Genomic DNA, 113000 nt, shown 5'->3' on the forward strand with positions numbered 1-113000 from the left:
GCGCCGAGGAATCGGCGCCGCTCCGTCGTTTCAGAAGCGTCTTGTCAGAAAGGCAGCAGCGGGTCGATCGCGACCGCGACGAAGATCAGCGTCAGGTAGGTGATCGAGGCGTGGAACACGCGCATGGGCCGCGGCTCGGTGCCGTGGACGGCGCGGTTGTAGAGCCGGTGCGACTCGTAGATGAACCATCCGCCGAAGACCGCCGCGGAGACGGTGTAGACCAGGCCCATGTTCGCGATCGGGACGAGGAGCAGCGAGCACGCCACGGTCGCCCACGCGTACAGGATGACCTGAAGGCCGACCTGCGAGGCGTTGCGGGTGACACCCAGCATCGGCACGTCGACGTCTTCGTAGTCGTCCTTGTACTTCATCGACAGCGGCCAGTAGTGCGGCGGCGTCCAGAGGAAGATCAGGAGGAAGAGGATGAACGCCGGCCAGTCGAGGGAGCCGGTCACGGCGGCCCAGCCGATGAGAACGGGGAAGCACCCGGCGATGCCGCCCCAGATGATGTTCTGCTCGGTGCGCCGCTTGAGGATCATCGTGTAGATCACGACGTAGAAGAAGATCGCCGTCGCCGACAGCGCGGCGGTCAGCCAGTTGGTCGTGGCCAGCAGCCAGACCGTCGAGACGATCGCGAGCGTCCAGGAGAAGATCAGCGCACCGCGCGGGCTGACCTCGCCCGTGACCAGCGGCCGATTCTCGGTGCGATGCATGTGCGCATCGATGTCTCGATCGAGGTACATGTTGAACGCGGCGGCGGAACCGGCGCTCAGCGAGCCGCCGATGACGGTCGCCAGCACCAGCCACAGGTTCGGCAGGCCGCCCTGCGCCAGGAACATCACCGGAACGGTCGAGACGAGCAGAAGCTCCAGGACACGCGGCTTGGTGAGCGTGACGTAGGCCTTCACCGTGCGACCGATGGACGACTTCCTCACGGTCTGATCAGACATCGTCGAGATTTCGATCGCCTCCTCCGCACATGTGACCGGACAACCTCTCCAGTCTATGACACCGGATGACGTCGTCCGCGCCGCCGTCTCGCGTGGCACGACAGTCGTCTTCGCTATGCTGAGAGCACTCGCGCGCCCGGCGCTGCGCACACCCCTCCACGCGTCTCCGCGACGGTGCAGGATGCGCCAGGGAAGTTGCGGATGCGCCAGGGAATAAGGGCGCCCTCGAAACTGTCGGAAAGGGCATGAACGTGTCGGAATTGCAGTGGGATGAGATCGATCGACGCGCGGTGGACACCGCCCGAATCCTGGCGGCCGATGCCGTCGAGAAGGTCGGCAACGGTCACCCCGGCACGGCCATGAGCCTTGCTCCGGCCGCGTACCTCCTCTACCAGCGCGTGCTGCGCCACGACCCGACCGACGTCGACTGGCTGGGCCGCGACCGCTTCATCCTCTCCGCAGGACACTCCTCGCTCACGCAGTACGTGGAGCTCTACCTCGGCGGCTTCGGACTCGAGCTCGACGACCTCAAGGCGCTGCGCACGTGGGGCTCCCTCACCCCGGGTCACCCGGAGTACGGCCACACCAAGGGCGTCGAGATCACCACCGGCCCGCTCGGCCAGGGCCTCGCCTCCGCCGTCGGCTTCGCCTACGCCGCCCGCTACGAGCGCGGCCTGTTCGACCCCGAGGCCGCACCGGGCACCAGCCCGTTCGACCACTTCGTCTACGTGGTCGCCGGCGACGGCGACCTGCAGGAGGGCGTGACCAGCGAGGCATCCTCGCTCGCGGGTCACCAGCAGCTCGGCAACCTGATCGCGATCTACGACTCCAACCAGATCTCCATCGAGGACGACACGAACGTCGCCTTCACGGAAGACGTCGCGAAGCGCTACGAGGCCTACGGCTGGCAGGTGCAGACCGTCGACTGGAAGAAGACCGGCGAGTACGTCGAAGACGTCGCCGAACTGTTCGCCGCGATCGAGGCGGCCAAGGGCGAGACCTCGAAGCCCTCGCTGATCATCCTCAAGACGATCATCGGCTGGCCGTCGCCTGGCAAGCAGAACTCCGGCAAGATCCACGGCTCCGCTCTCGGCGCCGACGAGCTCGCCGCCACGAAGAAGGTCCTCGGCTTCGACCCCGAGCAGAGCTTCGTGGTCGCCGACGACGTGCTCGCACACACCCGCGGTCTCGCGGCTCGTGCCGCCGAGGCTCGCGCCGCCTGGCAGGAGTCGTTCGACGCCTGGGCCGCCGCGAACCCCGAGAAGAAGGCGCTCCTCGACCGGCTCGAGGCGCAGGAGCTTCCCGCCGACATCACGACCGCGCTCCCCGTGTTCGAATCCGGCAAGGAGGTGTCGACCCGCGCCGCATCCGGCCAGGTCATCAACGCCCTCGCCGCCGAGCTTCCCGAGCTCTGGGGCGGTTCGGCCGACCTCGCCGAATCGAACCTCACCACGATCAAGGGCGCGCCGTCGTTCATCCCTGCCGAGTGGTCGACCCACGAGTGGTCGGGCAACCCGTACGGACGGGTGCTGCACTTCGGCATCCGCGAGCACGCCATGGGCGCGATCGTCAACGGCATCGTCCTGCACGGCAAGACACGCGCGTTCGGCGGCACCTTCCTCATCTTCAGCGACTACATGCGTCCCTCGGTCCGTCTCGCGGCGCTCATGAACATCCCGAGCATCTTCGTCTGGACCCACGACTCCGTGGCCCTCGGTGAGGACGGCCCGACGCACCAGCCGATCGAGCAGCTCGCGACGCTCCGTGCGATCCCGAACTTCACGGTCGTCCGCCCCGCCGATGCCAACGAGACCTCGGCCACCTGGCTCGAGATCCTCCGCCGCCACGAGGGACCGGCCGGCATCGCCCTGACCCGCCAGAACATCCCGGTGTTCGAGCGCAGCGAGGGTGCAGCCTCCGGCGACACGTTCGCTTCGGCGGACAACGCGGCGAAGGGCGCCTACGTCCTCGCCGAAGCGCCGAACGGCACGCCCGACGTCATCATCATCGCGACGGGCTCGGAAGTGCAGCTCGCCGTGAACGCCCGCGAGGCGCTGGCTGCCGAGGGCGTCAACGTCCGCGTGGTCTCCGCTCCGTCGCTGGAGTGGTTCGACGAGCAGGACGAGGAGTACCGCGAGAGCGTGCTTCCCGCCTCCGTCACGGCTCGTGTCTCCGTCGAGGCGGGCTCCGTGCTCTCCTGGCGGGGAATCGTGGGCGACCGCGGCCGCTCGGTCGGCATCGACCACTTCGGCGCCTCCGCCGATTACAAGACCCTGTTCGAGAAGTTCGGCATCACGACCGAGGCCGTCATCGCGGCCGCACGCGAGACCATCGCCGCAAACAGCACCAAGGAGAACGCATGAGCACCCCCACCGCACAGCTCGCCGCCGCAGGTGTCAGCATCTGGCTCGACGACCTCTCCCGCACCCGCATCGACTCCGGCAACCTCGCCGAGCTGATCTCGTCGCGCAACGTCGTCGGCGTCACGACGAACCCGACCATCTTCGCGAACGCGATCACCGACAAGAGCAACACGTCGTACGATGCGCAGGTCACCGAGCTCGCCGCCTCCGGCGCGAGCGCCGAGGAGGCCGTCTTCGCTGCCACGACCCAGGACGTGGGCGCGGCACTCGACGTGTTCCGGCCCGTGTGGGAGGCCTCGGGGCACGTCGACGGACGCGTCTCGATCGAGGTCTCCCCCGACCTCGCCCACGACACCGCGGGCACCGTTGCGCAGGCCAAGGAGCTGTGGGCGAAGATCGACCGCCCCAACCTCCTCGTCAAGATCCCGGCCACCAAGGCGGGGCTTCCGGCCATCACCGAGGCGATCGCGACCGGCATCAGCGTCAACGTCACGCTGATCTTCAGCCTGGAGCGCTACGCCGAGGTCATCGACGCCTACCTGACCGGTCTGGAGCGCGCGCACAGCGCCGACTTCGATCTGTCGAGCATCCACTCCGTCGCCTCGTTCTTCGTGTCGCGCGTCGACACCGAGACCGACAAGCGACTGTCGGCGATCGGCACCCCGGAGGCCGAGGCGCTCAAGAGCAAGGCCGGGCTCGCCAATGCGCGCCTCGCCTACGAGCTCTTCGAGCAGAAGTTCGCGGAGAAGCGCGCACAGGACCTGATCAAGCTCGGAGCGAACCTGCAGCGTCCGCTGTGGGCCTCGACCGGTGTCAAGGACCCCGCACTTCCCGACACCCTGTACGTGACCGAGCTCGTCGCCGACGGTGTCGTGAACACGATGCCCGAGAAGACCCTCGAGGCCACCTTCGATCACGGCGTGATCACCGGTGACACGATCACGGGCGGGTACGCCGAGGCGCACCAGGTGTTCGACGACCTCGCCGCCGTCGGCATCGACCTCACCGATGTCACCCAGGTGCTGGAGGACGAGGGCGTCTCGAAGTTCATCGACTCGTGGCACGACCTGCTGGGTCAGGTGGCCGAGGCTCTGGAGTCCCAGCGATGACCTTCTCGATCCACACGTCCGGCGCGGCGCGGGCCGCCATCGATGAGACCGTGCCCAGCCTGGTCCACGACCTCGTCGCGTCGCGCATCACCGGCGGCGACGCCACCCTCTGGGGCGCGGCCGCCGAGGCCGAGGCCGCCGTCCGTCTCGGTTGGGTCGAGGCCGTCTCGGTCTCCCGCCCGCTCGTCGCGGAGATCGTCGCACTGCGCGCCGAGCTGAACGCCAAGGGTGTCACCCGCGTGGTCCTCGCCGGCATGGGCGGCTCCTCGCTCGCGCCCGAGGTCATCGCGCAGACGGCCGGTGTGCCGCTGACGATCCTCGACTCCACGGCTCCCGGCCAGGTGCTCGCCGCGCTCGACGAGGGCCTCACGGACACCGTGCTGGTCGTGTCGTCGAAGTCGGGCTCCACCGTCGAGACCGACTCGCAGCGCCGGACCTTCGAGGCCGCGTTCCGTGACCTCGGGATCGATCCGGTGGAACGCATCGTCGTCGTCACCGACCCCGGCTCCCCGCTCGATGTCTCGGCACGTGAGGCGGGATACCGCGTCTTCAACGCCGACCCGAACGTCGGCGGCCGCTACTCGGCGCTCACCGCGTTCGGACTGGTCCCTTCGGGCCTCGCGGGCGTCGACATCGAAGAGCTGCTGAACGAGGCCGAGGCCTCGTCCCTCGAGGTCGCCGTCGACTCCGCCGAGAACCCCGCGCTCCGCCTCGGCGCAGCGATCGCCGCGACGACCCCGCGACGCGACAAGCTCGGTCTGATCACCGACGGCACGCACATCAAGGGTCTGCCGGACTGGATCGAGCAGCTCATCGCCGAATCCACCGGCAAGGACGGCACCGGCATCCTCCCGGTGGTGCTGCTCCCGGTCTCTCCCGAGCTCGACCCGGTGCCCGCCGACCTGCAGATCGTCCGCCTGGTCGACGACGCCAACGAGTTCCACCTGCACGAGCGCCACGAGGGCGAGATCCTCGTGAGCGGCACCCTGGGTGCGCAGCTCATCGTCTGGGAGTACGCGACCGCGATCGCCGGACATCTGCTCCGGATCAATCCGTTCGATCAGCCCGACGTCGAGTCGGCGAAGATCGCCGCCCGCGGCCTCCTCGACGCCCGCCCGGAGCCCACCGCTCCGGCATTCGTCGAGAACGGTGTCGAGGTTCGCGTGTCCGACGCGTCGCTCGCCGCCTCCGGTACCGTCGAAGGAGTGCTGGACGCTCTCTGGGCGCAGCTCCCCGCGGACGGCTACGTCTCCATCCAGGCATACGTCAACCGCCTCGAGGTCCCTCAGCTCCAGGGCCTGCGTGAACTCGTCGCCGCCGATTCCGGTCGGCCGACGACGTTCGGATGGGGTCCGCGGTTCCTGCACTCGACCGGCCAGTATCACAAGGGCGGACCGGCGCAGGGTGTGTTCCTTCAGATCCTGGAGCGCACCGACGTCGATCTCGAGATCCCGGATCGCCCGTTCACGTTCGGGCAGCTCATCCAGGCGCAGGCCGCCGGCGATGCCGCCGTTCTCGCAGAGCACGGCCGCCCGGTCGTCACGCTGACGATCACCGAGTCCTCGGACGACGTGCTCGCCCTCTTCGAAGCCGCACAGAAGTAACAGCAGGAGAATCCCCCACCCATGTCTGTTCCCATCTCGCGCGGGCACAACCCGCTGCGTGACCCCGATGACCGCCGACTCAACCGGATCGCGGGGCCCAGCGCCCTCGTGATCTTCGGCGTCACCGGAGACCTGTCACGCAAGAAGCTGATGCCCGCGGTCTACGACCTCGCCAACCGCGGTCTGCTCCCGCCGGGGTTCGCCCTCGTCGGGTTCGCCCGCCGCGACTGGGAGGACCAGGACTTCGCCCAGGTCGTCTACGACGCGGTCAAGGAGCACGCCCGGACCCCGTTCCGGGAGGAGACCTGGACGCAACTGCTCCAGGGCATCCGGTTCGTCTCGGGCGAGTTCGACAACCCCGACTCGTTCCGCAAGCTCCGCGAGACCATCGAGAAGCTCGACGTGGAACGCGGCACGATGGGCAACCATGCGTTCTACCTGTCGATCCCGCCGAAGGACTTCCCGCTCGTCGCGAAGCAGCTGAAGGACTCCGGTCTCGTCGGCGAGAACAGCGACGATGACGAGCGCTGGCGTCGCGTCGTGATCGAGAAGCCGTTCGGGCACGACCTCGAGTCCGCCCGCGCGCTCAACGCGGCGCTCGAGGTCGCGTTCCCTGCGGACTCGATCTTCCGCATCGACCACTACCTCGGCAAGGAGACGGTCCAGAACATCCTGGCGCTGCGCTTCGCGAACGAGCTGTACGAGCCGATCTGGAACCGCAACTACGTCGACCACGTGCAGATCACCATGGCCGAGGACATCGGCGTGGGTGGCCGTGCGGGATACTACGACGGCATCGGCGCAGCGCGCGACGTGATCCAGAACCACCTGCTGCAGCTGCTCGCGCTCACCGCCATGGAGGAGCCCATCAGCCTCTCGGCGGAGCACCTGCGCGCCGAGAAGGAGAAGGTGCTCGCCGCGGTGCACGTGCCGGACGACCTCTCCCTCGCCACGGCTCGCGGCCAGTACGCTGGCGGATGGCAGGGCGGCGACAAGGTCACCGGTTTCCTGGACGAGGAGGGCATGAACCCCGACTCCACGACCGAGACGTATGCGGCCATCAAGCTCGAGATCGACACCCGCCGCTGGGCCGGCGTGCCGTTCTACCTGCGGACCGGCAAGCGCCTCGGACGCCGCGTGACCGAGATCGCCGTGGTGTTCAAGCGCGCCCCCCAGCACCTGTTCGGACGTGGCAACGCCTCCGAGCTCGGGCAGAACGCGCTCGTCATCCGCGTGCAGCCGGATGAGGGTGTGACGATCCGCTTCGGATCCAAGGTGCCCGGGAGCGGCACCAACGTGCGCGACGTCACGATGGACTTCGGTTACGGTCATGCCTTCACCGAGGCGAGCCCCGAAGCCTACGAGCGTCTGATCCTCGACGTCCTCCTGGGCGACCCGCCGCTGTTCCCGCGGCACGAGGAGGTCGAGCTCTCCTGGAAGATCCTCGACCCCGTGGAGAAGTACTGGGCGGCCGTCGGCGGCCCGGTGGAGCAGTACGCTCCGGGCTCGTGGGGTCCGGCATCCGCCGACGACCTGCTGGCCCGCGACGGACGAGTCTGGAGACGCCCGTGATCATCGACCTTCCCGACACGACCGTCAGTCAGGTCGCCAAGCAGCTCGTCAAGGTGCGCGAAGAGGGCGGCGCCGTCGCCCTCGGCCGTGTGCTCACCCTGGTAATCGCCGCACGCAACGGTGTCGCCGAAGCGGCCATCGATGCGGCGAACGACGCATCGCGTGAACACCCGATGCGCGTGATCGTCATCACCACGGGCGACGGCGAGTCCCGTCTCGACGCCCAGATCCGCGTGGGCGGCGACGCCGGCGCGAGCGAGGTCGTCGTGCTGCGCGCCTACGGAGACGCCGCGAGCAACGAGGAGAGCCTGATCACCGGCCTTCTCCTTCCCGACGCACCCGTGGTCGCCTGGTGGCCGGAGGAGGCTCCCACCTCGCCGGCGACGTCTCCGCTCGGCCGCATCGCCCAGCGCCGCATCACCGACGCCGCGACCTCCCCCGATGTGCGCGACCGGCTGGCTCTGCTCGGCCGTACCCACGCGCCCGGCGACACCGACCTCGCCTGGACGCGCCTGACGCACTGGCGCGAGCAGCTCGCCGCCGTGCTCGATCAGCCGCCGTACGAGCCCATCACGGCCGTCGAAGTTCGTGGCGGCTCCGCCTCGCCCTCGACGGCGCTGCTCGCCGCCTGGCTGCAGATGGCCCTCGACGTGCGCGTCCGCTGGTCGTACGAGAACCCGGAGCACTGGCAGGAGGGCATCAAGTCGGTCCGTCTGACCCGCGCCTCCGGCGACATCCTCCTCGAGCGGCCGTCGCCCGGCATCGCCATTCTCACGCAGCCGGATCAGCCGAACCATGATCTCCACCTGCCGCGCCGCACCCTCCGCGAATGCCTCGCAGAGGAGCTGCGCAGGCTCGACCCCGATGTCCTGTACGGTCGAGTCATCACCGAGGGCTGGGAGAAGCTGGGTCCGCCCGAGACTGGAGAGTGACGTCGATGCCGGTATCGTCCGCAGAGAAGCGGGTCGTGGTGGAACCCACACCTGCCGCCCTCGCCGCCCGAGTAGCAGATCGTTTCCTCACGCGTGTTCGCGCGCGCACACGGAACGGTCGTCTCGCCCATATCGCCCTCACCGGCGGCTCGATGGGTGGTGCCGTGCTCCGCGCCGCTGCCGACGATCCGCGGTCGGCCGCGATCGACTGGTCGCTGGTGCACTTCTGGTGGGGTGATGAACGGTACGTTCCACGCGACGACGCGGACAGGAACTCGCTGCAGTCGCGCCAGGCGCTTCTCGATCACATCCCTGTGCCCGCGGAGAACGTGCACGAGGTGGCGGGACCCGAGACCGGGCTCACCCTCGACGAGTCGGCATCGGCATATGCCGCCGAACTCGCTCGGTTCGGCACCGACGAGCACCCGTGGCCGTCTTTCGCCGTCTGCTTCCTGGGCGTCGGCCCGGACGGACACATCGCCTCGCTCTTCCCGGACCGCGACGAGGTCACCGTCACGGATGCGGCTGTGCTCGCCGTGCGCGATTCTCCGAAGCCCCCGCCCGAGCGCGTCACGCTCACGCGCCCGGTGCTCAACTCGTCGAAGCGGGTGTGGCTCGTGCTCACCGGCGCCGACAAGGCCTCGGCCCTCGGACTCGCCCTCGCCGGTGCGAGCTACACGAGCGTTCCCGCGGCCGGCGCCAAGGGCCGCAAGCGCACCGTGTTCTTCGTGGATGAGGCCGCCGCCTCCGAGGTCTCACCCGACCTCATCGATCAGGCGTACTGACCCGTCGCATCGCTCTGAACCCGTGCGAGCCGCTACGGCTGCTGTGTGGGATCGGAGCGCCGCGGCGGTGCGTCCCCGTCGTCCGGGTTCTCCGGACGTTCAGGAGCATCGACGGTCGTCGTCTGCGAGGAGGGTTCTGCCGAAGATCCCTGGTCCTGCGCGGTCGGGGTGCTCCCACGCTCGATTCCCAGCTCCTGGCTGTCACTGAGCACCTGCGGGTGGTAGCGGGCGAGGCCCACCACCCCCCACACGGCGATGGCGCCGGCGATGGCGAAGATGACCATGACCCACGGCGGCGCGGCTGCGGCCTCGCCGAGCACGATCATGCCGATCAGAACCGCGACGAGCGGATCGACGACCGTGAGGCCGGCGATCACCAGGTCGGGAGGTCCCGAACTGTACGCGGTCTGCACGAAGTACCCGCCGACCGCGGCTGCCGCGAGGAGCGCGACGACGCAGATCGCGGTGATCCACTCGAACTGACCAGCCTCGATGCGCTTGATGATGACCTTGGCGAGGGTGGCGACGAAGCCGTACAGCACACCGGCGCCGACCACGTAGAACAGCGCCCGCATGCGGTGACGGAGTATCAGCCAGCAGGCCCCGAGCACGATGATGACCACCAGCAGGAGGGCGAGGATCACGAAGAGCTCGCGTTCGGTCACCTCCTGCTCCGTGGCGTAGATCGCGGCGAAGAAGACGAAGAGGAAGATGCCGCCGACGCAGCAGGCGATAGCCGTGAGCGATTGTCTCGTCGGGGCATGACCCGACACTCTGGCGTTCAGGAGGGTCGTGATGACGAGGGCGATCGCTCCGAGGGGCTGGACGACGATCAGCGGGGCCTTGACGAGCGCGGCGAGCTGACAGACCACCGCCAGCCCGAGCATGAGCGTGCCGACGAGCCAGGAGGGCCGGGTGAGCAGCCGTTTCAGCTGGTCGAAGCTCAGTCCCGACGCGCCATCTGCGCCGCTGAGACGCTCGACCTTCTCGACGCCGCGGTGCTGGTACTGCGCGCCGAGCGACATGAAAACCGCGCCGGCGAGAGCGAGCGGGATCCCGAGCAGGATGCCGGGATCCTGGAAGGCTCCGACGAGCTGATCGCCGACCTGTTCGGCCTCGTTCATCCATACCCCAGCAGTCACGGTACGAGCCTACCGGGCGAGCACCGCCGACTAGGGTTGTGACGTGGCTGTACTTCCGATTCGCATCATGGGCGACCCCGTCCTGCACTCCCCCGCGTCCCCCGTCGACGAGATCACCGACGACATCCGCACGCTCGTCTCCGACATGTTCGAGACCATGGACACCGCCCCGGGAGTCGGGCTGGCCGCCCCGCAGGTGGGCGTCCCCCTGCGCATCTACACCTACGCCTATGTGGACGACGACGATCAGCCGTGGCGCGGGGTGCTCATCAACCCCGTGCTCTGGATGGTGCCGCTCGAACCGGGTGATCCCGATCCCGACCTCGAGTCAGAGGGCTGCCTCTCGTTCCCCGGCGAACGATTCCCGCTGCGTCGCTCGGAGCGGGTCCACGTGACCGCGACCGACCTGGAGGGTCGGCCGGTCACGATCGACGTGGACGGATGGCGCGCACGGATCATGCAGCATGAGTTCGATCACCTCGACGGCATCCTCTACGTGGACCGGCTCTCCGACGGCGACTGGAAGACCGTGCAGAAGATCGCGCGCAAGCGCGGATGGGGCCGTCCTGGGGCGAGCTGGATGCCCGGCGTGGACGACCTCGAAGGCTGAGCCGAACCCCGACTGGAGATCGTGTCCCCGAAGGCACGAAGGAAGATCACGATGAAGCTGTACCGACGACCCTCTCTGCTGTTCGCCGCGGGCGCCCTGACGCTCGCGGTCGCCCTGGCCGGCTGCGGGACCGCTGAGCCCGCGGCGGAACGCACTCCGACCGACGATGGCGGCGGTGTCACGAAGAGCGAGGCTCCCGCTGTGGCTGTCGGTGACTGTCGACTCGAAGCCTCCAGCGGCCTTCCCGAAGACGCAGAGGTCGTCCCCTGCGCGGAACCGCACGACGAAGAGGTCTTCCACGACGTCGAGCTGCCCGAGGGCGCCTACTCGCAGGAGGCCGTCGAAGCCTCCTCCGCCGAGTGCGTCGGCGATGCGTTCACGGCATTCGTCGGCGTGGCCAGGGAGGAGTCCACGCTCGGCGTGTATCAGATTCCCCCGACGGAGGAGACGTGGGACGGACCCGAGGGGCGCGTCCTCTCCTGCGTGCTGTTCGACCCTGCCGGACAGATCGAGGGAACGCTGGAGGGCGCCGCGCGCTGAGCCAACACCGTCGTCGGTGACACTCAGCCGTCCGATGCGCGCAGCGCGAGCCACGCGGCGACACGATCGTCCGGGTCCGCCAGCGACAGCCCGATCAGATCCTCGATCCGTCGGATGCGTGCCGTCAGGGTCTGCCGGTGGATCCGCAGTCGGCTGGCACTCTCCCCCCACGCGCTGTTCGTGGCGAGGAAGACCCGCAGCGTCTCGATGAGCTCGGTCCCCTGATCCCCCGCACGGAGCGGATCGAGCAATCGCCCGACTCTGCCCACCTGCTCCCGATCGAGCTGACCGAGCACGAAGGACACGGTCGGTATCGCGGTGTAGCGAGCGACACGGTCGCCGCCCGTGCGTGCCGTCTCACACGCTTGACGGGCCTCGTCGACGCTCCGGGCGAGTGACTCCGTTGCGGCCGGGCGCCCCAGACCGAGGTACAGCGTCGATGCGAACGCCTCGACGCGATGCGCGATCTCCTCGGCGTGTTCTTCTCTCAGCAGGCCCTGGAAGAGCCCTCGCTGGGAGGTGAAGACATGCTCGGCACCCAGTTCGTCCAGCCAGACAGCGAGCAGATGTTCGACGTCGACGCCGCTCGTGCGCGATGCCAGAGCGAATCCGACCAGACTCCGTTCGTGCACGCCCCAGCGGCGCAGCAGGCGCGCGGCGCCGTCGCCCCCCTCGAGCACCGTCTCGAGCATCATCGATCGGCCGAGTCGTTCGAGATGGCTGCTGTCGCGCGTCCTCATGAGCAGATCTAGCAGCGCAGCGGCCTGCGAGCTGAGTTCCCGGCCCCGGCCGGAGCTGTCGTTGCGCGGGGCGGTGACGAGCTGTGCGGTGATGTCCTGTCCGGGGCCCACGGGATGAACCTGCAGCGCTCGATGACGAACCCGGACAGGCCGACCGATCGCGACCGCTATTGCGTCGTCGATGTGGAGGCTCCCCGCGCCAGCAGTCGTGATCACTTCGCCGTGCCGGTCGAGCAGCACGGCCCATCCGTCGATCCGGTGTGCGAGTTCGGCGATGACACCCGTGATGCCGCTGCGTCGCGCCGCGAGGGTGAGGACCCGCATCGCGGAGGTGATCGCCCGCGCCTCCGCAGCCTGGTCGACGGCGAGAAGTGCCACGAGCCGAGGCATGAGCAGCTCCTGCGGCGTCCGCGCACCCACGATCGCGGTGATCCGCGCCGTGGAGAGCACCTGGCGGAGAGAAGGTGTGTCTGCGCTCGTGACGAGCACGATGCCGCGCAGGAGCGTTATGCGTTCCGGATCGTCGACGAGCGCGAGGACCGCCCGCTCGTCCGTCGTGACGAGCGTCGTGAAGAGCCGGTCGGTCGGGACGCCGAACGCGTCGATCGCGACGACCGAGTTCACGTGTCGTGCGCTGGGGACCTCCCCGTGCAGGAGCTCGCCATCCAGGTACCGCGCCACGGAGACGACATCACGAACCATGTCTCGATCATACGAAATGTCGAGAGCAGGCGAGGCGCTTCACACATTTGTCGGATGCCCTGAGCGCGTGCGCTCTCCTAGCATCGTGCGCATCCCCTCTCCACCCGAAGGATGTCATGAAAGCTGTTGTCTTCCGCGATCCGCAGTCACCGATCGAATTCGTCGACGTCGACCTCGCGCCGCCGCGCGCTGGCGAGGTCCGTGTGCGAATCGCGGCCGCCGGCGTGTGCCACTCGGACCTGCACGTCAAGCGCGGCGAATGGGATGCCGCTGCTCCCCTGGTCATGGGGCACGAGGGATCCGGTGTCGTCACCGAACTCGGCGAAGGCGTGACCACGCTCGCCGTCGGCGATCACGTGGTTCTGAGCTGGGTGCCGCCGTGCGGCGAGTGCCGCTACTGCCGAGCCGGCCACGAGGCCCGGTGCCAGAAGGTCGCGACGGTGGTCGCACCGCTCGGGGTCCTGTTCGATGGAACTTCGCGTCTCAGCCTCGACGGCGAGACGCTGCACCACTATCTCGGCGTCTCCTCGTTCGCCGAGGAGGTCGTCGTACCCGCGTCGGGTGCCGTGAAGGTCCGCGACGACGCACCGCTCGACGTCGTCGCCGTCGTCGGGTGCGCCGTGGCCACGGGAGTGGGCGCCGTGCTCAACACCGCCGCAGTCGAACCCGGCTCCACCGTCGCGGTGATCGGGTGCGGCGGCGTGGGCCTCAACGTCGTCCAGGGGGCGCGACTCGCCGGCGCGGAACGCATCGTCGCGATCGACGTGCGACCCGAGAAGACCCAGCTGGCGCTGCAGTTCGGCGCGACCGATCGCATCGACGCCTCGCAGGGTGACGCCGTCGCGCAGCTCCGTGAACTGATCTCCGACGGGGTCGACTATGCGTTCGATGCCATCGGACGCACCAGCACGACGGAACAGTCGATCCAGATGCTCGGACTCGGCGGCGCCGCCGTGATCGTGGGACTCCCCCCGACGGGCGCCCGCGCCTCGTTCGAGCCCCTCGTGCTCGCCGAGGCCGATCAGCGCATCCTCGGATCGAACTACGGATCCGTGCGGCCCTCGATCGACGTTCCCGCTCTGGTCGACCGGTACATGGACGGTCAGCTCAAGATCGACCCCCTGATCTCAGGACGGCGCCCTCTGTCCGAGGCCGCGGCCGCGCTCGACGACCTCGAGACCGGGTCGGCGCTCCGCACCCTCCTCATCCCCTGACCGCGCACCGCGGCCCCTCACCCCTGAAACCCGAATCCAGGAGAACCCATGTCTGACACCGTCGTCGCCCCACCCAGCGCGCCCAAGGATGCCGGTCTTCGCACCGGCGTCATGAGCGGCCCCGAACTCGCGGCGCAGGCCATCGCCAACATCGCCCCCAGCGCCGTCATCGCCTTCACCGCGGCGGCGATCTTCCTCGGTGCAGGAAACGGCACCATCTACGCCTTCGCTCTGGCGACCATCGTCATCCTGTGCGTCGGCTACTGCGTCGTCGTGTTCGCTCGTAAGCACGCCTCGGCCGGATCGCTGTACACCTATGTCTCGAAGGGGCTCGGACCGTTCGGTGCCTTCCTCGCCGGCGTCACCCTGCTGATCGGATGCTTCGGCATCGCCGCCGCCTCCCTCAGCGGTTCCGTCAGCTACATGGCGCAGTTCCTCCGCATGCTCGGCCTTCCGGCCCAGGGACTCGGATGGGACATCGGCCTCGCCGTGATCCTCGGCGGGCTGGCGACGCTGTTCACCATCCGCGGCATCCGTCTGTCGGCTCGGGTCTCGCTCGTGCTCGAGCTCGTCTCGGTCGGCATCATCCTCGTGCTGTTGGTCGCGGCGCTCATCTGGGCAGGACCGGCCGCGTGGGATCCCGCGCAGGTGCTCGCCACCGGCTCGTCGTTCCAGGGAGTGGCATCGGGCATGGTGCTCGGCATCCTCGGTTTCGTCGGGTTCTCCTCCGCTGACGCACTCGGTCGCGAGGCCAAGGAGCCGTACAAGGCGATCCCCCGCGCGATCATGTGGAGCGCGCTCGGCGTCGGCGTCCTGTACGTGTTCGCCGCGTATACGCAGATCACGGTCCTCGGCGACGACCTCGCCACCTCGGCCAGCCCGCTGGAGAGCATGTCGGCTCTCATCGGCATGCCGGGCTGGTTCGCCGCCGCCCTCACGATCGGCGTCTCGGCCTCGTTCTTCGCGGTCGTCGTCGCTCCACTCAACGTCATCGGGCGCATCGTGTACGTGATGGGCAAGGAGGGCGTGGTCGCCGAGCGATTCGGCCGCACCCATGAGCAGCACCTGACCCCGCACCGCGTGTTGATCATCGCCGGCGCGGCCGCGATCACCGTGGACATCGTGCTGCTGCTCTCCGGCGCGGCCACCGGCGACATCCTCGTCTGGGTCAACACCTGGGGAACATACGGCTACATGGTCGCCTATGCCCTCGTCGCGATCGCCTGCGTCGTCTACACGCAGCGGGCGAAGATGCGCAACGGACTCGTCAAGGTGTGCGCGACCATCGCGGTCGTCACCATGGCGTACGTGTTCTTCGCCAACGTCTGGCCCGTCCCGGCGTTCCCGTACAACGTGATCCCGTACATCTTCCTCGCGACCGTCGCCCTCGCGCTGACCCGGTACCTCTACCTGGCGCGACGTCGGCCCGACGTGATCGCCCGGATCGGCAACACCGAGACGAGTGCGATGGAGGGCGTGGGCTGACCCCGCCTCTCCGCTGACGAGAAGAGCCCCTTCGATCGAAGGGGCTCTTCTCGTCGCATCGGCCGCTCGACCCCGCCGGGAACGAGAAAACCCCCTCCGTGGAGGGGGTTTTCTCGTTGGCTCCCCGGCTTGGACTCGAACCAAGAACCTGCCGGTTAACAGCCGGCTGCTCTGCCAATTGAGCTACCGAGGAATGTGCCCGCTCAGCGGGCAACTCGACAAGCTTAGCAAACTCCGGACCGACTTCATGACACCGGGGCACCCTTCGCGGATGCCGGGCGTGTCGTTCTCAGCGGCGGGAATCCGACTCCGCATTCGGCACCCACAGCAGGTCGCGTCCGACGCCGCGGGCGACCACGTGACCGGCGCGCAGCATGAGCGTCTCGGCGTTGAGCTCGCGAATGAAGTCCGCATCGTTGGTGACGAGCAGCGCTGCCATCCCCTGCTCCTTCCGGCGTCGGGTGATGGCGTCGAAGACCACCGGCCGCACTTCGAGATCGAGGTTCGCGAGGATCTCGTCGGCGATCAGCACCTTCGGCTCCAGGACGAACGAACGCGCGATCGCGACCCGCTGACGCATTCCGGCGCTGAGCTCGTACGGGAACTTGGCCGCGGTGCCGAGCGGAAGGTGCAGCTCGTCCAGGAGCGTCGCCACACGGATCGAGAGCGCCTTGGTGTTGACCTTGCGCTCGCGGACGAGGATCGGCTCGGCGATGACCTCGTTCACGGTCAAGCGCGGCGGCAGGTCGGCCCCCGCCCCCTGCGGCACGAAGCCGGTGCGGTAGGTCAGGATGCGGTGTTTGCGTCCCGGCCGGCGCACATCGACGCCGCACACCTGCGCGCTTCCACCGACGACCTTCACCGAGGGGTCGGTGGAACCTGCGAGAGCCGCGACCAGCGTCGACTTCCCGGATCCCGTGGGACCGGCGACGCAGATCAGTCCCCCGGGAGCGAGAGCGAAGGTGACGCCGTCGACGGCGCGGTTCGGCATCCCGTGGCCGATACGGTCGATCACCAGATCCGAGCAATCGATCGCGTTCGTGGATTCTGGCCTGCGGGACATATGTCCATCCTGCCTTCTTCGCGGTGCCGGTCGGCGTTACGACTCGGCGAACCTCTGACGCTCGGCATCGATGTCGCGCAGGCGCATCCGCAACGCACGGCCACCGTCGGAATCGGCCGGCACCCGCTGCACGGCGCCGAGGAGCTCCTGCTTGTCACGCTCGAGCTGACGCAGGACGAGTCGTCGGGCGAGGTCGGCGACAGTGGCGACGGCGCGCTCCTCGTCGCGAGCGGGGAAAGGCGTCATCAGCAGCTCACCCGCCAGCGAACGGTAAGGCTCGCGGACGCTGTTGACAGCCTCCGTCACCCAGCCGGCCCTGGTGCGGTCGGGTGCTGACGCCACGGCTTCGCGCACGGCGTCGAGACCGGGGGTGCGGAACGGCATGCCCAGCGCTCGGCTCAGGAGTGCCTGATCGACCTGATGCCCGTACTGCAGAGCGCCCATCAGCGCGTCACGCTCGACCGCGACATCGGGGGTGCGTGGAAGGCTCGCGAGGGTGACCGGTGCCACGACCGACGCACCGGTGGCGGGATCGACCTGCGGAACTTCGCGACGCGGATGCTGCGGCGTGGAACCGCCGCGTGCCGCCCGCTCGACCTCGCTGCGCACCTCCGTCGGATCCATCCCGAGTCGCCGTGCCAGGACACGCTCGTAACCCGGACGAAGAAGCTGATCGCGGATCTCGGCCACGATCGGCGCCGCAGCCCTCAGCGCACCGACGCGCCCCTCGACGGTTGCGAGGTCGAAACCGCCCAGCTTGCGATCGATCGCGAACTCGAACATCGGCTGCTTGGTGTCCATCAGACCCCGCACGGCCGCATCGCCGCGCTGGAGGCGCAGATCGCACGGGTCGAGCCCGTCGGGCGCCACCGCCACGAACGTCTGCGCGTTGAACCGATCGTCTTCCGTAAACGCTCGCAGCGCGGCCTTCTGGCCGGCCTCGTCGCCGTCGAAGGTGAAGACGACTTCGCCCGACGCGTTGTCATCACCCATCACACGCCGCAGCACCTTGATGTGGTCGGTGCCGAAGGCCGTGCCACACGTCGCGATGGCGGTGGTGAGGCCGGCGAGGTGACAGGCCATCACATCGGTGTACCCCTCGACCACGACGACTCGCCGGGGGTCGCCGCGTGCGATGTCGCGCTTGGCGAGGTCGAGCCCGTAGAGCACCTGAGCCTTCTTGTAGATCGGGGTCTCAGGGGTGTTCAGGTACTTCGGGCCGTTGTCGTCGTCGAAGAGCTTGCGCGCGCCGAAGCCGATCGTCTGCCCCGACACATCGCGGATCGGCCATACCAGGCGTCCGCGGAACCGGTCGTAGACGCCGCGCTGTCCGGTGGAGACCAGTCCGGCGTTGCTCAGCTCTTCGCGTGTGAAGCCTTGCGCGGTGAGCGCCTTGAGCATGCCGTCCCAGCCGCGCGGCGCGAAGCCGACACCGAAATGCGCGGCGGCTCCGGCATCGAAGCCGCGCTCCCCGAGAAACCGGCGGCCGGCCTCGGCATCCGGGGTCAGCAGCTGCGCGCGGAAGAACTCCGCGGCCGCGGTGTTCGCGGCATAGAGACGACTGCGCCCACTGGTCTCGGGTGCCGCTCCCCCGTCTTCGTAGTGCAGCGTGTACCCGATGCGGCCAGCGAGACGCTCGACCGCCTCCGTGAAGCTGACATGGTCCATCTCCCGCAGGAACGAGTACACGTCACCCGACTCGCCGCAGCCGAAGCAGTGGTAGTACCCCACCTGCTGGCGCACGTGGAAACTCGGGCTCTTCTCGTCGTGGAACGGGCACAGCCCCTTGAGCGAACCCACGCCCGCCGACTTCAGCGCGACGCGCTCACCGACGATGTCGGCGATGTTCGTGCGCGCCTTGACCTCGTCGACATCGGCCTGCCGGATGCGTGGCATCAGTGTGCCCCTTCGGCGACGGGCCGCCTCTCGGCGTGCGCCCGAGCCCCGGGTCGGGCATGACGAGGAGTCCAGATACCGACCTCGGCAGGATCGATCTCTCCCACGAGCCGGTTGTGCCAGTCGATCGCGCTCTGGTCGGTGAGGCTCGCGATCTGATCGACGACCACCCTGGCACGCTCGGCATCGTTCTCCGCCGCGATGAAGTCGGCGGCGAACGCAGGCTCGAGCACGTCGGATCCGGCGGACCACAGAGCGTCGGTCGACCAGAGCGCCTCGGCGAGCCGCGTCAGAACACGCCGCTGCTCCTTGTACACGCCCTTGCGGGCCTCGATCGTGACGATGGCCTGACCCATGATGCCCTTGAGCACGGCGATCTCGACCTCGATCACCCGGGGCACGATCACGTGGGCGTTGTAGCGCACCAGGGCCGTGGTCCCGTAGGCCTCCTTGGTGGCGGCGACAGCGGCCTTGGCGAATCGGCCGATCAAGTCGCTCGTGAGGTTCTTGAGCCGGGCGAGCGCCTGCCGCGAGCGGTCGAAGGACGCCAGCCACATCGGCTGGGACGACAGGCGGTAAAGCGCATCCGCCAGCTCGTCGCGAGTGAAGTCGTATCCCACCCACTGCTGGATGCGGCCGAGGAGCGCGTCATGAGCGCTCGGATCGGCGAGCTGCGCCACGTCGACGTATCCGTTGACGATCGCGTCCTCGAAGTCGTGCACCGAGTACGCGATGTCGTCGGAGAGATCCATGATCTCGGCCTCGATGCAGCGCAGGCGTCCGGGGGCACCCTCGCGCATCCAGCGGAAGACGGCCTCGTCCTCGGGATACACGCCGAACTTGAGCCGCCCGCCGGGGTCGGGCACCGGGCTGTCGACCGTCCACGGGTACTTGCACGTCGCGTCCAGGCTGGCGCGGGTCAGGTTCAGTCCGACCGAGCGGTCATCGTCGTCGAGCACCTTGGCCTCGAGCCGGGAGAGGATGCGCAGCGACTGGGCGTTGCCCTCGAACCCGCCGATCGGAGCCGCCCACTCGTTGAGCGCGCGCTCGCCGTTGTGTCCGAACGGCGGGTGGCCCAGGTCATGGCTCAGGCAGGCGGTGTCGACCACATCGGCCGAGACGCCGAGAGCGACAGCGAGTTCCCGCCCGACCTGCGCGACCTCGAGCGAATGCGTGAGTCGGTTGCGGGCGAAGTCGGCTGTGCTGGCGGGGCTCAGCACCTGCGTCTTCGCGGCGAGACGACGCAGGGCGGCGGAGTGCAGCACGCGGGCGCGGTCACGGGCGAAGTCGTTGCGCTCGGATCGATGGGTCTCGGCGAAGAAGCGCTCGGCGTCGCGTGCGTCGTAGCCGTCGGCACGCAGGCCGACCTGAGGATCAACCGCCACTGTTCTCGATCTCCGCTCCGCGCATCATCTCCGAGGCCGACGAGGCGAGCTCTCGCGACTCCAGCCACTTGTCCGGCAGTGCCGTGCGCTTCGGGTGACCGGAGCGTCCGCGCTGCCCCTCGGCATCCGCACCGGGATACGGGGCGGTGTGATCGAGGCGTCCGAGGAAGTCATCGATCTCGGCGAGGCTGGATGCGGTGGCGAGCCCGGTGCGGATGTCTCCGCCGACCGGGTATCCCTTGAAATACCAGGAGACGTGCTTGCGGATGTCGCGGCACCCGCGATCCTCGTCCTCGAAGAACTCCACCAACAACTCGGCATGCCGACGGAAGGCATCCGCGACGAACCCGAGGGTGGCATCGACCGTCTTGCCCTCGCCGCCGAATGCGGTGGCGAGCTCGCCGAACAGCCACGGCCGCCCGAGGCAGCCCCGTCCGACCACGACGCCGTCGCAGTCGGTCTGCGCCATCATGCGCACGGCATCGTCGGCGGACCAGATGTCGCCGTTGCCCAGCACGGGGATGCTCGTGACGGCCTGCTTCAGCTCGCCGATCGCGTTCCAGTCGGCGTGACCGGAGTAGAACTCGCCCGCGGTACGCGCGTGCAGGGCCACAGCAGCTGCACCGGCATCTTCCGCCGCACGCCCGGCGTCGAGGAAGGTCAGGTGATCCTTGTCGATTCCCTTGCGCATCTTGACCGTCAGCGGCACGTCACCCGCGGCCTTGACCGCCTGGTCGACGATGTCGGCGAACAGCTTGGACTTCCACGGCAGCGCTGCTCCCCCGCCGCGGCGGGTGACCTTCGGCACGGGGCACCCGAAGTTGAGGTCGATGTGGTCGGCGTGGTCTTCCGCGACGATGATGCGCACGGCTTCGGCGATCGTCTTCGGATCGACGCCGTAGAGCTGGATGGACCGCGGGGTCTCCGACTCGTGGTGTCGGATCAGCCGCATGGTCGTCTCGTTGCGCTCGACCAGGGCGCGCGAGGTGATCATCTCGCTCACGTAGAGCCCGGCGCCGTACTCGCGGCACAGGCGCCGGAAGGCGGTGTTGGTGATACCCGCCATGGGTGCGAGGACGACCGGCACGTCGAGGTCGATCGGGCCGATGCGAAGGGGGCGGGCGGGGGCGGTGGCGAGAGTCATGTCCTGTCCATTCTCCCAGACGCGGAGCCAGGAGGGATGCTGCGACCTAAGCTGTGAATATGACCGATTCCGCGCTCCGTTCGATCCCGTTCACCGATGCGAAGGGCGAGGAGAAGACGCTCGACGATCTCGGCGCCGACGTGGTGCTGGTGGTCAACGTGGCGTCCAAGTGCGGCCTCACCCCGCAGTACGAGCAGCTCGAGGAACTGCAGCGCCTCTACGGCGACCGCGGCTTCACCGTCGTCGGCTTCCCCTGCAACCAGTTCTTCGGTCAGGAGCCGGGCTCCGTGGACGAGATCCTCGAGTTCTGCTCGACGACCTACGGCGTCTCCTTCCCCGTCAACGACAAGGTCAAGGTGAACGGCAAGAACGCCTCGGACCTGTACAAGGCGCTCAAGGAGACCCCGGACTCGGGTGGCAAGGCCGGCCGTGTCGAGTGGAACTTCGAGAAGTTCCTCGTGCTGCCCGACGGTGACGTGCTGCGGTTCCGTCCGAAGCAGAAGCCGGACGCCCCCGAGATCGTCAGCGCGATCGAAGCAGCGCTGACCCGCTAGACCACAGCGCATCCCGCACGGTGTCCGCAGCCGTTCACCTCCGCGTCATCCGCGTCGTGCGCTGATCCGCCCGTGAACGCGGGTCTCGTTCACCCCATCGTCAGCCCGACGCCATCTGGCATCCCTAGTCTCACCGCGGCGAACATCGCCGAAGACGAAGGAGACCACGCATCACCGACCGCCTGCCGATCAGCCGACGCACCGTCCTCACCGCCGGAGCGCTCGGCGCTCTCGGTACCGCCCTGCCCCTCGGCACCGCCCAGGCCGCCGCGGCCTCCGACATCGCCCCGGCGGGCGCCGGATCCGGCCGAGGCCTGCGGTTCCGCGCCGACGGCACATTCAAGCTCGTCCAGTTCAACGACACCCAGGACGATGAGCTCACCGACCGCCGCACGGTCGAGCTGATGGAGAAGGTGCTCGACCAGGAGAAGCCCGACTTCGTGGTGATCAACGGCGACGTGATCACCGGCGGATGCGAGACCCGGCTCGCCGTCAAGCAGGCGATCAACAACGTCGTCACGCCGATGGAGTCCCGGCGGATCCCCTGGGCGGTCACCTACGGCAACCACGACGAGGACTCGCTCCCGCAGTCGGGCGTCGACGAGGCGGGGATGCTGAAGATCTATCGCTCGTACGAGTACAACGTGAACGCCGAGAGCACGCGGGGCGTGACCGGCACCAGCAACACGATCGTCTCGATCGGCTCGGCTGCCCGGAAGAACCGCGAGGCGTTCGCCCTGTGGCTGATGGACTCGGGGCGCTACGCCCCCGGCACCATCGACGGCCAGGACTTCGCCGGATACCCGACCTGGGACTGGCTGCGGATGGACCAGGTGGCCTGGTACCGCGAGCAGTCGCAGCAGCTCGAGCGGCGTCGCGGGCGCAAGGTGCCGGGGCTGATGTTCCTGCACATCGCCCTCTGGGAGCACCGCTTCATGTGGTGGGGCGGCGTCGACACCCGCACCGAGGCCGATGCCGCACGCGGCAGGGCACGACACGGAATCGTCGGAGAGCGCAACGAGGACGAATGCCCCGGCCCGTTCAACTCGGGGATGTTCAACGCGATCCTCGAGCGCGGCGACGTGAAGGGCGTGTTCGTCGGCCACGACCACATCAACGACTACGTGGGCGACTACTACGGCGTCATGCTCGGCTACGCCCCAGGAACCGGCTTCGGCGCGTACGGTCTCGACGGCGCCGAGCGCAACCGCATGCGCGGCGGACGGGTCTTCGAGCTCAAGGAAGCCGGTGACGAGGTGACGATCGCGACGCGCGTCGTGTACGCGCGCGAGCTCGGCATCGATCTCACCGCGAACGACCAGCCGATGCAGCCGCTGCCGCTGGGCCCGCGCCAGCAGCGGATCTGACGCTCAGACAGGAAGACGGCGGGAACCCGTTCGGGTTCCCCCCGTCTCCGTATGCGCGTTGCCGTCGATCTCAGGCCTCGACGGGTTCGTCCCGCTTGGCCCAGAGGTCGCGGATCACGTTCTCGAATGCCTCCGGCGGCTGCGCACCGCTGATGCCGTACTGGCCGTCGACCACGAAGAACGGCACGCCCTGGATGCCGTAGGCCCGCGCCTGCGCCTGATCCTGACGCACGGCCGGGAGGTACTGCTCGCTCTCGAGCGCCGCACGGGCGCGGTCGGCGTCGAGGCCCACCTCAGTCGCGAGGGCGACGAGGTCATCGATGCGCCCGACGTGCTTGCCCTCGGTGAAGTAGGCGGACATGAGCCGCTCCTCCATCTCGTGCTGCAGCCCCTCGGCCTTCGCGAAGTGCAGCAGCTCGTGCGCCTTCACGGTGTTGGTGTGCTGCAGGATGTCGAAGCGGTACTCGAGCCCCGCGTTCGCCGCGACACCGGTCACGTTCGATAGCATCTGCTCGACCTGCTCCCGCGGCATGCCCTTGTGCCCCGCGAGGAAGTCGATCTCGTCGCCGTCGAAGTCGACCGGGGTGTCGGGCGACAGCTCGAACGAGTGGAACGTGATGTTGACCTGCGGCGCGTCCTCATCGGCGGCGACCGCTTCGAGACCCTTCTCGAGGTTGCGCTTGCCGATGTAGCACCAGGGGCAGGCGATGTCGGACCAGATGTCGATGGAGATGGGTTCAGTCACACTTTCATCCAACCGCATGCGCCTATGAGCTATTCCGAGGCCCCTGCGCTTCCCGCACCTCACGATCGTCCGACTCCGGGATCCCCGCGAGACCGAGCGGTGGCTCCGGGCTCAGGCGGGAGCGTCCGGGGTGTCGATCGCCCCGCCGAAGCGACGGTCCCGAGACAGGTAGATGTCGATCGCGCGCCAGAGCTCCTCGCGCGAGAAGTCCGGCCACAGGGTGTCGAGGAAGACCATCTCGGCGTACGCCGACTCCCACAGCAGGAAGTTCGAGGTGCGCTGCTCCCCCGAGCTTCGTAGGAACAGGTCGACGTCGGGCATGTCCGGCACGTACAGGTTCCGGCGGATCATCTTCTCGGTGATGGCCTTCGGCTTCACCCGACCGGCGGCGACGTCCTCGGCGATGGCCCGCATCGCGTCGACGAGCTCGACCCTGCCGCCGTAGTTGACGCACATCGTGAGGGTGAGCACGTCGTTGCCGCGGGTGAGCTGCTCCGCGTGCTGCAGCTCTTTGATGACGCTGCCCCAGAGACGGGGCTTGCGGCCGGCCCAGCGGATGCGCACCCCCCATTCGTTGAGCTGGTCGCGGCGGCGGTGCAGCACATCGCGGTTGTAACCCATGAGGAAGCGCACCTCCTCGGGAGAGCGCGCCCAGTTCTCGGTCGAGAAGGCGTACACGGAGAGATGCTTCACACCGGCCTGGATGGCACCGGCGACGACGTCGAGCAGCACCTCCTCGCCCGCTTTGTGCCCTTCGATCCGGTTGAGCCCCCGACGGTTGGCCCAGCGCCCGTTGCCGTCCATCACGATCGCGACGTGCTCGGGCACGGCCCGGAACGCCGGCGGGTGCACGCCCGTCCAATCCAGTGGGCGGTATGGCACCGCATCCTTGTGCGTGTAGGGCTTCGGGCTCATCGTGGTCCTTCCGACGAGATGTCCGACACATGGGCGAGCGAGCGGATGCCGCGCTCCAGGTGCCATTGGGCGTAGGCGGAGACGAGTCCGGACGCGGCTGCGGTGTCGGCGTGCGGGGACGCGTCGATGACGTCCCACTCACCCGAGATCAAGGCGCGGAGCAGGGTCAACGTCTGCTCGGCGACGCGCGGGCTGCCGGCCGGGGCGCAGTTCGTGCACACCAGTCCGCCCAGCTGCGCGACGAACCGGGAGTGCGGGCCCGGCGTGCCACAGCGCGCGCATTCATCGAGGGAGGGCGCCCATCCGGAGAGGGACATGACCCGCAGGAGATAGGAGTCCAGGATGCTGCGCGCGACGTGCTCTCCGCGCGACAGAGCCCTCAGCCCGCCCACGAGGAGCAGGTACTGATCGGGGGTGGCCTCGGCGTCGCTCAGCCGGTCGGCCGTCTCCACCATCGCGTTCGCCGCGGTGAACCGGTCGTAGTGCGCCGCGATGTCCGTGCCGTAGGAGCCGAGCGATTCCGCCTGCTGCACGATGTCGAGCGAGCGCCCCTGATACAGCTGCACGTCGGCGACCATGAACGGCTCGAGCCTGGCGCCGAACTTCGACGACGTGCGGCGCACCCCCTTCGCGACAGCGCGGACCTTGCCGTGGCGCCGCGAGAGCATGGTGACGATGCGATCCGCCTCACCGAGCTTGTGAGTGCGCAGGATCACCGCTTCGTCTCGGTAGGTGGGCACCCCTCGATTATCCTCCGTACGGGAGAATGGTCGGGTGACCGAACCGCTCTTCACCATTCCGCTGTGGGCGGACCTGCTCGGCGTCGGCCTGGGCGGGGTCCAGGGCGCGATGTTCGCATCGGGGTTTCAAGGTCAGCGACGCCTCGACTGGCTCGGCGTCGCGATCATCGGCATCATGATCGGGATGGGCGGCGGTCTCATCCGCGACATCCTGCTCGGGCAGACGCCGGCCACCCTGCAGAACCAGTGGTATCTCGTCACGGCGGCGGGGGCGGCACTCCTCGGCATGCTCCTCGCGGGTCTGTTCACCCGCCTGAACACCGCGATCGTCGTCCTCGATGCGGTGGTCATCGGGATGTTCGGTGCGTTCGGCACCAGCAAGGCCCTGGCCTTCGGCATCCCCGAGGTGCCCGCGGTGTTCATCGGGGTCTGCGCGGCCGTCGGCGGCAGCGTTCTCCGCGACATGCTGATGGGGCTGCCGACCGCGATCATGCACGTCGGCTCCCTCTATGCCGTCGCGGCCGGTGCCGGGTGCACGTTCATCGTCATCGCCGTGGCGCTGGGCATGCCCATCACGATCGCCGCGGTCGTCGGCATCGCCGTGACGACCGTGATCCGCATCCTCGCCGTCACGTTCGACGTCTCCCTCCCGGAGCAGCGCCGCATCTATCGACGCAAGGTCGCCGCCGAGACGGGCGCCATCGCGATCGTCAAGCCCCGCGCCGACAGCTGAGCCTCGGGATCAGGACCCGGCCCGCTCCTCGATGAGGATGCGGAGGCCGTCGAGCACCCGGGCCAGGCCGAACTCCCACGCGGCATCGGCGTCGTAGGCGGCGCCCAGGGATTCGCCCGCGGCCCGACCGACGGACTGCGCGAGCGGGTGCTCCTCCCCGAGGTGGGTCGACAGACGCGGTCCCGCCTCCGCCCAGAAAGCGCCGAGCTGCTCCTTCTCGGAGTTCTCCCGCATCCGGCTCGCCGCGGCCCGCACGAAGTCCAGGACGAACGACAGGGCGGCGTCGCGTTGCACGTCCCCCAGCCCGGTCTCATCGAACGCGTGCAGCTCGCGGTCGTACTTCGCGATCGTGCCGGGTCCGAGCGCGGCACGCTGGTCTGCGATGTCGACCAACCAGGTGTGCCCGCGCAACAGGTCGAGGTTGTCCTCGGCCACGGCGCGCACGTGATCGGACCATCCGGCTCCCGCGACCGACCGCACGATCATCCGTGCGTTCATCTGATCGACCATCAGCACCAGCAGGTCATCGCGGCTGTTGACATGCGTGTAGATCGACATAGGCGGGAGCTCGAGCGACTGCGCGAGGGCGCGGATCGTCACGGTGGCCAGGCCTCCGCGATCGGCGAGCTCGATCGCGCGCGAGACGACCTCCGCCGTCGAATGCCGCGCCCGGGGTCCGCGCCGCCCGCCGGCGGCAGCCGAGTCATCCCGCCAGAGGAGATCCACCAGATTCTTGGCCATATCGGAATAATCCTCTCACGCGGCGACTTAACCATGTACGTTGTACGTAGTTTAGACAGGAGACACCGTGAACATCACCCAGACCGCCATCTCGCTCAACGTCCCCGACGTCGCCGCCTCGGCGTCTTTCGCGAAGACCCACTTCGGATTCGAGGAGGCCATGTCCGCCGAGGGCTTCGTCTCCCTGCAGCATCCTGACGCGCCCAACCTCATCTTCCTGCAGACCGGGCTGCAGACGTTCCGGCCTCAGGAGATCGCCGGCTCGGCAGGGCAGGGCACACTGCTCGTGTTCGTCGTCGCGGACATCGATGCGGAGTTCGCCCGCATCGCGACGAGCGCACGCGTCATCACTCCGCCGGAGACCGAGCCATGGGGTGAGCGCTACTGCCAGTTCGCCGACCCGAACGGCCTCGTCTGGCAGCTCGTCCAGTGGGTCTGAGCAGGTGACGACGAACGCCCCCTCGGTCGTCACCGAGGGGGCGTTCGTGTGAGGGCCGTCAGACTGCCGCGAGCTCCGGCTGACGCGTGCGGATCGAGCGGTTGACGCCCGAGACGATCGCCTTGAGGGATGCCGTCGAGATGTCACCGTCGATGCCGACGCCCCACAGCCGCTGGTCGCCGACCTGCAGCTCGACGTACGCGGCCGCCTGCGCGTCTCCGCCGGCGCTGAGAGCGTGCTCGACGTAGTCGTACACCGTGATGTCGAAGCCCTGACCGCGCAGCACCTCGACGAACGCCGCCACCGGGCCGTTGCCGTTGCCCGACACCGAGACCTGCTGGTCGTCGTCGCGCAGCACCACGTCGAGCACCACGTCACCGGACATGTCGCTGCGGGTCTGGGTCGCGAGCAGCTCGAACCGCCCCCACTTGGCCGCAGAGTCGTCGGCGGGCAGGTACTCGTCGTTGAAGATCGACCAGATCTGGTCGGACGTCACCTCGCCGCCCTCGGCATCCGTCTTGGCCTGCACGACACCGGAGAACTCGATCTGCAGCTTGCGCGGAAGATCGATCGCGTGATCCGACTTCAGCAGGTACGCGACGCCGCCCTTGCCGGACTGCGAATTGACGCGGATGACCGCCTCGTACGAGCGACCCAGATCCTTCGGGTCGACGGGCAGGTACGGGACCGCCCACTCGATCTCGTCGACCGTGACGCCCTCGGCGCTCGCCCGGGCCTCCATCGCCTCGAAGCCCTTCTTGATCGCATCCTGGTGCGATCCGCTGAACGCGGTGAAGACGAGGTCGCCGGCCCACGGGCTGCGCTCGGGCACGGGCAGCTGGTTGCAGTACTCGACCGTGCGCTTGACCTGGTCGATGTCACTGAAGTCGATCTGCGGATCGATGCCCTGGGTGAACAGGTTGATGCCGAGCGCGACGATGTCGACGTTGCCCGTGCGCTCGCCGTTGCCGAATAGGCAGCCCTCGATGCGGTCGGCGCCCGCCATGTAGCCGAGCTCGGCGGCGGCGATGGCGGTGCCGCGGTCGTTGTGCGGGTGCAGCGAGAGGATGATGTTCTCGCGATGGTTCAGGTGACGGCTCATCCACTCGATCGAGTCGGCGTAGACGTTCGGCGAAGCCATCTCGACCGTGGCCGGCAGGTTGATGATCACCTTGCGGTCAGGGGTCGGCTCGAAGACCTCGATCACCTGGTTGCAGATGTCGACGGCGAACTCGAGCTCGGTGCCGGTGTAGCTCTCGGGCGAGTACTCGTAGTAGACCTTCGTGTCCGGGATCGTCTTCTCGAACTTGCGGCACAGGCGCGCACCCTCGAGTGCGATGTCGATGATGCCCTGCTTGTCGGTGCGGAACACGACCTCGCGCTGCAGCACGCTCGTGGAGTTGTAGAGATGGACGATGGCCTGCTTGGCGCCGGCGATCGACTCATAGGTGCGCTCGATCAGGTGCTCGCGCGCCTGGGTCAGCACCTGGATGGTGACATCGTCGGGAATCAGGTTCTCTTCGATGAGCTGGCGCACGAAGTCGAAGTCCGTCTGGCTCGCCGATGGGAAGCCGACCTCGATCTCCTTGTAGCCCATGCTGACGAGCAGCTCGAACATGACCCGCTTGCGCTCGGGCGACATGGGGTCGATGAGAGCCTGGTTGCCGTCGCGGAGGTCGACGGCGCACCACCGCGGCGCCTCGGTGATGCGGGCGTCGGGCCAGGTGCGGTCAGGCAGGTGGACGGAGATCTGCTCGTGGAACGGCCGGTACTTGTGGATCGGCATCGCGGACGGGCGCTGAGTGTTCTGCATGATGGGGCTTCTTCTCTTCGTCAAGATGAACGGGCCAACACAAGCGCCGCGACGAGGAAGGCCCTAGCTTTAGGACTCGTCGCGGCAGCTAAGAAGAAGCAGACCGCCGAAAGGCATGTGGTCATGCTAGCAGGCATGTGCGGACGGTTTCGACGTGTCTGAGACGATCGGGCGCTCGGAGACACTCCCCCGTATGAGCACATCGCAGCGTCGCCTGATCCTCGCCGTGGCATCCGCCGTCGGACTCCTCACGTTGAGTGCCTGCACGGCGGGACCCGGCAGCTCGGCGGCCCCGACGAGCACGACCGTCCCGTCGGACCAGCGCCTCGAGGACGCGCTTCCCGAGCCGCCGGAGGGGCGCGTCATCGGGGTGGGCACCGTGCTGGATGACGCGGGCGACGTCGCGCTGTGCACGGGGGCGGTCATGGAGTCCTACCCACCGCAGTGCTCCGGCGTGCCGCTGGACGAGTGGACCTGGGACGGTGTGGATGGCAGCGAGACCAGCGGTGACACGACGTGGGGCGAATACGCCGTCTACGCCACGTACGACGGCGAGCGGCTCACCCGGACCGACCCGCCGATCATGCTCGCGCTGTACGACACGGTCGCTCCCGAGGATCCGACGGGCGGCGTCGAAGGCTCGACGCCGGAGGACGAGCTGACCAGGGTCCAGGACGACATCTCCGCCCGCCTCGGGGCGGATGCACTCACCGTCTGGAGCGAGCGTGGATACGTCTGGCTGCAGGTCATCTGGGACGACGGCACGATCCAGGATGCGATGGATGCCGAGTACGGCGACGGTGTGGTGGTCGTGGAGTCGACCCTGCGCGAGATCGACTGACCTACGGGATCAGGGCGAGCTTGCCGCCGGGGTGGCCGGACGCCAGCAGTCGATGGGCGTCGCGTGCATCGGTGAGGGGGAACGTCCGGGCGACCGGCACCACGAGGTCGCCGTTCTGCGCGAGCGCGATCAGCTCGCTGCGCACCTCGTCGCGGAACCGGGCACTGGCGGGCATCGACCCGGCGATCGCAAGGATCCCCTCGGCCTCTGCGCGCCCCAGCGCGGCGATCGTGACGATGCGACGGCGATCGGCGACGAGGTCGAGGGACACGTCGACGGCCTCGTCGGTGCCGACGGCATCGAGCGCCGCGACGACCGGTCCGTCCGCGACCTCCCGGACCCGGTCGGCGAGCCCCGGACCGTAGCGGACGGGCTCTCCCCCGAACCGCCGTACCTCGTCGAACCGGTCGCTGCTCGCGGTGCCGATCACTCGGATGCCGCGGAGCCTGGCCTGTTGCAGCACGCTCACGCCGACCGCCCCCGAGGCGCCGTGGAGGATGACGGTCTCCCCCGGCGCTGCCCCGGTGACCGCCAGCATCTCGGCCGCAGTGGTGCCGACGAGAAGCAGGTTCGCCGCCTCCGGGTGCGTGAGCGTGGACGGCTTCGCGAAGACCTTCTCCGCCGGGACCGTGACCTCTGTCGCGTAGCCACCGCGCACCCGGAACGCGACGACTTCGCCTCCGATCGCCGCGGAACCGGAGCCGATCCGGGTGTCCGGGCCGACCGCGCTGAGCACACCGGACACCTCGTACCCGATCGGCACAGGGAACTCGAGGCCGGGGCGGCGGGACGCGACATGCTTCGCGTCCGCAGGATTCACGCCGGCCGCGTACACCCGGATCGTGACCTCACCGCGCCCGGGTGCCGACAGGCGCTCCTCGACGAACTCCCACGAATCCGGCGGGCCCGGCGCGGTCGCCACCCAGTGCTTCGCCAGCGGCAGTTCTCCCGACGACATCGACGGCGACACCGCTCAGAGGAGGCAGCGCAGGTTGGTGACCGTGCCGGAGACGTTGCTCCAGCTCCCGGCGGGCACGGTCTTCAGGACGGTCGAGCCATTGCGCACCTGCACGTATCCGATGCTGCGCGCGTTGGCAGCGGACTTGACCGAGAAACTCGACGGGATCGTGTGCACGGCGCAGGTGCCGAACGTGAGAGCCGCTCCACCGAGCGACGTGCTGTTGTAGGCGCAGATCCTGCCGGTGGTGCAGCTGCCCACCGACCACGCTGCCATCCCCGACGAGGCGGGGACGGTGAGTTCCATGCCAAGCTTGGGCCATACCGCGTGCCGCCCGTCGATGAGGATCCCGCCCGGCACCTCATCGAGTACCGCCGCGACCAGGGGATCGACCTCGCGCTCGTCCTCAACGGCGGCCGTGGCGGGGACTGCCCCGAGCGTCATGACCATCCCGAGCACGGCGACCGCCAGCAGCGAGCTGCGTCTCATCGCACGGTCTCCTCATCGAGATCCCACATCTGATACGAGATGATCGCGCCTGCGGGGAACACGTCATCGTCCTTCAACACCGTGCGCTCGACGCCCACGATCCGCCCGGTATCGCGCGACACCAGGACGAGGTCGCTCACGGCGCCGTCCGGGGACTGGGCCCGGACACCGGTCACCGCACGCCCCAGTCGGTCGGTCGTGTTCCCGAGAGCCTCACCGCCCCCGGCCTCCTCGAGCAGGAGAAGCAGCTCTTGGTGCTGGGCGTCGGTCAGGGTCCACTGATCGAGGACCGACGTGAGCGCCAGTCCGACGTCGTACGCGGTGGGATCCGCCGGCATCCCGAACGCCTCGAGCATCGCCACCATGTCGTCACGTGTCTCGCCGGGCACCGTCGTCCAAGGAGTGTCGAAATCCCCCGGCTCCATCACCAGATCGGTGACGACCTCGCCGCTGCTCGAGACCTCGGCGGCATTGCTGGCGACCGCGTCGGAAGGGTCATACGGCACTCCCGCGACGATGGTCATTCGCCCGGAGCCGTCCGGTTCCCACACGAGGGTCGAGAGCTGCGGCACGACTGTCGTGGTCTTCGCGTCGACATCGACCTGGAAGCCCCAGGAGGCAGTCCTGACGGTTCGCATCGGCGCCGTCGGCCCCGGGGTCTCGGCGAGAGCTGTCTCCGCGTCGTCGACAATCTGAGCGACAGTGCTCGATCCACTGAATTCGAGCGGTGCGGGGGTGCCCGCGACGGCGGCGCCCTGCGGAGAGAGCACCCCGATCACCAAAGCGGTGGAGGCGGCGACGGCCGTGAGCCCGCCGGCCCAGCCGAGTGTCTGCGCCCGCCGGCGCTTCGGTGCCACGTCGTTTCGGAGGATGCGGTCGCGGGTCGCGAGAGCACGGGCATCGGGTGGCGCATCACGGGAGGTCGGCGCAGGGTCGGCTTCGATCAGCATCCGCTCGAGCACGGCGTTGTCAGTCATCACCCGTTATCAGCCCCTCCAGGCCCAGCTCATCGCGCAGACGGTTCTGCGCGATGCCCAGCGTCTTGCGTACCCGGAACTCAGAAGCGCGCAACAACTCCGCGATCTCCCCCACCGCGAGTCCATCCCAGTACGTGAGCATGATGATACGCCGTTGGACCGGAGTGAGGACACCCAAAGCACGAACGACCTCCGAGCGACCTGCCGGTCCCGGCTGTTCGTCGGCGTCGGTCACTCCACCGTGAACGGCGTCGACGGCGCAGTTCGGCGTCGAAGAACGACGCGAGCGAGAGCGCAGACGTCGATCAGCGGCGCGGAGCAGCCAGACGCGACCGGGTGGTCGCGCCGGTCGCAATCGCGACCAGGCGTGCAGGAACACCTCGGAGACGATCTCGGTGACTTCCTCCTCGTCGCCGACGACGCCCTCGACGTGGTGCCGGACCGCCGCCCAGTGAGCGTCGAAGACTCGTGTGAAGACCTCGTTCCGCAGCGGATTCGGGTCATCGCTGCGGAAGCTCATGTCTGCGGGGTCGGCGGCCTTCCCGCCGCCATCGACGTGTGACCGGGCCTCATCTCAGAAGCCGAGCCGGCCGAGCTGCTTCGGGTCGCGCTGCCATTCCTTCGCGACCTTGACATGCAGCCCGAGGAACACACGGGTGCCGAGCAGCGCCTCGATGCCGACGCGGGCACGCGCGCCGACCTCGCTGAGCCGCTTGCCCTTGTGCCCAATGATGATCGCCTTCTGGCTGTCGCGCTCGACGACGATCGACGCGTGCACGTCGGTGAGATCGGTGCCCTCACGCGGCGCGATGTCGTCGATCACGACCGCGATCGAGTGCGGGAGCTCGTCGCGGACCCCTTCGAGAGCCGCCTCGCGGATCATCTCGGCGATGCGGTCCTCCTGCGACTCGTCGGTCGTGATCCCCTCCGGATACAGGGCGGGGCCCTTCGGCATCAGCAGCAGGATCTCGTCGGACAGGACGTCGAGCTGATCCCGCGTCAGTGCGGACAGCGGGATCACCGCGGACCAGTCCTCGCGCAGCGCATCGACCTCCAGCAGACGCTCGGTGATCTCGTCGCGGGCCGCGACATCGGTCTTCGTCACGATCGCGATCTTCTTGGCGCGCGGATAGCCGTCGAGCGACGCGGCGATACGGCGATCGCCCGGTCCGACCTTCTCGTTCGCCGGTACGCAGAACCCGATCACGTCGACGTCGCCGAGCACCTGCTCCACCAGGTCGTTCAGCCGCTCGCCGAGCAGTGTCCTCGGCTTGTGGATGCCCGGCGTGTCGACGATGACGAGCTGCCCCTCGGGGCGATTCACGATGCCGCGGATGGCGCGACGGGTGGTCTGCGGCTTCTCACTGGTGATGGCGATCTTCTCGCCGACGAGCGCGTTCGTCAGCGTCGACTTTCCGACGTTGGGGCGTCCGACGAAGGTCACGAATCCGCTTCGGGTGTCGTCAGTCATCGTGTCGATCTCCTTCATCCTGCGAAGCGTCAGGGTCTCCTGCCGCACGTTCCACGAACACCGTCGCGATCCCGCGACCACGGCCGCGAGAGGCTCCTCCGGTGAGGACCAGGCCCTCCACCGTCGCCGTCGCCCCGGGTTGCGGAACCTGTCCCAGCGCTTTGCCGAGCAGACCGCCGATCGAGTCGACGTCCTCGTCCTCGAGCTCGAGGCCGAAGAGGTCGCCCACGTCCTCCAGGGAGAGACGGGCACTCACGCGGTAACGTCCGTGACCGAGATCGACGAACTCTGCGGATACCTGATCGTACTCGTCGGAGATCTCGCCGACGAGCTCCTCGATCAGATCCTCGAGCGTCACGAGGCCCGAGATGCCGCCGTGCTCGTCGATCACCAGGCATACGTGCACGGCGTCGCGCTTCATCTGCTGCAGCAGCGTCTCGGCCCGCATCGACTCCGGCACGAAGGTCGCCGGTCGCGCGATCGGCCGGATGGACGCGGCGCGCCAGGCACTGTCGTCGCGATACGCGAACTGCACGAGGTCCTTGAGGTAGAGCACGCCGACGACGTCATCGGCGTCATCGTCCACGACGGGCATCCGGGAGACGCCGCGGTTCAGGAACAGCGACATCGCCTCGTCCGTGGTCGCGGTGGCATCGACGGTCACCATCTCGGTGCGCGGCACCATGACGGCGCGGACGAACTGGTCGGTGAAGTCGAACACCGAGTGGATGAGGTCTCGGTCGTCCTCCTCGATGAGGTCGTTCGATGCCGCCTCATCGACCATGCTGAGCAGCTGGTCCTCGCTGGCGAAGGAGCTGCGGCCCGTGCCGGGCGTGACCCTGTTGCCCAGCACGACGAGCGCCTGGGCGAGCGGTCCGAGGAAGATGCGGAGTCCGCGGACGATAGAGGCGGTGCCGCGGATCATGCCCTCCGCGTGCTGACGACCGAAAGACCGAGGGCTCGCGCCGACGAGCACGAACGTGATCGCCGTCATCAGCAGCGCGGCGGCGAGCATCGCCCACCAGTTGTTGTCGATGAGCATCGTGAAAGCGACGGTCACCAGCACCGCAGCGGTCACCTCGGCGAGCACGCGGATGAACGCGACCGCGTTGACATGCGCGTCCAGGTCGGCGGCGATGCGCCCCAGCGCCTTGGCCCGGCGCCCCTCCGTCGCCATGTCCGCGAGATTCGCGCGGGAAGCGACGCCGTAGGCAGCATCGATCGCGGCCATGAGACCGCCGAACGCCACCAACAGGACGGCGGCGACGAGAAGGAGGGCGGCCGTCATCGGCGACGTTCAGCCGCGGCGAAGCCCTGGATCAGTTCCTTCTGCAGTCCGAACATCTCACGCTCCTCGTCGGGCTCGGCGTGATCGAATCCGAGAAGGTGGAGCAGACCATGGGTGGTGAGCAGGATCAGCTCATCCATCAGGGTGTGACGCGCGGCCTGAGCCTGCGCCTCGGCCACCTGCGGGCACAGCACGATGTCGCCCAGGAGTCCGGGAGCGGTGGGGCGGTCCTCCGTACCCGGACGCAACTCGTCCATGGGGAAGCTGAGCACGTCGGTGGGTCCGGGCTCGTCCATCCACTGCACGTGGAGGGCTTCCATGGCGCCCTCGTCGACGAGGACGATCGCGACCTCGGCATCCGGGCTGACGTGCAGCTGCGCCAGGTTATAGTCCGTGAGCCGCTGCAGCACGGTCTCGTCGACGTCGATGGCCGACTCGTTGTTGATCTCGATCATGAGAGTCCTCGTTTCGGCATGCGGTCGCGTGGTCCGGGGCGCTGCGCTCCCCTGCGGTCGGCGCGGTTGGCGAACTCCGCCGCCTGCTCGCGCTCGAATCGCTGTGCTGTTCGCTTCTCGTCGTACTCGCTGTATGCGTCGACGATGCGTCCGACCAGCGAGTGGCGGACGACGTCGTCGCTGGTCAGACGGGAGAAGTGGATGTCGTCGATGCCGTCGAGCACGCGCGTGACCAGACGGAGTCCGGAGGAGCCCTGCGGGAGGTCGACCTGGGTGATGTCACCCGTCACGACCATGCGCGTGCCGAAGCCGAGGCGTGTGAGGAACATCTTCATCTGCTCGGGCGTGGTGTTCTGCGCCTCGTCGAGCACCACGAACGAGTCGTTGAGCGTGCGCCCGCGCATGTAAGCGAGGGGCGCGACCTCGATGGTCCCCGTCGCCATGAGGCGCGGCACGATCTCGGGGTCCATCATCTCGTTGAGCGCGTCGTACAGCGGTCGGAGATACGGATCGATCTTGTCGGTCAGCGTCCCGGGAAGGAATCCGAGCCGCTCGCCCGCCTCGACGGCCGGACGGGTGAGGATGATGCGCGTGACCTCCTTGCGCTGCAGTGCCTGCACGGCCTTCGCCATCGCCAGGTAGGTCTTGCCGGTACCAGCGGGGCCGATACCGAAGACGATCGTGTTCTCCTCGATCGCGTCGACGTACTCCTTCTGCCCGAGGGTCTTCGGACGGATCACCTTGCCGCGCGTGGTCAGGATCGCCTCGCCCAGGACCTCGCTCGGCCGCGGACCGCCCTCCTGGCGCAGCATGCGGGCAGAGCTGGAGACGTCGCTCGGAGCCAGATCATGGCCGGCTCTCGTCATGGCGAGCAGTTCTTCGACGAGGGCCTTCGCCTTCGCGACCGCATCCGCGTCGCCGCCGAGGGTGATCTCGTTGCCGCGCACGAGCACCTGCACATCGCGGTGCTCCTTCTCGAGCATCCGCAGCAGCCGGTCCTGCGGTCCGAGCAGCTGCACCATGGCGACGCCGTCGGCGTAGATCTTCTCGACCGCCTCGGGCGGTCGACCGCCCAGACTGCGCTCCTGCGGTTCGTTGTTGTCAGGCACCGACACTCTTCTCGGTCAATCCCCCGGCCAGCACATGCGCGTGGACGTGGAAAACGGTCTGTCCGGCGTTCGCGCCGGTGTTGAAGACGAGACGGAAGTCGCCGTCTTCCGTGTGCTCGGCGGCCAGCTTCCCGGCGAACGCCACCATCTCGGCCAGCAGCGACGGATCCCCCGCGGCGAGTTCTGTGACGTCGCGGTACTCCGCGGTCTTCGGGACCACGAGGAGATGCACCGGCGCCTGCGGGGCGATGTCCCGCAGCGCGAACAGGCGATCGGTCTCGCCGAGGATCTCGGCCGGGATCTCCCCGTTCAGAATGCGCGTGAAGATCGAGGGTTCCGTCATGCCCTCAAGTCTACTGATCACCGCGCCCGTGGCGCCCTGGGGCCTCGACGGCCGGAACCGGGATCACCAGCGGCCGAGCGCCACCGACAGCACGGCGATCGCCGCCGGGCCCGCCGTGGACGTCCGCAGCACCGTGTCGCCCAGGAGCACGCGTTCTGCCCCCGCCGCCGTCAGCCAGTCGAGCTCCTCCTCGGCGATCCCGCCTTCCGGCCCCACGACCAGAACGAGATCACGACCGTCAGCCTCGATCTCGGAGAGACGCACGGAGGCCGTCGGATCGAGCAGCAGCATCCGCTGCGAAGCCGCCCGTTCGGCGAGCTGCTTCGTCGAGACGGGGGCGGTGACCTCGGGCACCCAGGCCCGATGGGCCTGCTTCGCGGCCTCGCGCACGATGGTCGCCCAGCGCTCGCGCCCCTTCACCGCCTTCGGACCCTCCCACCGCGACACGCTGCGACTCGCCTGCCACGGCACGATCTCGTCGACCCCGAGCTCGCACGCCGCCTGCACGGCCAGCTCATCGCGGTCGCCCTTCGCGAGCGCCTGGACCAGGACGACCCGCGGGCTCGGAGCCGGATGCTCGACGCGGTCGGAGATACGCACCTCGACGCGGCTCGGAGACACCTCTTCGGCCGCACCGGTCAGCCACACACCCGCGCCGTCGCCGACCGTGACCGCCTCGCCGACGCGCAGCCGCCGCACGACGGCCGCATGCTTCGCCTCCGCGCCCGTCAGCGACACGAGATCGCCGACTCCGGCACCCGCCGAGGACTCCACGAGGAAGTGCAGTGCCATGATCAGTGGCTGCGGAAACGGTCGCGGAGCTTCGAGAAGAGTCCTGGCTGGAACTGCGCGAGCTGCGGATCCGGTGCCTTGGCCTTCTTCGCGAAGTCCTCGATCAGCGCGCGCTGCGCGGAGTCGAGCTTGGTCGGTGTCAGCACCTGCACGCCCACGCGGAGGTCCCCGCGCTGGGTGCCGCGGAGCGGGGTGATGCCCCTCCCCTTGATGGTCAGGACGTCCCCGGACTGCACGCCGGAACGGATCTCGAGATCGACCTCGCCGTCGAGTCCCTGGATCGTGGTCTCGGTGCCGAGGATCGCGTCGGTCATCGACACCTCGAGCGTGGCCAGCAGGTCGTCGCCCTCCCGACTGAAGGCGGGGTGGGCGTTGACCGTGACCTCGACGTACAGGTCGCCGTTGGGGCCGCCCGCCTTGCCGACCTCTCCCGAGCCGGGCAGCTGGAGGCGCAGACCGGTCTCGACGCCGGCAGGGATGTCGAGCGAGACCGTGCGACGCGAACGCACGCGACCCTGGCCGCCGCAGGTGCCGCACGGGAACGGGATGGTGGTGCCGTAGCCCTCGCAGGTGCCGCAGGGCTGGGAGGTGACGACGTTGCCGAGCAGGCTGCGCACCTGGCGCTGCACATGGCCGGAGCCGCCGCAGATGTCGCAGGTGACCGGGGAGGTCCCCTCCTGGCAGCAGGAGCCGTTGCACGTCTCGCAAAGCACCGCGGTGTCGACGTCGATGTCGCGGTGCGCACCGAACACGACGTCGCCGAGGTCGAGCGTGACACGGACGAGCGCGTCCTGGCCGCGCTCCCTGCGCGAGCGGGGTCGCGCCCCGCGACCGCCGCCCTGGGACGCGCCGAAGAACGTCTCGAAGATGTCGCCGAAACCGCCGAATCCGCCGAAGTTGCCGGCAGCGCCGTCTCCCCCGCCCATGTCATAGCGGCGCCGTGACTCGTCGTCGCTCAGCACGTCGTACGCGTGCGTGACGAGCTTGAACTTCTCCGCCGCATCCTCACCGGGATTCACGTCCGGGTGCAGCTGTCGCGCGAGGCGTCGATACGCCTTCTTGATCTCGTCGGTGGAAGCGTCTCGGGACACCCCGAGAACCTCATAGTGGTCCGCCACAATCGCCTTTCTGCGTGTGTCTTCCGGCGCGACCGCGTCAGCGGCCGGCCTCGTCTTCGTCGAGCATCCGCGACAGGTAGCGGGCGACGGCCCGCGCCGCAGCGAGGTTGCTCGGGTAGTCCATCCGCGTCGGCCCCATCACGCCGACGCGCGCGGTGCCGCTGGGTGCGGCGTAGTTGCTGGCGACGATAGATGCCTCGCCCAGACCGAACGGCGCATTCTCGGTGCCGATGCTGGCGGCGAGCCCGTGCTCGTCGGTCACCATCTCGCTCATCAGCCGCAGCAGCGTCACCTGCTCCTCGATGGCCTCGAGGAGCGGATGGATGCTGCCGCGGAAGTCCTGCTCACGGCGGGCCAGCGTGGCCGCTCCCGCCATCACCAGACGCTCCTGTCGGAACCCGCCGAGCTCATCCATGACGACGCTCGCGATCGCGCGCAGCACGAGGTCTTTCGGAGCGTCTTCCGCGGCCAGCAGGGTCTGGAGCCGGTCGGAGGCCTCGCCGATGCCGTGGCCGGTGATCAAGGCGGCCATGCGCGCACGCAGCACCGCCATCTCGGCCTCGTCGATGGCCTCCGGCAAAAGCGCCACGCGTTGCGACACACCGCCGGCGTCCGTCACCAGCACGATGAGGAGTCGATTGGGCGCCAGTGCGACCAGCTCGACGTGCGTGACATGAGCCCGTGCGAACGACGGGTACTGCGCGAGCGCGACCTGACCGGTGAGCTGCGTCAGCACCCGCACGGTGCGCACCATCAGATCGTCGAGGTCGGCGGGCTCACCGAGGAACGATTCGATCGCCGAGCGCTGGGCCGACGAGAGCGGCCGCAACTGCGCCAGGTGATTCACGAAGACGCGGTAGCCCTTGTCGGTCGGCACCCGACCGGACGAGGTGTGCGGAGCCGTGATGAGCTCCTCATCCTCGAGCAGCGCCATGTCGTTGCGGATCGTCGCCGCCGAGACGCCGAAGGAGTGCCGGTCGACGATGGAGCGGCTGCCGACGGGCTCGTGGGTCTCGACGTAGTCCTGCACGATCGCGCGGAGAACCTGGAGTCCTCGCTCTGTGACCATCGCCCTTCCCTTCCGCTGGCACTCGGACGTTCAGAGTGCCAATCCTACCCCGTGCAGCTCCGGATTCTCCGTACCGCGGACACCCGACCCTAGGATGACGCTCATGACCTCCTCGCCTCAGACCACGCTGTCGACCGGCGCCGTGCGCGGTTCCGAAGAGGAGGGGGTCGCCCGTTTCCTCGGCATCCCCTATGCCGCACCGCCGTTCGGGGAGAACAGGTTCCGAGCGCCACAGCCGGCACGCGCGTGGGAGGGCATCCGGGAGGCGACGCAGTTCGGCCCCACTGCGCCACAGCTCCCGTATGCCGGCGCGATCGGCGAGCTCCTCGGCTCGGTGCGCATCGACGGCGACGACATCCTCACGGCCAACGTCTGGGCGCCGATCGGGGCTTCGGCGGCACCGGTGCTTCTGTGGATCCACGGCGGCGCGCTGGAGCGCGGCACCGCCGCTCTGCCCCTCTACGACGGCACGGTGTTCGCGAAGGCGGGGATCGTCTTCGTCTCGATCAACTACCGTCTGGGATCGGAGGGATTCTCGGTGCTCGAGGATGCGCCGAGGAACCTGGGCCTGCGCGATGCCGCCGCGGGGTTGGCGTGGGTGCATCGCGAGATCTCCGCCTTCGGCGGCGATCCGGCGCAGATCACCGCGATGGGAGAATCCGCCGGCGGGGCGATCGTCGCCGGGCTTCTCGCGCGAGAGGATTCCCGCGCGCCGATCCATCGCGCCATCATCGAATCCGGGCCGCTCGCTGCGCAACCGGTGAAGAAGGCGGGCCGGGTGACCGCGCAGCTCGCGAAGAGACTCGGGGTCCGCGCCGACCGCGCCGCGTTCGCCGAGGTCTCGCCCGAACAGCTGCTCGCTGCCAGGAAGGCGCAGTCCGCCGGATCCTCTCCGCTGGGTGGAGCTCCCGGCTTCCAGTTCGCCATCGACCCGGAGAGCCTGCCCCGCTCTCCGCACGAGGTGCTCGGCGAGATCGACACACCGATCCTGATCGGCAGCAACACCGACGAGTACCGCCTGTGGTTCCCACCCGAAGCACTGGCCGGGATCGGCGAGCTGAAGCTGCAGGCCGCGCGGATCCTCTCCCGCATCCCACGACGTGCGGTGCGCGCGTACCGTGCGGCCTTCCCCGGAGCGAGCACGGGCGAGGTGTTCGGGCAGCTCGTCACGGACATACTGCTGCGGGCGCCGTTGAGCCGCCTGGCAGCCGCACGGCCGGATCTCACCCACGTGTACGAGTTCGCGTGGCCGAGCCCGGTTCGCGATCTGCGCGCCGCGCACGCACTGGAGCTCGGGTTCGTGTTCGATCGCCTCACGGACGACGAGACGGTGCGGTTGGCGGGCCCCGGCGCGCCGCAGGCGCTCGCGGACGAGATGAACGCGGCCTGGATCGGATTCGTCACGAACGGCGACCCGGGCTGGCCGGTGTACGGCTCCGGCCGACAGACGCGGATCTTCGATGCCACGAGTGCGACGCTGCCACAGCGCCGAACGACGGGGATGGATCTGCTCCCGGGCTGAACCGCCCCCGATCAGGGGGTCAGTCGGTGAGCTCCCGCACCACGGCATCCGCGAGAAGTCGACCGCGCAGCGTGAGCTGGACACGGCCCCGGATGGCGGCGGACGGGTCCACGAGCCCGTCGGCGATCAGCCCGGCGACGCGACTCCGGTTCGCGGCGGGCACCTCGTCAACCGCGATCCCCTCACGGATGCGGCTCAGCAGCAGGATGCGCTCCAGCGTCCGCGACTCGGCGTCCGGCCGTTCCGTTCCTGCTGCGGGCGACTCGGATGCCGCGAGCCGCTGTGCGTACGCCGCGGGGTGCTTCACGTTCCACCAGCGCAGCCCGGCGACGTGGCTGTGCGCACCGGGGCCGAAGCCCCACCAGTCGCTCCCCCGCCAGTATGCGAGATTGTGTCGCGAGCGCTGCTCGGGCGTACGCGCCCAGTTGCTGACCTCGTACCAGTCGAAGCCACCCGCCGCGAGACGCGCATCGGCGAGCTCGTACATGTCGGCCTGCAGATCGTCATCGGGGGTCGGAACCTCTCCGCGGCGGATCTGGCGGGCGAGCTTCGTCCCGTCCTCGATGATCAGGGCGTACGCGGAGATGTGGTCGGATTCGAGCGCGAGAGCCGCGTCGAGCGAGGCCTCCCAATCCGCGAGCGACTCCCCCGGCGCCCCATAGATCAGATCGACGCTGACGGCGAGACCGGCGTCCTTCGCCGCAGCGACCGCGGTGGTCACGTTCTCAGGCCGATGTGTGCGGTCGAGGGAGGCGAGCACGTGCGGCACGGCCGACTGCATGCCGACCGACATCCGCGTGACACCGGCGGCGGCCAGCGTGCGCGCGACCGCGGGCGTCACCGTATCGGGATTCGCCTCGACGGTGACCTCCGCGCCCTCCGCCAATCCGAAGGCTGAGGTCGCAGCCTCCAGCATCCGAGCGAGGTCGCCGGCCGGCAGCAGCGTGGGCGTCCCTCCGCCGAAGAAGACGGTGTCCATCGGCCGTAGCGCTCCCGCGTCGGCCAGCACCCGGCGGGCGAGGTCGATCTCGGAGACCAGCGTCGATGCGTAGTCCTCCTGCTTGGCGCCGCGGAGCTCGGTCGAGGTGTACGTGTTGAAGTCGCAGTAGCCGCAGCGCACCGTGCAGAACGGGATGTGCAGGTAGGCCGAGAACGGCACGCTCGTGTCGACGGGAAGGTCGTCGGGCAGATGCCCGTCCGCCGGCGCAGGGTCTCCCAGAGGAAGCGGTCCCGCCATCACAGGGGGGTCGCGTACAGCGGCGAGATCGCGCGGAGGTAGCGCGCGAAGAGCTCACGACGGCGGCGTTTGACGAGCGCAGGCACCAGCCGGTACGCGAGCGCATGGGGAGCGTCGAACGCGCGGACGGTGAACCAGACCTCGTCGTTGTCTTCCCGCCAGTCGACGTCGAACGACTCTTCGCCGCGGACGACCGATCCGCCGACCGTGCCGAGGACGAAGCCGATGCGGCGGGTCTCCTCGGTCACGGAGATCACGCGAAGCTCCGCGTCTGCACGCATGCTTCCGACGCGCCCACGCAGATGAAGCGTCATCCCCGCGCCCACGTACGGCATTCCCTCCGCGTCGTAGCGAGGCTCGACGTCGCGCTTGCTCGGCGCGATCGGGTTGCCCTCGGCGTCGAAGCTCACCCCCGCATAGGCGGGACCCGGCGCTGGCCGCACGTCTTCGACGGAGAGTCCGGCCGCGCGCTGAGCCGTCCAGGACAGGAGCGCGTCACCGGCGGTCTGGAAGCGCTCGAGGCCGCTGCCGATCCGCCAGGATTCCTCCGCCGGGATGCTGCGCTCCGGCGGGTACTGCATCAGATCGGGCGCGTGGGTCGCACCCACGGCCGCATAGTCCACCGTGTCGTCTCGGAAAGTCCCGCGCCGCATGAGTTCCAGCCTACTTCCCGTTACCTGGGCGAACACCCCCACGCGCCGCACGGCGACACATCCCGGGTACCGAGCCCGTCGCCCCTGGGTCCCTGAGCCCGTCACCCCTGGGTCCCTGAGCCTGTCGCCCCTGGGTCCCTGAGCCTGTCACCCCTGGGTCCCTGAGCCTGTCGAAGGGCCGCCCTAGGGCCCCTGAGCCTGTCACCCCTGGGTCCCTGAGCCTGTCGAAGGGCCGCCCCTGGGCCCCTGAGCCTGTCACCCTGGGTCCCTGAGCCTGTCGAAGGGCCGCCCCTGGGCCCCTGAGCCTGTCACCCTGGGTCCCTGAGCCTGTCGAAGGGCCACGGTTATCCACACCCGGTCGTGGGCGATCTCGGTGCGCGCGACCATGGATCATGGCGTGGACATACATCCTCAGGTGCACTGACGACAGCTTCTATACGGGAAGCACCAACGGCGATCTGGAAGCGCGCGTCTGGGAGCACAACAACGACGATCAGTTCGCCGCAGAGTTCACGCGACGAAGGCGACCTGTCGTGCTCGTGTACGCAGAGCATTTCGAGACGGTCGATGCGGCGTTCTTCCGGGAGAAACAACTCCAGGGATGGAGTCGCCGCAAGAAGCTGGCCCTCATCGAGAACCGTGGGCATGACTTACCAGCCCTGTCGAGGTCAACCGGAGTCGGGACTCTTCGACACGCTCAGCGGCACGGGGAGACGGAGACTCAGCACCCCAGGGACGCGACCTGACGCTTCGACAAGCTCAGCGACCCAGGCAGGGGGAAGTTCAGCGACCCAGGCAGGGGGAAGTTCAGCGACCCAGGCAGGGGGAAGCTCAGCGACCCAGCCAGGGGGAAGCTCAGCGAACCAGGCAGGGGGAAGCTCAGCGAACCAGGAGGGGGAAGCTCAGCGAACCAGGAGGGGGAAGCTCAGCGAACCAGGCAGGGGGAAGCTCAGCAAACCAGGCAGGGGGAAGCTCAGCGACCCAGGGAGGGAGAAGCTCAGCGCCCCAGGGAGGGGGAAGCGGCGGCTGCATCCCGGACGATCTGCACGTAGCGCGCGTGGGTCGCCCGCTGCACCATGCGCAGCGCCGGGCCGAGCAGACTCCAGAACCAGGTCGACGGAGACGAGATGGATCGCGCAGTGAACACGCCGTTCTCATCGATCCGAAACGACTCCTCTCCGTAGATCGGATGCCCAGGACGCGTCTCGTACCCGAACCCGCTCTCATCCGCCCAGACGATCCTCACCGGCTCGACGAAGCGCACGCCGAAGAGACGCTTCGCGAGCGTGCCCTCGAGCCCAGGCGCGGGTGCAGTGTCAGGCACCTCGAACCCAGCGCGGCGCTTGAACTCCCACGAACTCACCAGCGCGGCGACGGCATCGCGTGCCGCCGGGTCGACCACGGTCGAGTGCTCGGAGATCCGCATCCCATCAGGCGCAGTCGCGATTGGATGACGTGTCATCCCGCGCTCGTACACCGGCAGCGGCACGCGCTACTTCTTGTCCTTGCCCTCGACGTCACCCGACAGCGCGGCGATGAACGCCTCCTGGGGGACCTCGACGCGACCGACCATCTTCATGCGCTTCTTGCCCTCCTTCTGCTTCTCGAGGAGCTTGCGCTTGCGGGTGATGTCACCGCCGTAGCACTTGGCGAGCACGTCCTTGCGGATCGCGCGGATCGTCTCACGGGCGATGATGCGCGCACCGATCGCGGCCTGGATCGGAACCTCGAACTGCTGGCGAGGGATGAGCTTGCGCAGCCGCTCGGCCATCATCGTGCCGTAGGCGTATGCCTTGTCACGGTGGACGATCGAGCTGAACGCGTCGACCTTCTCGCCCTGGAGCAGGATGTCGACCTTCACCAGGTCGGCCTCCTGCTGTCCGGAGGGCTCGTAGTCGAGCGAGGCATACCCCTGCGTCTTCGACTTCAGCTGGTCAAAGAAGTCGAACACGATTTCGCCGAGCGGCATGTTGTAGCGCAGCTCGACGCGCTCCTCCGAGAAGTACTCCATGCCGAGCAGCGTTCCGCGGCGGGACTGGCACAGCTCCATGACGGTGCCGACGTAGTCCTTGGGAAGCAGGATCGCCGCCTTCACCATCGGCTCCGAGACCGAGCCGATGCGTCCGTCCGGATACTCGCTCGGGTTGGTCACGGTGACGGTCTCGCCGGTGTCACTCGTGAGGACCTCGTAGATCACGCTGGGCGCGGTCGTGATGAGGTCGAGATCGAACTCACGCGCGAGCCGCTCGGTGATGATCTCGAGGTGCAGGAGCCCGAGGAAGCCGCAGCGGAAGCCGAACCCGAGCGCCACCGACGTCTCGGGTTCGTACACGAGCGACGCGTCCGAGAGCTTCAGTTTGTCGAGTGCCTCACGCAGCTCCGCGTAGTCGCTGCCGTCGATCGGGTACAGACCCGAGAACACCATCGGCTTCGGGTCGGTGTAGCCGGGCAGGGCATCGGAGGCGGGCTTGCGTGATGTGGTGATCGTGTCGCCGACCTTCGACTGGCGCACGTCCTTCACGCCCGTGATCAGGTAGCCGACCTCGCCCACGCCGAGTCCCTTGGTCGGGGTCGGCTCCGGGCTCGACACACCGACCTCGAGCGCTTCGTGATTCGCTCCGGTCGACATCATCTGGATGCGCTCGCGGGGCGAGAGGCTGCCGTCCACCATGCGCACATAGGTGACCACACCGCGGTAGGCGTCGTAGACCGAGTCGAAGATCATCGCGCGCGCCGGCGCATCCGCATCGCCCTTCGGGGCGGGGATCTCCTGCACGAGCCGGTCGAGCAGCTCCTCGACACCGACCCCGGTCTTTCCCGAGACGCGGAGGACGTCTTCCGGCTTGCCGCCGATGAGGGAGGCGAGTTCCTTCGCGTACTTCTCGGGGTCGGCGGCCGGGAGGTCGATCTTGTTCAGCACCGGGATGATGTGGAGGTCGTTCTCCAGCGCCAGGTAGAGGTTCGCCAGCGTCTGGGCCTCGATGCCCTGCGCCGCATCCACGAGCAGGATCGCGCCTTCGCAGGCCGCGAGCGAGCGCGAGACCTCATAGGTGAAGTCGACGTGGCCAGGGGTGTCGATCATGTTCAGGGCGACGGTCTGGCCGTCGAGTTCCCACGGCATCCGCACGGCCTGGCTCTTGATGGTGATGCCGCGCTCGCGCTCGATGTCCATCCGGTCCAGGTACTGCGCCCGCATGTCACGATCCGAGACGACACCGGTGATCTGGAGCATCCGGTCGGCGAGGGTGGACTTGCCGTGGTCGATGTGGGCGATGATGCAGAAATTGCGGATCTGCGCAGCCGGCGTCGAGGCAGGCTGAAGAGGTGTGAGAGCGCGTGGGGACATGTCCCCTCGATTCTACGGTCAGGCGGCGGCAAACCCCGATTCGCGTGATGCTCCGCCGGGAAAGCACACTGGGCGGCCCCCGAGGGGACCGCCCAGTGTGTGGTGCGAACGGGGCTTACTTGGCCCAGCCCACGTTCTGCCAGAAGTTCGTGCCGGTGGTCGACTCGAACTGCGAAGGACCGTAGTTCACGAGACCGTCGGCGATCGCGTACTGGTTCGGACGTGCCGCCAGCGGGATCGTCACGGCTTCGCTCATGATGATCTTGTCGATCTCCTTGGCGATCTCGAGACGTGCCTCGGGGTCGAGCTCAGCGTTGGCTTCCGTCCAGAGACCATCCAGACGCTCATCCGCGACGCCGGGGAAGTTCTGACCCGAGTCGGCCGGGCTGAAGATCGACTCCGTCGAGGAGATCGGGAACGGCGTACCCTGCCACGCGAAGATCGTCGCCTCGAAGTCACGCGTCTCGGTCGTGATGTACTTCGTGAAGAAGTCTGCCGACGGGACGGTGTCGATCTTGACGTCGAAGCCCGCCTTGGCGGCCATCGGCTGGATCTGCTGCGAGAGGATCGCCGAGTTCGGGGTCTCCGAGGGGATCACGAGGCGAACGGTCAGCTTGGTGCCGTCCTTCTCGCGGATGCCCTTGTCACCCTCGACCCAGCCCGCGTCTTCCAGCTGCTTCTTGGCGGCGTCGACGTCGAACGCGATGTCCGCGCTGTCGTCTTCGTAGCCGTTCTGACCGTTGAGGAAGATGAGGTTGTTGAGGACCTCGGGCTCGACGCCCAGCGGCTCGATGACGGCCTGAGCCATGATCTGACGGTCGAGCGACTTCGCGAAGGCCTGACGGACGGCGACGTCCTCGAACACGCCGGCGGTGCCGTTGAGCGTGACGTGGCTGTACGTGACGCCCTTCGAGTTCAGGATCTCGGAGTCGGAGCGTGCCTTCGCGGACTCGAGCGTGTCGACGCTGGAGTTGATCGGGATCGCGTCGAACTCCTTGTTGGCGAACGCCTGGCCGACCGTCGAGCGGTCCGTGGCCTTGTAGTTGATCGTGTCGAGCTTCGGCTTGTCGCCCCACCACGTGGGGTTCGGCTCGAACGTGATCGTCTTGCCGGTCGCGTCGAACTTGCTCACGATGAACGGACCGCCGGAGACGTAGGTCGAGCCGTCGGCAGCGAACGGACCGTTCGCCCATGCCGTGTTGAAGCTCTCCGGGGTCGCCGTGAGCCAGCGGGGGTAGATCGTGCCGGTGCCGAGGATGGAAGGCCAGTCGGCGTTCTTGTTCGCGAACGTGATCAGCACATCCTGGTCGTTCTCGCCGGCCTCGATCGAGGCGACGTCCGACCAGACGTTGGTGGAGGTCGGGGCGAACGCCTCGTTCTTGCCGTTGAGGGCGTTGAACTGGCCCTGGAAGTCCTGAACACCGATGGGGGTGCCATCGGACCAGACGGCGTCAGGGTTGACCTTGACCTCGACGACCTGGGGGTCCTCGCTCTTCAGCTCGACCGACGTGGCGAAGTTCGGGTCGGCTTCCCAGCTGCCGTCCTCCTTGATGACCACGAAGCCGGGGGTGAACAGGCTCGAGATCGTGTTGTCGTCGACGGTGCCGGCATCGAGGTTGTAGAGGTTCCAGTTGGCCGGCGTCTCGTCGAGCGGCAGGTTCAGCGTGCCGCCGTCCTTGATGGCGTCGCGGTCAGCGGCGACCCAGCCGGTCGCGGGAAGCGCCTCCGGCGAGGAACCGCCGTCGCCGTCTCCTCCGCCGTTCGTAGCGGGCGCGCACGCAGAGAGCGCCAGCGCGACGCCGGCGATTCCGGCGAGGGCCGCCCATTTCTTGGAGTTCGACTTCATCGATCTCCCCCTTCTATCGTTTCGTGCAGACTGCACAGGACTCGTCCGAACCGGAGACCGAAGACAGCGACCGGCTATGGAGCAACATCATCGATGATCGCCCCGTACACCGGCATGTCAGGCCCGTGTTGTCCGGATCGTTACCTAGTTGTCGTTCAAACCGCATCGTCGTGCGGGGTGAAACGGGGTCGCGCCGTGGCTGACATCGCGTCGCGTCGGCCCGACCGCCGTGAACATGGCAACATGGGGAGCCTGCCGGCGATCGAAGGGGATATGCCGGCGTTTTGGAAAGACGGTCTCGGGTGCCTAGAGTAGCGAGGCCGCAACAGATGTCGGCTGCGCGGCGATCCCGCGCCGAAGGAGCTCCATGATCGGATTCATCGCCAAGCGTTTGGTGAACTATCTCATCCTCACCGTCATCGCCACCCTGGCCGGCTACGCACTCGTCTCCACCACTCTTCAGCCGGCGGCACGGTTCCTCGGCAAGAATCCCCCCGTCCCGCAGTCCAGCATCGACGCGGCGCTCGACAAGATGGGCGTCAACCCCGACGTCTCCCTGCTGCAGCGCATGTGGGACTGGCTCGTGCAGTTCGTCACCACCGGCTCCCTGGGGATCTCCACTCGCAGCACCGAGGTGACGGCCGACATCATCGAACGTGCCGGCACGAGCCTCCGACTTCTCATCATCGGCACCATTCTCGGAGCGGTCTTCGGAATTCTGCTCGGCGTGTGGGGGGCCATCCGGCAGTACCGCGCGAGCGATCAGATCATCACCTACGCGTCGTTCACGGTGCTCGCGACCCCGATCTTCGTGATCGCGGTGCTCCTCATGATCGGCGCGACCTGGGTCAACAACGCGTCCGGTCAGCAGCTCATCAACTTCACCGGCGAGTACAGCGTCGGGGTCACCGGGTTCTGGCCCGTCATAGGCGATCGAATAGCGCATCTGCTGCTGCCCACGATCGCGCTCACCGTGACCGCGGCGGCCTCCTACTCCCGGTACCAGCGCAGCGCCATGCTCGACGTGCTCTCCTCGGACTTCATCCGTACGGCACGCGCGAAGGGGCGGACCCGCGGATCCGCCATCATGCGTCACGGCGTGCGCGTCGCGCTGATCCCCATGTCGACCTTCTTCGCCTATTCGTTCGGCACCATCCTGGCGGGCGCGGCCGTGACGGAGAAGATCTTCAGCTGGCACGGCATGGGCGAATATCTCATCGACTCCGTGTCGAACAACGACATCAACGCCGCGACAGGCTCGATCCTGTTCGCCGCGATCCTGGTGCTCATCGCGGGCACGCTGGCCGACGTCCTCTACGCGGCCCTCGACCCCCGAGTGAGGATGTGACATGACGCTCGATCCCACACAGCTCGACGCTCCGCCGCTCGAGCCGGAGAACGAGGAGTCTCCGTCGATCCCCCGGTGGCGGCTGATCCTGGTCCGCACTTTCTCGACCAAGCGCGCCTGGATCGGCGCCGGCGTGCTCGTGCTGATGTTCCTGCTCGCCTACGTCGGCCCGCTGCTCTACCCGTGGTCCGCGACCGATCAGGACTACCTGTCGTTCAACAAGGGTCCGAGCCTCGACCACTGGTTCGGCACCGACACGATCGGCCAGGACATCTTCGCCCAGTCGATGGCCGGCCTGCAGAAGTCCCTGCTCATCGGCCTCATCGTCGGACCGGTCACGGCCATCATCGCCGGGCTCGTCGGCGCGATCGCCGGGTATGTCGGCGGGGCATGGGACCGGGTGATCGTCTGGATCATCGACCTGCTCCTCGTGCTGCCGAGCTTCTACATCCTGGTCCTGCTGAGCCCCCTGTTCAAAGACCTGGCCTGGGTCGCGCTCGTCGTGTTCCTCCCCCTCTTCGGCTGGATGGTGCTCGCGAGGGTCATCCGCGGTCAGACCATGTCGCTGCGCGAGCGCGACTACGTCAAGGCGGCGCGCTTCATGGGCGTCGGCGGTTTCACGATCATCCGCCGGCACATCATCCCCAACGTGGCTTCGCTCCTGATCATCGACGCGACGCTGGGTGTCGGCGCCGCGATCCTCGCCGAGACCACGCTGAGCTACTTCGGCTTCGGCATCCAGCCGCCCGACGTGTCGCTCGGCACGCTGCTCGCTGCGGGAAGCGCCGCGGCGACCACCCGTCCCTGGCTCTTCATCCCGCCGGCGATCATCCTCGTCGCCACCGTGCTCGCGTCGAGTCTGCTCGGAGATGCCCTGCGTGACGCCGTCGACCCGACCTCGGAGAACAACCGTGCCTGAACCCCTGCTTCGCGTCCGCGACCTCAACGTCACCTTCGAGACGAAGGCCCGCACCGTCCACGCGGTGCGCGGCGTCAACTACGAGGTCAACCGGGGAGAGTTCCTGGCGATCGTCGGCGAGTCCGGTTCGGGCAAGTCCGTGTCGTCGATGGCGGTCATGGGCCTTCTCCCGAGTACCGCCCAGGTATCCGGCTCGATCACGTATGACGGCACCGAGCTCCTGGGCTCCACCGACCGGCAGCTGTCGAAGATGCGCGGCTCCGACATCGCGATGATCTTCCAGGACCCGCTCTCGGCGCTGACGCCGGTCTACACGATCGGCCAGCAGATCATCGAGGGCCTCAAGCTGCACCAGCCGGGACTCAGCACCCAGGCGCTGGAGGCCCGCGCGGTCGAGCTGCTCGACATCGTGGGCATCCCGGAGCCCCGCCGACGCGTGAAGTCGTTCCCGCACGAGTTCTCGGGCGGCATGCGCCAGCGTGCGATGATCGCCATCGCGATCGCCAACGACCCGAAGCTGATCATCGCCGATGAGCCGACGACCGCGCTCGACGTCACCATCCAGGCGCAGATCCTCGACGTGCTCCAGACCGCCAAGGAGATCACCGGCGCCGCCGTGGTGCTCATCACACACGATCTCGGCGTCGTGGCCGGCAACGCGGACCGCGTGGCCGTCATGTACGCGGGCAGGATCGTCGAGACCGCCCCCGTGGACGACCTGTTCGCCCGCCCGGCCATGCCGTACACGATCGGTCTCCTGCGGTCGATGCCGAACATGGTCGACCAGCGGTCGGCGCGGCTGGTACCGCTCGAGGGCCGTCCGCCGCTGCTCACCGAGATCCCCACCGGCTGCCCGTTCGCCGATCGCTGCCCCGCGGTGATCTCGGCGTGCCACGACATCGAACCGGACCTGGTTCCGGTTGCCCCGATGCAGGCCGCGGCGTGCATCCGCGCGACCGAGATCGTCGACGGCCGCCTCCCCCGCGACGAGGTCTTCTCCCCGCCGGCGCCTGCGGAAGAGGTCGTGCGCGAGGTCGAGACCCGCGGCACCGTGCTCAAGGTCGAAGACCTCAAGCGGCACTTCCCGCTCACCAAGGGCACCGTCTTCCGCCGTCGTATCGGCACCGTCCGTGCGGTCGACGGCGTCAGCTTCGAGCTGGAGGGCGGCAAGACCCTCGGCCTGGTCGGCGAGTCCGGCTGCGGCAAATCGACCACCGTCATGGAGGTGATGGAGCTCGCCAAGCCGCAGTCGGGGCGGGTCGCCGTCAACGGCATCGACACGGCTTCACTCTCCCCGGCCCAGCGTCGCGCGCTCCGGACCGACATCCAGATCGTGTTCCAGGACCCGGCGGCCTCACTCGATCCGCGCATGACCGTCGAGGAACTCATCGGCGAACCGCTCACGGTGCACGACGTCCCGGCGAAGGAGATCTCGCGCCGCGTGCGCCGGATGCTCGAGCTCGTCGGCCTCGAGCCGAGCTATGCCCGTCGTTACCCGCACGAGTTCTCCGGGGGGCAGCGCCAGCGCATCGGCATCGCCCGCGCCCTCGTGGTCGAGCCGAAGATCCTCGTCCTCGACGAGCCGGTCTCGGCGCTCGATGTCTCGGTGCAGGCCGGCGTGATCAACCTGCTCGAAGACCTGAAGCAGCAGCTCGGGCTCTCGTACCTGTTCGTCGCCCATGACCTCGCCGTGGTGCGTCACATCGCCGACGACGTGGCGGTGATGTACCTCGGGCGCATCATCGAGTACGGCGACGTCGATGAGATCTTCAGCAACCCGCGCCACCCGTACACGCGCGCGCTGCTGTCGGCCGTGCCGGTCCCCGACCCGCAGATCGAGCGCACAAGGGAGCGCATCCTCCTCTCCGGAGACCTGCCGTCGCCGACCGAGACGATCACGGGTTGCGCGTTCCGCACGCGGTGCCCGCTCTACGCGATCCTCCCTCCGGAGCAGCAGGCCGAGTGCGAGACCAGGTCGCCGGAGCTGCGGCCCGTGGAGGGACGCGACGTCTCCTGCCACTGGGCGGAGCAGGACATCCTGCAGACCGCGTGATCGGTCGTCGTGGCGTCAGCGGGCGCGGCACGGAGCGCATCGTCGTCCGCGGCGCATCGGGCTGGTGGATCAGCGGTGTGCTGGCGGCGCTGTTCGCGTACCTCCTCATCGATGCGGCGATCCGCGCGGAGTGGGCGATCGTGCTCCTCTCCCTGCCATGGATGGGCTTCGTCCTGCTGGTGTGCTGGATGCTGCTGATCCGGCCCTGCCTGATCGTCGCGCCCTCCACGCTCAGCGTGGTCAACGTCTTCCGCACGCACACCATCCCCTGGCGCGAGGTGGCCGCGCTTCAAGTGCGATACCAGCTCGTCGTCGAGTTGACGGACGGCACCACGATCCGCGCCTGGGGTTCACCCACCGTCCAGCCGCGCCGGGACCGGGATGCCGACGTGTCGGCGCCGAACCGCTCCCGCGCCTTCGTCGGGGTCGTCGAAGCCATCGACCGGGCGCGCGACGACGTCGGGCGTGCACCGACAGGTTCGGACTCGCGAACCGTGAGCATCGCGTGGCGACCGCTCCTCGCGATCGTCCTGGCCCTGGCCCTCGGGGTGACGACCGCAGGACTGCTTCTCTGACGAGGAGTCTCGGAGCAGGCGCCGAGATCCTATGCTGAACGCGTGAGCGCACAGATCGTCCTCGTGCACGGCATCCGCACGTCCGCCACGATGTGGCGCGCGCAGCTCGCCTATCTCGATGCTCACGGTTACGCCGCCACGGCCGTCGACCTGCCGGGGCACGGCACCCGGATGGGCGAGGATTTCACGCTCCATGAGGCGCTGCACACGATCGATGCGGCGGTTCGAGCAGCGGCTGAGAAGGGGCCCGTCGTGCTCGTCGGTCACTCGATGGGAGGCCTGCTCTGCCTCGCCTATGTCGGCGGAGCGGACAAGCCGCCGGTCGCCGCTCTGGTCGCCGCAGCGTGCACCTCGCTCCCCCGCGGCGCAGGACTCCGGGCCTACCGACTGTTCGCCAGGGCCGTCGACTCGCTGCCGGACCGCGGAATGTGGCTCACGGCGCGCATGCTCGAGGCCACCATCCCCGCCGAGACGCGGTCGGACTTCGCCGCGGGCGGCTATGCGCTCGACACGCAGGATGCCGCGCTCCGCAGCCTCGCGACCCTCGACATCGCCACCGCCGTCCCCCGGATCACGATCCCCCTCTGGTTCGTCAACGGTCAGTACGACCAGCTGCGACTGAACGAGACGCTCTTCCGTCGCCTCGCCCCGCATGCCGAGCTGATCGTCGTTCCGCGCACGACCCATCTGGTGACGGCCATGCGTCCGCGGATCTTCAACGCGGTGGTGCAGGTGGCGATCGCGACGGTGGAGCAGGAGCCGGCTCGGTCATGAGCGCTTCGGCTCCCGGGCGAACGCGGTGAGCAGCCCGCCGACCAGGGACAGCACCGCCGCGGCGATGAAGACCAGCCAGAACCCGCCGACCAGAGCGACCAGCGCTGCCCCCAGGACCGGTCCGATCAGCTGGCCGAGGGCGGCCGTGACGTTCACGATCCCGAGGTCGCGCGCATGGTCCTGTTCGTCGGGCAACAGGTCGGCAGCGAAAGCGAGTCCCACCGTCGAGAAGGCTCCATAACCGAGGCCCATCAGGGCCGCGGCCACCATCGTCATCTCGAACGTCGGCACCAGCGCGATCGCGACGCCCGATGCTGCCTGCACCACGGTGGCGGCGACCGCGAGCGTGCGCCGGTTTCCCGTGCGATCGGAGACGATGCCAGTGACCACGGAGGCGATCACCACGAACACGGTGTAAACGACGATGAGCAGCAGGAGATTGTCCTGCGCGACGGCACTCGGCTGGCCGAGGCCGTGCAGCAGGAAGAACAGGAAGAGCGCCGTCCCGAGCGCGTTGCCGATGTTCGTCACCAGGCGACCGGAGAGCATCCAGGCGAAGTCCCGGTCGCGCAGGGATGCCAGCCGACGACGACCCACCGGCTTCGGTCGCATGGCCTCGACGCTCGGAGGGTCGGGCAGGAGCAGCGCGGCCGCCGATCCGACGACCGCGATCACTCCGGCGAGCAGCAGGTAGCCGTCGCGGATGCCGAGACCGAGGAGGACGACCAGCCCGACTCCCAGCACGATCCCCACCGCCTGGCTGGAACCGACTGCTGCGGAGGCCGCACCGCGCTGCGTCGACGGCAGCTGGTCGGCGATGAGGGCGGTGAAGGCTGCGGACGAGACGGCCACGCCGATCGACACCCCTACCCACCCGGCGCCGACTGCCCACGGACCCTCGGCGTATCCGGTCAGGACGAGGCAGACCGCGGTGAACAGAACTCCGCCGAGCGCCCACGGGCGGCGGCGGTGGCGCCCCGCGGCCGCGCGATCGGAGAGCGCCCCGGCGGCAGGACCGGCGATGATGCCGGCGAGCCCGCCGATTCCGAGCACCAGCCCGGAAGAGACGACACCGCGGATCCAGTCGTCTTCCGGGGTGTCCAGCTGCAGGGGAAGGAGCAGCTGCACGGGTGTGAGCTGCACGGTCCAGATCGCGAGCCACGCCAGCGTGAACAGCGACATCCATCGTGTTCCCGCTCGAACCGTGCGGGTGCCCGTGGTCTCGCTCAACTCGCCACCGCCGTCGCGGCCGCTGCGCGCGAACTCGCGATCACGTCCCGATACCAGTCGTAGGAGGCCTTGGGCGTGCGTTCGCCCGTCTCGAAGTCGACGTGCACGAGCCCGAACCGCTGGGTGTAGCCGTCTGCCCATTCCCAGTTGTCGAGCAGCGACCACACCGTGTACTCCTCCACAGACACTCCGGCGTCCACCGCCTCCCCGACAGCCGCGAGGTGACCGGCCAGATACTCGATCCTGTCCGTGTCGTCGATGCGGCCCGCGCGAGCGGGTTCGGGGAAAGCCGCTCCGTTCTCGGCGATGACGACCGGGGGAAGATGCGGATGCCGTGCGTGCAGGTCGATCAGGAGATCGCGGAGGGCTGCGGGCATGATCGGCCATTCCGGCCCGAAGCCGGTGACCGGAACGCCAGGAGTGGGCACGATGTCGAACGGCACGGGGCTCCCGGCAGCGGCAGTCGTCACGGTCGTGGGGTTGTAGAAGTTGATGCCGTAGAAGTCGATCGACCGCCCGATCTCCTCGAGATCCCCGTCGCGCACCGGCATCGGGGGAAGCCCGAGCGACTCGAGGTCCGGGTACGCGCCGTCGAGGAGCGGTGCGCTGAAGACCCGGTTGTGGAGCAGATCGTAGACGGCGGCGGCTTCGCGGTCCTCGGCCGTATCGTGCAGCGGCAGAACCCACGTGTGGTTGTTCGCGAGACCGACGGTGGAGGCACCTCGTTCCCGCAGCACCGAGGCGGCGCGGGCATGGGCGAGCAGCTGGTGGTGGGCGGTCGGCAGCGCGTCGAAGAGCAGCTGTCGTCCCGGGGCGAGCGTACCGACCGCGTACCCCTGCAGCGTCGTCATCGCCGGCTCGTTGATCGTGTACCACTGCCTCACGCGATCGCCGAGACGGTCGGCCACGATGTTCGCGTACTCGGCGAAGCGCTCGGCGGTGTCGCGCTCGAGCCAGCCGCCGTCGGCCTCGATCGCACTCGGCATCTCCCAGTGGAAGAGGGTCGGGAACGGTGCGACGCCCGCCTCCAGCAGGAGGTCCACGAGCCGCGAGTAGTGGTCGAGCGCGCCCGCGTCCCCCGCACCCCGGCCGTCCGGCTGCACGCGCGCCCACGGAATGGAGAACCGGTAGCGGTCCAGCCCCAACCCCGCGGCGAGAGCCACATCGGCCTCGGGATGCCGATAACTGTCGCACGCGGGATCCGCGGTCGACCCGTCGATGATCGCGCCCGGTCTCTCGAGGAAGTCGTCCCAGATGGAGCGACCGACGGCCCCCGTCGGGCGCGAACCCTCGATCTGGAAGGCGGACGTCGCTGCGGACCAGCGGAGGCCTGCGGGCACGGACGGAGGAACGTGTTCGGGGGTCATGTGGCTCCTTGACAGCGGTGTCGGGATAGTGATGATTCTGCACCCGGTTCCAGGAGATCCGCGACGGAGTATCGTGATCCGTCTGCCGTTTCGCGTGATCACCCCCTCTGCTGGTAGACTCGACTCTTGGCTTGCGTGTGGGTTCTTCCCTCACGACCGCTGTGCAGCAGCCCTCTTCTGCTGCCGGCATTCCGAACACTCCTGTACAGAAAGCGTCCACACGTGGCAAACATCAAGTCGCAGATCAAGCGCAACAAGACCAACGAGAAGGCGCGCGAGCGCAACAAGGCCGTCAAGAGCGAGCTCAAGACGGTCATCCGCACGACTCGCACGGCAGTCTCCGCCGGCGACAAGGCAGCAGCCGAGGCCGCGCTGAAGAAGGCCGCCGTCAAGCTCGACAAGGCCGTCAGCAAGGGTGTCCTGCACAAGAACCAGGCGTCGAACCGCAAGTCGGCTCTCGCCAAGCAGGTCGCTTCTCTCTGAGCGGAAGCTTCTGAGAAAGGCCCGTCCCGTTATCGGGGCGGGCCTTCTTCGTGTCTCCGGAGCGCCGGGCGATCCGCAGAGTGAGGACGCGCGGCTACTCCTCGCCGAACGGACGACGAGTGGCGATCACCGTGACCATGCGCTCGAGCGCGAAGATCGGATCGCGGGCCGCACCCTTGACCTCACCGTCGGCGCGCGCCGTGGCCTGGATCGCCATCCCGAGCGAACGCTCGTTCCAGCCGGCGAGGTCGCGGCGGGCACGATCGACCTGCCAGTCCTTCATGCCCAGGCGCTGGGCGAGCTGCCTGCTCGGTTCCCGGTTTCCGGCGACCCGAGCCATGGTGCGGAGCTTCATCGCGAAGGCCGCGACCATCGGCACCGGATCAGCTCCGGACGACAGCGCATGGCGGAGTGCGACGAGTGCCTCGCCGTAGCGGCCGGCGATCGCCGTGTCGGCCACGACGAACGCCGACACCTCAACCCGGCCGCCGTAGTACTTGGTGACGACCTCTTCGGAGATGTCACCCTCGACGTCTCCGATGAGCTGCTGGCAGGCCGCAGCCAGCTCGGTGAGGTCATCGGCGAACGCGGAGACCAGCGCGCGAAGGGCCGCCGGCGCGATGCGCTTCTTGGCCGTGCGGAACTCGCCCGCGGCGAAGTCGACGCGGTCGCCATCGCGCTTGATCGCCGGGCAGGCGATCTCGATCCCTCCGCCGGTTCCGGCGCGGACGGCATCGAGCAGCTTCTTGCCCCGCACGCTCGCCCCCGTGTGCCGCAGTATGACCGTCGCCCCCTCCTGAGGATTGTCGAGGTACGACACCGCCTCCTGGATGAAAGCATCGGAGCATTTCTCCACGCCGGAGACGCGCACGAGCCGCGGTTCGCCGAAGAGGGATGGAGACGTGAGGGACAGCAGGGTTCCCGGCGCGTAGTCGTCGGCCCGCACGTCGCTGACTTCGAGGGCGGGGTCTTCGGCACGGAGGTAGTCGCGGACGCCGGCGATCGCGCGCTCGGCGCAGACCTCTTCCGGCCCGGAGACGAGCACGATCGGAGCCGGATGAGGCTCTCGCCAGGAGACCTGAGGAATCTTCGTGGGTTTCGCACCGCCACGGGAAGGGGGACGCGAGGCTGCCATGGATCCAGACTACCGGCGGTCGCCGACACCGCTGCCCGCGCGCTCAGGGCAGTGGCTTGTCCGTCCACACCTGCAGCTCGCCGTCTCCGACGCCGAGAAGGATGCGTCCGTGCTGATCCGTGCGCAGCGCCTGCCCTCCGCCCGCCGAGACGAGGTCGAGGGTCTCGCCGCGGGGATGGCCGTAGTCGTTGTCCGCTCCGACGCTGAACAGCGCCACGCGCGCCTGCACGCCCTCATAGAGACCCGCATCCTGGTCCGCGCTGCCGTGGTGGGCGACCTTGACGACGTCGTAGCGTCCGAGCCGAGCCGTGCGCAGCAGCATCCGCTGGGGAGCTGCCGACAGGTCGCCGAGGTAGAGGGATCGGGGCACCTCTCCCCCGTCGAACTCCATCACCACACTCGCGTCGTTGCCGTCGGGGAAGGCAGCCGAACCCCGCACCGGCCACAGCACCCGCCAGGCGGCCTTCCCCAGCATGCCGCGCTGTCCCATCCACGCCTCCTCGACGCGTGCGCCTCCCCCGCTGAGCTCCTCGAGGAGACGTCGATCGCCTCCCTCTGCGACCGGACCGTGCAGCACTGCGTCGACCCGCCCTCGGATGGCGGCGACCCCGCCGGCGTGATCGAGGTCGAAGTGGGTGAGGACGAGGAGATCGATGTGCCCGATGCCGAGGGACCTCAGGCACGCCGCCAGAGGCTCCGGAGCCGGCCCCGTGTCGATCAGCGCCGCCCGCGTCGCCGAGCGCACGAGCAACGCGTCGCCTTGCCCGACGTCGCACGCGGCGATTGACCATCCGTCGGGCGCCATCGCCGTGGCGAGCGGTCCGTCGAGGAGCACCCGGGCGCCGGCGAGCGAGAGCACGACGATCAGGACCGCGGCCGCGGCCCGCTGCACGATGAGTCCCCCACGCCCGGTCGCCGCTTCCCTGCTCTGTCGACCGAATCTGATGACGACGACCACGATGCACACGCTCACGAGAGCCACGAGCAGTGCACTGCCGATTCCCGCGGGCAGCAGCAGTTGTGCTCCGGGCAGCCGTGCGGCGGTGGTCGCCGTGGTGGCGATCCACGCTGACGGTAGCCAGGCGGACGACGCCAGCAGATCCGCGAGAGTCGGCAGCGGAGCCGCCAGGCAGGCCAGCAGGCCGACCACGGTGGCGATCGGCGCCGCGGGTGCGGCGATGAGATTCGCGGCGATGCCGATGAGCGACTGCTGCTCGGCGAAGAGAGCGATGATCGGGCCGCACGCCAACTGCGCAGCGAGCGGGACCGCGAGAGCCAGCGCCACCGGTCCGGGCATGATCCGCGCCAGCCCGCCGGCGAGTGGTCGCGCGAGCATGACCAGAGCACCGGACGCGGCGACCGACAGCGCGAACCCCGGAGTCGCCGCCAGCCACGGGTCGGCGACGAGAATCCCGGCAGCGCACAGCGAGAGCATGCCCGCGCCGGCACTCGGGCGGCCGAGCAGCACGGTCAGCATGCCGACCGCCGCCATGACCGCTGCACGGATCACGCTCGGTTCCGGCGTGACGAGGACGACGAATCCCGCCAGACCCAGCACGGAAAGGACCCCCCGCAGTGCCCGCCCGGCTCCGCACAGGGCGGCGAACCAGAAGATACCGCCGACGACGATCGCGCAGTTCGCTCCGCTCACCGCGGTCAGGTGGCTGAGACCGCTCGTGCGCATGTCGTCGTTCAACTCCGCGCTCACAGCACGGGTGTCGCCGACCGCGAGGCCCGGCAGAAGGCCTGCGCCGGGCTCGGGGAGTCGCAGGGACCGCTCCACGAAAGCGCGCTTGAGGCTCGCCGCGACGGCGAACACTCCGGAGGCGGGCTCGACGACCTCGGTCTCGTTCGCGAAGACGACGAGGGCCGAGCGCTCACCCGCATCGGTCGTCCGCACCTGTCCGACCACTCGAACCCGGGCACCGAGATCGAAGCCGTCGCCCGGCTCGACTCCTATGCGCACCGGCGCAGTGAGCGCGGCTGGTCGATCTCGGGTGCCGATGGTCATCGTCTGCGCATCGAACCACAGTCGTCCGTCCCGACCGATCGACGCCGACGAAGTCACCTCCGCACTCACCTCCGCCACTCGCCCGGACCAGTCGGCGGCCTGCGCACGCGCGGGAAGGGCGAGTGCGACAGCAAGGCCGGTGGCTGCCATCGCCGCGAGAAGCACCACGGCCAGACCTCCGCCGCCGTGAAGCCGCAGTGCCCGTCTCCGATACATCGCGAGCACCATGAGCACCGCGCCCATGGCGCAGCCGCCCACCATCCACCACGAGGACCTCGGCACGAAGACGCACAGCAGGGCCGCCACCCACACCACCGCGAGCAACGGCAGCAACCGCAGATCGCGCCGTTTCAGGCTCGGTCTCGGCTGCTCCGCGCGGGTTCCTGGCTGCGACATCCCGTCACGCTACGAGAGCGCAACGACCAGACATCACCGCGAGCCCGCGAGCTGCGGACAACCGCAGCCAATCACCACTGGTGCAGAGACAGAACCTCGCTACGGCCGCTGACGTCGCGAGAAGGCACCGGAATGGCAGACATGGCTATCGCGGACGCCGACGCCGACGCCGACGCCGACGGGCGAGTTGCGCCCCGTTCGGTTATCGGTGGACGACCCCTCGCATCTCTTCGGTCGTTCGCATCTCTCGCCCCACAGATACCCGTGGACGTGTCACGCGAGAGTGATGAGGCGGCGGGGTCAACAGGCCGCAGGCGCGAACGGCTTCGAGTCGAGTGCTGACCTGCAACGTCGCGTAGGCGTCGTGGAGATGCCGCTTGACAGTTCCCACGGAGATGACGAGCGCTTCAGCGATGTCCTGGTTCGTCGCCCCTTGTGCTGCGTGAGTGAGGACCTGCCACTGCCGCGGTGTGAGCAGAGCCTGTGATGCCCCGCGCGTCATGCTGATTCGCACTTCCGTGAGCAGTGCGCGGATGGCGCCTCCTGCCGAGATGTGGCAGACACAGGCGGGATACTCATGCGTCGATGGCACCCCGGACTCGTGCAACAGGATCGTGCGCACACGCCTTGTGCGACGGGCTTCTCGCGGTGGAAGCATTGTCGGATCGCTGACCAGCAGGTCTTGCGGGCGCAACAAGTCCACCTCCGGATCAGCCATACGCTGCACCCGGTGGCCATCTGCGAGGAGAGCGTGCTCCACGGCATCGGTCAACCACTCCGATGCCAGACACACGCTCACCTGGGGTCTGGTACTCGGCAAGGCGTCGTTTCGACGACTGGCAGAACGTTCTCAGGCGTCGCTCTGGAGGGTGAGATCAGCCCGAAGCTTCGCCCGCGCCCGCGCATACCTGCTGCGGACGGTCGCCGGCTTCCTGCCGAGTATCTTCGCCGCCTCCGCGAGGGAGAACCCGTCCCAGTGGACGAGCTGGATGACCTCGCGATCGCCCGTGGGAAGTGCCTCGAGTGCCTCCCACACATCGTCGCGCACAGGGCGGGAGTCGCCGCTGATGAGCGCTTCTCCCTTGAGCCTGTCGTTGAGCTTCCGCCTGCGCGAGAGCGCGCGTCTGTGGTTGGCAAGCACCTTCCGGGCGATCCCGAACGTCCACATCCGTGCCTCGATGCGGTCGGACGGCATGGCCTCGACCTTGCGCCACATGGTCAGCAGCACCTCACCGGTGAGGTCCGCGGCATCGTCAGTGGAGACGACCCGTCGAACGAAGTACGCGAACAGTGCCCGCTTGCTTTCATCGATCAAGCCAGGAAGGTCGAGCCTGTCGTCGCTCCACATCGACACCAGCGCCTCGAGGGGCTCCTCGGAACGGCCGGGCATCAGTGCCGCACCCATGTGCACGTCGAAGTGCCGGAGGTGCCGATACCGGGTTCGTTGATCAATTCGAACGGGATTTCATTCCCAATGGCGTTTTCGATGCCTCTGAACACTGTGATCTGGTCGACGTCCTCCTGGGTGAGCTCGGGATCGACGTCACCGTCCCCGACGGAGACTGGGTTCTGCTCGCCGAGGTCGTAACCGCGTTGGCCGATGCCGGTCCAGTCATGCGAGGCGATCCACTCCTTCGCCTCCGTGACGTCCGTGCCATCCCACGACCTGACGGCGAGCGAGTACGTGCACTCCACTGTTGTACCCTCGTCGGTGACGTAGGAGATCGGGATGACGGCATCAGGCGTGAAGTTCGGAGCGATGTAGACGGCTGCCGCTGTCGCTATGGCCCCGACGCTCAAGAGTGCAGCGACGGCCGCTGCGATGCGGACGCCACGCGGGCGAAGCGAGGGCCGTGCGTGCTGCTCTGCGGCATTCCTGGCGACGCGTTCGAGCATTGCGTCAAGAACCTCCGGTGACTCCGACCACTTGTCGTGCGGGGTGAGCAGTCGGTTGAGCTGTGTGTCGTCCATGAGTTTTCTCCGATGATCCGTTCACTACCGCTCATGTCCGATCATCGCCGAAGTGTTGCAGCGGCGCAGGACAAATCTGCAAAGAACGCAAGATATGTATCCATCGGTACATATCATCCTCCGCGCGCGTGTTCCACGCTCGAAGCAGGTCAACTCCGACCTCTGAGAGAAGTGAGGAATCCATGAGTCGTACACGTTCAGCGGCGCCGCGCCGCCGCGGTAGTCGTCCCCTCGGTATCGCAGTAGCTGCAGTGATCGCTTCGATGGGTCTCGTCGGCGGCATCGCCGCACCTGCGATGGCGTGGGGAAACGTCACGGTTGGGGCGCCTGCCGGGTGCACGGGGAGCGCCAAGGGCAGCAGCTGGAAGAGCGGTTCAACCGCACGCGCAAGCACGGCTGAGTCCGGCAACATCTGCCTCGTGATCGTCCCTGTCCAGGCCGGTCTGCGCCTGCCGAACAGCAGCACTCTGTGGAACGGCACGACCGGTGTGGAGTACACATCGGCGTCAGCGATCGCATCGAACGGCTACGTCGGTGGATGGCTCCGCTGGGGCGGCAAGGTCGCGAGTTGAGCCGATTCTCTCGGGGCCCGCTGCTCAGGACCCTCGTCATCGCGGGTGCCGCGAGCATGCTGTTGCTGACCGCATGCTCCGTACAGACGCCGGGTCAGAGTGGCGGGCCCTTGTCAGCGGAGCAGATCAAGAGCACCGCAGACAAGTTCCGTGAGGAGGGCAACGAGTGGCTGGCAGGCTTGCTGGAGGACGGTGAAGTCGACGCTGCCGACTACGCAGCCGCGTCGGAGCGCTATGCCTCGTGCATGCGCGGACTCGGATACGAAGTTCCCGCGCCCATGGTGAACCCGACGAACTCGATGACGCACATCTACGACATCGACATGGGCACGCGTGAGCCGGATGCCTTCGGGGAGGACGACCTCTCGTGCAAGGACCCTGACCTGAATGTCATCGAGGCGGCCTATCTGAACACGGGCGTACAGCGGATGGACGAGTCGCTTCGCATCGCCGCACAAGAATGCATGGCCGAACTGGACTACGAGATCCCGGACGATGCACGAGACATTCGCGCTTTCAGCGGTGATCCGACGGCCGACGAGGGCGCACAGCGCGAAGCAGCCGCGACATGCATTAGTGACGAGGCGCTGCGCCTCTTCCCGGAGTTGCCGTACGTCGGAGTGGCGTATTGAACAAGACCGCTGAGCAATCCCCGCGCCGACGCCGTGACGCAGCCTTCTGGGTCGTCGCGGTCTGCTGGATTCTGGCGCCAGTCATCGGCGTGGGGATGCTCTATCAATACCTCTCCACGAAGACCGTCGTCGCGACTCAAGAAGTCTGGGCGCCGGCGCTCAGCGCCGAAGAAACGCGCGCCCAGGCAGTCGGCCTCGCACTCGAGTGGAGCGACGGTGCCGAGATCCCCGCGCCTGCATGGTCGGGGACGGTCGTTCGCGTCAACGTTCAACCTGGTGGCGTGCTCAAGAGCGGAGACGCGGTCGTCGATGTCGATGGCGTGAAGCGCATCGCGGCCTTCATGAATGTACCTCTCTACCGCGCCCTCGTTCCCGGATCCACCGGGGAGGACGTTAAAGCGCTGCTCGAGTTCCTCAGCACCCGGGGCATCGACGTCCCGGACAGCGACCGACTCGGCTGGGACGCATGGCTGCAGGTCTCCGCGTTCGCGAAGTCCATCGGCGTCGACACCACACAGGGATTGGCGTCCTTCGATCCAGGGTGGCTGGTCTTCATCCCGGCAGCCGAACTCACCGTCAGCGAAGTGCATGTGAAGGCGGGTCGACCGGCTCCCGCCAGCGGCGAACCCGTTGTCACAGCCATGGACCAACTCGTGTCGGCGCCCATCGTCACGCCCGAGGCCATCGCTGAGGTCACGGAGGACAACCCGATCAGCCCAGACGCGATTGCCTCTTCAACTGTCGCTGTTCCCGAAGGTGCCGTCGTACTGTTCGGCCAGAAGGAACTCGCAGTCGACGAGGCTCGGACCGCAATCGATCCCGCAGCGCTCCCCGAGATAGCTGCTGGGGTCACACAAGGAGCTCTCACCTCATCTGCACGCGTCGTCACCCCTCAGCCCGCGGCGATCGTCGTGCCCGCCGCCGCAGTTCTCACCGGCACAGATGGCACCTGTGTCATCGTCCGTGACGGAGAAGAGCGTCGAGTGGTTGCCGCTGAGACGATCGAATCGGTCGACGGCACCTCGCTGATAGCGGCGAAGGTGAAGTCCGGCGAGAGCGTGCTCGTCAACCCCTCAGCTACCGGTGCAACATGCGCATAGTCGCGCGAGACCTCGCCATGAGATTCGGTTCTCGATGGCTGTTTCAGGGCCTGGAATTTGCGTGGGAGTCGCCCGCCTTCGTCAGCGTCACCGGCCCCTCCGGTTCCGGCAAGACAACTCTTCTCGGTGTCATCTCCGGATCCATCTCCGCGACGGTCGGCGACTGCATCGCCGAAGCCGATGAGACGGGAGTGCCTTCGTCCGCGGGATGGATCGTGCAGAACAGTCCCCTTCTCGTCAGCCGGACGGCGCTGAAGAACGTGGCGCTCGGCCCTCTCTTTCAGCGCGTTCCACAGTCCGAGTCGCTGGCTCGGGCGGGGCAGGAGATGGCTCGTCTGGGCATCGAACATCTAGCGAACGTCCGCGCCAAGAAGCTCTCCGGTGGCGAGCGGCAGAGAGTCACTGTCGCTCGCGCCCTCGCATCCCAGGCGCGACTGATTCTCGCCGATGAGCCCACATCCTCTCTCGACGCGGAGGCGAAATTGCGGGTGGCTACCGCCCTCCGCAGTGCAGCCGACGGCGGTGCCCTGGTCATCATGGCGACGCACGACAAGGACGTGGCGGCCTTCGCCGACACGGTGTTCGACATCGGGCAGAGAACTACCTGATGAAGATCGTCGACTGCGTCTCCGAAGCGATCAGCAACGCCTTCGCCCGACCCCTTCAGACAGCGCTGATCGCCGTGCTCTCGGCAGCGCTGGCATTCGCGGCATTCATCCTCCCGTGGGCGACTGTCTCGCAGGCGCACGCGATGCTTGAGCAGGACATCGCCGAGGGGCGATCGATCATCGTGGTCGGCAGCAGTGGAGGACGAATCTCCACGGAGCGCTGCGACCTGCTCCGTTCGGTTGTGGGAGTCACCACCGCCGGTGCCATCCTGCGACCGGTGGAGTTGAGATCCACCGGCGGAAGACCGATCTCCGCTGTGCTGGTCACTCCCGGGTTGCCGGCTCTGCAATGGCCGAAACTCCCAGACCTCGCCCCAGGAACCGTCGTCGTGCCTTCGACCGAGAACGCTCTTGCAAGCGGCGTCCCCACCCCGGCGATGATCGACGGCACCGAGCGTCAACTCACAGCCGGGGGCACCGCCATCTCGGCAGGACGCATCTCCAGCCTCCATGCGAAGGTGATGATCCCGTCATCGACCCAAAGCGTGGCCACCGAATGTTACGTCGAGGCGACTCCAGGGGCCGAAGCAGGGATCACCTCGGTAGCCGCAGCATGGTTCCCGGCCACAGAGGGTGCCCGCACCATCCCGCTGGTGCCGGGGAAACCTGCTGGAGCGACAAGCCAAGAGCACCTCTCCTCCAGCCCTCAACTCTGGGTGATCCTCTGCGCCATCGGCACCATCGTGTTCGCTGTCGGATCGTCCGTCTGGAGCCGGCGCCATGACTTCGCCGTCTACCAACAACTCGGACTCTCACACCGAGGGTCGCTGGTGATGACTCTGGTCGAGTCCACGATCACGGTCTACATCCCTGCCGCAGGGGGAGTACTCGCGGCCGTGGCTGTCGCCAGCCTCGGCGACGTGCGCACGGAGGCGCTCGAGTTCGCCAGCACCTCTGCGGCGATGTTCATGGTGGGTATCACAATCGTTCCGATCGTTGCGACCTTCATCTGCCTCTCCGTCGGCCGTTCGAGCGCCGGGAAACTCTGAACACTCCACACGAAGATCAGTGCCGGCCGTGGCTATACGGCTTCGTCGAACTCCTCACCTGCTCCGAGGGCGTCGCCGACAGCGGGCTGCACGCTGCCGCCGCCCTCCTAGACTCGGCGAACGTCTCCGCGCAGAAGTTCTCCGGGCTCGGGTTCGTTCCGACCGTGGTCGTACGCCTTGGTGAGCGCACCCGACGAGCGACTCTCGTGCAACTTCGGCGCGTCCTACGGGTCGGCTCACATCCTCTTCCGTAGCGACCTGCGAGGATGATTCGCATGATCGAGGTGGATGAGGTCACGGTGTCCGCTGGCGAGGTGACGCTTCTGCGTCCCGTGACGATGACGGCCACGCGGGGTGAAGCCGTGGTGATCCGCGGCAGGAACGGCACCGGCAAGTCCACCCTGCTCCGGGTGCTCGCCGGCACCCAGAAGCCGTCGAGTGGGATGGTGCGGATCGCCGGAGAAGCGGTGGCTCCGCGCGACCGGGCTTTCCGGCGCCGCGTCGCCACCATGATCGGACTGCCCCCGATGGCTCCGGACCTCACGGTGTCCGATCACGTCCTGCTGGTCGCGACGACCTGGCTGGACGATCCGGATGCGGCGACCGCGCTCGCCCGTCGTGTCCTCGCAGAGCTGGACTTGACCGCCTTCGGGCAGCGGTTCCCGCACGAGCTGTCGTCGGGCCAGATCCAGCTGTTCGGCATCGCCCTGGTGCTTGCTCGGCCGTTCGACGTGCTGATCCTCGATGAGCCGGAGCAGCGGCTGGACCCGGAGCATGTCGAATCGGTGATCCGGGCGCTGCGCGCGCGACGCGACGAGGGCGCGGCAGTCATCGCCGCCACCCACAGCCCGCTCCTCGCCGACGGACTCGCCGACCGTGCGCTCTGGTTGGATACCGCGGCATGACACGTCGTGCGTCCGCGGCCATCCGGATCTGGCATGCCAGGAACACCCGCACGAGCGGCGACCGGGGCTATGCGGTCTACCTGTTCCTGATGGTCGCACTGGTAGCTGTGGCGCCGGTCGTACGAGCCGCCTGGCTGACGGTGGCGAGTACGGAGGGCATCTCGCTCCTCTCCTCGCCCACCTCGAGGGAGATCACCGTCCTCGTCGCCGCGGGGCTGTGGGCGGGCGCGCTACTGCTCGGTCGCGACCGCGGTCCTGCCCTGTATCCCCCGTTCCTGACTCATGCCCTCGCCACGAGCGAACTGGCCGGATCCGACGCATTCCGGCGCCCGATGCTGCGCGCCGGTTCACTCGTGTCCGCGGCGACCGCCGCGATCGCCGCGCTGATCGGTGCGGCGCTGGCATCGAGCGGGACGATGGCTCCCCTCGCCGCGGTCGCCTTCGTCGCCGTCGGCGCACTCGTCGGCGTGATCACCACCGTCGCCTGGCTCGCCGGCCAGGTGCTCCCCCATGCTGCGGTGGCGCTCGCCCTCGGCGTCTTCGCGCTGGGGGTGATCACCGCTTCCGTCCCCGCGATGCTGGCGTTCACGCCCTGGGGGTGGGTCGGACTCGCCTATCCGGGCATCGGATCGCCGCACTCACCCGCCGCGTTGATCGCGCTGATCGCGCTGAGTGCGATGCTCGTGATCTCGACGCCGATGCTGATGAACCGGCTCGGCCTCGCCGAGCTGATGGTCCAGGCCGCGCGGTGGGACTCCGCGACCGCACACGCGACGGGCATGGAGTTCAGCGCTGCCGCGACGATCTACCGGCAGCGACCTCAGCTCGGTCGCCGCTTCCGCGCCGTCCGACCGCTCCGACGACACGAGGTGACCTTCTTGGTCCGCGATGCGATCGGAGCGGTCCGAACCCCCGGCCGCCTCGCCGTCGGTGTCCTCGCTCTCGCCGCAGCTGGCGCGCTGACCGCACTCGCGTTCTCCCCGGCCTCCCCCGGCTGGGCGCTGGGTGCAGCGGCCGGACTGATCCTGTTCGCCGGACTCGGACCCCTCACCGACGGCATCCGGCACGCCGCGAGCATCGCGTCCGATATCCCGCTCTACGGGATCAGCGACGAGCAGCTGCTCGCCAGGCACGCGCTCTTCCCGCTGGCCGTGCTGATCATCGTGCTGCTCGCGGCGTCCGTCATGTGCGCGGCCGCGGCGGGGCTCGCGGCGGCAGGACCGATCACGGGTTCGATCGCGCTCGGGCTGCTCACCCTCGTCGCCCGAATCAGCGACGCGATGAAGGGTCCGCTGCCACCCGCGCTGCTCACCCCGATCCCGTCGCCGATGGGCGACCTCGGCGCCGCCGTGCGACTGGCCTGGTCCATCGACGGCCTGCTTCTCGCCGCATTCGCCGGCGCCGCAGCCACACTCGTCTTCGAATCTCCCCTCCTGCTCCTCGGCGCCGCCGTCGTCCTCGTCGGCATCGGCCTCCACCGCTGGCGACACCGCGCGTAGCCCGGAACGGTGTCGGCGGCGACGAGCCGACCCCGCTTCAGTCGACTCCTGGGACGGCTGAACGGGGGTCGATCCCCGCGAACGCCAGCGCGATCACCATGCCGGCCAGTTCCTCGATCTGACGCGCGCGGTGCAGTCCGCCGACGGTGTGTGGGGTTGCTCCAACGGACCGGACGAGGCGGCCCACGGTATCGAGCGCGAGATCGTCGTCGCCGGCCAGCGCCACGACATCTTGCGCCGTTGCTGCTTCCCACCGATCAGCCGGGTGCACGTTGAACGCCTTCACGACGCGAGCTCCCGGAGCACGCTGTGCGATGTGTTCGGCTGCCGATCCGCGGTCGAGGAGGTGACGTCCGACGCCGTGCTCGACCGGGTTCGTCGGATCGATCACGACCTTGCCCGCCAGGGCGCCGTGCACAGCTCCGGTGCGCGCGATCACATCGTCGATGCTCCGCCAGGGCACAGCAAGAAGGACGACGTCAGCCGCCTGGATCGCGTCAGAGGGCGCCACCACGGTCGCCCCTTGACCGATCTGATCAGCGAGGCGCCGGGCGCTGCCGCTCGATCGTTCGCCGATGATGATCTGGTGCCCCGCGTCAGCCCACCTGGAGCCGAGGGCGCGCGCAACGTTGCCTGCGCCGATGAGCGCGATACGGAGAGAGGAGGAGTCAACGGGGGTCGTAGCTGTCATGTCTCGACCGTACGCAGGCCCCTACGCACCGGACGGTGCGTACCGATCGGAGACAATAGAGGGATGTTCGAGAGAACCGGAGACGTCGATGAGCGCGTGGCGGATTGCCGCGTGCGTGCGGCGACCGATGTCCTCAGCCACCGCTGGGACGGCGTCGTCCTCGCCGCTCTCGGCGCAGGACCTCGTCGTCGCGTGGAGCTTCTTGCGGCCATCGGGCAGATCAAGGACAAGCCTCTGACCGAAGCGCTCTCCCGCCTGATGACCGCGAACCTCGTCGCACGTCGGCACGACGCGGGGTCTTCGCCGATCAATCGCTACGAGCTCACTCCCCTGGGCCGCAGCTTCCACGACGGGCCGCTGCAGACGCTGGCCGCCTGGGCTGAGCAACACGGTGAGCAGCTCCTCGACACCAGCGCCTGCCCGACCGAACCGGAGACTACGGCGCTGTAGCCCGCAACGGTGACTCATGAGGGTCAGCCGCGGCGAGGATGCCGTGGTCCCAAGACGACGGCATGCCGAAGGCTGGCGGAAGTGCAGATCGCCGCTCGCCTCACGCTCGGACGCGAAAGTATCGACTGATCCAGAGGCCGGGAACCGGCTCAGCATCCGACTGGTGCACGAAGCCGAGGGACTCGTACAGCGCTCGGGCCGTCGCATTGTCGCGCCCGGTCGCGACGACCGTCTGGGGCGCAAGCGACATGACCTCCATCACCAACGCAGTGCCGAGGCCCTGTCGGTGATGGGCGGGGCCGACCATGAGACGGTCGAGGTCGGCGACGTCATTCTCCATCGCGTATCCCGCTGCCGCCGCGATCTGATGGTACTCGTCGATAATGACGAGCCAGTCCAGGCCGGACGACAGCAAGTCGGACTCCGTCTCGTGGAGCGGCGGAATGCGGTCATCACCGATCAGCTGGGCCTCGACGGCATACGCCGCGTGCTGAAGCTCAAGGAGGTGCGATGCGTGAACACGCACTTCATCTGGGGTGAATCGACGCGTCCGCATGGTCGGTCCCCTCACGTTCACATGGTGGAGCCGGTACGACCATTCCGGACGGCCTTCCTCATACCGCTCCTCGCTTGGATCCTCATCGCTGCTCAGCGACCGAAGGCGCGACCGAGAAGGGGACGAATCGCGCTTCGATGTTCGAAGAATACTGAAGGACCGTGTTCGCTAGCGAGCGCGTCGTCACACCCGTACCCCATCGCGCAGGCCGGCGAGCAGCTTCTCACCGATACCGGGCACGGCGAGCAGGTCGTCGACGGAGCCGAAGCGCCCGTTCTCATCGCGCCAGGCGATGATGCGTTCGGCCAGTGCCGGACCGATGCGCGGCAACGTCTCCAGAGCGGCCTGATCGGCGGTATTGAGGTCGACGCGGTCGTCTCCCGGCGGTCCCGCTCCCGGCGCAGCGGCCGCCGACCCCGCGGTCGGAACGACGATCTGCTCGCCGTCTTCCAGCAGCCTCGCGAGATTGACCGCCGCCAAGTCGGCATCGTCGTTCGCGCCACCCGCCGCCGCCAATGCGTCGACCAGACGTGCGTCCAGGTCCAGCACGTAGATGCCGGGGTGGGCGACCGCCCCCAGAACGTGCACGTACAGCTCCCCGGAACCACCGGCGGTCGACGTCTCATCCGGCAACGGCACGGATGCGGTCGGGGATGCCTGGCCGCGCAGAAGACCGAGGCCGACGGCAGCAGACAGCACGACGAGCGCGAGAACGACCCCGGCTCCGATGCTCAGGCGCAGTCGACGCCGTGGCGGGGGTGGTGCCTGCGGGGATGCCATCCGGCCAAGCTAGGCGCGGGAAACGGACTCCCCGGGCACCGAAGACCCGAGTCGTGGACAACCGCTACCCCCGTGCAGGTGGTGCAGAGCGGCCGGCCCGGGCATTTCCGCAGTACGGCCGACAGGGATGACGGCGACGGCCCCTGACGCTCACCGAAGCGAGCACCAGGGGCCGAAAGTCATCCGCGGCGAGAGGAGATCAGCCCTTCACGACGATGCTGACGATCTTCGGCGCCCGCACGACGACCTTCACGATCTCGCGATCGCCGATCGAACGGATCACCCGCTCGTCGGCACGAGCCAGGGCTTCGAGCTCGGACTCGCCGATGCGCGCCGAGACCTCGAGCTGTGCACGGACCTTGCCGCCCACCTGCACGACGGCGGTGACCGTGTCCTCGACCAGCAGCGCGGGATCGGCGGACCTCCACGTCACGAGGCCGACGGAGGGCTCGTGACCGAGCATCTCCCACATCTCCTCCGCGGTGTGCGGTGCGATCAGGTCGAGCATCACGGCAATCGTCTCGGCGGCCTCGCGCACCGCCGGGTCCGCAGCGCCGGCGTCGCCGTCGATCGTCTTACGGGTGACGTTCACGAGTTCCATCAGGCGAGCGACGAGCACGTTGAACTTCGTCTGCTCGACCAGAGCGGGAGCCTCCGCGAGCAGCTTGTGCGTCGCGCGACGCAGTGCCGCATCGCCGCCGTCGAAGACCACGTCCACGGGGCTCGAGACCTCGCCGGCGACGCGCATGGCCCGCGCCAGGAACTTCTGAGCGCCGGTCGTGGAGACGTCGGCCCAGTCCTTGTCGTCCTCGACCGGACCGGCGAACGCCAGCCCGACCCGGAGCGCGTCGGCGCCGTGGGCATCGAGCTCGTCCTGGAAGAGCACCAGGTTGCCCTTGCTCTTCGACATCTTGGTGCCGTTGAGGATGACCATGCCCTGGTTGATCAGGTTCGAGAACGGCTCCGTGAAGTCGATCAGGCCCATGTCGAACAGCACCTTGGTGATGAAGCGCGCGTACAGCAGGTGCAGGATCGCGTGCTCGACGCCGCCGATGTAGGAGTCCACCGGAGCCCAGCGAGCCGCCTGAGCGGGATCGAACGCCACGGTGTCGCTGTTCGGCGACAGGAACCGCAGGAAGTACCACGAGCTGTCCACGAACGTGTCCATGGTGTCGGGATCGCGCAGCACCGGGTCACCCGTCGCCGGATCGGTCGTGCGCACCCAGCTCTCGGCACCGCCCAGCGGCGACGTGCCCTTGGGCTTGAGGTCGAGTCCCTCGACGCTCGGCAGCTTCACGGGGAGCTTGTCCTCGGGGACCGGGATGATGCTGCCGTCCTCGGCGTGCAGCATCGGGATCGGCGTGCCCCAGAACCGCTGGCGCGAGATCAGCCAGTCGCGCAGCCGGTAGTTCTTCGCGGCACGGCCGGTTCCGGTGGACTCCAGCTGCTCGATCGCGCGGGCGATCGCGTTGCGCTTGGAGAGACCGTTCAACGCACCGGAGTTGATCATGCGACCATCGCCGGTCAACGCGATGCCGGTCGATGCCGGGTTCTGCTCCTCGAGCGCGGCGCCGGTGTCGATCGGCACGCCCTCCTCGTCGACCTCTATCACGGGCATCGCGCCGGTGACGGGAGCGGTCGTGTCGACGACGACCTTGACCGGCAGGTCGAACGCGCGGGCGAAGTCCAGGTCGCGCTGATCATGCGCCGGGACGGCCATGACTGCACCGTGACCGTAGTCCGCCAGCACGTAGTCGGCCGCCCACACGGGCAGCTTCTCGCCGTTGACCGGGTTGATCGCGTAGCGCTCGAGAAAGACACCGGTCTTCGGGCGGTCCGTGGACTGCCGGTCGATGTCGGTCTCCTTCTGCACCTGCTCCAGGTACGTCTGGAAGCGCTGGCGCACCTCGTCGGGCGCGTCGGCCGCGAGTTCGGATGCCAGGTCGGAGTCCGGGGCGACGACGAAGAACGTGGCGCCGTGCAGCGTGTCAGGGCGCGTCGAGAAGACCGTCACCGGCTCCTCGCGACCCTCGATCACGAAGTCGACGTCCGCGCCGATCGAGCGGCCGATCCAGTTCCGCTGCATCTGCAGCACCTTATGCGGCCAGAAGCCCTCGAGCTGGTTCAGGTCGTCGAGCAGTCGATCGGCGTAGTCCGTGATGCGGAAGTACCACTGTGTGAGCTTCTTCTTGATGACCTCGGCACCACAGCGCTCGCAGCGACCGTCCACGACCTGCTCGTTGGCGAGCACCGTCTGGTCGTTGGGGCACCAGTTGACCGGGCTCTTCTTGCGATAGGCCAGGCCGCGCTCGTGCATCTTCAGGAACAGCCACTGGTTCCAGCGGTAGTACTCGGGGTCGGACGTGTGCAGAACGCGGGTCCAGTCGAACGAGACTCCGTACGCCTGGAACCCCTCCTTCTGCTGCGCGATGTTCTGGTACGTCCACTCGCGGGGGTCGGCGCCACGGCGGATCGCCGCGTTCTCGGCGGGCAGACCGAAGGAGTCCCAACCGATCGGGTTCAGCACGTTGTGCCCGCGGTGGCGCCAGAAACGGGCCACGATGTCGGAGTAGAGGTAGTTCTCCGCGTGCCCCATGTGCAGGTCGCCCGAGGGGTAGGGGAACATCGCGAGGACGTATCGCCGCGGCCGGGTGTCCTCGTCGCCGCCGGTGAGGAACGTACCGTTCTCCGCCCAGTACTTCTGCCACTTCGTCTGGATGGCGTGCGCCGACGGGGCCTCGTCGTCGGCGGGAGCGGTGGACAGGTTCTCAGACAACGAACGCACGACCAATCTGAAGGAAAAAGCGGGATCAGTTCAGGATATCGGAACGCCAGAGCGCAGGCATTTCCGCACCGAGCGCGGCCAGGGGCGCTCGCGCCTTCGTCGCCACCTCGGCGACTTCGGCCGCCGGCGCGGAACCCCAGGTGATCCCTCCCCCGGCGCCGACGACCGCCCGTTCCCCGTCGATCAGGATGCTGCGGATGACCATCGCGAGGTCGAGCGCACCATCCGCCCCGATGTAGCCGAAGCAGCCGGCGTAGACGCCGCGCGGCCCGCCTTCCAGCTCGTGCAGTCTCGTCATCGCCGAGAGCTTGGGCGCACCCGTCATGCTGCCGGCGGGGAAGGCGGCGTCGAGCAGAGAACCGACGGTCGTCCCGGCCGCAGCGACACCGCTCACCGTGCTCACGAGCTGATGCACGGCGGGATAGCTCTCGACCACCCACAGCCCGTCCACCCGGATGCTTCCCGGTTCGCACACGCGGGAGAGGTCGTTGCGCATCAGATCGACGATCATCACGTTCTCCGCGCGCTCCTTCCGATCGAGTGCGAGCTCTGCGGCCAGAGCGACATCCTCCACCGGGTCGGCACTGCGGGGACGGGTGCCCTTGATGGGGCGGGTGCGGATGACGCCGCCGTCGACGTGGAGGAACTGCTCGGGGCTGGCGCTGAGCAGCGTGCGGTCGCCGATCCGGAGGAACCCGCCGTGGTGCGCGGGGGTCGCGGCGCGCAGGCGACGATAGACGTCGACGGCATCATACGGGCCGACCACGGTGAACCGCGTCGTCAGGCACAGCTGGTACGCGATGCCGGCGCGGATCAGATCACGGCAGCGTTCGATGAGCGCGGCGTACTCCTGCGGGTCGTGTCGCCCCTCGGCGACACGGGAATCGCCGACGGGTAGCGCCTGCGGGACAGTCTCGTCCGGCGCGTCCTCGACAGCGGAGACTCGAGCCGCCCAGGCCGGGAGGTCGCCGTCGTCGCTGAGCGCCCAGACGCGCCGCGCGGCGTGATCGAAGGCGACCACGTGCGTGGCCCGCAGCCAGACGCCGCCGGTCTCGTTGACGCGCCCGCTCACCGGGGCACCGGCGGCCGCGGCTCCGGACTCGTAGTCGAGCCAGCCCACCCATCCTCCGGAGAACGGCGGAACGGTCCGATCGGCAGGAGCGCCACCCAGTGCCACCTCCCGCGGCAGGGACGAGCGCTCCCCCGTGCCGACGAAGCTCCAGCCCTCTGTGGCATCCGCTCCCGCGTCGAGCCAGAAGAGATCCGCGACCTGCGCCTCGAGCATCCGGAACACGGACGACGGCTTCACCCAGGAGGGAAGTCGTCGAGCAGTCAGCTGTTCGGGCACCTTTCCAGCCTAGGACCGGGCCGCTCCCGTATTCTCATGACGTGGACGACCTCCTGCTCTGGCTCCTCGACACCGTGCAGTCGATCGATCCGGTCACGCGCACTCTGGTCGCAGGTCTCGCCGTCATGCTGGAGACCAGCATCCTCATCGGGCTCATCGTCCCCGGGGACACCATCGTCATCATCGCGTCGATGGGCGTCGCCACCGTCTGGGAGGGCATCGCGATGGGCGTCGCCGTCGTGATCGGCGCGCTGATCGGCGAGAGCATCGGATTCTGGCTCGGCCGTTGGCTCGGCCCGCACATCCGCGTGTCCTGGCTCGGCCGCAAGATCGGCGAACACAACTGGGTCAGGGCAGAGAACTATCTCGAGCGCCGCGGCGGCATCGCGATCTTCCTGTCGCGATTCCTCCCGGTGCTGCACTCCCTCGTCCCCCTCACCGTCGGTATGAGCGAGTACCCCTATCGCAAGTTCCTGGCATGGACCGCCCCGGCATGCATCCTCTGGGCGACCGCGTATGTGAGTGTGACCTCCCTCGCGGCCGGCAGCTTCCGCGAGCTCGTGGATCGCGTGCACTTCGCGGGCTACATCTTCGTCGGCGTCATCGCGCTCTTCCTGCTCCTCGCGTACTTCGGCAAGAAGCTGCTGCAGCGGCTCGAAGCCCGCCATCAGGAGGCACCGGAGTCGGCGACCGACTCCGACGTGAAAGACTGAGTCAATGGCATCGGCTCCCCCAGCCCCCCGGATCCACTGGTTCGCCCGACTCGAGCATCGCTTCCATGTCTGGCGTGAAGGTCGTGCGCGCCGCCGCGGCCGTGTCGCCACGATCCTCCCGTTCCCCGGTTACGGCGGCCCCGGCTGGGTGCGCGTGGTCGGCCGAGTGCTGATCGTGCCCCCGCAGCGGCGCACCCGCGACGGTGAGCCGGCGAGTGTGCGCGGCTGGCGCAGCTTCGTCGGGATCCCCGTCGGGTACGCATCCGTGACCGTGCATTTCGGAGAGACGACGCATCAACTGGTCGCCGATCGCGGCGGCGTGGTCGATGCGAAGATCCCCGTCGACCTGGAGCCCGGCTGGCAGACGTTCATGATCTCGGTCGAGGGACAGGAACCGGTCGAGGCGGGCGCCTTCATCGTCGCGGAGGGGACCACGTTCGGCGTCGTGTCCGACGTGGACGACACCGTCATGGTCACAGCCCTGCCGCGTCCGTTCATCGCGTTCTGGAACTCGTTCGTGCTCGACGAGCACGCCCGTCTCCCCGTCCCCGGGATGGCCGTGCTCCTCGACCAGCTGCTGCGGGAGCACCCTGGCGCGCCGATGGTGTACCTGTCCACCGGCGCGTGGAACGTCGCCCCGACCCTCTGGCGATTCCTCGGTCGTCATCTCTTCCCGGCGGGCTCGATGCTCCTGACCGACTGGGGCCCGACGCATGAGCGCTGGTTCCGCAGCGGGCGTGAGCACAAGCTCACCAATCTGCGTCGACTGGCGACGGAGTTCCCCGACGTGAAGTGGCTGCTGATCGGCGATGACGGTCAGCACGACGAAGCGATCTACTCGCAGTTCATGGACGAGCATCCCGATTCGGTCGCCGGCGTCGCCATCAGACGCCTGCTGCCCGCCGAGGCCGTGCTCGCCGGTGGACGCGCCGACCGCGAGCCGCATTCCGAAGACGTGGCACCGTGGGTGAGCGCGGAAGACGGCGCCGGACTCCGCGACCGCCTCGGCGAAGTCGGCATCCTGCACTGACGAGAACACGGCAGACATGGACACGCTCGTCGAGAAGGCGATCCCCCGCGATGAATGGCTCGCCCGTGAGCAGGCGCATCAGGAACGCGCGGACACCCTGACGGCCGGACATCGCGAGCGCGCCGCCCGATCCGAGAAGCACCCCGTGTGGGACTTCCTCCACACCTACTACTCCTACAAGCCCGCGCAGCTTCGGCGCTGGCATCCGGGAGCGGGCGTCGAGCTGCAGGATGCGCCGGAACGCCTCTCATGGCGCTGGTATTCGCCGGGTGACACCGCGGGCGGCGCCGTGCCCGACCCCCGGTCGTTCGCACAGGAGAAGGCCGACCTCGCCGCCCTCGTCGAACGGATGCTGCGCCGCACGGCCTCGCGCCCCGGCCAGTTCGGCTGTTTCGGACTGCACGAGTGGGCCATGGTGTACCAGGCGGACGAGCATCGCCACGCGGTACCGCTGCGTCTGGGACAGGCGGGCACGGATGCGGTCGTCGAGAACCATGACCTGCGCTGCACGCACTTCGACGCATTCCGGTTCTTCACCCCGGAGGCCGTTCCCCGCAACCGCACGCCCCTGAGCCGTGAGGATCAGCCGCTGTTCGAGCAACCAGGGTGTCTGCATGCGGGGATGGATCTCTACAAGTGGGCGACGAAGCTCGGACCGCTCATCCCGGGCGAACTCCTCCTCGACTCGTTCGAGCTGGCGCGCGACATCCGGCTGCTCGACATGGAGGCCGCGCCCTACGATCTCTCCGCGTGGGATGTCACCCCGGTGCGCATCGAGACGCCCGAGGGCAAGGCGGAGTACGTGCGTCGGCAGCGCGGATTCGCCGAACGCGGTGCCGCTCTGCGCACTGCCCTGCTGGCCGCGTGGCTCGGCGACGGCGCACGAGAAGCGGCCTGAGCGTCACTGCACCGGTTCGCAGTCGGCGCAGAGCGTCCATCGCGCCGATGCCGCTGCCAGCTGCGCGCGCAGCGTGAGCACCCGCGTCGCCGCCTCTTCGAGCCGCTCCTTCGGAAGCGTGCCCGCCTCGACCGCGTGCGCGATGCCGGCCGCCATCTTCCCCGCCGTCTGCCCGTCGGAGCCCGCGATCATCAGCACCAGGTCGTTGCCGGCGGCGATCGCGGCGACGCCGTTGGCGACCGGATCCGCGTAGGCGGGATTCCCCGACGACAACAGCATGCCGAGGTCGTCGGTCACCGCCACCCCGTCGAAGCCGAGCTCCTCCCTGGCGATCGCGTGCCACTTCGGAGAGAGGGAAGCAGGCAGGGCGTCGACGGCGGTGTAGGCGAGATGCCCGTACATGAGCAGAGACGCTCCGGCATCGATGCCCGCCGCGAACGGAACGGCCTCGGTGCGGCGCCATTCGTCGAGTCCCATGCTCGTGCTCGGAATCGCGGAGTGCGAGTCGCCGGGGGCGGCACCGTGTCCGGGGAAGTGCTTGAGCGTCGACGCGACGAACTGCTCCTGTGCCGTGGTGGCGGCCGCCACCCGATCCGCGGAGCTCGCAGGGTCGGTGCCGAGCGCGCGGCCGTAGATGAACGTTCCCGACTCAGCCGTGAAGTCGGCCACCGTGCCGAAGTTCACCGTGATCCCCGCCCGTGCCACGAGAGACCCTCGGGCCGTGAACGCTGCGGAGGTGTCATCGACCGGCTGCCCCTTCAGCGTGGTGGAGGACGCGTAGTCGTCGCCGTGCAGCCGCGAGACGATGCCGCCCTCCTGGTCGACCGCGATCAACGGGGGCAACGCGGGATCGATGGTCATCGCGGCGGTGAGAGCCTGCAGCTCGGTCTCCGTCGCGGGGATGTTCGCCCCCATCAGGATGAACCCGCCGAGACCGGACTGCATGTAGGTCCGGAGCGCGGCCGGGTCCGTGCCCGACACGTGGCCCATGACCACCGTGGAAGCCTGCTCTGCCACGGACATCCCCTGCACCAGAGCGGTCGCATGCGCGGCCGGGCCGGTGGTTTCCCCGCCCGAGGAGACGGCGGTCGGGGTGTGGGAGCCAACCGTCGACGGGATGGGCGACGCGACGGCTGCCGGCGAGGCGCACATCGCTGCCGTCGCGACGACCGCCAGCGCTCCTGCGGCCCAGCGACGGTATCGAGACATGACGGGTCCTGTGCGGTGTGGACGCGTCAGCAGCCGAGCGCCTCGGCGATCGGCACCGCCGAGGCGGCGTCGCCGTTGCCGAAGCGGATCGTCCGTCCGATCGTGCACGGTCCGTGGAGCGCTGCCGCGATGACCGCGGCGACATCGGCCCGCGAGACGGCTCCGCTGCCCGCGGGGTCGATCTGGATCCGAGAGGTCGGCTCGTCGAACGTGAGCGTGCCGGGGGCGAGGATCGTGCCGTCCAGCGCACTGCCGCGCAGATGCTCGTCGGCGGCCCACTTCGCGTCGGCGTAGGGGAAGAAGGAGTCGTTCTCGGGCACGCCGTGATCGGCCGTGGAGCCGAGCCACGACACCATCACGTAGCGGCGGACGCCTGCGCGCTCGGCCGCGTCCATCGACCGCTGCGCGGCATCCCGATCGACCGCGTACGTGCGCTCCGGGGATCCGCCGCCGGCACCGGCCGACCACACGACCGCATCGTGTCCGCGGATGATCTCGGCGATCTCCTCCACTCCGAGATTCTCGACATCGGCGACGAGAGCCGTGGCCCCCGTCGCTTCGACATCGGAGGCGTGCTCCGGGTTGCGGATGACGCCGGTGACCTCATCGCCGCGGGCGACGAGCAGTGGCGCGAGCAGAAGGGCGATGCGGCCGTGGCCGCCGAAGACGATGATGCGCGACATACCCTCACCCTACGCGCCTGCTCCGACGTCAGCGCGGGGTCTGATCGCTGTCGATCACGAACGCCTGAGGATGGCTCGGCAGGTAGCGGACGACGACCGGCTCGCCGCTGGTCAGGAACGCATCGCGATCCGGGTACACGGCGGGCGTGAAGAAGTTGCTCTCCAGCGTGTACTCGACGCCCTCGGCGGTCGTGAAGGTCACCCAGTCCCCCTCCAGCGTCCCGGTGGTGGGGCGGCCGTTGTCGTAGATGTACGCCCGGGTCACGGGCACTCCGGTGAGGCTGAGGATCCCGATCACGAGCGATCCGACCATGAGGAGCGCCAGCACGCGGGCGCCGATACGGAACACGCTGCCCCAGACCCGACCTCGCGGACGTTCCGTGGGGTGCAGCAGGCCCTCCCGTTCCCGGATGCTCCGCAGCGCGCCACCCGGCACGGCGCCTCGCGCCGACAGCGCGAACAGCCCGAGGATCGAGAACCCCGCGATGAAGACCATGGCATAGCCGTGCGAGGCCGGGAAGTTCACCAGCCAGATGAGGGTGTCCATGGGGTTCATCGCGCCGTCTCCTTCTCGATGGTCACCGCGACGGTCTGCGGATCCTCCCGGCGGTAGAACGCCCACACGGGGGCGCCGACCTGCAGATGCGGGATCGCCTGGGGGTACACGAACACGGTCGTGTCGGCCTCCCAGGTCGCCGCGCCTTCCGGCGCCATCAGCACCCGCAGCGCGAGCTCGCTCTGCCCCTCACGACGACGGCCCGTCGGTCGCACCTCGAGCACCGACGCCGGTACCTGGATGCCGGTGGTGCGCGCCTTCACCAGCCGGGGGTCGATCAGCCCCCGGTCGATGCGCCACTGCAGCATCGCGTCGCCGACGGCGGGGTCGCTGAGGTCAGCGAGTTCGACCGTGTCCTGGTCGGTCAGGCTGTAGCGCATCGCAACCGGCAGCCCGACCTGGAGCGTCGCGAGGTCGGTGGGCTGCACGAGCATCCGCAGTTGGCCGATGAAGTCGTCGGCGGCGCTCGGGGTGACACGGATGAAGAGGTCGTACTGCGGGACGTCGTTCACCGTCATCCCGGTGCGGGAGACCTCGACGATCGTGCCGACGCCGATCTGCGCCTCACCGCGAGGAGTCCTGCGACGCGCGATGCCCGACAGCATCCCGCCGAAGGTCAGCAGCAACCCCCATGCGACTCCGATGATGATCGGTCCGCCGAGGGTGTCCTCCCCGGCGAACGGGAGGATCGACCGGCGCTGATCCACCCCGAACAGCCCTTCGCCGACCCAGATCACGAGCCAGGCGGACAGCAACAGCCAGACGACGAGGAGCACGATGCGGAGCATGTGCTCAGCGTAGCCAGGCACCGTTCTCCGCCCGTGCATGAATCTGCGTGCCGGGCCCTCGTCCGACGCGGCGGGGTCCTCTACACTCAGGGCAACGATGCCGACCCGAACGGCGTCCCTCCCGACAGCAGGACGACGATGCCCACACCGCTGATCGAGCGCGAGATCACCGCGCCCGTCTCGCTCACGACTCCCGACGGAACCCTCAACCGCGATGCGCTCGGCTGGTCCCGCCTCCCGCTGCACGACACGTCCGGGATCCCCGGACGTGGTCGCTGGGGGCGCAACAAGCGCTGGGAGTACTGGAACGTGATGACCCCGTCCCACATCATCGCGTTCACCGTGTCGTGCGTCGACTACCTGGCTCTCCACGAGGTCTGGGTGCTCGACCGCGCGACCGGGGAGGACATCGGCTCGACGGTGGTCTCCCCCGGAGCACGCTCCGCGACCCTCCCGCCATCGCTCGGAGACGGCTCGACACAGGCCCGCACCCGCCGGATCACGCTCGACATCGACGAGACGTTCGACGGCACGCGCCTGCGAGGCACCGCGCCCCGGGTGTCGTTCGACATGCTCGCCGCCCGGCCGCCCGAGCATGAGGCGCTCGGCGTGGTCGTGCCCTGGCGTCGTGGAGAGGATATCCGCCGGTTCCAGTACACGGTGAAGGATGTGGCGCGGCCGACGACCGGCACCGTCGCGATCGACGGCCGAGCCTACGACGTTCCGGTGGGTAGTTGGGCGGTTCTCGATCACGGCCGCGGGCGCTGGCCGTACCGCGTGCACTGGAACTGGGCGGCGGGCAGCGGCATCGTCGACGGCCGCACGATCGGGTTGCAGCTCGGTGCCAAATGGACGGACGGTTCCGGAGCCACCGAGAACGCACTGCTCGTCGACGGCCGCCTGTCGAAGATCAGCGAGGAACTCGTGTGGGATTACGACTCCGAGCGTTTCATGCGCCCGTGGCGGGTGCACGGTGCGGCGGCCGACCTCACCTTCTCCCCGTTCTACGACAAGAGATCGCGCACGAATGCGCTCGTCATCGCCAGTCGGTCGGATCAGCTGTTCGGTGTCTGGTCGGGATGGGTGCGCGACGACACGGGTGCGCAGGTGCGCGTGGACGGCATCGAGGGTTTCGCCGAAGAGGTCGTCAACCGGTGGTGACGCTCGCCCCCGCGGACCGCAGCGCGCGCTGCACGCCCTTGGCCGCGGAGCGCCCGGCACGATTCGCGCCGATCGTGCTCGCCGAAGGCCCGTAGCCGACCAGCTGCACTCGCGGATCGGCGACCGCGGTCGTGCCGCGGCCGTTCCGGTCGAGCTGGATCCCCCCGGCGGTGCTGCGCAGGTGCAGGGGCGCCAGGTGGCTGATGGCCGGACGGAACCCGGTGGCCCAGAGGATGACGTCCACGCGCTCGAAGCTGCCGTCGGCCCAGCGCACTCCGTCGGGCTCGATGCGCGCGAACATCGGGCGGCGTGCGGCGTAGGCGCCCAGCCGCTCGGCCTCGCGTTCTTGCGGACGCAGCATGAGTCCGGTGACGCTGACCACGCTCTCGGGAGGGAGTCCTGCGGCGACACGCTGCTCGACCAGAGCGACCGCGGCCGCCCCGGCTTCGGGTGTGAAGTCATCGGTCCGCCACACAGGTTCCCGGCGCGTGACCCAGAGGGTGTCCGTGATCGGGGCGAGAGCGCCGAGGAACTGCACGGCGGACGCTCCCCCGCCGACCACGAGCACGCGCCTGCCGACGAAGTGCTCCGGCCCCGGGTAGTCGACCGTGTGCAGCTGCTCCCCGACGAAGGTCTCCATACCGGGGAAGTGTGGGAGGAACGGATGCGACCACGTCCCGGTCGCGTTCACCAGCGTGCGGGTCGTCCACTCTCCCTCGCGCGCTCGCACGACCAGGAGTCCGTCTCGGTCCTCGACCCGTTCGACGTGCACCGGGCGGAGCACCGGGAGCGCATGCTTGCGCTCGTAGGAGGCGAAGTACTCGGGGACCGCGATGTTGGCGCGGGCGCCGTCACGCGGCGGAGGCGTGTCGTCGGGAAGTTCGGCGACGCCGTGCACGTCGCGCATCGTCAGGGCGTCCCAGCGGTGCTGCCAGGCTCCGCCCGGGCGCGCATCGGCATCGAGCACCACGTGCGAGATGCCCAGTCGCGACAGGTGGAACGATGCCGAGAGACCGGCCTGCCCTGCGCCGATCACCAGACTGTCGAGGATGCTCACGATGAACAGAACGCTCCGCTCCTCGCGGTTGTTCCAGCCGCAGGACGACACTCCCGGGCGGCCGCCGCCGATTGGTGCTCGCGCGGATTCGTGTAGTACTCTTTTCAAGTTGCTCCGGCTTCTACGGAGCGGCATCTGGGCCTGTGGCGCAGCTGGTAGCGCACCTGCATGGCATGCAGGGGGTCAGGGGTTCGAGTCCCCTCAGGTCCACAACGAAACCCGCGAGAGATCGCGGGTTTTCTTGTCTCCGGAGCCTTCTGAGACGGAGACGATCACACGCAGCCGCGCGGAGCGACACCATCGCTAGCGTGCGACTTGACGGGCGTCAAGCCGGTTCAGTCCGCATGTTGCGGGTTCTAGCGTGAACGCACCTCGACGAAAGGATGCGATCATGTCGAACCCCATCATTCCTCCGGTGCCTCCGGTCCCCCACGACGACGACGCGGCCGGTGTACCCACCAGAGATCTCGACGGCGAGCAAGTCCTCGATCCGGACGCCGATGACGCGCTCGTCGACAGCGCGGAGGCCGATCGCATCGCTGCGGGAGCGGACGAGGACGGCGACGCCACCGCCGTCTGAGCGGATCTGGCCGCACCACCCCGCTTAGACTTGCTGCATGGCACCGGTGGCGGCGACGCGGTCCGGAAGGAGCTCATCGAGCATCTTCCGGGGTGTGCTGTCAGGCGTGCTACTCGTCGCCGCGCTCATCGTCGGACTGGTGGGCATGCACACTCTGAATCTGCACGGGACCGCAGCGGCCGACTCACCGGCTGCGGTGATGATGACTGCAGTCGAGTCCGCCTCGGCGCACCACGGCACGGCCCAGGGGCACCTCTCCGGAAACCCCACAGGGGCGGCCGAGATGTCCTGCGCCGGTTGCAGCAGCGATGATCACACCGGTGCGGCGATGATGTGCGTGCTCGCCCTTCTGCTCGTGCTCGTCCTCCTCATCGCGCCCGGAATGCTCCGCAACCGGTCGGGAATACTGCTCCAGTCGCCCCTCATCGAGATCCTCACGGCACGGTTCCTCCCCCGCGCACCCTCGCTTCACGTTCTCTGCATCAGTCGCACCTGAGCAGCTGTCGAGCCCGCGCTCTCGCGCCCGGCTCCACACTTCTCACACTCGCGCGCCGCCGCCCGGCGTGTGCGCAACGACTTTGCGTATTGGAGAACACCCATGAAGATTCGTGCTGCGGCCGCAACCGCGCTCGCCCTCTCTGCCGTCCTGCTGCTGTCCGGCTGTGCGACCGGCACCGATGCCGGATCCATGTCCGGCATGGACCACGGCTCGTCGCCGTCCGCCGGCGTCGATGATGCCGACGTCATGTTCGCGTCGATGATGATCGTCCACCACGAGCAGGCCATCGAGATGAGCGACGTCGTGCTCGCCGCGAGCGGGATCGATCCCGCGGTGACCGAGCTCGCCCAGCGGATCAAGGCCGCTCAGGGACCGGAGATCGAACAGCTCGAAGACTGGTTGGACGAATGGGGCGTCAGCTCCGATGACCGCGACGCGAGTGGGATGGACCACGGCGACGGAATGATGAGCGCGGAGGACCTCGTCGCTCTGCGGGACGCGGACGGGCCGGAGGCCTCCCGGCTGTTCCTCGAGCAGATGATCATGCACCACGAGGGGGCCGTCGAGATGGCGCAGACGCAGGTCGACGAGGGAAGCGACCCGGAGGCGGTCGAGCTCGCCCAGGCGATCATCGACGCGCAGACGGAGGAGATCCAGGAGATGACGGACCTCCTCGCCGCTCTCTGACACGTTTTCAGGGGCCGGTGCCGGCACATCGCGCCCGGTACCGGCCCCACTCCGCATGAAGGACCACACCATGAATCAAGACACGCCCGCCCTTTTCATATCGCCTCGACGCAAGCTTCTCTCAGTGCTCGCCACGCTGGCCGTCGCCGGCATCGCCCTGGCCGGATGCACCGCGCCCGCGGCGGACGCCGACCCGTCAACCGCGACGGCGCAGAAGATCCTCGCATCACATGATCTCGCCCGACTCGAGGTCGAAGAGGTCATCGAACGACTCGACACGATGCCCGTCGCGGACCGACCGGATGCTCTGATCGCATCGGTGCAACCCGATGCTCTCATGCTCCGCGAAGAGAGCGGCCGGGAAGGCCGACTGCCGATGCCCCGAGATTCGGTGTACCTCTCGATCGCACCGTTCCGCGAACAGACGCACGAGTGCCACTTCCACAGCCTCACGACGTGCCTCGGTGAGCTCTCCGACACCGATGTCCGGGTCATCGTGACCGCGGAAGACGGAACAAAACTCGTCGACGAGACCCGGCCCACTGCGGACAACGGCTTCATCGGCATCTGGGTGCCTCGGGACATCGAGGCGACGCTGACCGTCGAGAGCGAGGGTCTCACGGGGTCAGTGCCGCTCTCGACCACGTCGCCGGATGATCGGACCTGCATCACCGATCTGCGGCTGCTCTGAGCGGAAGCTGCTCTGACCGGCGACTGCGCTTCGGGGGGCCGCCCTAGCGCGAACGCCAAAGCGCACCTCCTCGATCATCGAGGGGTGCGCTTCGGTGTGTGACAGCGGGAAGGTCAGGTGGCCATCAGGGGCGGCCGGTGGGGAATGGCGATCGGACGGGTCGCCCGGCTCGAATCACGCATCCGCTCGACATCCTCGAGCACCTCGAATGCGGTCCCGTAACGGGTGGCGAGGGGCAGATCGCGAAGCCACGTCACTTCGACCTCGGTCTCGGCGAGCTCGTAGACGCAGGCGACCACATGACGCGGATCGTTCGGCGAGTACCGAAGGTCGTTGATCACCCATTCCGACGCGGTGATGCGATTCAACATGAAGCGCGGGTCGGGGAGTTCAGACATGTGGGGGCCCTCCAGGACTCTCTCAAGAAGAGCCTGCGCCATCCGCTCTCCCGAAAGAAGCCCCTTGACATCCCCCGCGGAGGATGCCGGGACGACTCAGCGTCCTGGACGCACCGTCAGATCGGTGATCTCCGCGTCACGCGGAAGGTCGAGCGCCGTGAGGATTGTCGTGACGACCGCCTCCGGTGTGGCGAAGCGGTCCGGGTCGTACGCCTGCCCCTCCTGCTGGTGCACGCGCTCCTGCATCGGTGTCGCCGTGCGACCCGGGTAGATCGAAGTCACGCGAACTCCGTGCGCGGCCTCCTCGGCGCGCAGCGCATCGGCCAGCGCCCTGAGACCGTGCTTGGACGCGGCATACGCCGACCATCCGGCGTTGGCGCGCAAGCCTGCGCCGGAATTCACGAACAAGACCTGCCCCTGAGACACGCGCAGCACAGGAAGGAGGAGCCTCGTGAGCTCGGCCGGAGCGACGAGGTTGACGGCGAGCTGCTGCTCCCACAGAGCGGCCGTCAGATCAGCGACGTCGCCGAGGTCGACGACACCGGCGACATGCACCAGCGAGTCGATGCGCTCGGGCAGTTGCTGCTTCGAGAGCGCCCACGACAGGCGTCCCGGCTGAGCGAGGTCACCGACGATGACGGACGCCCCGGGAAGGTCCGCTGCGATCTGCCGGCCGCGACCCGCATCGCGAGCCAGCGCCACGACCGCATCGCCACGGTCCAACAACCGTCGGGCGAGAACAGACCCGATGCCGGAGCCCGCACCGGTGATCAGGTGCGTGCTCATGTCAGCTGGGGTCGGCCGCAGGCTCGGCCACGTCGATCGGAACGACCGGGCAGTCCTTCCAGAGGCGCTCGAGTCCGTAGTAGACGCGCTCCTCCTGGTGGAAGACGTGCACGATCAGATCGCCGAAGTCGAGCAGCACCCAGCGAGCCTCGGCCCGCCCCTCGCGACGCACGCGCTTGTGCCCCGACTCGATCAGTCGGTCTTCGATCTCGTCGGCGATCGCGGCGACGTTGCGCTCGCTGTTTCCCGTGACGAGCAGGAAGATGTCGACGAGCGGGAGTGGCTCGGAGACGTTGAGCGCGACGAGATCCTCTCCACCCTTGTCGATGGCGGCTTGGGCTGCGAGACGCAGCATCTCTTCGGCAGTTTCAGGTGATTGCATCAGATCATTTTCGTGGTGAAGGCGATGACGAGAACGACGCCGATCGCGAGGGCGAGTCCGCCGGCGATGATGGCGAGCGTGACCATCAGTCGGTTCCCCTTCTCGGGGGCCGGAGGCCGGATGACTTCTCCGGCTGGTTTGATGGTGCTGACGGCCGAGCTCGCGGCGATCGGCGTCGGCGAGGATGCGGGGGGCAGCTCGCCATCGATGAGGACGGCGTCGACGTCCTTGCCATCCGTGGTCCCGAGCGCGTGGCCCTGTGAGCCCATCCCCTGCGGCAGCTCATAGGAGCCGGTGACGAGGATCTCTCCGGTGGACGCGACCGGGCCCGAGAGGGAACCCTCTCCCGGCGAGGGGGTGAAGATCAGCGCGTTGGGAGCGGAATGCTGGGAGCCGGTCGAATCTCCCACGCCGATCAACTCGTCGAAGGACGGACGGAAGGGTGCGTGGGCGTCGGGGGCGTCTGCGAGAAGCCCCTCCCCGAAGGACGAGTTGACGGTCGGACGAACGGTGTCGTCGTCATCGTGGTCTTCCTCGGCATCGTGCACGTCGGCGAGGACATCGTCGTCGACGGCCGCATCGCCCGCGTCGGCGGGAAGGCCCAGGACAGCCTCGAGGTCTTCTTCGCCGTCGGTCGCTTCAGCGGAGGGCTCGACCGCTTCGAGCGGGACCTCGCCGACCGTGTCGGCGACGACGGATGCACTGACGGGTGCGACGGCGACCTCGTCATCCACATCGTCGTCATCATCATCACCGGCGTCGACCGTCCGAGGGAAGTCCGGGATCCCGGAGACGATCTCGCCGGAACCTTCTGCAGGAGCCTCTGACGCGGCCTTCGCGGGAGCTTCCTCCTGCTTCGGCGCTTCATCGGGCTGCTCGACGGGTGCGACCGCCGGCTCTTCGACCTGCTCGACGGCCGACGCCGCCTCCGCCTCGTCGGCCCCGATCACGGAGACGGAACCGGTGCGGGCCCTCTCCTGCTCGCGAACCTGACGACGGGTCAGCGGTGTGTCACCGTTCGCCTCTTCGGCCACGGGATCCGGCAGCGGCGCCGGCTCGATCTGGACCGGTTCGGCGGCACGTGGCAGTGGGGGCGCCGGCGGTGCCGTCTCGGCTGCCGCGGCGGCCTCCTCGCTGGAGATCACCGGGTTCGATCCCGTCAACCGGATCTCCCGCAGCTGCTTGCGCGTCAGCGGACCGTGCCCTTGCTGATCCGATGTACTCATGCCTTGCTCCGATACAGATGATGCTTCGCGATGTACTGAACGACCCCATCAGGGACCAGGTACCAGACCGGCTGATCGTCACGAACGCGTTCGCGGCAGTCCGTCGACGAGATCGACAGTGCCGGCACCTCGAGTTGGCTGACGTTGTCGCTCGGGAGGCCGTCAGTGCTCAGGACATGTCCAGGACGTGAGACCGCGACGAAGTGGGCCAACTCCCACAACTCATCATGGTCCCTCCAACTGAGAATTTGCGCCACGGCGTCGGCTCCGGTGATGAAGAAGAGCTCGGCGTCGGGTCGATCCCGCTTCAGGTCACGCAGCGTGTCGATCGTGTAGGTCGGGCCTTCGCGATCGATGTCGACCCGACTCACCGTGAACTGCGGGTTCGAGGCGGTCGCGATGACGGTCATCAGATAGCGATGCTCGCTCGGCGAGACGCCCGACTTCTGCCACGGATGTCCGGTCGGCACGAAGACGACCTCGTCGAGGTCGAAGGAGTTCGCGACTTCGCTGGCTGCGACCAAGTGGCCATGATGGATGGGGTCGAATGTTCCGCCCATCACGCCGATGCGCGGGGGGCGCGTGGTCGCAGCGTCGTTCATGCGGGCCTAGTGGCCGTGTCCCGCCTCGTGGCCGTCCTTGCCGTGCTGCGCGGCCCAGGCCTCAGCCTTCGCCGAGTGACGGTTGGCGACGTTCTTGTACGAGAACGTCACGAGGCCGAGCGCGCCGAACACGATCGCGGCGATGACCCCGAAGATCAGCGTCTCGAGCGCGACGTTGCCGTGGTGCTCGGTTTCGGCAGCGGCCATCGCGATCTGTGCGACGAGGTTCATCCTGGCTCCGTTTCGTGGCGTGCTGTTCGGGATCCTGTGGGGTTACAGCGTCCCCCAGTCTAGCCCTCAGCCGCGCGTCTGCCCCGACCCACGCGCGAGCCATTTCGTGCTGGTCAGCTCGGAGAGCCCCATCGGACCCCGCGCGTGCAGTTTCTGGGTCGAGATGCCGACCTCTGCACCGAAGCCGAACTCACCTCCGTCGGTGAATCGCGTGGACGCGTTCACCATGACGACGGCGGAGTCCACCTCGGCGAGAAAGCGCTCGGAACTGCGCGTGTCCGTCGTGATGATCGACTCGGTGTGTCCCGTGCTGTAGCGCCGGATGTGCGCGAGGGCCTCATCGAGCGAGTCGACGACCTTCATCGCGATGTCCAGGCTGAGGTATTCGGTCTCCCAGTCCTCCTCGGTGGCGGGGATCACGTTCGACATGAGCCCGACGACCATGTCGTCGCCGTGGATCGCGACACCCTCGCTCTGGAGAGCACTGGCCACCAGCGGCACGAGCCGCGGCGCAGCCTGACGATGCACGAGGACCGTCTCGACCGCGTTGCACACGCTCGGACGCTGCACCTTGGCGTTCACGACGATGTCACGCGCCCAGTCGTCGGGAGCGGTCTCGTCGAGGAAGATGTGGACGTTGCCGGCCCCGGTCTCGATGACCGGCACGGTCGACTCCGTCACCACGGTCTCGATGAGGCCCGCACTCCCCCGCGGGATCAGGACGTCGATGAAACCGCGACCGTGCATGAGCGCTTTCGCACCGTCGCGTCCGAAGTCGTCGACGGTCTGGATGGCCTCCGCCGTGAGGCCCGCGCTCTCGACCGCCGCACGCATGATCTCCACGAGCACGGCATTGGAGTCGTGAGCGGCGCTGCCGCCTCGCAGGACCACGGCATTGCCCGATCGCAGCGCGAGTGCGGCGATGTCGACGGTGACGTTGGGCCGAGCCTCGTAGATCGCGCCGACCACGCCGAACGGCACCCGCACCTGCTCGAGCGCCACGCCGTTGGGCATCCGATGACCGCCCACCACACGCCCGACGGGATCGGAGAGCGCGGCGACCTCGCGGACGGCGGAGGCCAGAGCCGCCACCCGCTTCTCGTCGAGCCGGAGCCGATCGATCAGGGACTCGCCGATGCCCTCCTGCTGCCCGCGAGCGATGTCGCGACCGTTCGCCTCGATGATGCGCGGCGCGTCCGCCAGCAGCGCGACAGCGATCGCTTCGAGCACGCGAGCCTTGGCATCGCTGGTCAGGGCTGCGGTCGCGCGGGAGGCCTCTTTGGCGCGTTCGAGGCGCACCTGCGGGGTCTGGTCGGTCATCCGTCCAGTTTATGAGCTGGCGGGTTCGAACCAGCTCCCTATTTCGGCACCGGAGAGCGCCTTGTCCACCAGATCTGCGCTGGTGACGAGCACGCCGATGCCGGATGCCGCTGCCAGTCGCGCCGCCGAGACCTTGGTGGCCGCCCCGCCGGTGCCGACGCTGTTGACCACGGTCGAACCGAACTCGAGCCCGGCGAGATCGGCGTCGTGCGCGACGATGTCGATGGGCTCCGCCCCGGGGTCTGTCGGCGGCTTCGTGTACAGCGACTCGATGTCGCTGAGGAGGATGAGCGCGTCAGCCTCGATCAGCTGCGCGACCAGGGCGCCGAGGCGGTCGTTGTCTCCGAACCGGATCTCCTGCGTCGCGACCGTGTCGTTCTCGTTGACGATCGGCAGAGTCCGCAGGCCCAGGAGCCGCTCCATCGCGCGACGGGCGTTGGAGCGAGACGTGGGGTTCTCCAGGTCGCCGGTGGTGAGGAGGACCTGGCCGGCGACGATGTCGAACGGGCGAAGCGACTCCTGATAGCGGTACATGAGGATGTTCTGCCCCACGGCCGCGGCCGCCTGCTGGGTGGCGAGGTCGTTCGGCCGGGAGTCCAGACGCAGGAACGGGATCCCGGAGGCGATCGCGCCGGAAGAGACCAACACGACCTCTGTCCCGCGTGCGTGCGCCGCGGCGAGGGCCTCGACGATCACGGGGATGCGCCACGAGGACTCCCCGCTGATCGAGGACGAGCCGACCTTGACGACGATGCGTGATGCGGTCGCCAGATCAGCGCGCGTGCGTGCGGTCACTCGCCATCCTCGCGGTACGCGGCCAGGCGCTGGGTCTCCACCTCGGCACGTGCTTCGGCCTTGGCGTCCATGCGCTCGTAGTACTGCTCGCGTCGCTCCGACGTCGTACGGCGCGCATTGGGTGCGAGACGGGGGTCGGTGCCGCGCGGCGCGCTCATGAGCTCCGCCGCCGAGGTCATCGTGGGCTCCCAGTCGAAGACGATGCTGTCGCCCTCGCCGATCACGACGGTCGATCCCTGCACCGCACCGAGGCGGAAGAGCTCATCCTCGACGCCGAGCTTCTCGAGGCGATCCGCGAGGTAGCCCACGGCTTCCTCGTTCTGGAAATCGGTCTGCTGAACCCAGCGCACCGGCTTCTCGCCCAGGATCCGGTAGACGTTGCCGTAGGTTCCACCCTCGACGCGGATGGTGAAGCCCTTCTTGGAGCCGCGCGGGCGGATGACGACCCGCTCCGGCGGGGTCTCCAGCGCTGCTTCGGCGCGAGCCTTCTCGACGAGCTCGCCGAGCGCGAACGTGAGCGGACGCAGGCCCTCGTGCGAGACCGTGGAGATCTCGAACACACGGAAACCGCGCGCCTCGAGGTCGGGACGGACCAGCTCGGCGAGATCGCGCGCCTCTGGTACGTCGATCTTGTTCAGGGCGACGAACTGCGGGCGCTCGAGCAGCGGAGTCTGCCCCTCGGGCACCTCGTAGGCGCCGAGCTCTGCGAGGATCACGTCGAGGTCGGAGATCGGGTCGCGCCCGGGCTCGAGCGTGGCGCAGTCGAGCACGTGCAGCAGAGCCGAGCAGCGCTCGACATGGCGGAGGAACTCGAGTCCGAGGCCGCGGCCCTCGCTCGCGCCCTCGATGAGGCCGGGCACGTCGGCCACCGTGTAGCGGAAATCTCCCACCTGCACGACACCCAGGTTGGGGTGCAGAGTGGTGAACGGGTAGTCGGCGATCTTGGGTCGCGCGGCCGAGATCGCACCGATCAGGCTCGACTTGCCCGCGGACGGGTAGCCGACGAGCGCGATGTCGGCGACGGTCTTCAGCTCGAGGACGACGTCGCCCTCGTATCCCGGCGTGCCCAGCAGTGCGAAGCCGGGAGCCTTGCGCTTCGGGGTGGCGAGAGCCGCGTTGCCGAGCCCGCCCATCCCGCCCTTGGCGACGACGAACCGCTCGCCGGGGATGATCATGTCGATCAGGACCTCGCCCGCGGTGTTCTTCACCACGGTGCCCACGGGAACCGGCAGTTCGAGCGTCTCACCGAGGAAACCGGAGCGGTGGTCGCCCATGCCCGGACCGCCATTGCCCGAGGAGCGGTGCGGCGAGTGGTGGTACGAGAGCAGCGTGCCGGTCTGCGGGTCGGCGACGAGCACGATGTCGCCGCCGTCGCCGCCGTTTCCTCCGTCGGGGCCGCCGAGGGGCTTGAACTTCTCGCGGTGCACGGAGACGCAGCCGCCGCCGCCCTTACCCGCACGCAAGTGCAGTGTGACGGTGTCGACGAACGTGACCATGTGCGGGTTCCCCTGGGTTCCTGTTTTATGACGGTGTGCAGATACACGGACGGGGCGAGCCGAAGCCCGCCCCGAACCGGATGATTAGTGTCGCGCTGAGATCACTCAGCTGCAGCGACGATGTTGACGACCTTGCGGCCGCCCTTCGCGCCGAACTGGACCGCACCGGCGGCCAGAGCGAACAGCGTGTCGTCGCCACCACGGCCGACGTTCACGCCGGGGTGGAAGTGCGTGCCGCGCTGGCGGACGATGATCTCGCCGGCGAGGACCTGCTGACCGCCGAAGCGCTTCACGCCGAGGCGCTGAGCGTTGGAGTCACGACCGTTACGGGTTGAGCTTGCGCCCTTTTTATGTGCCATGTCCTAGTCCCCTCGGGCTTACTTGATGCCGGTGATCTTGACGCGCGTGAGCTCCTGACGGTGGCCCTGACGCTTCTTGTAACCGGTCTTGTTCTTGTACTTCTGGATGATGATCTTCGGGCCGCGGAGGTTGCCGATGACCTCAGCCGTGACCTTGACCTTCGCCAGCGAGTCAGCGTCGGTGGTCACCGTGGCGCCGTCGACGAGCAGCACTGCGGCCAGCTCGATCTTCTCGCCCTGGGCAGCCTTGACACGGTCGAGCTGAACGATCGTGCCGACCTCGACCTTCTCCTGCCGCCCACCGGCGCGCACTACTGCGTAAACCACTTCATACCTGTTTCGTTGGGGAGCTCGCGGCTCCGAGATCTCACGGGAAGACTGTTGCTTGCATGCGCCGCAGAACGGCGGGCGCGAACGCAAGACTCTCCGCTTCGGCCGACGAGGACGACGCGGCATACGCACCAAGGGACTACTTTACCGGATGCGGGTCGGTGTCGCAAAGCGAAGCCGCTCCCGCACCCCCGCGTGTCGCTCCGCGGCCGACCCCGCCGGAGCGGTCGTAGGCTGACGAGGTGACCGTACTCGTCGACGACCCCCTCTGGCCCGCCCATGGACGCCTGTGGGCGCATCTGGTCAGCGACGAGAGCCTGGACGAGCTGCACGCTTTCGCGAGAGCGAACGACGTGCCGGCGCGCGCGTTCGACCTCGACCATTACGACGTGCCGGAGGAGATGATCCCCCGGCTCGTCGTCGCCGGCGCCCACCCCGTCAGGGGCAAGGAGCTGGTGCGCCGACTGATCGCCTCAGGACTCCGAGTCCGCGGCCGCGACCGGCGCTGACGGCTCGTTGTTCACCGAGACGGGTGTGCCGGTGAGGGCGGCCGTGCTGACCCGACGACGGCCTCGTCCCTGACCCGGAGCCTTCGGCTCCGGAAGGGCGTCGAGCACCGAGTCGAGCAGCTGCTCGGCGGGCGACTTCGGAGCCGAGCGATCGCCGCCGCGCTTCTTGCGAGCCTTCTTGGGTCGCTCGGCAGCCGTCGGCGCCTCGGTCGCTGCCGGAGCGGTCTCCGCCTCTGCAGTGCCTTCTGCGGCCGGGACGATCGTGGAGGCGGCGATCTGAGCCAGTGCCGACTTCGCGCCCTCGGTGATGCTGTGGGTGACGTTCGGCGCGGCGGGCGCATTCTGGTTCTGCCCGTTCCCACCGTTGTTGCCGTTGCCGCCCCGCTGGCGACGACCGCTCTGACCGTTGCCGTTGCTGTTGTTGCCGCTGTTGCTGGAGCGGTGCTTGACGACCGGATCGTGATGCACGATGACACCTCGCCCGGCACAGACCTCGCACGCCTCGCTGAAAGTCTCGAGAAGTCCGAGTCCGAGCTTCTTGCGGGTCATCTGCACGAGACCGAGCGAGGTGACCTCGGCGACCTGGTGCTTCGTCCGGTCGCGGCTCAGGCACTCGATCAGACGGCGGAGCACGAGATCGCGGTTGGACTCGAGCACCATGTCGATGAAGTCGACGACGATGATGCCGCCGATGTCGCGCAAGCGCAGCTGGCGGACGATCTCCTCGGCCGCCTCGAGGTTGTTCTTGGTGACCGTCTCTTCGAGGTTTCCGCCCGAACCGACGAACTTGCCGGTGTTGACGTCGACGACGGTCATCGCCTCGGTGCGGTCGATCACGAGCGAACCACCCGAGGGGAGCCAGACCTTGCGGTCGAGCGCCTTCTCGATCTGCTCCGTGATGCGGAACGCGTCGAACGGGTCGGTCTCGTCCTCGTATGCCTCGACGCGCTCGAGCAGGTCGGGTGCCACGCTCTCGAGGTAGGCGCGGATGGTCTGCTGGGCATCCTCGCCCTGGATGAGCATCTTGGTGAAGTCCTCGTTGAAGACGTCACGGACGATCTTGACGAGCAGATCGGGCTCCGCGTGCAGGAGGGCCGGCGCCTGCTGGCTCTCGACCTGCTTCTGGACGTGCTCCCACTGCGCGGTGAGACGCTGCACATCGCGCGTGAGCTGGTCCTCGGTCGCGCCCTCGGCAGCCGTGCGCACGATCACGCCGGAGGACTCGGGGAGGACCTCCTTGAGGATCCGCTTGAGTCGCGCACGCTCGTTGTCGGGCAGCTTGCGGCTGATGCCGTTCATCGAGCCGCCTGGCACGTAGACCAGGTAGCGGCCGGGAAGGGAGATCTGGCTCGTGAGGCGCGCACCCTTGTGTCCGACCGGATCCTTGGTGACCTGCACGAGCACGCGGTCGCCGGGCTTGAGCGCGAGCTCGATGCGTCGCGGCTGGTTCCCGGTCTCGACGCCGTCCCAGTCGACCTCGCCGGAGTACAGCACGGCGTTGCGGCCGCGGCCGATGTCGACGAACGCGGCCTCCATGCTCGGCAGCACGTTCTGGACGCGGCCGAGGTACACGTTGCCGATCAGTGATGCGTCCTGGTTGCGGGCGACGTAGTGCTCGACGAGAACACCGTCCTCGAGGACGCCGATCTGCGTGCGACCGTTCTTGGAGCGGACGACCATCTTGCGGTCGACCGACTCGCGACGCGCGAGGAACTCCGCCTCGGTGACGACGGGACGGCGACGACCTGCGTCGCGTCCGTCGCGGCGGCGCTGCTTCTTCGCCTCGAGCCGGGTGGAGCCCTTGATGGCCTTCGGCTCGGTGATGTACTCGACGACGCGCTGGCGCTGACGCGGCTCTTCGCGCTGGTCGTCTCCGTCGGATCCGCCACGGCGGCGACCGCGACCGCGGCCCCGACCCGATGACTCGTCCTGCGGCTCGCGCTCGGCGATGCGGTCGAAGATGCGCTCGCCACGGTCGGGTCGCGCGGGCAGCGGGATGACCTCGGGCGCGTAGAAGTGCAGTTGCGTGGAGACCTGCGACACGAAGACCTCGGGCAGCAGGCCGAGCGACACAGCGGTCACTGCGGCCGGAGCCTCGGGGGCAGCCGGGGTCTTCTCCTCAGCGGGCGCCTCGGTGGCAGCATCGCCCTGGTCTGCGGGCTCCTCGGTAGAGGCCTCCACCACCTGCGCTTCCTCAGCCGGCGCCTCGCGCACAGCGCTCTCCTCGACGATCGCCTCGGACATGGCCTCGACGTCGGCATCCGAGGGAGCGTCGGCTTCGCCGTTCTCCGCGGAAGCGTCTTCGGCGACCTCGGACTCTGCTGCGACCTCGGCCTCAGCCGCGATCACGGCGGCAGCCTCGTCCTCCGCAGCGGCATCTGCGGCGGCACCGGCCGCAGCATCGTCAGCGGCCGCAGCGGCGTCCTCCGCGGCGGCGTAGCCAGCGGCAACGTCGTCGGCAGCGGCGTCGGCCGCAGCATCCGCCACATCCGCCGCGGTGTCGTCCTCGTTCGTCGATCCCTGCGGATCGTGCACCTCGGGAGCCGTGGGCTCCGTCAGCGGTTCCGCGGCGTCAGCCGGGGAGTCGAGGGTAGGTGCGTTGTTGTCATTGTTCTCATCGGCCATCTCTGGCTTGCTCCCTGCACGGAGCACTGCTGCTCCGTGAAATCTCATGCGGTACCCGCGGGTTCCGCGAACTCACTCGGTGTGCGACCGGCTCATGGCTCTGATCGCGTGGGGCATGGGGCCCCGAAGTCTGCGTCGACACGTGTCGCGGCAAGGCCGTTCATCGTGTCACAGGCCATTATCGCACCAAGTGGCTCCGTTCACGGCATCCCGGCGTGACCAGCGCGTTTTGTCCGGCCTGTTCTCGCCACATCCATAGCAGTCGTTGGGATAATCCCCCTATGAGCGAGCAGCGCACCCGCCCCGTCGTCTACGCCGTCTGGTTGATCTTCGCGAGCGTGGTCGGCTGGTTCGCCGCCTTCCAGCTCACGGTCGAGAAGTTCGCGCTGCTGGAGAATCCCGGGGAGGCGCTCTCCTGCGATCTCAGCCCCTTCCTCCAATGCAGCACCAATCTGCAGTCGTATCAGGGATCGATTTTCGGCTTTCCGAACCCGATCCTCGGACTCACAGGGTGGATGGCTCCGCTGGTGGTCGGCGTCGCGATCCTCGCCGGCGCCCGTTTCCCGCGCTGGTTCTGGCTTACGTTCGGCGCCGGCATCACATTCGCGTTCGGCTTCGTTATCTGGCTGATCGGCCAGAGCCTGTACGAGCTCCTGGTGCTCTGCCCGTGGTGCATGGTCACCTGGGCCGTCACAATCCCCACCTTCTTCGCGACGATGATCCACCTGACGCGCATCGGCGCGTTCACGAGCAACGAGAAGGTGCAGGCTCGTGCGGACAAGTTGATGCCGTGGGTGCCGCTGGCGACCATCGTCGCCTACGCGCTGGTCATCTTCCTCGCGCAGCTACAGGGGCTCGATTTCCTCGGCGAGATAGCCAAGATTCTCTTCTGAGCCAGGCGCGTCAGCTGACTGACTCCTCGATGTCTCTATACTTCCCACCCGCTGTCACCCGATAGCTAAACCTCATGGGCCGTGTTCCGCCTCCAACCGTGCCCGCGAACCGCACCTGCGAATGGGCCTACGGAATCACCGTAGACATTAAGACCTCTAACATGTTACGTTTCGGCTTTGTTGCATTCGATCGGAGGGTGACATGAAAAAGAAGATAAGAGTCGGTGCCGTCGCTGCCGCAGCGTTCCTTGTTGCAGCGAGCGTACTCAGTGCTGAAGCTGCGTCCGCGAACACATCCCAGACTTTCAACTTCAACGGCTCCTCGGCCGCAAGCGCCAACTATGACACGAGCGCCAATCGGTTCCAGGTCAAGGACCTCAAGGCAGGCGGCTATGGAGTCACCGTCGAGTACAGCTTCACTGGCATCTCGGGGGTTCGCTACGTAAGCAACTCGGGAGGGTCAAATTCCAGACCACGAGCTACATCGCGATACCGAAGGGGGCGACACAGATCAACTGGCGCATCACGCTGAAGAACGGTGCAACGGTCGTCGCTCGCGACATCGTCATCAAGAAGGATGTTGCGTAACCCGGTTTCCTCACCCGCGAGTATCCGACCAGGCGAGGCTGCCGAAGACGATGAACCTCCGTCTGACTCGGCCCCCGTCCAGAGGCGACCAAGGCCCGCCCACTTCTCAGTGGACGGGCCTTTTCGCGTACGGGTCTCAGTCGAACCAGATGCCGAGCTCGCGCGCGGCCGACTCGGGGCTGTCCGAGCCGTGCACGAGGTTCTGCTGCACCTTGAGGCCCCAGTCGCGGCCGAAGTCGCCGCGGATCGTGCCGGGTGCCGCCGTGGTCGGATCGGTCGTGCCGGCGAGGGAGCGGAACCCCTCGATCACACGGTTACCTGCCAGACGGATGGCGACCGACGGCCCCGAGAGCATGAACTCGAGCAGCGGCTCGTAGAACGGCTTTCCCTCGTGTTCGGCGTAGTGCTCGGCGAGCAGATCGCGGTCGGGCTCGACGAGGCGGATGTCGACGAGGGCATACCCCTTCGCCTCGATGCGGGCGAGGATCGTGCCGGTGAGGCCGCGGGCGACGCCATCGGGCTTGACGAGGACGAGGGTTTCTTCGGTGGCCATGTCATTCACTCTCTGTCTGAGTCTCGGTCGTGGGCTCGGCGGGGCGTCGTGCGTCCAGTCGGGCCCCTCCGATGGTCGCATACGCCCACATCCCGCCGAAAATCAGGACGACGAGCAGGATGGCCGGGACGAAGAACGCCGACAGGGCCACGATCGCCTGGACGACCCACCCGGCCGGGATGGCCCAGGGCTTCGTGATCATTCCGGCGATGGCGATGCAGGCGAGCGCGAGGACTCCGCCGCCGACGATCCCCCACCACGGTTCGACACCGGCGGGGAGCTGGCGCAGGCCGAAGATCGTGAGCCCGACGAGGAACACCACGATCGCCTCGAACCCGAGGACGATGGGTGCGAGCTTCTGCACGAGGGTCCGCGGCGGCCGCGGTCGGCGCGCGGGCGCAGCATCGGCACTCACGCGCGCCACCCCGACTTCCAGTCCTCTTCCTCGGCGAGGGCGATCGCCTCTCCCGCGAGCACGACCGAGCCGGCGATCACGACGGCGCGACGGTCGGATGCGGCCGCCCACTCGCGCGCCGCATCGGAGGCGTCGGCGAGCGAATGGTGCACAGTCGCACGCTGACCGGTCTGCTCGACCAGATCGGCGATCGTATCGGCGTCGCTCGCGCGATCCGAGTCGGGCGCCGTCGCGAAGACGTGCGCGACCCCGGGCGCGAGCCGACCGACGATGCCTGCGGCATCCTTGTCAGCGAGCACGCCGAGCACGAGACCCCACTCGTCGAAGTCGAAGCTGTCATCGAGCGCCTGGGCGAGAGCGGCCGCGCCGTGCGGATTGTGCGCGGCATCGACGATCACGGTCGGCGCGATGCCGAGCAGCTGCAGGCGCCCAGGAGAAGTCGTGCCCTGGAGCCCGTCGGAGATGATGTCGCCCGCGATCGCCTGGGTCCCCCCGCCGATGAGCGACTCGACGGCGGCCACCGCGAGTGCGGCGTTGTGCCCCTGGTGCGCTCCGTAGAGCGGCAGGTACTCCTCGGCGTACTCCCCCGCCAGCCCGCGGATCGTGAGCAGTTGGCCACCGACGGCGAGCTTCTGCTCCGTGATGCCGAACTCCTCGCCCTCGAAGGCGATCGTCGCGTTGCGCTCCGCCGCCACGCGCCGCAGCACCTCGGCCGCCTCGGGAGGCTGCTGGGCGGACACCACCGCGGCACCCTCCTTGATGATGCCCGCTTTGACCTCTGCGATCTCGGCGATCGTGTCGCCGAGCCGATCCGCGTGGTCGATGTCGATCGGCGCGAACACCGCGACGTCGCCGTTCGCGGTGTTCGTGGAGTCCCACTCCCCGCCCATCCCGACCTCGAGCACCAGCACATCGACCGGCGCATCCGCCACGGCGACGAAGGCGAGGACCGTGAGCAGCTCGAAGAACGTCAGCGGCGCATCTCCTGCGGCCTCGAACTCCGCGTCGACGATGTCGACGAACGGCTCGATCTCGTCCCACGCGTCGGCGATCGCCTCGTCGGAGATCGGCTCGCCGTCGATCATGATGCGCTCGGTGAAGCGCTCCAGGTGCGGACTGGTGAACAGCCCCGTCCGCAGATCGTGTGCGCGCAGCAGGCTCTCGATCATCCGAGCCGTCGAGGTCTTGCCGTTCGTGCCCGTGATGTGGATGACGCGGTAGGTGCGCTGCGGGTCGTCGAGGAAGGCGAGGATGCGCGCGGTGCGCTCCTTGCGCGGCTGCACCCAGCGCTCTCCCGCACGACTCAGCAGTGCCTCGTAGACGGCGTCCGCCCGCTCGCGGTCGTTCATGCTCCTGCTCCGATCCTGGTGACGGCGATCGTGAATTCGCCGGCGTTCGCATATGTGCCGGCGGGGATGACCGCGGAGAATTCGGGTGTCACTCCTCCGGCAGCGGCGAGGACGGTTCCGTGCCCGAAGATCGAATCGCCCTGCGCATCGATCACGAAGTATTCCTCGGCCAGCGTCTCCGCCGCGATGCCCGCGAGGTCGAAGGCGGAGACGACAGCCTGGGTGTCCGCATCGTCCTGGAACCGCAGAACCAGCTGGATGCGGTCGCTGACGTCGAAGTCGGCGTTCTTGCGGGTCTCCTGCACAGCGCGGATCACGTCGCGTGCGAGCCCCTCGGCTTCGAGCTCGGGAGTCGTCCTGGTGTCGAGAAGCATGAAGCCGCCGGTCGGGACGATCGCGAGAGCTTCGCCCTCCGGACGCCCGGTGGTCTCCAGCACGAGCTCGTACTCGGCTGGTTCCAGGACGATGCCGCCCGCGGTCACGACACCGTCGACCTCGCTCCAGTCCCCCGAGCGCGCGGCCTGGATCGCCTTCTGCACGTCCTTGCCCAGACGCGGACCAGCCGCGCGAGCATTGACGCTCAGGCGGTGCGCGATGCCGTAGTCCACCGCGGTGGTGCCGGTCAGCGGCACGAGCTCGACCGACTTCACGTTGAGCTCTTCGCGAAGGATGTCCTCGAACTGCCCCAGCGTTCCGGCCAGCGGCGACACGACGGTCAGACGCGCCAGCGGGAGTCGCACGCGCAGCTTCTCCTTCTTGCGCAGCGCGTTTCCGACACTCGAGAGCTCTCGCACGGCATCCATCGCGTCGCGGATCTCGTCGGCGGCGGGGAACTGCGCGTCGTCCGGCCAGTCCGTCAGGTGCACGCTGCGCCCACCCGTGAGGCCCTGCCACACGCGCTCGCTGATCAGCGGCACGAGCGGCGCCGCGACGCGGGTGAGCGTCTCGAGCACCGTGTAGAGCGTGTCAAACGCCTCGCGGCTCTTCGGGTCCTCCGTCACGCCGACCCAGAAGCGGTCGCGCGAGCGGCGGATGTACCAGTTCGTCAGCACCTCGGCGAAGTCGCGCAGCCGCGCCGATGCCGTGGTCGAGTCGAGGCCTTCCAGATCGGCACGCACCTCGCGTACGAGGTCGCCCAGGCGCGCCAGGATGTAGCGGTCGAGCACATCCGTGGAATCCGTGCGCCATTCGGCCTCGTAGCCGTCCACACCGGACGCGTTCGCATAGGTGGCGAAGAAGTACCAGGAGTTCCACAGCGGCAGCAGGAACTCGCGGACGCCGGAGCGGATCCCCTCCTCGGTCACCGCGAGGTTTCCCCCGCGCAGCACGGAGCTCGACATCAGGAACCAGCGCATGGCGTCGGAGCCGTCGCGGTCGAGCACCTCCGAGACGTCCGGGTAGTTACGCAGGGACTTCGACATCTTGTAGCCATCACTGCCCAGCACGATGCCGTGGCAGCTGACACCCGTGAACGCCGGGCGGTCGAACAGCGCGGTCGACAGCACGTGCATGACGTAGAACCAGCCACGGGTCTGGCCGATGTACTCGACGATGAAGTCCGCCGGTGCATGCGAGTCGAACCACTCCTGGTTCTCGAACGGGTAGTGCACCTGGGCGTAGGGCATCGAACCCGAGTCGAACCACACGTCGAAGACGTCTTCGATCCGGCGCATCGTGCTCTTGCCGGTGGGGTCGTCGGGGTTCGGGCGCGTCAGGTCGTCGATGTACGGGCGGTGCAGATCGATCTCACCCTCGGGGTTGCGCGGCAGCGTGCCGAAGTCGCGCTCCAGGTCTTCGAGCGAGCCGTAGGCGTCGACGCGCGGGTACTCCGGGTCGTCGCTCTTCCAGATCGGGATGGGCGAGCCCCAGTAGCGGTTGCGGCTGATCGACCAGTCGCGTGCGCCCTCGAGCCACTTGCCGAACTGGCCGTGCTTGACGTTCTCCGGCACCCAGGTGATCTGCTCGTTGTTGGCGAGCATGTCGTCCTTGATGTCCGTCACGCGGATGAACCAGCTCGATACGGCCTTGTAGATCAGCGGGTTCCGGCAGCGCCAGCAGTGCGGGTACGAGTGCTCGTAGCTCTGCAGTCGGATCAGGCGGCCGTTCTCGCGGATCAGGCGCACCAGCGGGGTGTTCGCGTCCATCCACAGCTGGCCCGCCACATCGGTGACGTTCGCGAGGAACTTCCCGCCGTCGTCGAGAGACAGGATCGTGGGGATGCCGGCAGCGCCCGCGACCCGCTGGTCGTCTTCACCGTAGGCCGGGGCCTGGTGGACGATGCCGGTGCCGTCGCTGACGGTGACGTAGTCGTCCACGAGGATGCGCCAGGCATTCTCGGTGCCGTACGTCTCGGTGTCCGCGTAGTAGTCGAACAGGCGGTCGTAGGTGACGTCCTGCAGCTCGGCGCCGCGGACCGTGGCGTCGACCGCGGCGAGCGCGTCCTCCGCGCTCTCGTACCCGAGGTCCTTGGCGTAGCCGCCGACGAGCTCGCGGGCGAGCAGGTAGCGGTGCGCGGACGACTCGATCGCGGCATCCGTGGTTCCGGGTGTCTGGTGCACGTCTGCGGCGCCGAGGGGGCCGGCAGGCAGCACGACGTACTCGATCGCAGGCCCCACGGCGAGCGCGACGTTGGTCGGCAGCGTCCAGGGCGTCGTGGTCCAGGCGAGGGCGCGCACCCCCGTGAGTCCGAGGGACTCGGCCTTGGCTCCGGTCAGCGGGAAGGTGACGGTGACCGAGGGGTCCTGACGCATCTGGTACACGTCGTCGTCCATGCGCAGCTCGTGCGCGCTGAGCGGGGTCTCGTCGCGCCAGCAGTACGGCAGCACGCGGTAGCCCTCGTAGGCGAGCCCCTTGTCGTACAGCGTCTTGAACGCCCAGAGCACGCTCTCCATGTACCCCAGGTCGAGCGTCTTGTAGCCGCGGTCGAAGTCCACCCAGCGCGCCTGGCGGGTGACGTAGTCCTGCCACTCGTGCGTGTAGGCGAGCACGGAGCTCTTCGCCTTCTCGTTGAAGACGTCGATGCCCATCTGCTCGATCTCGGCCTTCTCGGTGATGCCGAGCTGCTTCATCGCCTCGAGCTCCGCGGGGAGGCCGTGCGTGTCCCAACCGAAGACGCGGTCGACCTTGTGGCCGGTCATGGTCTGGAACCGCGGGAACACGTCCTTGGCGTATCCGGTGAGCAGGTGGCCGTAGTGCGGCAGGCCGTTCGCGAACGGCGGGCCGTCGTAGAACACCCACTCCGGAGAGCCTTCGCGCTGCTCGATCGAGGCGCGGAAGGTGTCGTCGTCCTTCCAGAACGCGAGCACCTCCTCCTCGATCTGCGGGAAGCGGGGGCTGGGCGCGACGTGGGTCCCTGAGCTCGTCGAAGGGTCGGCGGCGGGGCCGAAGGAGGAACGGGGGTAGGTCATCGTGTCTCGCAGTGGTCGTCGTGGCGGATGCTCCTGCGAGGACGACCCTCGCGGACCGCGGTACCACCTCGCGTGCCACGCCTTGCGACGCGACCACTCTCACTGCGGCTGTGACGGGCCTGCCCCGCTCGGTTCTACTGAGCGCCTCCCGAGGGACACACCGTTCTTCCGAGAGCTCCCCGGTGATGCCGGATCGATGCTCGTCCCTCCAGTGTACGCGGGTCCTGCGCCTGCGCGGCGCCTGCGCTGCGCCTGCGCTGCGCCTGCGCGTCCGCGGACAGGAACTGCAGTCGCTGCGGTCCTGCGCTTGCTGCGGCCTTTCGCGGTTGCTGCGGCCGGACTCGACGGAAACGGCCGACGGAAGAGCGTATGGCCGAGGCAACCGCGACTCGGGGGACGTGACTGCGGCGAAACACGTGAGTGCCGGGGGCTCAAGCCTCGTGCAGCCCCTGCGCCACGGCGCGCATCACCAGGTCCTGCACCATGTGCCACTCGAACATCATCTGAGAGTACGAGACCCGGATGACGTGGTAACCCCTGAGCTTCAGCACCGCGTCGTGCCGGATGTCTTCGCTGCGCTGGGCACCGACATGATGAGCACCGTCGATCTGGAGTATGAGGCGGCTGCCGATCAGAGCATCGACGCGATGCCCGGCGATCCAGATCTGAGCTCGCACCGGCACCCGGAGCCAGCGGAGCCGCTCGCGGATGTATGTTTCCAGCCCCGCATCTGAGAAGGGCGCGGCGGTGGCGAGTATTCGACGCGCGGTTGGCCGCCATGGGAGCCGACGGAGTTCCTCGATCGTCACGAGGGATCGGTTCATCGCGGACTCCCACGTGGCGAGCGCCTGTTCGAACGGCTCACACTCCGCGATATGCGCCAGCACATTCTCGACCGGATCGACAAACGCGTCGGGGTGACGCGGGACGGGCGGCGTGCCCCAGTGCACCTTCGCGCGGAGTCCCCGTCGACTCGATGCGTTCGTCCCGACGGCGACGTGCGGGAGGCCGGACGCATCATGCACCCAGAGACCGAGGCGGCCGGCCTGCGTCCGGCAGGTGAGTATCACGCCATGCCGGGCTGCCTCCAGGAGGAGGGGATCGGCCGCGGGCGAGGCGAGCCAACCGCGGCGGGGGCGGATGATGGCGCCGGCTCTGAGTGCAGCATCCACTGCCGTCCTGCCGAACCCGAGATCAGCGACGCGAGCGGATCGCACGATACCGCCGAGGTCAGTGATTCTCGCCGCAAGTACCTCCGCCGTTCGCCGCACCCGTCCAGTGTGGGGGCCGCTCCGCCCCGGTGGCTGCCGCGCGATCCGTGCCCGTGGACAACGAGCCGCGCTCGGCACCTGTGCACGAGAGGTGCGCGCGCAGCTGGTGCGGCCTTCTGCGTCTCCCGCGGCCAGATTCGGGAAGTTCGGCCGCGGGAGGTGCAGAAGGCCGCAGTAACCCGCAGCTCGCGGAAGCACCCGTCCCCTGCCCTGCGCGTCCTGCCCGGCCCAGCGCGGCCCGGCCCGGCGCGGCGCGGCGCTGCGCGCGCCGCCTGCGACGGGTGTCCGCGGCAGGCCATAGCCTCGAGGCATGGCCCGCACGACAGAGTCCCCCGCACCGCCCCGCATCAGCGGTCCCGATCTCCCCCGCGAGTTCGAGCCCGCGACTCCCGCCCGCAGCGCCGACATCATCGCCGCGAGCCTCGATCTCCACGGCGCCGTCGACCTCGCCTACGCGACGCTCGAGCAGTGCACCGTGTCCGCCGATGCGGAGGCCGTCGATCTCACGGGAGCGACTGTGGTCGACGTCGAGATGTCCGGGGCACGCATCGCCTCTCTGCGTATGCGCGACGCCGGCGTGCGGCGGATGCGGATCAGCGGTGGCCGCATCGGCACGCTCGACCTCAGCGAGGCGCGCATCTCCGAGCTCGAGCTGCGCGATATGCGGATCGATTACCTCAACCTGGGCGCCGCGAACGTGACCGACCTCGAGATATCCGGCTGCGCGATCCGCACGATCGACATGCCGCAAGCCGAACTCACCCGCGTCCGGTTCACCGCCACGACCAGCGATGAGGTCGACCCGCGGGGCATGCGCGCGAAAGACGTCGATCTGCGCGGCCTCGACGCGATGACCTACCTCGATGCCAACAGCCTCCGCGGGACGACGCTCTCGTCATTCCAGGTGCAGCAGCTGGCGCCCGTGATCGCGGCGGGACTGGGCATCCAGATCAAGGACTGACGGGACCGCTCGCCTCCAGCAGCTCCTGAGTGAACGGATGCTGCGGCGCTGCGAACACGTCGACGGTCACTCCCTGCTCCACGATCCGGCCATCCTGCATGACGAGAACCTCGTCGGCGACGGCTCCGACCACGTCGAGGTCGTGCGAGACGAGGATCATCGTCAGCTGCCGTTCGCGCTGCAGTCGGGCCAGCAGCTGCAGCACCCGCTCCCGGACCGAGGGATCCAGCGCCGAAACAGGTTCGTCGAGGACCAGCACCTCGGGATCAGCCGCGAGCGCCCGGGCGATCGCCGCACGCTGCCGCTGTCCGCCGGAGAGCGCACGGGGGCGACGGTCCGCGAGCTCGGTCGAGAGGCCGACCTCGACCAGCAGCTCGGACACCCGCTCGGCCCTTCTGCTCCGTGGCACACCGGCGGCCTCGAGCGCCTCGCGCAGGGAGCGGCCGATCGTCCATCGGGGGTCGAAGGCACCGAGCGGATTCTGATGCACCAGCTGCACCCGCGGCGTGCCGATCCAGCGCAGCGAACCGGTGTCGGGCTGCTCGACGCCGACGATCATCCGTGCCAGCGTGGTCTTCCCCGATCCGGACTCGCCCACGACGCCGAGCGTGTGCCCCGCCGAGACGGTGAACGAGGCGTCTGTGACCGCCGGCACCGCGTCGAAGCTCTTCGAGAGGCCCTCCACGACCAGCACCGGCGTCGACTCCGTCTGCACAGCCGTGCGGGGTTCGTGGATCGTCGCCGCGATCAGCTGACGCGTGTACTCGTGCTGCGGGTTCTCCAGCACCTCGACCACCGTGCCGGATTCGACCACCCGCCCGGCCTTCATGACCAGCACCCGGTCCGCGAGCCGCCGGACGGCCGCGAAGTCGTGACTGATGAAGACGAGCGCCGTCCCCGCATCCGTGATCTCGCGCAGCAGACCGAGGATCCGGGCCTGCACGGTGGCGTCGAGCGCGGTCGTCGGCTCATCGGCCACCAGCACGACGGGAGACGCGGCGATCGCCGAGGCGATCAGCGCCCGCTGTCGGAGTCCCCCGGAGAGCTCGTGCGCATACTGTCGGGCGCGACGCTCGGCATCCGGCATCCACACCCGTCGCAGCAGTTCTCGCACCCGGGCATCGAGCGCCGCACGACCGCGCACGATGCGGTGCAGGCGCAACGGCTCCGCCACCTCCGCACCGATGCGGCGCAGCGGGTCGAGCGAGACGAGGGCGTCCTGCGAGACGAGGCCGATGCCAGCTCCCCGGAGACTCCGCCAGCCGTGCTCGGAGAGGGTCGCCGCGTTCCGCCCGTCGACGGTGAGCGTGTCGACCGTCACCGTCGCATCCGACGGCGTGAGCCCGAGGAGTGCCCGGGCGGTGAGGGTCTTCCCCGCGCCCGACTCCCCGACGATGGCGACGCACTCCCCCGGCTCGACCGCGAATCCGACGCCGTCGACCACCGGGTCTGCGCCGAACGCGATCCGCAGTCCCCGCACCTCCAGCGCGCTCACGTCGTCCGCCCATCTGCGCGTGCCCGCAGGATGCGCCCGATCACCGTCGCCGAGACGACGGTGAGGGTGATCGCGATCCCGGGGAAGACCGCGATCCACCACGCCTGTCCGAGCACATTGCGTCCGCCGGCGAGCATCAGCCCCCATTCGGGCGTCGGCTCGGACGGACCCAGACCCAGGAAACTGAGGCCCGCGGCGGCCAGGATGCTCGAGCCGATGCCGATCGTGGCGAGCACGCTGAGCGCCCCGACCACACCGGGGACGACGTGACGCGAGAACGCCTTCCCCCTCGGCACACCCAGGATGCGTGCGGCTTCGACGTGCTCCGCGACCCGCAGCGTCTGCGTCTGCACACGGGCGAGCCGGATGTACACCGGAACCGCTGCGAGCGTCACCGCGATCGCGATGTTCACCGGCCCGGGTCCCAGCACCGCGACCACGACGAGAGCGACGAGGAACTCGGGAAATGCCATCAGCACGTCGTTGACCCGCATCACCGTGGCGTCGACCCCTCTCGGCGCGACCCCGGCCAGTGCACCGATCACGAGGCCAACGGCGAGCGCGATCCCCGTGGCGAGCAGTCCGATCCCCAGCGAGCGTCCTGCGCCGTAGACGACACGCGAGTACACGTCGCGACCGCTCTGGTCGGTGCCGAAGAGATGGTCGGCACTCGGCGGGAGCAGTGCAGAGCGGACGTCGGTCTGCAGCGGATCGTGGGTCGCGAGGACTCCGGGGAAGAGCGCGGCGAAGACGATCACGGCGAGCACCGCCGCGGCCGTCCACAGCAGCACACGCTGTGCGCGCTTCATCGGATGCCTCCGGAGCGGGCCGCTCCGACGCGCGGATCGATCAGGGGATGCACGAGCTCGACGACGAGGTTCACGACGACGAACACGAGTGCGCTCAGGAGGATGATGCCGGTGATGACCGGAAGGTCGCGGTCGCTGATCGCGGCGAGCGTGACGCGGCCCAGTCCCGGCCGGGCGAAGACCGTCTCGACGAGCACCGCGCCGCCCAGCACGGAACCCGTGAGGTACGCGGCGAGCGTGATGGCCGAGGCCGCACCGTGGCGCAACCCGTGCCGCACCGTGAACCACGAGGGGCTCGCCCCACGCGCACGGACGGTCTCCGCGAACGGCATCCGCTCCGCCTGCATCAGGCCGTCGCGCAGTACCTGGCTCAGCAGCGCCGCGACCGGAAGGGCGAGGGTGATCGCCGGGAGCACGAGGGTGGCCGGGTTTCGCGCCCCGGAGACCGGGAACCAGCCGAGGCCGAACGCGAAGACGCTGAGCAGGATGAGCCCGATCCAGAAGACGGGCGACGACAGCACGACGAGCTCGATGCCCGCAGCGACGGTACGAGCCACCTGACCGCGCACCAGCACCGCGACCGCGAGCGCCAGCACCAGGGCGATGAGGAGCGCGAGGGCCGAGAGCTGCACCGTGGCACCGAGCTGTCGGCCGATGACCTCGGACACCGGCATCCGCAGCTGGTACGACTCCCCCAGGTCGCCTCGGGCGAGTTGCCCGATGAAGCCGAGGTATTGCTCGAACGGCGGCCGATCCAGCCCGAGGTCCGCGCGGATCCCGTCTTTGACCGCCTCGCTGACCTGCGCCTGGGGTCCGAGCATCACCGACACGGGATCGCCCGGGATCACCCGGAAGGCGAGGAACGCGACGGTGGCGGCACCCCACAGGACGATGACGAGGGATGCGGCGAGGCCGGCGATACGGACGAGAGCAGCCTTCACCACTCGTGCCCTCCGCTCAGCCGGCGGATCAGCCGACGGTCACATCGTAGAACAGCGGCCGACCGTACAGGTCGTACTGCAGTCCCTCGATGCGCTCGCCGACCGCGGTGATCGCCGACGGGCTGTACAGCGGCACGATCGCGGTGTATTCGGCATTCCACTGCTGCACCTGCGTGTACAGCTCGTTGCGCTCGTCCTGATCGCTGCTGCCGACGGCCTGCTCCAGAAGCGCGTCGATCTCAGGGTCGCTCACCTGAGACGCGTTCTGGAATCCGTCGGTGTGCAGGTGGGCGCGCAGCAGATCCGGATCAACCCCGGAGAATCCCCAGTCGGTCAGGTCGAACGTCTTCGGCTCGTACTGCTCGTTGTAGGCGCCCGGTTCGAGCACCTCGCGCTTCACCTCGAAGCCGATCCCCTTGAGGTCGGACTGGATCGCGTTGGCGAGGGCGGCGTTGTCGTCGGGAACGGGCGTCCAGGCGATCCAGCGCACCGAGAGGCGCTTGCCGTCCTTCATGCGGATGCCGTCGGCATCGCGCTCGGTCCATCCGGCCTCATCGAGCAGGGTGTTCGCGGCATCCTGGTCGAACGGCCAGCTGTCCTCGAGCGATGCGTCATAACCCGGGGTGGTCGAGCCGAGGATGCTCCACGCACGCGGGAACTGTCCGAAGTAGATCTCCTCGACCGCGGCGTCGATGTCGATGCCGCGGGCGAACGCCTGACGCACCTTCTCATCGGCGAACACGCCGTACTTCTCGTTCAGGTAGAGCGAGTACGGCAGGCCCGGGTACTCGATCGAGTCGACGGTGATGCCGTCGCCGAGGTCCTTCGCGAGATTCGGCGGGATGTCGCTGGCGAGGTCGGCCTCGCCGCTCGTCACGACGCCGGTACGGACGGAGGCCTCCGGCTGGATCTCCACACGGAGCGTCTCGAACTTCGGCGCCTTCTCGTCGTGCGGCCCCCACGCGTAGTCGTCGTTTCGCGTGTAGACGATCTCCTGGTCGGGCGTGTACTCGGCGAGCACGAACGGACCGGTGCCGACGTTGATGTCGGGGCCGCCGGCCTTGAGCTTGTCCGCCGACTCCTCGAGCACGGCGGGCGAGTAGAAGCCGAGCTGCGGCGTGCTCGCGGCCTGAAGGAAGGGGGCATACGGCTGGGTGAACGTCACCTTCACGGTGTAGTCGTCGACGACTTCGGTCCCCTCGTAGAAGGCCGCGCCGAGCATGCTCGCGGCCTGCTTCGAAGCCGTCTTCGGGTCGACGATGCGATCGAAGTTCGCCTTGACCGCCGCCGCATCGAACTTCTCGCCGTCGGTGAAGGTCACATCGTCGCGGAGCGTGAACGTGTACTCCGTGCTGTCGGGCGACACCTCCCACTCCTTCGCGAGCCAGGGCGTGAACGTGCCGTCGTTCTCCTGGAAGACGAGCGAGTCGAGCACCGCCCGCTGCACCATGCCCGAGACGTCGAGCTGGCTGATCTGCGGGTCCATGTGACCCGCCGACAGGTTGGCGCCTTCGATGGACCAGACGAGCTCTCCGTCGCTCTCCCCCTCGGAGCCAGGAGCAGCGCAGGCGCTCAGCACCAGAGCGGTGGCGGCGGCGAGCGCGGCGAAGGGCAGGAGACGACGCACGGGGTTTGCGGGCATGACGATCCTCAGGACGAACGGGGTGGGATGCCTCCAGTCTACGGCGATTTCTTGGACTGGGTCGAAAAGCGTGCCCCTGCGGCTCTCGGGGTCGTCACTCCCCGTCGAACACGATGCGATGCCGGTCGGAGGGCGCGGCGATCTCGTCCTCCGTCCGCGTCTCGCCGTGTGCGATGACGGCGAGACTCAGGCTCTGCACGCGAGGCCGGGGCACACCCACCAGGCGCGCTTCCACCCGCAGGTCCGCGCTCTCTCCGGCGATCCGCCAGCGCAGCTCGGCCTCGGTGGCGGCTGCGATCAGCCGCTCGGCGAAGGGCTTCTGAACGGGGCGGATGCCGCCGATCGTGGCGATGTGCGCCGCAAGGCGGGAATCACGGATGCCCGGCGGCACATCCTCGAGGACGTGATCGGCCAGGCCCGGATACTCGGCGGCGGATCGGCCCTGTCGGATGGCGGCATCGATCGCCCGGGCCACGGTCACGGTCTCCGGCCACGGCCGCACCACGGCCGAGGGCACGTCGGCCGTCTCGAGCGCGTCCTGCAGTGCGGCACCGGCCACACGCCGCGCACCGAACTCGTCCGAGTTCCCGAACGCCACCGCGCCGATGCCGGTCGCCGCATGCCAGCGCATGTGGGCGGAGAAGCCGGGAAGGCCCCCTGAGTGCTGCACGATGCGGCCGAACCGCCGGTCCTGCTCCACGAAGAGTCCGTACCCGTAGCCGGCGCCGGCGAGGTCGCGTCCGTCGAACATCCCCGATGGCACGTCGATGGGCGTTCGCGGCTGCTGCATCTCGATCCGCGAGGAGGGAGCCAGCACGTGCGGCGCGAGTGGGTCGTCGGTGAAGGCCGAACCGAGGAACCACATCCAGGTGGCGATGTCGTCCACGGTGCTGAACATGCTTCCGATGCAGCCGAGGGCGCCGGTGCGCACGTAGGGCTCGGGGTGGAAGGTCGCGCCGTCGTCGAAGGTGCGGAAGCCGCCGGCGAGGGTGTCGTGCGCGTAGCCGTCGGCCGAATGGGCGGTGCTCGTC

The 113000-nt window shown here is 68.4% G+C and carries 110 protein-coding genes and 2 tRNA genes (1 of these 112 running past the window's edge); 43 read left to right on the forward strand and 69 right to left on the reverse strand.

Annotated elements, in window-relative coordinates; genetic code table 11:
* Nucleotides 1–44 precede the first annotated feature (44 nt).
* Nucleotides 45–950: a heme o synthase gene (locus ACWGO6_RS11655; protein WP_136042030.1), complete on the reverse strand. Its 906-nt coding sequence runs from the start codon at nt 948–950 to the stop codon at nt 45–47.
* A 251-nt stretch (nt 951–1201) separates the two neighbouring features.
* Here ACWGO6_RS11655 and tkt point away from each other — a divergent pair, with 251 nt between their 5' ends.
* Genes tkt through pgl form a run of 6 tightly spaced genes read left to right on the forward strand, consistent with a single transcriptional unit; the run spans nt 1202 to nt 9315 of the window.
* Nucleotides 1202–3313 carry a transketolase gene (gene tkt / locus ACWGO6_RS11660; protein WP_136042029.1) on the forward strand — a complete coding sequence of 704 codons (2112 nt, stop codon included), beginning with the start codon at nt 1202–1204 and terminating at the stop codon, nt 3311–3313.
* Nucleotides 3310–4422 carry a transaldolase gene (gene tal, locus ACWGO6_RS11665; RefSeq protein WP_136042028.1) on the forward strand — a complete coding sequence of 371 codons (1113 nt, stop codon included), beginning with the start codon at nt 3310–3312 and terminating at the stop codon, nt 4420–4422. The genes tkt and tal overlap by 4 nt, the downstream gene beginning before the upstream one ends.
* Complete coding sequence (locus tag ACWGO6_RS11670; RefSeq protein WP_136042027.1) at nt 4419–6026, forward strand: glucose-6-phosphate isomerase; 1608 nt, start codon at nt 4419–4421, stop codon at nt 6024–6026. The genes tal and ACWGO6_RS11670 overlap by 4 nt, the downstream gene beginning before the upstream one ends.
* 21 nt (nt 6027–6047) lie before the next feature.
* Complete coding sequence (gene zwf, locus ACWGO6_RS11675; protein WP_136042026.1) at nt 6048–7598, forward strand: glucose-6-phosphate dehydrogenase; 1551 nt, start codon at nt 6048–6050, stop codon at nt 7596–7598.
* On the forward strand, nt 7595–8530 hold the full coding sequence (locus ACWGO6_RS11680) for a glucose-6-phosphate dehydrogenase assembly protein OpcA (RefSeq protein ID WP_452326799.1): 936 nt from the start codon (nt 7595–7597) through the stop codon (nt 8528–8530). The genes zwf and ACWGO6_RS11680 overlap by 4 nt, the downstream gene beginning before the upstream one ends.
* A gap of 5 nt (nt 8531–8535) precedes the next feature.
* Entirely contained in the window at nt 8536–9315 is a 780-nt protein-coding gene (pgl, locus tag ACWGO6_RS11685) for a 6-phosphogluconolactonase (protein ID WP_205820313.1), read from the forward strand.
* 32 nt (nt 9316–9347) lie between these two features.
* Here the strand turns inward: pgl and ACWGO6_RS11690 are convergent, their stop codons facing one another.
* On the reverse strand, nt 9348–10439 hold the full coding sequence (locus ACWGO6_RS11690) for a DMT family transporter (RefSeq protein WP_240745076.1): 1092 nt from the start codon (nt 10437–10439) through the stop codon (nt 9348–9350).
* A 61-nt stretch (nt 10440–10500) separates the two neighbouring features.
* Between ACWGO6_RS11690 and def the strand changes: the two genes are divergently transcribed.
* Nucleotides 10501–11067, forward strand: coding sequence for a peptide deformylase (def, locus tag ACWGO6_RS11695; RefSeq protein ID WP_136042023.1), 567 nt, complete (start codon nt 10501–10503; stop codon nt 11065–11067).
* Between the two features lie 51 nt (nt 11068–11118).
* Nucleotides 11119–11607: a septum formation family protein gene (locus ACWGO6_RS11700; RefSeq protein ID WP_136042022.1), complete on the forward strand. Its 489-nt coding sequence runs from the start codon at nt 11119–11121 to the stop codon at nt 11605–11607.
* A 23-nt stretch (nt 11608–11630) separates the two neighbouring features.
* Here the strand turns inward: ACWGO6_RS11700 and ACWGO6_RS11705 are convergent, their stop codons facing one another.
* Nucleotides 11631–13049, reverse strand: a complete 1419-nt coding sequence (locus tag ACWGO6_RS11705; protein WP_136042021.1) for a helix-turn-helix domain-containing protein — start codon at nt 13047–13049, stop codon at nt 11631–11633.
* A gap of 116 nt (nt 13050–13165) precedes the next feature.
* Here ACWGO6_RS11705 and ACWGO6_RS11710 point away from each other — a divergent pair, with 116 nt between their 5' ends.
* Nucleotides 13166–14263: an alcohol dehydrogenase catalytic domain-containing protein gene (locus ACWGO6_RS11710; protein ID WP_136042020.1), complete on the forward strand. Its 1098-nt coding sequence runs from the start codon at nt 13166–13168 to the stop codon at nt 14261–14263.
* Nucleotides 14264–14311: 48 nt separating this feature from the next.
* On the forward strand, nt 14312–15748 hold the full coding sequence (locus ACWGO6_RS11715; protein WP_452326800.1) for an APC family permease: 1437 nt from the start codon (nt 14312–14314) through the stop codon (nt 15746–15748).
* Nucleotides 15749–15865: 117 nt separating this feature from the next.
* Here the strand turns inward: ACWGO6_RS11715 and ACWGO6_RS11720 are convergent.
* The 5 genes from ACWGO6_RS11720 to dusB all read right to left on the reverse strand — a co-directional run bounded on the left by ACWGO6_RS11720 (nt 15866) and on the right by dusB (nt 21236).
* Nucleotides 15866–15941 (reverse strand) — tRNA-Asn (locus ACWGO6_RS11720).
* A 96-nt stretch (nt 15942–16037) separates the two neighbouring features.
* Entirely contained in the window at nt 16038–16811 is a 774-nt protein-coding gene (locus tag ACWGO6_RS11725) for an ATP-binding cassette domain-containing protein (RefSeq protein WP_136042018.1), read from the reverse strand.
* A 36-nt stretch (nt 16812–16847) separates the two neighbouring features.
* On the reverse strand, nt 16848–18707 hold the full coding sequence (dnaG, locus tag ACWGO6_RS11730) for a DNA primase (protein WP_136042017.1): 1860 nt from the start codon (nt 18705–18707) through the stop codon (nt 16848–16850).
* Nucleotides 18707–20092, reverse strand: a complete 1386-nt coding sequence (locus ACWGO6_RS11735; protein ID WP_376106418.1) for a deoxyguanosinetriphosphate triphosphohydrolase — start codon at nt 20090–20092, stop codon at nt 18707–18709. The genes dnaG and ACWGO6_RS11735 overlap by 1 nt, the downstream gene beginning before the upstream one ends.
* Nucleotides 20082–21236, reverse strand: coding sequence for a tRNA dihydrouridine synthase DusB (gene dusB / locus ACWGO6_RS11740; RefSeq protein ID WP_376106421.1), 1155 nt, complete (start codon nt 21234–21236; stop codon nt 20082–20084). Before dusB ends, ACWGO6_RS11735 begins: the two co-directional genes overlap by 11 nt.
* A 59-nt stretch (nt 21237–21295) precedes the next feature.
* Between dusB and ACWGO6_RS11745 the strand changes: the two genes are divergently transcribed.
* Both ACWGO6_RS11745 and ACWGO6_RS11750 read left to right on the forward strand, forming a co-directional pair.
* Entirely contained in the window at nt 21296–21790 is a 495-nt protein-coding gene (locus ACWGO6_RS11745) for a glutathione peroxidase (protein WP_452326801.1), read from the forward strand.
* A 314-nt stretch (nt 21791–22104) separates the two neighbouring features.
* Nucleotides 22105–23157, forward strand: a complete 1053-nt coding sequence (locus ACWGO6_RS11750) for a metallophosphoesterase family protein (RefSeq protein ID WP_452326921.1) — start codon at nt 22105–22107, stop codon at nt 23155–23157.
* Between the two features lie 70 nt (nt 23158–23227).
* Here the strand turns inward: ACWGO6_RS11750 and ACWGO6_RS11755 are convergent, their stop codons facing one another.
* The 3 genes from ACWGO6_RS11755 to recO form a co-directional block, all read right to left on the reverse strand.
* On the reverse strand, nt 23228–23902 hold the full coding sequence (locus tag ACWGO6_RS11755) for a DsbA family oxidoreductase (protein ID WP_136042013.1): 675 nt from the start codon (nt 23900–23902) through the stop codon (nt 23228–23230).
* A 111-nt stretch (nt 23903–24013) separates the two neighbouring features.
* Nucleotides 24014–24817, reverse strand: coding sequence for an isoprenyl transferase (locus ACWGO6_RS11760; protein ID WP_136042012.1), 804 nt, complete (start codon nt 24815–24817; stop codon nt 24014–24016).
* The gene (gene recO, locus ACWGO6_RS11765) at nt 24814–25557 is read right to left on the reverse strand and encodes a DNA repair protein RecO (RefSeq protein WP_136042011.1); all 744 of its coding nucleotides are present in this window, start codon (nt 25555–25557) and stop codon (nt 24814–24816) included. Before recO ends, ACWGO6_RS11760 begins: the two co-directional genes overlap by 4 nt.
* Before the next feature lie 34 nt (nt 25558–25591).
* On the opposite strand from recO, the gene ACWGO6_RS11770 reads away from it, so the two are divergent.
* Entirely contained in the window at nt 25592–26290 is a 699-nt protein-coding gene (locus ACWGO6_RS11770) for a trimeric intracellular cation channel family protein (protein ID WP_136042010.1), read from the forward strand.
* 9 nt (nt 26291–26299) lie between these two features.
* Here ACWGO6_RS11770 and ACWGO6_RS11775 read toward each other — a convergent pair whose 3' ends face one another.
* Nucleotides 26300–27031: a TetR/AcrR family transcriptional regulator C-terminal domain-containing protein gene (locus ACWGO6_RS11775; RefSeq protein WP_136042009.1), complete on the reverse strand. Its 732-nt coding sequence runs from the start codon at nt 27029–27031 to the stop codon at nt 26300–26302.
* Between the two features lie 67 nt (nt 27032–27098).
* On the opposite strand from ACWGO6_RS11775, the gene ACWGO6_RS11780 reads away from it, so the two are divergent.
* Nucleotides 27099–27470 (forward strand): VOC family protein, encoded by a 372-nt coding sequence (locus ACWGO6_RS11780; protein ID WP_452326802.1) that lies wholly within the window; start codon nt 27099–27101, stop codon nt 27468–27470.
* A gap of 58 nt (nt 27471–27528) precedes the next feature.
* Here ACWGO6_RS11780 and leuA read toward each other — a convergent pair whose 3' ends face one another.
* Nucleotides 27529–29283 carry a 2-isopropylmalate synthase gene (gene leuA / locus ACWGO6_RS11785; protein WP_136042007.1) on the reverse strand — a complete coding sequence of 585 codons (1755 nt, stop codon included), beginning with the start codon at nt 29281–29283 and terminating at the stop codon, nt 27529–27531.
* 193 nt (nt 29284–29476) lie between these two features.
* Between leuA and ACWGO6_RS11790 the strand changes: the two genes are divergently transcribed.
* A complete protein-coding gene (locus ACWGO6_RS11790; RefSeq protein ID WP_136042006.1) occupies nt 29477–30124 on the forward strand; it encodes a hypothetical protein in 648 nt (215 codons plus the stop codon).
* 1 nt (nt 30125) lies between these two features.
* On the opposite strand, the gene ACWGO6_RS11795 is transcribed toward ACWGO6_RS11790, so the two are convergent.
* From ACWGO6_RS11795 to hrcA, 12 genes are all read right to left on the reverse strand, one after another.
* Complete coding sequence (locus ACWGO6_RS11795; RefSeq protein ID WP_136042005.1) at nt 30126–31082, reverse strand: quinone oxidoreductase family protein; 957 nt, start codon at nt 31080–31082, stop codon at nt 30126–30128.
* 15 nt (nt 31083–31097) lie between these two features.
* Nucleotides 31098–31571, reverse strand: a complete 474-nt coding sequence (locus ACWGO6_RS11800; protein ID WP_136042004.1) for a hypothetical protein — start codon at nt 31569–31571, stop codon at nt 31098–31100.
* Nucleotides 31568–32548 carry a hypothetical protein gene (locus ACWGO6_RS11805; RefSeq protein WP_136042003.1) on the reverse strand — a complete coding sequence of 327 codons (981 nt, stop codon included), beginning with the start codon at nt 32546–32548 and terminating at the stop codon, nt 31568–31570. The genes ACWGO6_RS11800 and ACWGO6_RS11805 overlap by 4 nt, the downstream gene beginning before the upstream one ends.
* On the reverse strand, nt 32541–33068 hold the full coding sequence (locus ACWGO6_RS11810; RefSeq protein ID WP_452326803.1) for an RNA polymerase sigma factor: 528 nt from the start codon (nt 33066–33068) through the stop codon (nt 32541–32543). Before ACWGO6_RS11810 ends, ACWGO6_RS11805 begins: the two co-directional genes overlap by 8 nt.
* Nucleotides 33069–33122: 54 nt before the next feature.
* On the reverse strand, nt 33123–34019 hold the full coding sequence (gene era / locus ACWGO6_RS11815) for a GTPase Era (protein WP_168429529.1): 897 nt from the start codon (nt 34017–34019) through the stop codon (nt 33123–33125).
* Entirely contained in the window at nt 34012–35307 is a 1296-nt protein-coding gene (locus tag ACWGO6_RS11820; protein ID WP_136042000.1) for a hemolysin family protein, read from the reverse strand. Before ACWGO6_RS11820 ends, era begins: the two co-directional genes overlap by 8 nt.
* A complete protein-coding gene (ybeY, locus tag ACWGO6_RS11825; protein ID WP_029261717.1) occupies nt 35304–35762 on the reverse strand; it encodes an rRNA maturation RNase YbeY in 459 nt (152 codons plus the stop codon). The genes ACWGO6_RS11820 and ybeY overlap by 4 nt, the downstream gene beginning before the upstream one ends.
* Nucleotides 35759–36784, reverse strand: coding sequence for a PhoH family protein (locus ACWGO6_RS11830; RefSeq protein WP_240745075.1), 1026 nt, complete (start codon nt 36782–36784; stop codon nt 35759–35761). The genes ybeY and ACWGO6_RS11830 overlap by 4 nt, the downstream gene beginning before the upstream one ends.
* A 79-nt stretch (nt 36785–36863) precedes the next feature.
* Nucleotides 36864–37214: an HIT domain-containing protein gene (locus ACWGO6_RS11835; protein WP_136041999.1), complete on the reverse strand. Its 351-nt coding sequence runs from the start codon at nt 37212–37214 to the stop codon at nt 36864–36866.
* Nucleotides 37215–37277: 63 nt separating this feature from the next.
* Nucleotides 37278–38006, reverse strand: coding sequence for a 16S rRNA (uracil(1498)-N(3))-methyltransferase (locus ACWGO6_RS11840; protein WP_136041998.1), 729 nt, complete (start codon nt 38004–38006; stop codon nt 37278–37280).
* A 2-nt stretch (nt 38007–38008) separates the two neighbouring features.
* Complete coding sequence (gene dnaJ, locus ACWGO6_RS11845; RefSeq protein ID WP_136041997.1) at nt 38009–39124, reverse strand: molecular chaperone DnaJ; 1116 nt, start codon at nt 39122–39124, stop codon at nt 38009–38011.
* 37 nt (nt 39125–39161) lie between these two features.
* On the reverse strand, nt 39162–40193 hold the full coding sequence (hrcA, locus tag ACWGO6_RS11850; RefSeq protein WP_136041996.1) for a heat-inducible transcriptional repressor HrcA: 1032 nt from the start codon (nt 40191–40193) through the stop codon (nt 39162–39164).
* 103 nt (nt 40194–40296) lie between these two features.
* Here hrcA and ACWGO6_RS11855 point away from each other — a divergent pair, with 103 nt between their 5' ends.
* Nucleotides 40297–41715 carry a carboxylesterase/lipase family protein gene (locus tag ACWGO6_RS11855; protein WP_240745071.1) on the forward strand — a complete coding sequence of 473 codons (1419 nt, stop codon included), beginning with the start codon at nt 40297–40299 and terminating at the stop codon, nt 41713–41715.
* A gap of 19 nt (nt 41716–41734) precedes the next feature.
* Here ACWGO6_RS11855 and hemW read toward each other — a convergent pair whose 3' ends face one another.
* Both hemW and ACWGO6_RS11865 read right to left on the reverse strand, forming a co-directional pair.
* The gene (gene hemW, locus ACWGO6_RS11860; protein ID WP_136041994.1) at nt 41735–42952 is read right to left on the reverse strand and encodes a radical SAM family heme chaperone HemW; all 1218 of its coding nucleotides are present in this window, start codon (nt 42950–42952) and stop codon (nt 41735–41737) included.
* On the reverse strand, nt 42952–43605 hold the full coding sequence (locus ACWGO6_RS11865; protein ID WP_136041993.1) for a DUF1990 family protein: 654 nt from the start codon (nt 43603–43605) through the stop codon (nt 42952–42954). The genes hemW and ACWGO6_RS11865 overlap by 1 nt, the downstream gene beginning before the upstream one ends.
* A gap of 392 nt (nt 43606–43997) precedes the next feature.
* Between ACWGO6_RS11865 and ACWGO6_RS11870 the strand changes: the two genes are divergently transcribed.
* The gene (locus tag ACWGO6_RS11870; RefSeq protein ID WP_136042872.1) at nt 43998–44351 is read left to right on the forward strand and encodes a GIY-YIG nuclease family protein; all 354 of its coding nucleotides are present in this window, start codon (nt 43998–44000) and stop codon (nt 44349–44351) included.
* 251 nt (nt 44352–44602) lie between these two features.
* Here the strand turns inward: ACWGO6_RS11870 and ACWGO6_RS11875 are convergent, their stop codons facing one another.
* From ACWGO6_RS11875 to ACWGO6_RS11885, 3 genes are all read right to left on the reverse strand, one after another.
* On the reverse strand, nt 44603–45067 hold the full coding sequence (locus tag ACWGO6_RS11875; RefSeq protein WP_136042873.1) for a DUF1990 family protein: 465 nt from the start codon (nt 45065–45067) through the stop codon (nt 44603–44605).
* A gap of 30 nt (nt 45068–45097) precedes the next feature.
* A complete protein-coding gene (gene lepA, locus ACWGO6_RS11880) occupies nt 45098–46951 on the reverse strand; it encodes a translation elongation factor 4 (RefSeq protein ID WP_136042874.1) in 1854 nt (617 codons plus the stop codon).
* A 115-nt stretch (nt 46952–47066) separates the two neighbouring features.
* A complete protein-coding gene (locus ACWGO6_RS11885) occupies nt 47067–48797 on the reverse strand; it encodes an ABC transporter family substrate-binding protein (protein ID WP_136042875.1) in 1731 nt (576 codons plus the stop codon).
* A 367-nt stretch (nt 48798–49164) separates the two neighbouring features.
* Between ACWGO6_RS11885 and ACWGO6_RS11890 the strand changes: the two genes are divergently transcribed.
* The 5 genes from ACWGO6_RS11890 to ACWGO6_RS11910 are packed head-to-tail and all read left to right on the forward strand — an operon-like array spanning nt 49165 to nt 54466.
* Complete coding sequence (locus ACWGO6_RS11890; RefSeq protein WP_091036971.1) at nt 49165–50145, forward strand: ABC transporter permease; 981 nt, start codon at nt 49165–49167, stop codon at nt 50143–50145.
* 1 nt (nt 50146) lies between these two features.
* Entirely contained in the window at nt 50147–51064 is a 918-nt protein-coding gene (locus ACWGO6_RS11895) for an ABC transporter permease (RefSeq protein WP_136042876.1), read from the forward strand.
* Nucleotides 51015–53117 carry an ABC transporter ATP-binding protein gene (locus ACWGO6_RS11900; RefSeq protein WP_136042877.1) on the forward strand — a complete coding sequence of 701 codons (2103 nt, stop codon included), beginning with the start codon at nt 51015–51017 and terminating at the stop codon, nt 53115–53117. Before ACWGO6_RS11895 ends, ACWGO6_RS11900 begins: the two co-directional genes overlap by 50 nt.
* Nucleotides 53114–53692 (forward strand): PH domain-containing protein, encoded by a 579-nt coding sequence (locus ACWGO6_RS11905; protein ID WP_452326804.1) that lies wholly within the window; start codon nt 53114–53116, stop codon nt 53690–53692. Before ACWGO6_RS11900 ends, ACWGO6_RS11905 begins: the two co-directional genes overlap by 4 nt.
* A gap of 42 nt (nt 53693–53734) precedes the next feature.
* On the forward strand, nt 53735–54466 hold the full coding sequence (locus tag ACWGO6_RS11910) for an alpha/beta fold hydrolase (RefSeq protein WP_136042879.1): 732 nt from the start codon (nt 53735–53737) through the stop codon (nt 54464–54466).
* Here ACWGO6_RS11910 and ACWGO6_RS11915 read toward each other — a convergent pair.
* Together ACWGO6_RS11915 and ACWGO6_RS11920 are read right to left on the reverse strand one after the other, a co-directional pair.
* A complete protein-coding gene (locus ACWGO6_RS11915) occupies nt 54461–55696 on the reverse strand; it encodes an MFS transporter (protein ID WP_240745126.1) in 1236 nt (411 codons plus the stop codon). The genes ACWGO6_RS11910 and ACWGO6_RS11915 overlap by 6 nt on opposite strands.
* A complete protein-coding gene (locus tag ACWGO6_RS11920; protein WP_136042880.1) occupies nt 55693–57063 on the reverse strand; it encodes a GH1 family beta-glucosidase in 1371 nt (456 codons plus the stop codon). Before ACWGO6_RS11920 ends, ACWGO6_RS11915 begins: the two co-directional genes overlap by 4 nt.
* 222 nt (nt 57064–57285) lie before the next feature.
* Here ACWGO6_RS11920 and rpsT point away from each other — a divergent pair, with 222 nt between their 5' ends.
* Nucleotides 57286–57546, forward strand: coding sequence for a 30S ribosomal protein S20 (gene rpsT / locus ACWGO6_RS11925; RefSeq protein WP_017830351.1), 261 nt, complete (start codon nt 57286–57288; stop codon nt 57544–57546).
* A gap of 94 nt (nt 57547–57640) precedes the next feature.
* On the opposite strand, the gene holA is transcribed toward rpsT, so the two are convergent.
* From holA to ACWGO6_RS11950, 5 genes are all read right to left on the reverse strand, one after another.
* Nucleotides 57641–58681 carry a DNA polymerase III subunit delta gene (holA, locus tag ACWGO6_RS11930; protein WP_452326805.1) on the reverse strand — a complete coding sequence of 347 codons (1041 nt, stop codon included), beginning with the start codon at nt 58679–58681 and terminating at the stop codon, nt 57641–57643.
* Nucleotides 58682–58724: 43 nt separating this feature from the next.
* Nucleotides 58725–61088 (reverse strand): ComEC/Rec2 family competence protein, encoded by a 2364-nt coding sequence (locus tag ACWGO6_RS11935; protein WP_452326806.1) that lies wholly within the window; start codon nt 61086–61088, stop codon nt 58725–58727.
* A gap of 202 nt (nt 61089–61290) precedes the next feature.
* The gene (locus tag ACWGO6_RS11940; RefSeq protein WP_452326922.1) at nt 61291–61806 is read right to left on the reverse strand and encodes a response regulator transcription factor; all 516 of its coding nucleotides are present in this window, start codon (nt 61804–61806) and stop codon (nt 61291–61293) included.
* 132 nt (nt 61807–61938) lie between these two features.
* Nucleotides 61939–62478 (reverse strand): RNA polymerase sigma factor, encoded by a 540-nt coding sequence (locus ACWGO6_RS11945; RefSeq protein ID WP_168429519.1) that lies wholly within the window; start codon nt 62476–62478, stop codon nt 61939–61941.
* Nucleotides 62478–63059 (reverse strand): hypothetical protein, encoded by a 582-nt coding sequence (locus tag ACWGO6_RS11950; protein WP_136040657.1) that lies wholly within the window; start codon nt 63057–63059, stop codon nt 62478–62480. The genes ACWGO6_RS11945 and ACWGO6_RS11950 overlap by 1 nt, the downstream gene beginning before the upstream one ends.
* A gap of 419 nt (nt 63060–63478) precedes the next feature.
* Here ACWGO6_RS11950 and ACWGO6_RS11955 point away from each other — a divergent pair, with 419 nt between their 5' ends.
* From ACWGO6_RS11955 to ACWGO6_RS11985, 7 genes are all read left to right on the forward strand, one after another.
* Nucleotides 63479–63631 (forward strand): hypothetical protein, encoded by a 153-nt coding sequence (locus tag ACWGO6_RS11955; protein WP_452326807.1) that lies wholly within the window; start codon nt 63479–63481, stop codon nt 63629–63631.
* Between the two features lie 56 nt (nt 63632–63687).
* Nucleotides 63688–64263 (forward strand): hypothetical protein, encoded by a 576-nt coding sequence (locus tag ACWGO6_RS11960; protein WP_136040658.1) that lies wholly within the window; start codon nt 63688–63690, stop codon nt 64261–64263.
* Entirely contained in the window at nt 64260–65363 is a 1104-nt protein-coding gene (locus ACWGO6_RS11965) for a hypothetical protein (protein ID WP_136040659.1), read from the forward strand. Before ACWGO6_RS11960 ends, ACWGO6_RS11965 begins: the two co-directional genes overlap by 4 nt.
* A 17-nt stretch (nt 65364–65380) precedes the next feature.
* Nucleotides 65381–65971 (forward strand): ATP-binding cassette domain-containing protein, encoded by a 591-nt coding sequence (locus tag ACWGO6_RS11970; RefSeq protein WP_452326808.1) that lies wholly within the window; start codon nt 65381–65383, stop codon nt 65969–65971.
* Nucleotides 65971–67020 carry a hypothetical protein gene (locus tag ACWGO6_RS11975; RefSeq protein ID WP_452326809.1) on the forward strand — a complete coding sequence of 350 codons (1050 nt, stop codon included), beginning with the start codon at nt 65971–65973 and terminating at the stop codon, nt 67018–67020. The genes ACWGO6_RS11970 and ACWGO6_RS11975 overlap by 1 nt, the downstream gene beginning before the upstream one ends.
* A 275-nt stretch (nt 67021–67295) precedes the next feature.
* Entirely contained in the window at nt 67296–67925 is a 630-nt protein-coding gene (locus ACWGO6_RS11980; protein WP_452326810.1) for an ABC transporter ATP-binding protein, read from the forward strand.
* A complete protein-coding gene (locus ACWGO6_RS11985; protein WP_136040663.1) occupies nt 67922–69424 on the forward strand; it encodes a hypothetical protein in 1503 nt (500 codons plus the stop codon). Before ACWGO6_RS11980 ends, ACWGO6_RS11985 begins: the two co-directional genes overlap by 4 nt.
* A 37-nt stretch (nt 69425–69461) precedes the next feature.
* On the opposite strand, the gene ACWGO6_RS11990 is transcribed toward ACWGO6_RS11985, so the two are convergent.
* The gene (locus tag ACWGO6_RS11990; protein WP_452326811.1) at nt 69462–70115 is read right to left on the reverse strand and encodes an NADPH-dependent F420 reductase; all 654 of its coding nucleotides are present in this window, start codon (nt 70113–70115) and stop codon (nt 69462–69464) included.
* 63 nt (nt 70116–70178) lie between these two features.
* On the opposite strand from ACWGO6_RS11990, the gene ACWGO6_RS11995 reads away from it, so the two are divergent.
* Nucleotides 70179–70565 carry a winged helix-turn-helix transcriptional regulator gene (locus tag ACWGO6_RS11995; protein ID WP_136040665.1) on the forward strand — a complete coding sequence of 129 codons (387 nt, stop codon included), beginning with the start codon at nt 70179–70181 and terminating at the stop codon, nt 70563–70565.
* A 100-nt stretch (nt 70566–70665) separates the two neighbouring features.
* Here ACWGO6_RS11995 and ACWGO6_RS12000 read toward each other — a convergent pair whose 3' ends face one another.
* From ACWGO6_RS12000 to ACWGO6_RS12015, 4 genes are all read right to left on the reverse strand, one after another.
* Nucleotides 70666–71091 (reverse strand): GNAT family N-acetyltransferase, encoded by a 426-nt coding sequence (locus ACWGO6_RS12000; RefSeq protein ID WP_452326812.1) that lies wholly within the window; start codon nt 71089–71091, stop codon nt 70666–70668.
* 213 nt (nt 71092–71304) lie between these two features.
* A complete protein-coding gene (locus ACWGO6_RS12005) occupies nt 71305–71901 on the reverse strand; it encodes a ComEA family DNA-binding protein (protein WP_136040667.1) in 597 nt (198 codons plus the stop codon).
* A gap of 199 nt (nt 71902–72100) precedes the next feature.
* Entirely contained in the window at nt 72101–74677 is a 2577-nt protein-coding gene (gene leuS, locus ACWGO6_RS12010) for a leucine--tRNA ligase (protein ID WP_452326813.1), read from the reverse strand.
* Between the two features lie 34 nt (nt 74678–74711).
* Nucleotides 74712–76034, reverse strand: a complete 1323-nt coding sequence (locus ACWGO6_RS12015; protein ID WP_452326814.1) for an anthranilate synthase component I family protein — start codon at nt 76032–76034, stop codon at nt 74712–74714.
* Between the two features lie 41 nt (nt 76035–76075).
* On the opposite strand from ACWGO6_RS12015, the gene ACWGO6_RS12020 reads away from it, so the two are divergent.
* Genes ACWGO6_RS12020 through ACWGO6_RS12030 form a run of 3 tightly spaced genes read left to right on the forward strand, consistent with a single transcriptional unit; the run spans nt 76076 to nt 78675 of the window.
* Nucleotides 76076–76747, forward strand: a complete 672-nt coding sequence (locus ACWGO6_RS12020) for a DedA family protein (RefSeq protein ID WP_136040668.1) — start codon at nt 76076–76078, stop codon at nt 76745–76747.
* 4 nt (nt 76748–76751) lie between these two features.
* On the forward strand, nt 76752–77777 hold the full coding sequence (locus tag ACWGO6_RS12025; RefSeq protein ID WP_452326815.1) for an App1 family protein: 1026 nt from the start codon (nt 76752–76754) through the stop codon (nt 77775–77777).
* Nucleotides 77778–77793: 16 nt separating this feature from the next.
* A complete protein-coding gene (locus ACWGO6_RS12030) occupies nt 77794–78675 on the forward strand; it encodes a 3-methyladenine DNA glycosylase (protein WP_452326816.1) in 882 nt (293 codons plus the stop codon).
* 3 nt (nt 78676–78678) lie between these two features.
* Here the strand turns inward: ACWGO6_RS12030 and ACWGO6_RS12035 are convergent, their stop codons facing one another.
* Genes ACWGO6_RS12035 through ACWGO6_RS12050 form a run of 4 tightly spaced genes read right to left on the reverse strand, consistent with a single transcriptional unit; the run spans nt 78679 to nt 81911 of the window.
* On the reverse strand, nt 78679–79884 hold the full coding sequence (locus ACWGO6_RS12035) for a glycoside hydrolase family 3 N-terminal domain-containing protein (RefSeq protein ID WP_240744967.1): 1206 nt from the start codon (nt 79882–79884) through the stop codon (nt 78679–78681).
* Between the two features lie 26 nt (nt 79885–79910).
* Nucleotides 79911–80567: an SDR family oxidoreductase gene (locus ACWGO6_RS12040; protein WP_452326817.1), complete on the reverse strand. Its 657-nt coding sequence runs from the start codon at nt 80565–80567 to the stop codon at nt 79911–79913.
* 28 nt (nt 80568–80595) lie between these two features.
* On the reverse strand, nt 80596–81123 hold the full coding sequence (locus tag ACWGO6_RS12045; protein WP_452326818.1) for a hypothetical protein: 528 nt from the start codon (nt 81121–81123) through the stop codon (nt 80596–80598).
* Nucleotides 81120–81911, reverse strand: a complete 792-nt coding sequence (locus ACWGO6_RS12050; protein WP_452326819.1) for a hypothetical protein — start codon at nt 81909–81911, stop codon at nt 81120–81122. The genes ACWGO6_RS12045 and ACWGO6_RS12050 overlap by 4 nt, the downstream gene beginning before the upstream one ends.
* 138 nt (nt 81912–82049) lie before the next feature.
* Here ACWGO6_RS12050 and ACWGO6_RS12055 point away from each other — a divergent pair, with 138 nt between their 5' ends.
* A complete protein-coding gene (locus ACWGO6_RS12055; protein ID WP_452326820.1) occupies nt 82050–83072 on the forward strand; it encodes a DUF2804 domain-containing protein in 1023 nt (340 codons plus the stop codon).
* On the opposite strand, the gene ACWGO6_RS12060 is transcribed toward ACWGO6_RS12055, so the two are convergent.
* Complete coding sequence (locus ACWGO6_RS12060) at nt 83059–84129, reverse strand: NAD(P)-binding domain-containing protein (RefSeq protein ID WP_136040675.1); 1071 nt, start codon at nt 84127–84129, stop codon at nt 83059–83061. The two genes, ACWGO6_RS12055 and ACWGO6_RS12060, sit on opposite strands and share 14 nt — an antisense overlap.
* A gap of 137 nt (nt 84130–84266) precedes the next feature.
* Between ACWGO6_RS12060 and ACWGO6_RS12065 the strand changes: the two genes are divergently transcribed.
* The 5 genes from ACWGO6_RS12065 (at nt 84267) to ACWGO6_RS12085 (ending at nt 86586) form a co-directional block, all read left to right on the forward strand.
* Nucleotides 84267–84339 (forward strand) — tRNA-Ala (locus ACWGO6_RS12065).
* Nucleotides 84340–84520: 181 nt separating this feature from the next.
* Nucleotides 84521–84709 (forward strand): hypothetical protein, encoded by a 189-nt coding sequence (locus ACWGO6_RS12070; protein WP_136040936.1) that lies wholly within the window; start codon nt 84521–84523, stop codon nt 84707–84709.
* A 37-nt stretch (nt 84710–84746) separates the two neighbouring features.
* Nucleotides 84747–85205, forward strand: coding sequence for a hypothetical protein (locus ACWGO6_RS12075; RefSeq protein ID WP_136040935.1), 459 nt, complete (start codon nt 84747–84749; stop codon nt 85203–85205).
* 102 nt (nt 85206–85307) lie between these two features.
* Entirely contained in the window at nt 85308–85895 is a 588-nt protein-coding gene (locus ACWGO6_RS12080; protein WP_136040934.1) for a DUF305 domain-containing protein, read from the forward strand.
* A 124-nt stretch (nt 85896–86019) separates the two neighbouring features.
* Nucleotides 86020–86586 (forward strand): CueP family metal-binding protein, encoded by a 567-nt coding sequence (locus ACWGO6_RS12085; RefSeq protein WP_452326821.1) that lies wholly within the window; start codon nt 86020–86022, stop codon nt 86584–86586.
* A gap of 113 nt (nt 86587–86699) precedes the next feature.
* Here the strand turns inward: ACWGO6_RS12085 and ACWGO6_RS12090 are convergent, their stop codons facing one another.
* From ACWGO6_RS12090 to rplU, 11 genes are all read right to left on the reverse strand, one after another.
* A complete protein-coding gene (locus tag ACWGO6_RS12090; protein ID WP_136040932.1) occupies nt 86700–86984 on the reverse strand; it encodes a hypothetical protein in 285 nt (94 codons plus the stop codon).
* 96 nt (nt 86985–87080) lie between these two features.
* Nucleotides 87081–87770, reverse strand: coding sequence for an SDR family oxidoreductase (locus ACWGO6_RS12095; protein WP_452326822.1), 690 nt, complete (start codon nt 87768–87770; stop codon nt 87081–87083).
* Nucleotide 87771: 1 nt separating this feature from the next.
* Complete coding sequence (gene rsfS / locus ACWGO6_RS12100) at nt 87772–88152, reverse strand: ribosome silencing factor (protein WP_017830333.1); 381 nt, start codon at nt 88150–88152, stop codon at nt 87772–87774.
* Nucleotides 88152–89378, reverse strand: a complete 1227-nt coding sequence (locus ACWGO6_RS12105) for a hypothetical protein (RefSeq protein WP_452326823.1) — start codon at nt 89376–89378, stop codon at nt 88152–88154. Before ACWGO6_RS12105 ends, rsfS begins: the two co-directional genes overlap by 1 nt.
* Nucleotides 89375–89980, reverse strand: coding sequence for a nicotinate-nucleotide adenylyltransferase (gene nadD, locus ACWGO6_RS12110; RefSeq protein ID WP_136040929.1), 606 nt, complete (start codon nt 89978–89980; stop codon nt 89375–89377). Before nadD ends, ACWGO6_RS12105 begins: the two co-directional genes overlap by 4 nt.
* Nucleotides 89981–89986: 6 nt before the next feature.
* Nucleotides 89987–90211: a hypothetical protein gene (locus ACWGO6_RS12115; protein ID WP_029261671.1), complete on the reverse strand. Its 225-nt coding sequence runs from the start codon at nt 90209–90211 to the stop codon at nt 89987–89989.
* A 66-nt stretch (nt 90212–90277) separates the two neighbouring features.
* Nucleotides 90278–91531, reverse strand: a complete 1254-nt coding sequence (locus ACWGO6_RS12120) for a glutamate-5-semialdehyde dehydrogenase (RefSeq protein ID WP_452326824.1) — start codon at nt 91529–91531, stop codon at nt 90278–90280.
* Between the two features lie 9 nt (nt 91532–91540).
* Nucleotides 91541–92326 carry a glutamate 5-kinase gene (gene proB, locus ACWGO6_RS12125; protein WP_452326825.1) on the reverse strand — a complete coding sequence of 262 codons (786 nt, stop codon included), beginning with the start codon at nt 92324–92326 and terminating at the stop codon, nt 91541–91543.
* The gene (gene obgE, locus ACWGO6_RS12130; RefSeq protein WP_136040926.1) at nt 92323–93822 is read right to left on the reverse strand and encodes a GTPase ObgE; all 1500 of its coding nucleotides are present in this window, start codon (nt 93820–93822) and stop codon (nt 92323–92325) included. Before obgE ends, proB begins: the two co-directional genes overlap by 4 nt.
* Before the next feature lie 101 nt (nt 93823–93923).
* Nucleotides 93924–94181, reverse strand: a complete 258-nt coding sequence (gene rpmA / locus ACWGO6_RS12135; protein WP_028501603.1) for a 50S ribosomal protein L27 — start codon at nt 94179–94181, stop codon at nt 93924–93926.
* Nucleotides 94182–94199: 18 nt separating this feature from the next.
* Nucleotides 94200–94508, reverse strand: coding sequence for a 50S ribosomal protein L21 (gene rplU / locus ACWGO6_RS12140; RefSeq protein WP_028501602.1), 309 nt, complete (start codon nt 94506–94508; stop codon nt 94200–94202).
* A gap of 245 nt (nt 94509–94753) precedes the next feature.
* Here rplU and ACWGO6_RS12145 point away from each other — a divergent pair, with 245 nt between their 5' ends.
* Nucleotides 94754–95020, forward strand: coding sequence for a DUF4031 domain-containing protein (locus ACWGO6_RS12145; protein WP_452326826.1), 267 nt, complete (start codon nt 94754–94756; stop codon nt 95018–95020).
* Here ACWGO6_RS12145 and ACWGO6_RS12150 read toward each other — a convergent pair.
* Nucleotides 94985–97645 carry an Rne/Rng family ribonuclease gene (locus ACWGO6_RS12150; RefSeq protein ID WP_240744949.1) on the reverse strand — a complete coding sequence of 887 codons (2661 nt, stop codon included), beginning with the start codon at nt 97643–97645 and terminating at the stop codon, nt 94985–94987. The two genes, ACWGO6_RS12145 and ACWGO6_RS12150, sit on opposite strands and share 36 nt — an antisense overlap.
* Nucleotides 97646–97926: 281 nt before the next feature.
* Between ACWGO6_RS12150 and ACWGO6_RS12155 the strand changes: the two genes are divergently transcribed.
* On the forward strand, nt 97927–98538 hold the full coding sequence (locus ACWGO6_RS12155; RefSeq protein ID WP_136040499.1) for a vitamin K epoxide reductase family protein: 612 nt from the start codon (nt 97927–97929) through the stop codon (nt 98536–98538).
* Between the two features lie 724 nt (nt 98539–99262).
* Here ACWGO6_RS12155 and ndk read toward each other — a convergent pair.
* The 5 genes from ndk to ACWGO6_RS12180 all read right to left on the reverse strand — a co-directional run bounded on the left by ndk (nt 99263) and on the right by ACWGO6_RS12180 (nt 105800).
* Nucleotides 99263–99679, reverse strand: a complete 417-nt coding sequence (gene ndk / locus ACWGO6_RS12160) for a nucleoside-diphosphate kinase (protein ID WP_029261664.1) — start codon at nt 99677–99679, stop codon at nt 99263–99265.
* Between the two features lies 1 nt (nt 99680).
* On the reverse strand, nt 99681–100094 hold the full coding sequence (locus tag ACWGO6_RS12165) for a DUF4233 domain-containing protein (protein ID WP_452326827.1): 414 nt from the start codon (nt 100092–100094) through the stop codon (nt 99681–99683).
* On the reverse strand, nt 100091–101443 hold the full coding sequence (locus tag ACWGO6_RS12170) for a bifunctional folylpolyglutamate synthase/dihydrofolate synthase (protein WP_452326828.1): 1353 nt from the start codon (nt 101441–101443) through the stop codon (nt 100091–100093). The genes ACWGO6_RS12165 and ACWGO6_RS12170 overlap by 4 nt, the downstream gene beginning before the upstream one ends.
* Nucleotides 101440–104850 (reverse strand): isoleucine--tRNA ligase, encoded by a 3411-nt coding sequence (ileS, locus tag ACWGO6_RS12175; RefSeq protein ID WP_452326829.1) that lies wholly within the window; start codon nt 104848–104850, stop codon nt 101440–101442. Before ileS ends, ACWGO6_RS12170 begins: the two co-directional genes overlap by 4 nt.
* Before the next feature lie 431 nt (nt 104851–105281).
* Nucleotides 105282–105800: an endonuclease domain-containing protein gene (locus ACWGO6_RS12180; protein ID WP_452326830.1), complete on the reverse strand. Its 519-nt coding sequence runs from the start codon at nt 105798–105800 to the stop codon at nt 105282–105284.
* Between the two features lie 631 nt (nt 105801–106431).
* Between ACWGO6_RS12180 and ACWGO6_RS12185 the strand changes: the two genes are divergently transcribed.
* The gene (locus ACWGO6_RS12185) at nt 106432–107082 is read left to right on the forward strand and encodes a pentapeptide repeat-containing protein (protein WP_452326831.1); all 651 of its coding nucleotides are present in this window, start codon (nt 106432–106434) and stop codon (nt 107080–107082) included.
* Here the strand turns inward: ACWGO6_RS12185 and ACWGO6_RS12190 are convergent.
* The 5 genes from ACWGO6_RS12190 to ACWGO6_RS12210 form a co-directional block, all read right to left on the reverse strand.
* Entirely contained in the window at nt 107072–108577 is a 1506-nt protein-coding gene (locus ACWGO6_RS12190; protein WP_452326832.1) for an ATP-binding cassette domain-containing protein, read from the reverse strand. The genes ACWGO6_RS12185 and ACWGO6_RS12190 overlap by 11 nt on opposite strands.
* Complete coding sequence (locus ACWGO6_RS12195; RefSeq protein WP_452326833.1) at nt 108574–109386, reverse strand: ABC transporter permease; 813 nt, start codon at nt 109384–109386, stop codon at nt 108574–108576. The genes ACWGO6_RS12190 and ACWGO6_RS12195 overlap by 4 nt, the downstream gene beginning before the upstream one ends.
* On the reverse strand, nt 109383–110330 hold the full coding sequence (locus ACWGO6_RS12200) for an ABC transporter permease (RefSeq protein WP_136042099.1): 948 nt from the start codon (nt 110328–110330) through the stop codon (nt 109383–109385). Before ACWGO6_RS12200 ends, ACWGO6_RS12195 begins: the two co-directional genes overlap by 4 nt.
* Before the next feature lie 25 nt (nt 110331–110355).
* Entirely contained in the window at nt 110356–111969 is a 1614-nt protein-coding gene (locus tag ACWGO6_RS12205) for an ABC transporter substrate-binding protein (protein ID WP_452326834.1), read from the reverse strand.
* 94 nt (nt 111970–112063) lie between these two features.
* Nucleotides 112064–113000, reverse strand: the 3' portion of a protein-coding gene (locus ACWGO6_RS12210; protein ID WP_452326835.1) for a serine hydrolase domain-containing protein. It continues 563 nt past the right edge of the window; the window shows 937 of its 1500 coding nt (coding positions 564–1500); its start codon lies off the right edge, out of view; it ends in the stop codon at nt 112064–112066.

The sequence above is a fragment of the Microbacterium sp. NPDC055665 genome, from assembly GCF_053618035.1.

Excerpts from the sequence above, each read along its gene's own strand:
- ACWGO6_RS11655 (WP_136042030.1), bottom strand. The coding sequence starts at position 950 with ATGTCTGATCAGACCGTGAGGAAGTCGTCCATCGGTCGCACGGTGAAG.
- tal (WP_136042028.1), top strand. The coding sequence starts at position 3,310 with ATGAGCACCCCCACCGCACAGCTCGCCGCCGCAGGTGTCAGCATCTGG.
- ACWGO6_RS11670 (WP_136042027.1), top strand. The coding sequence starts at position 4,419 with ATGACCTTCTCGATCCACACGTCCGGCGCGGCGCGGGCCGCCATCGAT.
- zwf (WP_136042026.1), top strand. The coding sequence starts at position 6,048 with ATGTCTGTTCCCATCTCGCGCGGGCACAACCCGCTGCGTGACCCCGAT.
- pgl (WP_205820313.1), top strand. The coding sequence starts at position 8,536 with ATGCCGGTATCGTCCGCAGAGAAGCGGGTCGTGGTGGAACCCACACCT.
- ACWGO6_RS11690 (WP_240745076.1), bottom strand. The coding sequence starts at position 10,439 with ATGAACGAGGCCGAACAGGTCGGCGATCAGCTCGTCGGAGCCTTCCAG.
- ACWGO6_RS11700 (WP_136042022.1), top strand. The coding sequence starts at position 11,119 with ATGAAGCTGTACCGACGACCCTCTCTGCTGTTCGCCGCGGGCGCCCTG.
- ACWGO6_RS11705 (WP_136042021.1), bottom strand. The coding sequence starts at position 13,049 with ATGGTTCGTGATGTCGTCTCCGTGGCGCGGTACCTGGATGGCGAGCTC.
- ACWGO6_RS11710 (WP_136042020.1), top strand. The coding sequence starts at position 13,166 with ATGAAAGCTGTTGTCTTCCGCGATCCGCAGTCACCGATCGAATTCGTC.
- ACWGO6_RS11715 (WP_452326800.1), top strand. The coding sequence starts at position 14,312 with ATGTCTGACACCGTCGTCGCCCCACCCAGCGCGCCCAAGGATGCCGGT.
- ACWGO6_RS11725 (WP_136042018.1), bottom strand. The coding sequence starts at position 16,811 with ATGTCCCGCAGGCCAGAATCCACGAACGCGATCGATTGCTCGGATCTG.
- dnaG (WP_136042017.1), bottom strand. The coding sequence starts at position 18,707 with ATGCCACGCATCCGGCAGGCCGATGTCGACGAGGTCAAGGCGCGCACG.
- dusB (WP_376106421.1), bottom strand. The coding sequence starts at position 21,236 with ATGACTCTCGCCACCGCCCCCGCCCGCCCCCTTCGCATCGGCCCGATC.
- ACWGO6_RS11745 (WP_452326801.1), top strand. The coding sequence starts at position 21,296 with ATGACCGATTCCGCGCTCCGTTCGATCCCGTTCACCGATGCGAAGGGC.
- ACWGO6_RS11760 (WP_136042012.1), bottom strand. The coding sequence starts at position 24,817 with ATGAGCCCGAAGCCCTACACGCACAAGGATGCGGTGCCATACCGCCCA.
- ACWGO6_RS11775 (WP_136042009.1), bottom strand. The coding sequence starts at position 27,031 with ATGGCCAAGAATCTGGTGGATCTCCTCTGGCGGGATGACTCGGCTGCC.
- leuA (WP_136042007.1), bottom strand. The coding sequence starts at position 29,283 with ATGCAGAACACTCAGCGCCCGTCCGCGATGCCGATCCACAAGTACCGG.
- ACWGO6_RS11790 (WP_136042006.1), top strand. The coding sequence starts at position 29,477 with ATGAGCACATCGCAGCGTCGCCTGATCCTCGCCGTGGCATCCGCCGTC.
- ACWGO6_RS11795 (WP_136042005.1), bottom strand. The coding sequence starts at position 31,082 with ATGTCGTCGGGAGAACTGCCGCTGGCGAAGCACTGGGTGGCGACCGCG.
- ACWGO6_RS11800 (WP_136042004.1), bottom strand. The coding sequence starts at position 31,571 with ATGAGACGCAGCTCGCTGCTGGCGGTCGCCGTGCTCGGGATGGTCATG.
- ACWGO6_RS11805 (WP_136042003.1), bottom strand. The coding sequence starts at position 32,548 with ATGACTGACAACGCCGTGCTCGAGCGGATGCTGATCGAAGCCGACCCT.
- ACWGO6_RS11810 (WP_452326803.1), bottom strand. The coding sequence starts at position 33,068 with ATGAGCTTCCGCAGCGATGACCCGAATCCGCTGCGGAACGAGGTCTTC.
- era (WP_168429529.1), bottom strand. The coding sequence starts at position 34,019 with ATGACTGACGACACCCGAAGCGGATTCGTGACCTTCGTCGGACGCCCC.
- ACWGO6_RS11820 (WP_136042000.1), bottom strand. The coding sequence starts at position 35,307 with ATGACGGCCGCCCTCCTTCTCGTCGCCGCCGTCCTGTTGGTGGCGTTC.
- ybeY (WP_029261717.1), bottom strand. The coding sequence starts at position 35,762 with ATGATCGAGATCAACAACGAGTCGGCCATCGACGTCGACGAGACCGTG.
- ACWGO6_RS11830 (WP_240745075.1), bottom strand. The coding sequence starts at position 36,784 with ATGGTGCAGCTGCTCGGACCGCAGGACCGGCTGCTGCGGATGCTCGAG.
- ACWGO6_RS11835 (WP_136041999.1), bottom strand. The coding sequence starts at position 37,214 with ATGACGGAACCCTCGATCTTCACGCGCATTCTGAACGGGGAGATCCCG.
- ACWGO6_RS11840 (WP_136041998.1), bottom strand. The coding sequence starts at position 38,006 with ATGGCACTGCACTTCCTCGTGGAGTCCTCGGCGGGTGCCGGAGTCGGC.
- hrcA (WP_136041996.1), bottom strand. The coding sequence starts at position 40,193 with ATGGTCACAGAGCGAGGACTCCAGGTTCTCCGCGCGATCGTGCAGGAC.
- ACWGO6_RS11855 (WP_240745071.1), top strand. The coding sequence starts at position 40,297 with ATGACCTCCTCGCCTCAGACCACGCTGTCGACCGGCGCCGTGCGCGGT.
- hemW (WP_136041994.1), bottom strand. The coding sequence starts at position 42,952 with ATGGCGGGACCGCTTCCTCTGGGAGACCCTGCGCCGGCGGACGGGCAT.
- ACWGO6_RS11865 (WP_136041993.1), bottom strand. The coding sequence starts at position 43,605 with ATGCGGCGCGGGACTTTCCGAGACGACACGGTGGACTATGCGGCCGTG.
- ACWGO6_RS11870 (WP_136042872.1), top strand. The coding sequence starts at position 43,998 with ATGGCGTGGACATACATCCTCAGGTGCACTGACGACAGCTTCTATACG.
- ACWGO6_RS11875 (WP_136042873.1), bottom strand. The coding sequence starts at position 45,067 with ATGACACGTCATCCAATCGCGACTGCGCCTGATGGGATGCGGATCTCC.
- lepA (WP_136042874.1), bottom strand. The coding sequence starts at position 46,951 with ATGTCCCCACGCGCTCTCACACCTCTTCAGCCTGCCTCGACGCCGGCT.
- ACWGO6_RS11885 (WP_136042875.1), bottom strand. The coding sequence starts at position 48,797 with ATGAAGTCGAACTCCAAGAAATGGGCGGCCCTCGCCGGAATCGCCGGC.
- ACWGO6_RS11890 (WP_091036971.1), top strand. The coding sequence starts at position 49,165 with ATGATCGGATTCATCGCCAAGCGTTTGGTGAACTATCTCATCCTCACC.
- ACWGO6_RS11895 (WP_136042876.1), top strand. The coding sequence starts at position 50,147 with ATGACGCTCGATCCCACACAGCTCGACGCTCCGCCGCTCGAGCCGGAG.
- ACWGO6_RS11900 (WP_136042877.1), top strand. The coding sequence starts at position 51,015 with ATGCCCTGCGTGACGCCGTCGACCCGACCTCGGAGAACAACCGTGCCT.
- ACWGO6_RS11920 (WP_136042880.1), bottom strand. The coding sequence starts at position 57,063 with ATGACCCCCGAACACGTTCCTCCGTCCGTGCCCGCAGGCCTCCGCTGG.
- holA (WP_452326805.1), bottom strand. The coding sequence starts at position 58,681 with ATGGCAGCCTCGCGTCCCCCTTCCCGTGGCGGTGCGAAACCCACGAAG.
- ACWGO6_RS11935 (WP_452326806.1), bottom strand. The coding sequence starts at position 61,088 with ATGTCGCAGCCAGGAACCCGCGCGGAGCAGCCGAGACCGAGCCTGAAA.
- ACWGO6_RS11940 (WP_452326922.1), bottom strand. The coding sequence starts at position 61,806 with ATGGCTGATCCGGAGGTGGACTTGTTGCGCCCGCAAGACCTGCTGGTC.
- ACWGO6_RS11945 (WP_168429519.1), bottom strand. The coding sequence starts at position 62,478 with ATGCCCGGCCGTTCCGAGGAGCCCCTCGAGGCGCTGGTGTCGATGTGG.
- ACWGO6_RS11950 (WP_136040657.1), bottom strand. The coding sequence starts at position 63,059 with ATGGACGACACACAGCTCAACCGACTGCTCACCCCGCACGACAAGTGG.
- ACWGO6_RS11960 (WP_136040658.1), top strand. The coding sequence starts at position 63,688 with ATGCTGTTGCTGACCGCATGCTCCGTACAGACGCCGGGTCAGAGTGGC.
- ACWGO6_RS11970 (WP_452326808.1), top strand. The coding sequence starts at position 65,381 with ATGAGATTCGGTTCTCGATGGCTGTTTCAGGGCCTGGAATTTGCGTGG.
- ACWGO6_RS11975 (WP_452326809.1), top strand. The coding sequence starts at position 65,971 with ATGAAGATCGTCGACTGCGTCTCCGAAGCGATCAGCAACGCCTTCGCC.
- ACWGO6_RS11980 (WP_452326810.1), top strand. The coding sequence starts at position 67,296 with ATGATCGAGGTGGATGAGGTCACGGTGTCCGCTGGCGAGGTGACGCTT.
- ACWGO6_RS11985 (WP_136040663.1), top strand. The coding sequence starts at position 67,922 with ATGACACGTCGTGCGTCCGCGGCCATCCGGATCTGGCATGCCAGGAAC.
- ACWGO6_RS11990 (WP_452326811.1), bottom strand. The coding sequence starts at position 70,115 with ATGACAGCTACGACCCCCGTTGACTCCTCCTCTCTCCGTATCGCGCTC.
- ACWGO6_RS11995 (WP_136040665.1), top strand. The coding sequence starts at position 70,179 with ATGTTCGAGAGAACCGGAGACGTCGATGAGCGCGTGGCGGATTGCCGC.
- ACWGO6_RS12005 (WP_136040667.1), bottom strand. The coding sequence starts at position 71,901 with ATGGCATCCCCGCAGGCACCACCCCCGCCACGGCGTCGACTGCGCCTG.
- ACWGO6_RS12025 (WP_452326815.1), top strand. The coding sequence starts at position 76,752 with ATGGCATCGGCTCCCCCAGCCCCCCGGATCCACTGGTTCGCCCGACTC.
- ACWGO6_RS12030 (WP_452326816.1), top strand. The coding sequence starts at position 77,794 with ATGGACACGCTCGTCGAGAAGGCGATCCCCCGCGATGAATGGCTCGCC.
- ACWGO6_RS12035 (WP_240744967.1), bottom strand. The coding sequence starts at position 79,884 with ATGTCTCGATACCGTCGCTGGGCCGCAGGAGCGCTGGCGGTCGTCGCG.
- ACWGO6_RS12040 (WP_452326817.1), bottom strand. The coding sequence starts at position 80,567 with ATGTCGCGCATCATCGTCTTCGGCGGCCACGGCCGCATCGCCCTTCTG.
- ACWGO6_RS12045 (WP_452326818.1), bottom strand. The coding sequence starts at position 81,123 with ATGAACCCCATGGACACCCTCATCTGGCTGGTGAACTTCCCGGCCTCG.
- ACWGO6_RS12050 (WP_452326819.1), bottom strand. The coding sequence starts at position 81,911 with ATGCTCCGCATCGTGCTCCTCGTCGTCTGGCTGTTGCTGTCCGCCTGG.
- ACWGO6_RS12055 (WP_452326820.1), top strand. The coding sequence starts at position 82,050 with ATGCCCACACCGCTGATCGAGCGCGAGATCACCGCGCCCGTCTCGCTC.
- ACWGO6_RS12070 (WP_136040936.1), top strand. The coding sequence starts at position 84,521 with ATGTCGAACCCCATCATTCCTCCGGTGCCTCCGGTCCCCCACGACGAC.
- ACWGO6_RS12075 (WP_136040935.1), top strand. The coding sequence starts at position 84,747 with ATGGCACCGGTGGCGGCGACGCGGTCCGGAAGGAGCTCATCGAGCATC.
- ACWGO6_RS12080 (WP_136040934.1), top strand. The coding sequence starts at position 85,308 with ATGAAGATTCGTGCTGCGGCCGCAACCGCGCTCGCCCTCTCTGCCGTC.
- ACWGO6_RS12090 (WP_136040932.1), bottom strand. The coding sequence starts at position 86,984 with ATGTCTGAACTCCCCGACCCGCGCTTCATGTTGAATCGCATCACCGCG.
- ACWGO6_RS12095 (WP_452326822.1), bottom strand. The coding sequence starts at position 87,770 with ATGAGCACGCACCTGATCACCGGTGCGGGCTCCGGCATCGGGTCTGTT.
- rsfS (WP_017830333.1), bottom strand. The coding sequence starts at position 88,152 with ATGCAATCACCTGAAACTGCCGAAGAGATGCTGCGTCTCGCAGCCCAA.
- ACWGO6_RS12105 (WP_452326823.1), bottom strand. The coding sequence starts at position 89,378 with ATGAGTACATCGGATCAGCAAGGGCACGGTCCGCTGACGCGCAAGCAG.
- nadD (WP_136040929.1), bottom strand. The coding sequence starts at position 89,980 with ATGAACGACGCTGCGACCACGCGCCCCCCGCGCATCGGCGTGATGGGC.
- ACWGO6_RS12115 (WP_029261671.1), bottom strand. The coding sequence starts at position 90,211 with ATGAACCTCGTCGCACAGATCGCGATGGCCGCTGCCGAAACCGAGCAC.
- ACWGO6_RS12120 (WP_452326824.1), bottom strand. The coding sequence starts at position 91,531 with ATGACCGACCAGACCCCGCAGGTGCGCCTCGAACGCGCCAAAGAGGCC.
- obgE (WP_136040926.1), bottom strand. The coding sequence starts at position 93,822 with ATGGTCACGTTCGTCGACACCGTCACACTGCACTTGCGTGCGGGTAAG.
- rpmA (WP_028501603.1), bottom strand. The coding sequence starts at position 94,181 with ATGGCACATAAAAAGGGCGCAAGCTCAACCCGTAACGGTCGTGACTCC.
- ACWGO6_RS12150 (WP_240744949.1), bottom strand. The coding sequence starts at position 97,645 with ATGGCCGATGAGAACAATGACAACAACGCACCTACCCTCGACTCCCCG.
- ACWGO6_RS12155 (WP_136040499.1), top strand. The coding sequence starts at position 97,927 with ATGAGCGAGCAGCGCACCCGCCCCGTCGTCTACGCCGTCTGGTTGATC.
- ndk (WP_029261664.1), bottom strand. The coding sequence starts at position 99,679 with ATGGCCACCGAAGAAACCCTCGTCCTCGTCAAGCCCGATGGCGTCGCC.
- ACWGO6_RS12170 (WP_452326828.1), bottom strand. The coding sequence starts at position 101,443 with ATGAACGACCGCGAGCGGGCGGACGCCGTCTACGAGGCACTGCTGAGT.
- ileS (WP_452326829.1), bottom strand. The coding sequence starts at position 104,850 with ATGACCTACCCCCGTTCCTCCTTCGGCCCCGCCGCCGACCCTTCGACG.
- ACWGO6_RS12185 (WP_452326831.1), top strand. The coding sequence starts at position 106,432 with ATGGCCCGCACGACAGAGTCCCCCGCACCGCCCCGCATCAGCGGTCCC.
- ACWGO6_RS12195 (WP_452326833.1), bottom strand. The coding sequence starts at position 109,386 with ATGAAGCGCGCACAGCGTGTGCTGCTGTGGACGGCCGCGGCGGTGCTC.
- ACWGO6_RS12205 (WP_452326834.1), bottom strand. The coding sequence starts at position 111,969 with ATGCCCGCAAACCCCGTGCGTCGTCTCCTGCCCTTCGCCGCGCTCGCC.